This window comes from Ruminiclostridium cellobioparum DSM 1351 = ATCC 15832 (genome assembly GCF_000621505.1).
Lineage (GTDB): Bacteria > Bacillota > Clostridia > Acetivibrionales > DSM-1351 > Ruminiclostridium > Ruminiclostridium cellobioparum.
In genome coordinates, this window is the sequence record NZ_JHYD01000025.1 from 1 (window position 1) to 115,343 (window position 115,343).

Consider the following 115,343-nt stretch of genomic DNA (forward strand, 5'->3'; position numbering starts at 1 on the left):
ACCCAAAGTAAACTTCAGATCATCTCCGCTCGACTTGCATGTGTTAGGCACGCCGCCAGCGTTCGTCCTGAGCCAGGATCAAACTCTCAAATTAAAATTTATATGTTTCGCAGAAAATCTGCTGCACAATTAACTTATTTGACAAGCTTGACTGCTGAATTTTATTCAGCATGCTCATTTAAAATTGCTGACTTTTTTTCTAGTTCTTGTTTCCAAAAACCAGGTTGTAAAGTTCGCAAGTTACTCAATTTTGAAATCGCCATGCGATTTCGGAATTTTTCGAGTTCCTTTACATTACATTTGCATGTATTTGTCACTGTTTACTTTTCAAAGTCCATCTCAAGATGTTGACTGCTTAGTATTCCTCGCATCTATCATCTTGATACCTTTAAAGCGTTCTTACATCTGCTTTTCAAGGATTTCCGCTGCTTGCTTGCCGCAATCAGCTTTATTATAATATCACGCCTTCAAGCCTTTGTCAACACCTGATTTTCAAGTAATTATTTCCACACTTTATTTCTTATGTTGACCCGCTGCGAGGACTTTCCATCGCCTCACCGACGACAGCTCACATAGTATAACACCGCTTTTGGTATTAATTCAACCTTCGTAAGACTCCCGTACCGATGAAAATCTTCAATTAAATCAATTCTAAGCCCTCATTCTCAAAATCAATGCGGTATACTCGAAAAAGGTCTTGTTTTCAACCATTCCATGTACATTTTTATTATCTCAGGTTAAATGAACAGTAAAATCATTATGGAGATACCCCTTTACTATGGACACCTGCCAGATATCACTATACTTTGAACTCAGAATGTCCTGAACCTCTTCGGGTGAAAAATAAAAATACTTCACATCCTTATCCGTGGACTTATCCCATAATAAGTTGAACGATATTGCTTCCCTGGCCAGGCTTTGAAATATATCCACCGCATCCATTAAAAATTCCTGATTGTTTCCTAAATTCAGATTGAAAATACCTGATGAAAATATAACATCAAAGGTTTTATTACCATAAGGGTTGCTCTTAAATAGATCCATACATACGAACCTGCCGTTCAGTTTCTTCTCCCCGGCTCTTTGAATCATGTGGGGGAGGACATCAATGCCGGTATAATTAAAGTCTTTGAACTGCCGGGAGATGTATTCCAGCAAATTACCCGTTCCGCAGCCCACATCCAGAATTGTTTTGCCATTCAGGTCAATATTGCCGACCAGCTGCTTAAAGCGAAGCTCCTGCGCAGCTTCGCTTTCCCACCCCAATATGTAATAATCCGGGTATCCTTCAATATTATTTTCTTCATAATACTTTTTTATCTTCTCCATATGACTCATATATTAACCTCCATGAGCCGCAATAGCGGCCACAAAACTGTAATGAAATCTCTTCACTCCCTCATCCGCTATAAGGCGAATAAAGCATGATTGGACAGATTTATCTTCTATTATACCACCGTTTGTATATTTAAATTTCAGGCAACATTTTATTCAATAATTCAATAGCAATATTAATATTATTCTTATTATTTTTAATATAAGGTCCATATGCCTGCTGTCCTAAATGTTTGTTTTTCTGTTTCTGCGGATTATCTCATTTATAGAACAGAATTTGTCAACCAGACATACCAATATGGATTCCAGATAAACCGGAGGAACAGGCGTCAGCGGAAACATGTGCCTCAATATAATATTTTTCTCAACTTCACTTAGTTCAAATTCGGTCTGGGCATTTTGCAAAGCCAGTTTAGGATGGTAAAACCCGTGTAAGGGCCGCGATGGATCATCCACATGCCAGTCATACAAAAAATAGTCATGCAGCAGCGCTCCCTGTATCAATGCTCTGTGATTTACAGGCAGTTTAAGTTTTAGTGCAAGCTGCAGACTATAATATGCTACTGATATACTATGCTCATAAAGCGATGTCGTCCCGTGCTGGATATATTTTTTTGATTCACGCAGCCTTGATTTTGCACATATTTCATCAACAAATTTATGAAATTCCTTTAATTCATAAAACTCACATATTCTTTTATTTCCAGCCAAGCAATGTTCTCCTCTTGATCCTTTACTGCGGTATCCTTAAATCCTTACCTGTTAACCACATTCACAGGCTTTCCTTCCATATAAGCCCTTATATTGCTGATCAGAACATCCATCAACCTGGTTCTGGCTTCAAAGGGTGCCCATCCAAAGTGGGGTGTTATGATGCAGTTTTTGGCGCCAAGGAGCGGATTATCTGCCAATATTGGTTCGACTGATACCACGTCTACTGCTGCGCCTGCCAGTTTTCCGCTGTTTAAGGCATCGGCAAGGTCCTGCTCCACTATTACAGGACCACGGGAGGTGTTTATCAAATAAGCACCCGGCAGCATTTTAGAAATACTGTCTTTATTTATCAGTCCCTTTGTCTCTTCTGTTAATGGACAGTGAAGGCTGATAAAATCAGACTGTTCAAGCAATTCATCGAAATTTACAAATTTTATTTTATCCGTTTCCAATTCCTTTTTAACAGTTCTGCTGAAGATTTTTACATTCATTCCAAAGGCCACTGCCAGTCTGGCAACCGCCTGCCCGATTACTCCATAGCCTATCAGCCCAAGTGTTTTTCCGGCAAGCTCTATTAACGGATAATTCCAAAAAGTAAAGTCCTTGCTTGAGGTCCATGCACCTTCCTGAACCGCCCTGTTATGTTCCCCTACATGATGACACAGCTCAAGTATGAATGCAAATACCAGCTGTGCTACCGATTCGGTGCTGTATGCAGGAACATTGGTAACAATTATACCGAGTTCACGGGCGGCAGCCGTATCCACAACATTATAACCGGTGGCCATGATTCCTATGTATTTTACAGCCGGGGTTTTTTCAAGTATTTCTCTTGTCAGGATTACCTTATTGGTTAATACAATTTCCGCATCACCTATTCTATCTATGATTGCTTCCTTGGGAGTTCTAGCATAAAGCTTAAGTTCTCCGAGCTGCTCCATTTCAGACCAGGACAAATCTCCCGGATTCATTGCGTGCCCATCAAGAATTACTATTTTCACTGTACCTACCACCTTTTCTTATATGATTTAATTTTGATTTTGATTTTAATTCTTTTCTATTTTGTATTTTATAAAGCCTTAATAGCACTTTTATATTTTATTCTATTAAAAATGGAATCTCCTTATTAATTCACTCTTTATTGATTTATCCCCAAAAATTATTGTTCCCAGCAAAACGGTAAATGAAGTACCGGTAGCTATAATAGTTGGAAGCGGAACTTCTATTAACCCGCAAAGATACAAAATTCCCGGTATCAGACCGAATACTGCTATGATAATCTGGTTTAATATATATGTTTGCCAATACATACGGTTTATTATAACCAAGATCAAAACTGAGATATTTGCCAGTATAATTATTTCTGGAATTACATGATTCACCGACCAGCCTGAATAACCTATGAAATAATCCATTATGACTGTCAGGATAGATGCACATAGCACTTGAACCAATATTTTTGATGCTATGTTTGTATTTCTTTTTATGGAGTAAGTCATTATTATCCAGAAGTATATTATAGCTGCAACGGAAATTGCAGACCACACCACTCCGCTATAGGTTACATAGTTGGTGACGACCGTAGCCAAGCCTGATATTATTGACAGAAATACAAATAAGCGTTTAACTATATTATATTTATGCTGGTTGACTTCGATAGCGGGATATGTCCGGCCCGGAACCTCACCTCCAATATCGGTGAGGACGGTTCTGCACAAGGGACATATCGTTGTATTTTCATATACCTTTACATTACACCGCTTACATTTTTTCATAGCCCACTCCATTGCTCTCAATAATAACTTCTATCCCCTGTTCTGTAAGGTGTCTGAAAAATGCCCTTTGCAGATATGTTTCCTTCAAGATTGAAGCGAAGGAAATTACCAGTTTGTCCCCGTAGGAGCATACCCCACATTTTATAGGTTCAGACTTGGATACGCTGAGCAGTACCTCGAATCTATCTATATACTCTTTAAATTCCTCAAGCACTTCTACCTTTCCTATATTAGATATTACAGAGGAATTATTTTTTTCTGAGCCCATATACGCTATTTTTACCCCCATATTCTTAACAGGTAAAGGTGCTACTCGTATCAGTATATTTCTTTCGGTTGACACATTGTCAGAAATCAAGTGTGATAAATTTTCCTTGGTCAATTGGCTCATAAATTGTCCCCTGGTTATCTCCAGCATTTCTTCAAAAGTATATTCATTTTTTTCTATTGTAATCCCGACATTTATATAGGAAAAGAAATTCATTTCGGTTGTTGAGTTGAAAAAATGTCTCAGATTGACCGGTATATTAACCTTTATAGGTTTTTTATGAGGCTGTTCATTCATATATTCCTTATATATACACCATATAATCAGCGCAGCAATATACTGGGTCAGACTGACCTTATACCGTCTGCAAAAGTCCACCATAACCTTTGCAGATACCAATCCATGGATAACATTCATTGTTAATATGGGAAGCTTTTCCCCTTTTAATTTAAATGCACTCCTGGCCTTTACCTTTTTATAGGATAACTTTCTGTAATTTTTGCGGTAGCTGTCTTCAATATCCGAAACAACGTCAACAACAGGCATTTCCAAAATCTCTTCCGACAGCTGCTCCCTGTATGTCAGTTTTATATAGTTATAAGTCAGGGCTTTAAGAAACTTAAGTGCTCCTGTTCCGTCTGTTATGGCGTGAAACACCTCAAGATTTATTCTTTTGTCAAAATAAGTTACTTTAAAAAGAAACTGATTATTTGTATTTGGATCTATATATGCGCATGGATAAGTCTGTTCCTTTTCCACTACCGGCTGCTTTTTATTACTCTCAAAATAATGCCAGAAGACTCCCCGTTTTAGTTTGACATTGAAGGATGAAAACCAGGGCAAAGTCTCATTCAGAGCTTCCTGAAGTATCTCTTCGGATATTTCCTGCATAAGTCTAACCGATATTCTATAAACGCTGCTGTAAGTTTTACTTGCTATAACAGGAAATACATTGGCGGTATTATCAAGTTTTCTCCAGCCGTTTTCTGTTCCCTGCTTGTTTTTCATAATATTCCTCTTTCTTTTGTAACTGCTTAATTATACTTTTTGAAAGACCTTGTTCTTATGCAATTTTAATTTTACCATAATTATATGTCAAGGTAGAAAATATACAAAGAGATGGCCTATTTTCTATTTATTTGATTGTCAGAATAGTCTTGCTATCATCAATAGGTAAAAGCAGTGTCACTTTTGTACCTTTTGCCGGCTCACTTTTTATGGACATAATGGCCCTGTCCTGATAAAAGGATTCCAGCATGGACCGGACATATCTCAACCCTATACCTTCTGCCTTTCGGTCTCCTTCTATTTTTTTCTGAAAGGGTTCCTGAATTTTTATCAATTCCTCCGGAGTAAGTCCTCTTCCGTTATCCTCTATGGTTATAATTATGGCATTCCGCACGGTTGAATGCAGTATCCGTACTGTAAGCATCCCTGATTGATCAAGTCCATGATGGATTGCATTTTCAGCTATAGGCTGCAGTATCATTCTGGCAGTGGGTGTATCCAGATAGTCTCCCTCTTCGACCTCTACATTATTATTGAAATCATACCTCATATTCTGCAGTTTGAGATAAGCCTGAAGCATTTTGACTTCTGTGCGCACGGTAGCATGTCTGTCTATTTTTCCAAGACTGTATGCTAAAATATAATTCAACTCTGTTGTAAAATTCTCTATATCGGTCTGGTTATGCATTTTCGCAAGCCAGTGTATGGAATGCAGGGAGTTCATCAGAAAGTGCGGATTAATCTGATAATATATTTTCTCTATTTCCAATTGATGCTTCTCGGTCATCACATTTTCAACATCGCTTAAAAGCTTTTGTATTTGCATTTTCATGTTGTTGAACTGGTCGAAAAGGTCATCATACTCGGCGGCTCCCGTGTGAACGTAGATGGTATTAAGATCTCCTTTCCCCATTTTCTTTATTTCCTTTGAAAATATTGATATAGGTTTATAAACCAGCCGGGAAATTACAATAGAAGAAAATATCATCAGAAAAAATACCAGAAAAACAATGGTTACAACATTTCTGATCCATGCATAAAATTCTCTGTTATATTCATTGACCGGCAGTAAAAGTACATTTGTACAGTCGGGCGAAACCTGTCTGACTCCCACATAGCTTCCATGTCTGCCAAAATAGCTGCTTTCAATTTGTTTTTCATTATCCATTTCAAAAAGCCGGCCGCGGAAAAACTCCGTTGAGCTGGAATAAGCTATTTTATTCTCATTATCCAATTGCAGGAGGATATAATTCATATTTTGCGTTTTGGAAATTGTGTTTATGAATTCGTCCGACTCCATGCGGGATTCTATATAAATTACAAGCTCAGTTCCGTTTGCCGAAATAATCTGCCTTGCAATAGAAAGCACCTGCCATGTTCCGGTTGCCATTGATGCCGATTGATGGAGGGAATGATAGTATACGCTGCCGTTCTTTCTTAAATAATCAATCTTTAAAGGTGAAAAGTTATCACGTGTGGCAAAATTGTAAAAGTAATTCTGGTTGTTTACAGGATTGTAATATAACCTGCTGCCAATATTACTGTTGGCAAAAGAAATTTTTATAAGATTTTCGGTAATCTGCTGCTTTATCTGAAATTTATCATAATTGTTTTCAGCTTCAAAGTAGCTGTCCAACTGGTATCCGACTACTCCCTCGGGAGACATCTGCTGTGAGATCTGTATCATGTCGAGATAGTTTTGTTCCATTTTATCAGTTATCTGCTGAAGACTGGATACCATGGAAGTCATAAGCTTGTTTTTCTCAATGGAATATATGGTTTGATAGGAAACCAGGATCAATAGTATCAAACTGACAGATATCTCAACAATTACAATAAAAATCAACCTCTGATGCAGTGTTCTGAACTTAAAAGGTGGCAATTTCATGTAATAACCCTCCCTGTCCATTTGTTTGCACATTCCTGCTTTATTCCATAAATATATCCGGCCTTTTTAACATGACTTTAACTATATTTTATCTTTTATAGGGTTTAAATTAAATATAAGGGAGTGTCAATTTTGACATCCCTTATATTTCAAAAATCATATTTAAGTTCTTTTTAAGTTCTTCTTGAGTTCTTATTCGTTATCTGGCTATTTTTGCTATTTCATCAATTATCTTATCTCCCCCCTGGGCCTTCCAGTTCTTTACAAAATCATCAAAAGTGCTTTCGGGACTATCGCTCATTATTATTTTTGCGAAAGCTTCCTGTTCAAGTTTCTGTAAACTCGCCCATTTGGATGTCATAGTATCTGTCGTTCCGTAATACAGGCTGTATATTTCCTTGATGTTTTTCCCGGTAGAGAGAGGTCTGTCTCCAACCATAATGGATACAAGCCGGGGAAGATTGCCGGATACCAATTCACTGTTGAGATCCCAGTTATTGACCGAATAATTGTCCTTCGGCTCCTTCTTCAGCCTGGTGATAGCCTCCATGTCCCCCTTCAGGAGCTTATGGGTACTGAAATCCACATTATCGATAGTTACTTCGCCTTTCATGAATTTTGTAAGGATATCATAGGAAGCTTCCAGTTCATCAACATTGTCAAATACCGAAAAAAGAGGGTAAGAGCCTCCGGTTCCCGAGCCCTTGCTCAGCCCTGACTCAATCCACCTGGCCTCGTCCCTTAAAAGGAGGTTGATAATTTTAACCGCAGCCTCCGGATGTTTGTAATTTTTGTTTACAACCAGGAAGGATGTTGCAGGAGATGCCATGTGTACGTAATAGTTACCGTCATCGGCCTCAGGATATGCATATGCCTGCCAGTCGGGAGCAGGATTCTTTTTGTATACATCGGTCAGGGTATATCCGGTCCACCACGGGCCGAAAAATATACCTGTCTTGTTATCCAGCACAGGCTGCAGACTGTCGTCCCTTATCAACATTTCCCTATCAAGCAAACCGTCCCTGTACATATCGTGCAATGTCTGCAGCGCCTGTTTTGTCTCAGGCTGTATCGAACCGTATGTTACCCGCCCGTTATTGTCCTTCTGCCAGTATGTAGGAAAGGATTTGTGAGCTCCGAATATGGGGTCCAACCCAAACTGGTTGCCGTCAGGTATTGCAATTTTACCTGACTTGGACGGACCGGCTATACCGATGGTGTCTTTCTTTCCATTACCGTCAGGATCCTGTTCCACAAAAGCCCTGGCAACCTTTTTAAGTTCCTCTAAATTTTTAGGCGCACTCAATCCAAGCTTATCCAGCCAATCCTGACGGATCCACATTTCGTTAAATCCATTGGCTTTAGGAGTGGTTGCAGGAATACCCATGACTTTTCCGTCAATTTCAACAAGCTTTTTCAGGGCATCTCCGCCGCTTGTATAGAAAGCTTTCAACAGATCACTGCCATAATCATTGAATGTGCCTGTCAAATCTGCAAGCTGATTATACTTGACCATTGAACTGAATTGAGTCATATTTACCATTACAGCATCAGGAAGGCTGTCGGATGAAATGGCCAGGCTGAGTTTCTGGTCAAAGTCACTGGGAGATGCAATCCAATCAAACTTAACGTCAATGTTGAACTGCTTCTTTATTTCATCAATATAACCGTTCTTTTCAAGCGACTGACCTTCATCAAATTTCACATTTGGATCCAGGCCTCTGACAACGCGTATTGTAACCGGCGCATCGTACTTTCCGAAAGGATCTGTTTTTTGTGCGGTACTGCTTTGTCCGGCTGCAGTAGAAGTTGCAGCAGCGGCGCTTTGTCTGGCTTCTTTTGTTGATGCATTTGTACCGCAGGCAGCAAAGGACACCGCCAGTGATACTGCGGCCATACCAGCAGTCACTTTTCTAAAGTTTACCGCGTTAATACATTTTTTAAATGCAACATTTTTCATTTTTTCTTCTCCTCCTAACATCTTTTTACTATATTCAACTGCTTAGGGATGATTAAATAATAAAACCCGATTCTTGAGGGCGTAAAATAACCACTCAAGAAATGGGAAGTACTATTTAATCCTTCCTTAGCAAGCAGTTAAAATCATTCCTTAACAGAGCCCAGCGTAATACCTGTTATAAAATACCTTTGCAGAAACGGGTAGATTATCAGAACGGGAATCATTGCAATAAAAACTTTTGCGGCATTTAGGGATTTGTTGTTCAGCTGTGCGGTAAGCTTTATTTCTTCGGAATTCATTCTGGACAGGTCCATACTGACCACCAGCTGTTGAATATATGTCTGCAACGGATAATTTGACTGCTTTGTATTGAGAACCAGGCCTTGAAAAAATTCATTCCAGTGGCCTACTATGGTGAATAATGTAATTGTGGCAATTACAGGGCCGGACAACGGAATATATATCAGCAGGAAAGTACGCCATGGGCCGGCTCCGTCCACATAAGCCGCCTCTTCCATTGCTGAAGGAAGATTTCTGAAAAAGTTAACAATCAGGATTACATTAAAAACAGGAAGACTTCCAGCCAGTACCAGAGCCCAGATCGAATCTATCAGGCCATAGCTGCGTATTGTTATGTACCAGGGAATGGTTCCGCCGTTAAAGAGCATACAGAAGACCAATACCCACATATACGCATTCCTGTGAGGCAGCTGCCTGCTGCTCTTTGACAGGGGGTATGCCGTAAGTAATGTAATTCCCACGCCCACTATCGTTCCAAATACAACTCTTTTTACAGATATCCAGAAGGAGGCAAAAAACGCTGTCTCACCCAGGATTTTCTCATATGAAAGAAAATTAAAGCCTATTGGCCAGAAAGTAACTGCTCCGGCATTGACAGCACTTTTTTCACTAAGGGAAATCATGAGCACATACCACAGAGGCACCAAACACAGGAGTGTAATTAAAATAAGTACGGTTCCGTTAATAATGTTGAATAGCTTTGATCCGATATTTTTCTGTTCAATCAAGATGTCTCACCCCACATATTAATGATTAAAATATTTTGTAGCCTGTAAATCTGTCAGCCATAAAATAACTGACAGTGATAAGGATGAAGCTTACGACGGATTTTAGAAGACCTACAGCCGTTGCAAGACTAAATTGCAGGTCAACGAGTCCGGCACGGTATACCCATGTATCAATGATATCGCCGGTGGAATACACCAATGGATTGTACAGGTTGAATATTTGATCAAACCCTGCGTTGAGAACATTTCCAAGAGAGAGAATTGCCAGAAGTATTATGGTAGAGCTTATACCCGGGAGGGTAATGTGCAGAAGTCTTTTGAAACGCCCCGCACCATCTATGGCGGCAGCTTCATGGAGTGCCGGATCAATTCCTGTAAGTGCCGCAAGATAAATGACTGCGTTGTAGCCAAAGCCTTTCCATATATCGGTACCTATGACAAGAGGCCGGAACATGTCGGCTTTTCCGAAGAATAAAACCGGGTCGATACCGAATATTTGCAGGAGGTTATTAACAGGTCCGTTATATCCGAATATTGTCAATATTATGTTGGCAAGAATAACCCAGGAAAGGAAGTACGGCAGGTAAACCAGCGTCTGGATGGGTCTGATCAGTTTTTTTACGGCCAGCTCATTTAACAGTATTGCAAAAATCAAAGGCACAATAAGATTTCCGGCCATTTTTCCGACAGCGATTATAATGGTATTTAAAAATACCTGCTTTATGTCACCGATACTGAACATGTATTGAAAATTCTCCAGCCCTGCCCAAGGAGACTTTAAAATACCCAACCCCGGATTAAAATCCTGAAATGCCATTATTATTCCAAACATGGGCACTATACTGAATAATATCAGCCATATGTATCCCGGTGCCATCATCAGCCAATAGTGTTTTAAAAACCTTTTATTGTACATGCCTCCAGTATCCTCCCAAATATTTTTACAATAGGAGTTTAGCATATTAAATCCATTAAGGGTTATAGAAGGCTGTTGCTCAAATTGGTCAAATTTATCCTATGGAAACAGGGCGGAATATAGGTTTTGTTTTCTATTTTAAAAACATTTCCCTGGATAAGGTAAAGAACAATGTTTATGCTTTTCCGCTTTTACAATTTAACTTTTTGTATTCACCGGGAGTCATACCTGTCAGTTCAAAAAACACACGTATAAAGTAATTCACGTCTTCATACCCAACCGCCGGTGCAATATCAGCCACCAGGACCTTCTGCCCTGAAAGCAGCTTTTTGGCAGCCTTGACCCTCTCTTGGCGCACGAATTCCTTAAAGGATATCCCCACATACTTTTTAAAGTTAACCGAAAAATAGCTGCGACTGAGATTTATTTGCAGGGCGGTTTCCTCGGCATGCAGCTGCTCTCCCAGGTGTTCCTTCACATACATGACAGACTTCATTATACAAACAGGTATCCTTTCCAGCTTGGTTTCCCGGGCTGCCATCTGATATAACCCCTCACGCAAGCTTTTCAGCCATTGGAGGAAGTCCTGGGGTTTATAATATTCCAGGATATCCTTTTCAGCCATCCCTGCGCTTTCTTCAGCCTGGCGGGCCAATGGCAGCAGTGCATGCTCTATTCTCCTCACCGAAGTCCCGATTTCCATTGTCTTGCGGCACAGCTGTTCAAACACCGTATCATCATATAACCAGTACATTTCCTTCCAGCTTTTAACCAGGAGCTGCCATTCCCTTTCATGATGTACCGGCACCGTCTGTCCCGCCGATTTATTTTGTTCCTCTGCCGCTTGCCCGGCCTCGTGGGTTCCGCTGTGTTTTGCAATGCTGTTTTCAATCTTTTTACTTATCTGCTCCAACAGTTGATCACAATCTACAGCTTCCATCTGTAATTTAGAAATATAGTCAATGGCACCCATTCTCAATGCAGACTGTACATAATGGAAGTCCTCATAAAAGGTCAATACTACAAAAAGCAGCTCAGGGTACAGCTGGCTGCATTTTTTCATTAAGGTTATGCCATCCATTGCAGGCATATCTATATCTGCAAATACTACATCAACAACATTTTCAGTCAGAAACTCCAATGCCTGTTCCCCGTTTTGTGCCTCGCCAACCACTGACATCTGATACTTATCCCAGGGCATCATTGATATAATCCCCCGGCGGGCCAGTTTATCATCATCCACAATCAGTACCCGATACATGCTCTCCTCCCCTTTTAAGAAAATTTCTATAAAAAGTGCACCACAAACATTATTACTATTTTGATATAGTGACAAATATCCGGGTGCACTTATTTGAAAAAAGGGCTAAACTTTTATTATTACTCCTGCTTTTGCCGGGATATGAACCTTGATCCGGCCTCTTACGGGCTTGTATACCTTACCGGTGAGCAAATCGGCAGCACTCTTCGAAACCTCTATCAGTACCCACTGATCTGCGTCCATATTATTTATATATCCTTCCATACACTTCTGTTTGAATGACCGCCTGAAGCCATAAATATTTCTTGCTTCGTCGGCAAGCACCGTTTTAAAATTCCCATGAGTAAGTTCTTTATTATCTTTTCTTATTGATATTAATTTTTTGTAATATTCCTTTAATTCCGTATTTTGTTTACCGGTATCCCAAATCATACCCTTCCGGCACTCAGGATCACTTCCCCCCGTCATGCCTATTTCATCTCCGTAATATATCATAGGTATACCTGTAAAAGTAAACTGGATAAAGGCTGCCAGCCGCAATTTCCTCACATCTCCCTGTGAAAGGGTCAGGAATCTTGCCGTATCATGGCTGCCTATGAGATTCCAAAGCGCATTGTAAGCCGGCAGCTTGTATAAGCCTCTGATACTTTCTATGCGTTCACCGAATTCTTTGGCATTTATTTTCTCAAGTGCTACAAAATTCTTAACCGCATCGGTAAATACATAGTTCATTACAGAGTCAAATTGGTCTCCCTGAAGCCATGCACTTGACTCATACCAGACTTCACCTGCTATTAAAGCATCAGGCTTAACCGCCTTTACAGCTTTCCTGAACTCCCTCCAGAAGTGGTGGCCCGCTTCATCTGCTACATCCAGACGCCAGCCGTCAATATCGGCTTCCTTGATCCAATAGGTTGCCACATCAATGAGATACTTTTTTACAGCTTCATTTCCAGTCATCAGCTTGGGCATATGCCCGCCATATGCAAATGTACCGTAATCAGGCTCCTCCTTTATTTTAACAGGAAATTTTCTGATGTGAAACCAATCCCTGTACTCTGAATTTTCTCCATTATCCACTACATCCCTGAAAGGTGGGAACTCCACACCCGAATGGTTGAATACGGCATCCAGAATGACTCTTATATTTCTTTTATGGGCCTTGTCAACGAGTTCCTTCAGAGTTTCGAGAGAACCGAACTGGGGATCTATCTGAAAATAATCGTAGGTATCATACTTATGGTTGGAACCTGCTTTAAAAACAGGAGTCATGTAGATAGCATTTATCCCCAGATCTTCAATATAGTCCAGCTTGTCAATGATGCCCTGCAGATCTCCCCCCAGCATAATTTGGCGGTCCACTTCAGAGTCCCACGGTTTTACCTCAGCGGGATCATTGGAGGTATCTCCATTGTGAAATCTTTCAGGGAATATCTGATATATAACCGCTTCTCCTGCCCACTCAGGAACAAGGAATATATCCTTCTCGTCCATTACCGGAAAATTGAAGAACTCCTGCCCGTCCTCAGGTTGTTCGGCTGAAAACAGATAATTTGCGTAATATAGGGTCTCCTTTCCATCAATGAACTCAAAGAAATAGTTGACACTTATAAAATTGTGCTTTATGACAGCTTCATAGTAATCAAATAAATTATCTGATGCCATCTTTTTCATTACTATCGTAAAAGTTTCTTTATTTGTGGGGTACTTGTACTTATCCAGGTAAATCAGATTTATCTTTTCCGCATCATTCTTTTTCGTCCTTATTTTGATGAGCAGCTCCTCCCTTGACAGGGCATAGGCATAGTCGGAACATATCTTGTGATAAACCGCCTCTTTTAGCATAAAACTCTCCTTATTATGCATGAAATTTAACCGCCGGCAAGTGTGTGGATTTAGACGTTACATACCTCTGGCGTATCAGGAAAATCCAGCTCACCCAACAGCTGTTCCGGACTAAGTCCTTCAAATCCGGGCTTCATAATGTCGGCACCCCGCAGAGGATTTTCCTGCCGGCCTATTCCCACGGTATACATACGCGCATGTTTGGCAGCATCTATACCGGCCTGGGCATCTTCAAAGACCAGGCACTTTTCCTTTGCAACTCCCAACCGGTCAGCCGCCAGTAAAAACACCTGCGGATCGGGTTTGGATTTATTCACGGCATTGCCGTCAACAACCGCATGAAAATACCGGCCAAGCTCCAGCCTCTCCAGAACCAGTGCCGCGTTTTTGCTGGCAGAAGCCAAAGCCGTTTTTCCGCCGGCTTTGCGGATTTCAGTGATAAATTCAACAAATCCCGGCAGCACTTCATCCTTCCCCATATTTTTAATGTACTCTATATACCAGTCATTTTTCCTGTCGGCCAGTTCAATCTTTTCCCTTTCCTCAAAAGACCTGCCTATCATTTTTGATAGGATATTCAAACAGTCCATACGGCTAACACCCTTGAACTGCTCATTGTCCTCCTGGGTAAAATGGTATTCAAACTCGGCCGCAAGCCGCTTCCAGGCAAGATAATGGTATTTGGCCGTATCCACTACAACACCGTCAAGATCAAAAATATACGCTTCTATATTACACATTTTATCTCCTCCTTCAGCAGGAGTTCCTCACCCTTTAAAGTTATATTGAGAGGTTCACCCTGTTCCAGTGTTATTGCAGTTTTTCCGCTTCCAACGCATATCTTCAGCCTTCTGCCCCTGTAGTTGACCTTGAAGGAATAGCTCTCCCAGCCCTCGGGCAGGAACGGATTAAATTCCAGCTTTCCCCCGGCAGTCCTCATGCCTGCAAAACCCTGTACAATGGCTAGCCAGCTTCCTCCCATGGAAGTTATATGCAGACCGTCCTCAGTGTCGTTATTATAGTTGTCAAGGTCAAGCCTTGCAGTTCTCCTGTACATTTCAACCGCTTTATCCTCAATACCCAGCTCGGCGGCAATTATAGAGTGGACGCAGGGTGAAAGGCTTGACTCGTGAACAGTCATAGGCTCGTAGAACATAAAGTTCTTCTTTTTGGTCTCACGGTCATACAAATGTCCCAGAAAATACAGTCCCTGAAGTACATCCGCCTGCTTGATATAACAGGAGCGCAGAATCCTGTCCCAGGACCAGTGCTGGTTGATAGGTCTTTCTTCGGCAGGTATTTCAACTGCAGGCCTGAGCTCCTTATCCAGGAAGGTATCGTGCTGAACAAAAACCTCCAGCTCATCATCATAGGGAAGATACATATTTCGGGCTATTTCTCTCCAATTTTCCTCTTCAGACAGGGTCAGGGAGTGTTCCTCCAGTTTTTCGGTTTCATTTATTTCTCTGAGATATGCAATGCAATCCAGTGTGTACTCCAGACACCAGGCAGCCATGCGGTTCGTATACCAGTTGTTGCTTACATTGTTCTCATACTCATTGGGCCCTGTAACCCCATGTATCATGTACATTTTCCTTCGTTGGCTGTAATGAACACGGCTGGCCCAGAATCTCGATATTTCCAGTAAAACATCTATGCCATACTGTGCTATATAGCTTTTGTCCCCGGTGTAGCTCACATATTGGAATATGGCAAAAGCTATGGCAGCATTTCTGTGAATTTCCTCGAAGGTGATCTCCCATTCGTTATGGCACTCAACTCCCGTGAAGGTTACCATTGGATAGAGCGCGCCCCTCATACCGATCCTTCTGGCATTTTCAAATGCTCCCTCCAGCTGGCTGTGCCTGTATATCAATAAATTTCTTGTAACCTCTTCTGCTGCTATGGCCAGATACATTGGGAAAACAAAGGCTTCGGTATCCCAGTAAGTGGCTCCTCCGTACTTTTCGCCGGTGAAACCCTTGGGCCCGAAGTTCAAAGTGCAGTCCTCTCCATAGTAGGTTGAAAACAGCTGGAATATATTAAAGCGGATTCCCTGCTGGGCCTCGGTATCCCCTACTATCTCCACATCAGCCTTATCCCACCTGGTGTTCCATGCCTCACAATGCTTCTGTTTCAGCCGGTCATAGCCGGCCAGGGCAGCCCCCGCGGCCAGCTCTGCCGCCCTGTTCTCAAGCTCCGCCTCTTTAAGCCTTCTTGTGGTGGTAAGCGCTACAAACTTATCAATGCCTGCCCATTGTCCTTTTTTAGCTTCAAAAACAATTTTTGAGGCCACAAAATTATTGGACTGCCTGGAATGACATGCCTGCACCGCTCCGTACGGCATTATTCTCATACTGGTGCAGGAGGTGAATCTGGGTGCTCCGAAGGGGTTTTCCTTTGTTCTCATTATCAGACTTGCTTCCAGGGGCTTTGAACTTCTCGATACCTCTTCCCAGAATTTCTCCTGATAGTTGGAATCCTCATTGTGTACATCTCCGTTCATATACGGAGTCAGCGTTACGGCTGCATCGTTGTCCAGACTGCAAACCATGTATTTTATTGCGCATAATTCCGATTGATTTATACTTAAAAATCTTTCGGTCCCCACTTTTACGCGTCCATAGGGAGTATTTACAATAAAACATCTGTACAAAACGGCGCTCTTCATGTCAAGCTCTCTATAAAACTCCAGAACCTCATTTTTTGCCAGATCAATTTCAAAATCATTGATCCGTACATCTATACCGGTGAAATTTGCCGAGTTGATCACTTTTCCGAAATATTCGGGATAACCGTTCTTCCACCAGCCTACACGGGTTTTGTCCGGAAACCACACTCCTCCAATATAAGTCCCTAAGTGCATATCACCCGAATATTTCTCCTCGAAGTTTCCTCTCATCCCCATATATCCGTTTCCAATGGACATAATGCTTTCAGAGAGCCTCATATCCTGTATATGAATATCATCTTCTATAATTTTCCATTCATTAATCCCAAACAGCCTCTTAAACATAATTGTTTCAACTCTCCCGTAATATTTTTCGCGTAAGGTGTTACCCTTTTACCGCTCCGGCCACAACACCTTTTATAATGTGCTTCTGACAGAGCATATAAAAAATGATAATTGGGACTATAGCCAGTATGAGCATGGCCATCAATGCGCCCATATCCCTTGATCCATAACCACCCTGAAGGTACTGCACCGCAATCGGAATGGTTCTGTAGTTATTGCCTATTACCAGGTAAGGCAGCAGGTAATCATTCCATATCCACATGGCATTCAATATGGAAACTGTTATTGAAATGGGCTTTAATACGGGGAAAACTATACTGAAAAAAAGCTGCACAGGGTTGCATCCGTCTATTGTCGCAGATTCCTCGATTTCCAGAGGTATGCTTTTTACAAAGCCTGCAAACATGAATACCGAGAGCCCTGCACCGAAACCCCAGTATATAATGATAATGCCCAGAGGATTATCAAGACTCAGTATATTGGCCATTTTTGACATGGTGAACATAACCATCTGAAAAGGAACTATCATACTGGCCACAATTATATAAAAGATGGCCTGGGAAACCTTTCCCTTGACCCTGGTTATATACCAGGCTGTCATAGACGTGAACAGCACCAGTGTAAGAACTGATGGTACGGTTATGATAAAGGAGTAATAGAAAGCCTTCAGAAATCCTATTTTAACCATACCGTTTATATAATTGTTCAATCCTGCCCAGGTTTCAGAGTTGGGCAGCTGGAAGGGCTGATCCGAAATAAAGAACTGTCCCTTAAAGGAGTTCATCAGAACAATCAATATGGGAGCCAGAAATACTGCTGCAAGGACAGTCAGGAATATAACCTTTACAGTGTCCGATATTCTTTCTCTATTGTTCATTAGTTCTCCACCTCCTTATTCCGGGTAAGATAGAGCTGGATAAATGCCAGTACTGCAATCATTACGAAGAATATAACCGCCTTAGCCTGGCCTACTCCCTCATATCCCACACGTCCATAAAATGTTTTGTATATGTCCAGGGCCAGCATGGTTGTTGAATCTGCGGGAGCGCCGGCAGTCAGCGCAAGGTTCTGATCGAACATTTTAAAGGAATTTGTAAGAGTGAGGAAGGTGCATATTGTTATTGAAGGCATCACCAGGGGTATGGTTATGCGGAATAAAGTCTGGAACCGAGAGGCTCCGTCTATTTTTGCCGCCTCGGTGAGTTCCTCCGGAATGTTTTGTATTCCTGCGATATATATGATCATCATATACCCGATAAGCTGCCAGTTTGTTAATACAATCAATCCCCAGAAGCCGTATTTGGCATCAAAGGTGATATCAACTCCCAGGGTATTGATCAAAATACCGTTAATGATCAGCTGCCATATATACCCCAGAACGATGCCTCCAATGAGATTGGGCATAAAAAATACCGTTCTGAAGAGATTTGTTCCCCTCAGTCTTTTTGTGAGAAGCATGGCAATTGAAAATGCAAATACGTTGATTGTGATAACTGCCACAACTGCAAATTTTGATGTGAAGATCAAGGCTCCCAGAAAATTTGACCCGTCTTCAAATGCCTTTATATAGTTTGAAAATCCCACCCATCTGGCGTTGGAAATGGTAGTAAACTCAGTAAAGGAGAGATATACCCCCATTATGAAGGGAATAAAAAATACTATTGTAAAGGCAGTTAATGTAGGCAATGCAAACAGGGCAAAATATTTTTTTAAGTTTCTTTCCATATAACCCTCCTAAACCGCTGCTGATCCTTTTGAGCAGAAAATTTGCTTCGCACGATAAAAGAATGCTGCCCGCCCATTCGGGGGCAGCATTTTTTACCATAATTACAAATGATTATTTGGAGCTTTCTGTTTTCCAATCGTTTACAACCTGTGTCTTAACATCCTCCCAGTTCTTCTTGCCCTGTGCGTACTGGAGCAGTGCCGCACCAAAGTTATCCTTGAAAGTCTGGTTGGGGAATACCGTAAAGTTCCAGGCTACGTTTGTCGTCCCCTGCTTGCCCATCCAGTTCAGAACTTCCTGTGCTAAGGGATCCTTTGGCTTTTCATTTTCACCGAAGGTATCAAACGGAGCGATAAAGCCCAGTTTGTTGGTTACAAAATCCTTACCCTTATCACTTGAATAGAGCCAGTAAATGAAATCCAAAGCAAGCTTCTGCTTTTCAGGGGCAGCCTTCTGATTGATTGAGAAGAAGTTTTCGGTTCCTGAACAGAGACCCTGGGTTTCTTCACCTGCAGCACCTGTGTATATTGGCATGAACTTGATGTCCTCCGCCTTGACCACATTTCCCTCTACACTGCTGATCTGGCTCCAGGCCCAGTTGCCGTTCTGTACCATTGCAGCCTGGCCGAGAGCAAATTCAGCCATTGAGTCTGCAACCTGTTTGGTTCCAAGGATCTTGGGTTGTACTGTTGAATTGTTCAAATAGAGATCAAAAATATTCTTATAATTGTCAGCATATTGGAAAGTAATGGTTTTTGTCGCATCACCTGTGAGATCCACATTATTGTTCTTGAATTCATAGAATATGGGTACGTTTGCAAGGTGGGTCTGCCAGCGCCAGTCTTCACCCGGCTTCAGGGAAGTACTTGCAAATACTCCCTTGATCCCCAGTGCTTCTCTGTTCTTTGTCATGTCTTCAACAACCGCCTTCAATTTTGCAAAGCTGTTGATTTCATCCATACTTTTCACATCTGTTGCTTTGTTTGCCAAAGCGAAGTACTTGTTCATTATTGCATTGTTATATATTATTCCGTAACCTTCAACAACATATGGAATACCGTAAACTCCGCCGTTTACCGTTACCGCCAGATTTTTGTCGGTCAGGTGCTTATAGAGTTCGGAATCCTTTAAATCCGCACAATAGTCTTTCCAGTTGGCATAACCTCTTGGTCCGTTGATCTGGAAAAGAGTAGGTGCGTCCGATTTTTCCATTTCTGATTTTAAAGTCTGTTCATAGGTACCCGACGCTGCCGTAACAACCTTCAGCTTCACTCCTGTTTCCTGCTCGTAAACCTTTGATATTTCATTGTATACTTCAGCAATTTCAGGTTTAAAGTTCAAATAATATATCTCTCCGCCTTTTGTCTGGCTGCCGCTGCCGGCTGCGGCCCCCGAAGAAACAGCTGCCGTTGTGCTTTCGGCAGCCGTGCCGGAATCTGCCGGAGAAGAGCTTGATCCGCAGCCGGTAAAAGTACCGGCCAGCATTGTAAAAGCTACTGCAAAACCTAAAATCTTTTTAGACTTCATAATATTTATTCCTCCCTAAACTTTTTTGTTTATAATAATGAGCCATCTGCAGTCTAACCCATTAAATACCCGATGTGGATTCTCTTTCAAGAATTTTATAGTCTATATACCTGCATCCCAGGTCAACCCGCTTATTGTTCAGCACATCAATAAGCATTTCAGCCGCCGAAGATCCGAGCTGATAGGAATCCACCGTCACAGTTGTTATTGACGGTCTTGAAAATCTTGTGTAGGCACTGTCATTAAAGCAGGCTACTGCCATATCCCCGGGCACGCAGGCATTGATTTCTTCAAGGTACTTCATCGCTCCCATGCACATGGTATCGTCTACGGTTATGACTCCATCAGGTCTGTCCGGCAGGCTCATAAGTTTCTTCATGGATTCATAGCCATGTTTTTCAGAGAACTCGTGCACATATATATATTCATCTCTTACCGGGAGACCATATTCCGTTAATTTATTTTTATATCCTTCCAGACGGTTCACAGTGACTATTGAACCTTCGACACCCCCGATAAAAGCAATTTTCCTTTTGCCCCTTTGCAGGATATGCTCAGTCAGTGCCGAGGCTGCACTGATATTGTCATTATCGATACTGTAAATATTGCCATACTCCTTACAGCTTCCTATAAGTACAAATGGAAACCCAGTCCTGAGCATCAATTCTATATTTGTATCCCTGAGCTTTGATCTAAGTAAAATTATTCCGTCAACCCGGGAGGTACTGATAAGCCTTTTGATTGCCTCAGGCTCGGTAGGATTTCCTGCTGTTATCAAAACATCATAATTATTGTTTGAAACAGTATTACAGATACCCTTCAACGCCTCCTGAAAAAATGTTGCCGCATAAATTCCCGATTCTCCGTGAGGCATTACAATACCTATGGCGTTTGTCTTGTTTCTTGCCAGATTCCGTGCTGCCGTATTGGGTGTATAACCGTACTTTTGTATAATGTCAAAAATCTTGCTTCTCGTTTCCTCGCTTATCCTGGGATTACCGTCTATAGCTCTGGACACTGTGGATTTTGATACCCCGGCAATCTCTGCAATTTCTTTTATTGTCATTTTCTTAGGTATATTATTCATTTAACCCTCCCTGTATGTAAAGGTCAGCATATTTGACATGGTCAATTTCCTTCTCTCGATAAAATTAATTTGCGCTACCGGTTGCACAACAAGTAAAAAAAATTGGCTGCAAAACATTTTATCCTTTGTGCAACCGGTTACATAAATATAGTAACATGAAGTCTATTTGTATCAAATGTATATATTTCACTAAAAGCATAAATCCATTTTGTGCATATTGTACAAACACTCTTGGCCGGATTTGTGTATTTCAAGCTACAGCTGGGCGGCAGAAGTGTGAGCTATATGTGCCCAGTTCTTATTTTTCCTGGAAAAGTACCCCTGAATCATAATGGGAACCCAGGTGAAATTAAAAATCGGAAGTACCACCAGACCCATTATCAGGTTTTTACTGCCTTTGTTCTCATTCACAAGAACCGTTACTGAAAAAACATTCTGTACCACAAAGGTAATTATGGACATTGCTGCAAAAAGCAATAAAGCTTTCAAATTTGTGTCATCTATCTGTAGTATGATTGTTTTCATTGCCTGAAATGCCATCAAGAAACTGCCCATTACATATAAAAACGGATAGAACAGCATGACCACCGTATCAAAGGACTGCAGGCTCCTGTCTCTGAGCAGCTTGCCAAATACCCGTCTGCCATACAGAAAGACACAGCTGAAATGGCCCTGCATCCACCGGGTGCGCTGTCTCCAGGACTGTGACAGCGTAACGGGCTGTTCGTCAAATATTACCGCATCATGGGCCCAGCCTATTTTAACGTCATTCAGACAGAGCTGAAAATAGAACTCCACATCTTCAGTCAGGGTTTCTATTTCCCACCCGATTTTCCTGAGTGTGTCAACACTCACTGCATATCCGCTGCCCGTCAGTGTACAATTCATTCCAAGGTACTGCCTGGGCAGCTGGCACAGCCTGTTGGCCAGCCAATAGGTTATGGAATAGGAGGAGGTGATCCACGAATCCCATGGGTTTTTCATATCTCTATAGCCCTGGACCACCTGATAACCCTTTTGCATCTTTTTATCGATCTGCAGCAGGAAGTCTTTTGATACCAGATTATCGGCATCGAGTATGCATACGGCATCAAATTCAAAATCAGAACCGAATAATTTATCAAACATCCATTTTAAGGCATGGCCTTTTCCTTTATTGGATGTGTCCTGCCTTTCAAACACCACTGCTCCGCAGGCTCTTGCAATATTGGCCGTATCATCGGTGCAGTTGTCTGCTATTACAAACACCCCGTATTTTTCTGCCGGGTAATCCATGGCTTTTATGCTTCTGATGGTATTGCCAATAACGGACTGTTCATTGTGTGCGGCAACAATAATTGCGTAATTTTTATCCGGGTGGGATACTTCATGCTTCTCCGGCCTCTTTCTCCAGCCGAATACAGATACAATGAAAAAATATGCCAAAACCGTCAGTATAATAGTAATGGCCGCTATAAAAAAAGTGTTTGCGCTGAAGTCAATGTATTTTATAAATTCCATACCGGCTACCCCCTGTGTTAATATATTTTTGTACTTTTAAAGCAGATTTGAGATAAATTGTATTGCTGCTGTGGTAAAGGTTGCCAGAGCCATTCCTGCCAGAACATCCGAGGGATAGTGCACTCCCAGATACAATCTGGTTATCCCGACGATAAATGCCACCGGAAAACCTACAAAAGCAAGAAGTGGTGCGTTAAAAGCCAGTGTAGTCGCAATTGCAAAAACTGCCGTTGTGTGTCCTGACGGAAAGGAGTAATAGTCAATTGCCACATTAAAGGTGTTCAGGTTTGGTAATACATCAATGGGTCTTAATCTGCATATCCTGTTTTTCAGGAGATGCACAATTAAGTGGCTTACAGCCAGGGATACCAGCGCTTTAAAACCTATCCCCCTCGTTTCCCCTTTTCCAATGAAGATAATCAGAAGACAGCTGGAAATTGTAAACAAGGCACTTCCCAATTGTGTAAGCAGAGGCATAAGCCGATCCAGCAACCTGCATTTTATTGATTTGTTAAAAAGCAAAAGCGTATTTAAATCGGTTGTATAAAGAAGTCCTTTAATCTCACTCATGGCAGCCTCCATAACTATCTCTACAAGCATAATAACAGATTAATCTTAAATACAAATTATGAATTCTTTAATTATTTCTTAACAAATTAATTTAAATTTGTAATATACTCGTCCGGAATGTTAATTTTGTTATAATATATTGGAATGTAATAAATATATAACCAGTATATACTCATATACTCATTAAACCAAATAAATCATACAGGAGATCCTTATGGAAAATAATTTTTTAGAATTGGCCCAAAGCAGGAGAAGCATACGAAAGTTTTCAGATAAACCGGTCCCAAGGGAGGCAGTGGAATATTTTATCTCCTGCGCCGCACATGCTCCCAGCGGCTGTGACAGCCAATGCTGGTATTTTGTAGCAGTGGATGACGGGGACTTGATAAATAAATTAGCCGACGGTGCGGCAGAGTCTGCACGGAATTTTTATGGCGAAGGCTATTCCGAAGCAACACCCGAATTTCTCAACTCCAGGGAAAAAGCCGTCAGCTTTTTCAGGAATGCCCCTCTTGTAATTTTTGTTTTCATGGACAAAACAAAATTCTATGATGAAAAAGCTGTCCGGGCTTTTTTTGAAAAGGGTTATGATTACCGCGGGATGATTGATAAACTTGGGTATTATGACGTCCTTTCAATAGGTGCGGCAATCCAGAATCTACTGCTGGCAGTGGCCGAGAAAGGCTATGGTGCCTGCTGGATGAACGACCCCGTCATCGCAGAGGACAAAATAAGGGAAATTCTTGGGGTACGGGAGGATTTAAAACTTTTAAGTGTGATTCCCGTCGGAGAACCCAGCTATTTCCCAAGGCAAAAAAATCTGAAGGATCAGAGCAGTATCCTGGAGTTCAAATAATATAAAACTTTAAACCCCAGTGCGCTCCCTCCAAAGCCCGGAGCTTAACTGTTTATAAGCCAGTTCTCGGCATCTTCGCGAGTGGCAAACACTCTAAAGGCATTTCCCTTATTGGTCTCCAGCACCATCTCCCGGAACCTTCCTGTGTTTGCTACCTTTGCGGGTATTATGGCCGCCACCCTGATACCGTAATTTATAAACTTTTGCAGCATTTTCCCGGCAACACCGGTCTTAAGATTAAAAAACTCCTCCGACAGCACTTCTCCATGAAGCATTTGCTGCCGTATCTCATTTTCCCAGCTCAGGGAAATGAGATCAAGTGCGTCCTGCTCATTATTCAGAGGATTATCGGCCGATATTACCTCAATATATTTTTTTGTTCCTTTTTCTATTATTTTATAATCCATTCAATTCACTCCTCAAATAGTCCTTTTTTATAAAGCTGCTGCCGCAAATTTTCAATCCAATTCAGTTCGTTTTTATATGAGGAAATAATATTCTCCGAAATCATATCCCATAAGAGCACTTCTCTTGAGCTTCGTGAGGGATACTCCCTGCCGCGTCTGTTATTTTCCTCATGAATCAGCAATTGTATTTTTACTTCACTCTCATAATTTGCCAAAACCGCCAACAACTCTTCCTCTGTGAGTAAATCGGCCCAGGAAAGCTGAACTAAAAAGGTTTTTCTGAACTCGGGAGCATCCGATGCCGATAGAACCCATTGCTTCAGTTCATTCAGCCCTTTCCCGGTTATTGAATAAATTTTCTTTGTGGGCGCTTTGTCCTGATGCTGAATTTCATTAGTTACCAGGCCTTCCTCCAGCAGCTGTACCAAAGCCTTATAGATCTGGTTATTATTCCCCGACCAATACATTGCAGCCGAATTCTCAAAAAACTTTTTTAAATCGTACCCTGTTGTCGGCTTCCAGCTTAATACTCCCAAAATTGCATGTTTTATTGACATTTTTGACACTCCCTATCTCATTAACATATGTTAATAGTAACATATGTTATATTATACACGCATATAATAAAAATTCAATACCCCATGCAAATAAAAATAATGGTAACTAAGGATATAAAAAACCCTGCGCTTTGAAAGAGCGCAGGGTTTTTTGTATCAGTAGCAATTATTTTGTTTCACAGATATACTGGTTCAACAAGGATTCCAGCATTTCCTGACGGCCCGACTTGTTTTGGATCTTAACGCCAAGTGCGTGCTTTTCCAATTCTTTGAAGCCTACTTTTCCGTCAACTATATCTTTACCGATTCCGGTTGTGTAGCTTGAATATCTGTCGGCGATAAATGCATCGAACTTGCCGTCAGTCACCATCTTGTCAGCTATGATAAGACCCTTTGCAAAGGTATCCATACCTGCAATATGTCCATAGAACAGGTCAGCCGGTTCAAATGATCCTCTTCTGACTTTTGAGTCGAAGTTCAAACCGCCCTTGCCCAGACCGCCTGCCTTCAATACTTCATACATTGCAAGAGCAGCATCATAAAGGTTGGTCGGGAATTGGTCGGTATCCCAGCCCAGCAATACATCACCCTGGTTAGCATCAATGCTTCCCAGCATATTGTTGATTCTGCAGACTGCCAGCTCGTGCTGGAAGGTATGTCCTGCCAAAGTCGCATGGTTTGCTTCAATGTTGAGCTTGAAGTATGGATCCAAACCGTATGTCTTCAGGAAGCCTATAACTGTACCTGCATCAAAGTCATACTGGTGTTTTGTCGGTTCCTTCGGCTTGGGTTCGATAAGGAACTGTCCGTTGAAGCCTATTTCCCTGGCATAATCAACAGCCATCTTCAGGAATCTTGCCAGGTTATCCAGCTCAAGCTTCATATCTGTATTCAAAAGTGTCTCATAACCTTCTCTGCCACCCCAGAATACATAGTTTTCTCCGCCCAATTCCTTTGTGATTTCCATGGCCTTCTTAACCTGGGCTGCAGCAAATGCAAAGATATCGGCATTTGGTGAAGTTGATGCACCATGCATGAATCTTGGATTTCCAAATGCATTTGTTGTTCCCCAAAGAAGTTTTACATCGCTGGATTTCATTCTGTCCTTTATGGCAGAAACGATCACGTCCAGGTTCTTGTTTGTTTCGGCAAGAGTATCTCCTTCGGGTGCAATATCCCTGTCGTGGAAGCAGAAGAATGGAACTCCTATTTTTTCGGCAAACTCGAAGTTTGCTTCAACCTTGAATTTTGCGCCGTCCATGGCAGACATTGTGTTCCATGGTCTTTCGTAAGAACCTGCACCGAACATATCTGCTCCGGCAGCTGCAAAAGTATGCCAGTAAGCTACTGCAAATCTTAAATGCTCCTTCATTGTCTTTCCGCCTATAACCGCATCGGGATTATAGTACTTGAATGCCAATGGATTATCCGATCCACCGCCTTCATACTTGATTTTTGAAATTCCGCTGAAAATTTCCGACATAATACCCTCCATCTGCGTGCTTTGCACGCTGCTAAATAGTAAATTAATTATGTTTATATTTATGCTCCTACAGCCTGTGGCCAAAGAGCTTTTTCAATGGTACGATTGCAGCTCCAAGTGCCGAGGAATCCTCTCCCAATTCCGACGCGAGTATCTCAACCCTTGATGCCGGATATTTCAGTGCCTTTGCCAGTGCAATGTTTCGCATATGCTCCAAAATATCCTCTGAAAATTTCACCAATTCCTTCCCAAGCACTATCCTGGAAGGGTTGATGGTATTTATTAAATTTGCTACCGCAAGACCCAGGTATCCGGCAGCTTCCACCAGAATGACTCTTGCGGATTCGTTACCTGCCTTTACGGCGTCAATGATAAAATCAATTGAATTTATGGAGTTTATATCCAACTCATCCGAGAAATCGGCTATAAGTCCCTGTCTCACAAGTTTTTGCGCCTTCTCAACCATCGATCTTGAGGAAACCAGGGTTTCCAGGCAGCCATAGTTTCCGCAGGCACATTTGGGTCCGTTGTGATCCACCATTATGTGACCGATTTCTCCGGCACTTCCGCTGCAGCCCCTGTAGAGATTGCCGTCTGCGAATATGCTGGAGCCAATACCGGATTTCATGTTTATACATACAAAATCTCTTTGTTCGGTACAGCAGCCTATCCAATTTTCACTTATGGCCGAACATATGGCCTCATTGTCCACATATATGGGGAAATTGCCCATGCCCGACATCATGCTCTCCAGATCGACTCTCTCCCACCCCAGATTAGGTGCGAAAATTACTTCGTGGGTTACATTGTCAACCATACCCGGCACCGACACGCCAACACCCAGTAATCTGTCTTCCCTGATAGCATTCCGTTCTATAATCTGCCGTACTTTTTTCTCAATAAACGCTATTGACTCCGATACCGACTGGTCGAATCTACTGGAGATCATATCCCTGTACTCAACATTTCCGGTTATATCCATGAGGATAAATCTGATATAGTCAACATCTATATCAACTCCTATGGAATAATAGCTTTTTGGATTGAGTTCATATAAGTTGGGCCTTCTCCCGCCTTTTGATATTCCGATACCGGCTTCACGGATATAGCCTTTTTCCAGCAGGTTTGAAACAATAACTCCGCATGCGGTGGGAGACAGACCTGTAAGTTGAGCCAAATCAGCTTTTGATATCTGTTTGTTGAGCCTTATCAATTCCAGCAGGGAAGTTTCATTAAATTGCTTCAAAAACTTATTGTTGCCTGTTTTACCCAACTTCATATTCCTCCCCCCTCCCACTGTATTAATAAAATTTAAATGATCAACTTATTTTCAGACTTTGTAAACTCAGTTTATAATGTAAAAATCATGCAATTCCTGCAGCTGCTGCTTCAAAGTTTATTTAAGAATGTTATTAAGCTGGGTAAAGTCTTCCTTCATGGATTTGTACAGCTTTGTATATAACTTGTAGAAATCATTGTACCTGTTAATATTTGCCTCGATGGGAGCAAGTGTATCCTTTACCTGGATAATCGCTTCGCATGCCTCGGGCACACTGCTGTACACCCCGGCGCCGACACCGGCAAGTATTGCAACTCCAAGAGCCGGACCTTCGTCTGATTTTATCCTGTTGATGCCTGTACCAAATACATCAGCCTGCATCTGTCTCCAGATGCCGCTCTTTCCGCCGCCGCCCGATGCCCTAACTTCGGATACGCTGACTCCCATGTCTTTGATAATTTCCAGACAGTCCTTCAGGCTGTATGTTACGCCTTCCATAATGGCACGTACAAAATGAGGTTTTGTGTGTTTGGCGGTCAATCCGAAGAAAACTCCTCTTGCATTTGGATCAAGGTGCGGAGTTCTTTCTCCCATCAGGTACGGTAAATATATAAGTCCGTCACTGCATGGCTTGATTGTTTCAGCCTCCGCATCCAGAAGCTTGTAGACATCAATATCGGATAATTCCGCAGTCATGAGCTCCTCCATGCAGAAAGTATCCCTGAACCACTTCAAGGACAAACCGGCTCCCTGCGTAACGCCCATTATATGATATGTGTTGGGAACCGCATGACAGAAAGTATGCACTCTTCCCAGGGGATCAATTGTCAGTTTGTCTGTATATGCAAAAACAACACCCGAGGTTCCTATTGTGGATGATACTACTCCCGGTTTAACTATACCGTTTCCAACCGCACCGGCAGCCTGGTCTCCGGCTCCTCCCACAACTATCGTTCCTTCATTCAGACCTGTTATGGCAGCTGCGGAAGCTGTAACCTTACCCGTAACCTCTTGTGATTCATACATCTTGCCCAGCATGGAAGTGGATATTCCCAGTTTTCCGACTACTTCGTCACTCCATTTTCTTTGGGCTATATTCATCAGCTGCATACCGCTGGCGTCTGAAACCTCTGTTGCATATTCACCGGTAAGCCTCAATCTGATATAGTCCTTTGGCAGTAATATCTTTGCTATCTTTTCAAAAATCTGCGGCTCGTTGTTTTTGACCCACATGATCTTTGAAGCTGTAAACCCTGTAAGTGCCGGATTAGCTGTTATTTCAATCAGTCTTTCCTTGCCGATAAGCTCTGTGATCTGGTCACACTCGGCAGCACTTCTCTGATCGCACCAGATGATTGCTTTTCTGAGAACCTTGTCGTCTTTGTCAAGCAGAACGGCTCCATGCATTTGGCCTGATAAGCCCACACCCTTTACTTCCCGCTTATCAACGCCGCTTTTTAACATAACGTTGTTTATGCTTTCGCATGTACCCCTCCACCATTCCTCAGGATCCTGTTCTGCCCATCCAAGATTGGGCTGATAAAGTGGGTACTCCACGGTGGAACTTGCTACAGGTTTGCCGCTTTCATCAAACAATACAGTCTTAACACCTGAGGTTCCAAGATCGATACCAATTAGAAAAGACAATGTATAGTCCCCCTTTCCAAAGTTTACTTTATAATATTATATTATAAAGTATATCAATTATTTGCTGTTATGTCAAAATGATTTTATGAAAAAGCACAGGTTTTTATTTTAACTTTATCAACAATATCCCACATAACAGCAAAAACACGCATAGGCTTCAAAACCATGCGTGTTTAGAATTTGCATTTTAACTGCTAATAATACATTTTATAGCTTGCATTTGAAAGAATTTTACAGCTTTCATTACCCGGTATCTGAATTTATGGGATAAAAGTTAAAATTTAATACAGCACAATCTCAAGCCTGTCAAAGCCTATTGCTTCACCGAAATGGTCGCTGTTAAAGCTGGTTTTCCTGTAGAGCCCGAATTCCCTGGTATTTTTCTTCAGCCAGATGGGCACCTCCACATCCAGTTCCTTGCAAACCGCTATGAGGCATTCCTCCAGCTGATCATGGAAGTCCCCGTCCCCGTTCTGGGGAACGACCCAGGCTTCCTTCAGTAATTTTCCCCGCTTGACTAATCTGCCGTATAGTTTCAACTCTTTGATCCCCTTAAACTTATTTATTAATACTATTATATAAAGCCACCTTTATTATTACGCATAGGTTCAATAGAAAATTTTTACCTAAACTGCGTTTCAATGAGGCCATATGATGCTCATAGTACTCTTTGGATTACCTTGTTCTTCATAAGCCTCATTATATACCAAAATTAATAATAATAGAAGTCAGGAATCAACCGGCCGCATATGGCTGATTCTAATTTTCCTTCATCAGCTTATGTTCCACCGAATCCACCAGTGCCCGCCAGCTGGCTTCAATTATGTCGGTGGATACTCCGACTGTTGTCCAGGCATCCTGTCCGTCAGTCGTCTCGATCAAAACACGGACCTTGGATGCAGTTGCAAAATTGGAATCCAATACTCTAACCTTATAGTCGGTCAGTTTCATTTCGGCTATCCTGGGATAAAAACGCTCCAAAGCTTTTCTAAGTGCCTTGTCAAGAGCATTTACCGGTCCGTCGCCTTCAGCTGCGGTTATTTCAGTTTGCCCATCCACAAGTATTTTTATCATTGCGGAAGAGTTTACACTGTTCACGGTAGGTTCATTTACAATAACCTTAAACTCCTTCAGCTCAAAGAAAGTCTTGTATTTTCCCAGCATTTTGCGGATCACCAGCTCAAAGGAGCTTTCGGCGCCCTCATACTGATAGCCTTCATACTCAAGCTCTTTAAGCCGTTCAATGATTTTTTTGGTTTCCGGAGAGTCTTTGGTCAGCGTACTGTCCACCATGTTTATAATGCTCATTACAGCACTTCTTCCCGCCACCTCCGACATAAGGATATTGCGCTGGTTTCCAACCACCTCCGGATGGATCATTTCGTACGCCGAGGTGTTTTTGTTGACAGCATCTGCGTGCATGCCGGCTTTATGCGCAAATGCACAGTTTCCAACGAAAGGCGCTCTTTCGTCATGAATTATATTGGCAACCTCACTTACATATCTTGCGGTAGGTGTGAGCTTTTCCATATTTGCTGCAGGGATGCACTCATAATTCATCATCAGCTGGAGGTTTGGAATGATTGTACACAAATTCGCATTTCCGCACCTTTCTCCAAAGCCGTTGATGGTGCCCTGTATCTGTACGGCGCCTGCCTCAACAGCTGCGATCGATCCGGCCACTGCCATCCCGTTGTCATTGTGGCAATGTATCCCTATGGCACAATCCACTTCATCGCGTACCAGACCGGTTATTCTGGCTATATGGGAAGGAAGGCCGGCCCCTTTTGTATCACACAGGCAAATGGTATCTGCTCCTGCTCTGTTGGCAACTTTTAAGGTTTCCATGGCATATTCGGGATTTGCATTATACCCGTCAAAAAAGTGTTCGGCGTCATAAACTACAATCTTTCCGTGATTTTTGAAATATTTGATGGTATCGTATATCATTCTCAAATTTTCTTCCAGCGTGGTTTTAATAATATCAGTGACCTGAAAATCCCATGACTTGCCGAATACAGCTATCGCTTCGGTGCCGGCCTTCAGCAGGGACTGTATGTTTGCATCCTCTTCGACACTGATGTTGGCTCTCCTGGTAGCACCAAAGGCTATAATTTTGGAACTGGCCAATTTAAGCTTCAGCACTTTTTCGAAAAATTCAAGGTCTTTTGGATTTGATCCCGGATTACCGGCCTCAATATAGTGAACTCCCAGGTTATCCAATTTATTTACTATCTTGAGTTTATCCTCCACGGTGAAGGAAATCCCCAGGGCCTGAGCTCCGTCCCTCAGGGTTGAATCATATATTATCAGTTTGTTAGTCATACTTTTCTCCTTTCTTTATAGTCCCGTAAAGACCAATATATATGCTGCTACTGAAAACACAACGCTTACAAGGGTTCCAATCAAATAATATTCCGCAAACGCCCTGTCCTTTGCTATGGCATCATATCTGGCAATGGATTTTGCCGTTAATATGAAACCAAGTGCAGAAAATTGATTTATACTGATGAAAAATACAATAAGTATACGTTCAAGAGTACCTATTATTGCCCCGGTACGCTGCTGTTTTACGTCCCTTGCCGCCTCCTCCTCCGGCTTAAAGGCCGAAAAGAACAGATTGAAGGTTATATTTGCGGGCTTTATTATCAGCAGGCCCACCAGCAGCCACTTAATTGCATTAACCGGATTAATGTTAACCATTCCCAGCAAGTCCGACCAAATTTTATTCAGGTGCAGCAAAGGACTCTGCCAGCTCACTTTTACATACAGTAATGCTATTAACAACAATAAAAATATATGTAACAGCTGGTCTGCCATAAATACAACTGCCGGCCTCTTATGGTATCCTTTAAAAAAATTGTTTTCGGTGGTCCAATACTTCAGAGAGTCAACCATAAAGTGGGCCAGCACCGAAAGCAGCAAACACAACAGCAGCAAAGCACCAAACCTGATAAATACCAGGGCAAGTATAAACGGTATGCCATATTGTACGGAATGTACAACAACCCCCCGGTAACTTGTTTTCTTATTTCGTGCTATTTTCTCTGTTTGCAGATAAAAGTCACCTAAAACATGCAGGGTTACCAACACCCATATCAGTAAAAAGCCCTTACCTGTATCCATACTCAACCCTCCCAAAAAATTTATCCGGTGCCCCTTTGCAGGTCTATCCCCATTCTCTTAAAAGCACCTCTTCCAAAACTCTTTTGGTATGCAGATAGCTGTAATACCCCGAACTCTTCAAGCCCCTCTGAACAGTGGACTGAACTATTCCAAGCCTGCGGGCAACCTCTCTCTGGTTGTCTTCGCAAATGACAGATTCGAGAATAAGTCTTACCTGCTTCTGAGTCCACTTTCCCTGAATAAGGGACCAGAGGCTGAAAGTGCTGTTTGCCAGCGCAACTATACTTATATTGTCATCGGCGGCGATTTTAACCGAAGTCTGGTCGCTCCTCCTGCTTTTATGGCTTTTTTTGATCTCATTTATCATGCGCCTTGCATGGTGATAAGCGGTCCCGTCGGCTCCTATTGCCATTTCCCGGTTTATTTTAGTCGATATATCACCAAATCCGATCCCGAATCGGATTTTTACAGGATACATTTTAAGCATTATTCTTTCAATTATCCTGATTATGGGCTGTGTTGAATTCAAGAGTCCCTGAAACTCATCCCCCAGAGTCACGATGAATTTAGCAGCTATATAATTGTCAAATTCCGAATTTATTTCTTCCAATACCTGTTCAAGCTGTTCCTGCACCTGAAAGCGATCCTTTATTTTACGGGAATTTTTTATATCCCCGATAACAGCAAAATACATATTCTACCTCCCGGACTTACTTCGAGTATATATTCAGCTATAACAGTATCACATTCAAACAGTAAATTCAACAAATTTGATGCATTATCAGGTGCATCAAATTTGTTATTGCATATGTGGATGCATCATTTCACATTTTGCATTAATTCATGCATCATAATTCAAAGCTGCAGCAGATCAATTTTCCGGTGTACACATTCAAACTCAGTATTATAAGTGCCTCGTCACTGCTCCAAAAGTTATAAATTCCCATATACTAAAAAAAGCAGCCCTTTTAGGGGCTGCTTCAGCTTCAAGCGCCCCTACCGGCTAATTATTGCCTCTTCACTTATCTTACCGATCTCGCTTATAGATCTGTTTATTGCACTGAGATAGGCTTTAACACTTGCTTCAATTATATCCGTGCTGACACCTTTACCCATGTATACCGAGTTGTTAGAGGATATTTTGACAGTCACCTCTCCCAGGGCATCCTTACCTTCGGTTACAGCTTTGATGCTGTAATGCACCAGTTCGGCCTTAACATCCGTCGCACGTTCTATGGCATTGAAGGCAGCATCCACAGGACCATCCCCGGTGGCGGCCTCGGTTATTACTTCATTCTCTCTCCTTATGCTGACAGTTGAGGTGGATATCATCTTATTCCCGCTGTTTATCTGGAAGCTGTCGATTACAAATATTTCGGGCACAGCAATATTTTCATCCACCAGTGCTTCAATATCCTTGTCGGTGACTATTTTCTTTCTGTCGGCAAGATCCTTGAATTTCTCAAAGGCAGCCTTGACTTCCTCGGCAGACAATACATAGCCCATTTCCTTCAATCTGTCTTCAAAGGCATGATGACCTGAAAGCTTTCCCAGAACCATCCTGTTTTTACCCACACCCACCGACTCGGGAGTCATTATCTCATAAGTGGATTTTTCTGAAAGAACTCCATGCTGGTGTATTCCTGATTCATGGGCAAAAGCATTTGCCCCCACTATGGCTTTGTTTGGCTGTACACCCACACCTGTAAGGCTTGAAACAAGCCTGCTGGTTCTGTAAATTTGTGTAGTATCTATTTTATGAGTTATGTCATAGTAATCTTTTCTTGTGTCAATGCCCATTATTATTTCTTCAACAGCGGCATTGCCGGCTCTTTCACCAAGACCGTTAACAGTACATTCTACCTGTACGGCGCCATTTTCCACAGCAGCCAGTGAATTGGCCACAGCCAGGCCAAGGTCGTTATGGCAGTGAACACTGATATCGGCCTTATCTATGTTTGGTACATTGTTTCTCAGGTTTCTGATCAATCTGCCGAACTCCACAGGTGTGGTATACCCCACAGTATCGGGAATATTTACTACAGTTGCACCGGCGGCAATAACAGCCTCAACTATCCTTATGAGAAAATCCTCACGGGTTCTGCTGGCATCTTCAGCTGAAAACTCCACATCGGAGCAATAGCTTTTTGCACGCCTCACCATGGCTACGGCACGTTCAAAAACCTCTTCCTCCGTCATCTTCAGCTTGTATTTCATGTGTATGTCCGAAGTTGCTATGAAAGTGTGGATTCTTGGACTTTCTGCGTACTGTACGGCTTCCCATGCCCTGTCTATATCTTTTTCCGTTGCACGGCACAGGCTGGCTATCGAAACTCCCTTTATATTTTTTGAGAGCATCATAATGGATTCAAAATCTCCCGGTGAAGCTATGGCAAAGCCTCCCTCGATAACATCCACGCCCAGTCTGGCCAATTGCTTGGCAATTTCCATTTTCTCCTGGAGATTCAGATTAACACCCGGAGTCTGCTCTCCGTCTCTCAGTGTGGTATCAAATATTCTGATCCTTCTTGCCATAGAAATACCCTCCTTCCAGGGAACACTCAGTTCCCTTCATTCTAACATTCATAAACGTCTAAAATCAGTAAATTTTTATCAGCTTGTTGTTGGCACTATTAAAACCCTTTATACAACAAGTACTTCCGTACAGACATATATAAATGGATTGCTTACAAAATAGATGCTCGTATTAGTAAAGGCTTATAACAGGCCAAATTAGCCGTCGCTTACATTCGCCATCCTGGCTCATAGTAAAGCTAAAACCAGCGTCGTGCAGGTTTTCCGGCTACTTTGCTGTTCTCGCCTACTAATCCATGCACCTATTTTAATTAAGCTTCCCATTTATATATGCTACACTCGCGTACTTGCTGTATTATTAGATTTTTTCAACAACAAAAATTAATAAAATTTTAATGGAATTTTTCCATCTCTATATGTTTATTTCTTCAGCCAGCTCATCATCTTTCTGAGTTCTGCGCCTACTTTTTCCACCTGATGTTCTGCTTCATTCCTTCTCATGGCAAGGAAATTCGCCCTTCCGCCTGCATTGTTTTCAGTGACCCAGTTTGTAGCGAACTTTCCGTCCTGGATTTCCTTAAGTACTTTCTTCATTTCTTTTCTGGTTTCCTCAGTGATTATTCTCTTACCTGTGACATAATCGCCATACTCGGCTGTGTCACTGATTGAGTATCTCATTTCAGCAAAACCGCCCTGATTTATGAGATCTACTATAAGCTTCATTTCATGCACACATTCGAAGTAGGCAATTTCAGGCTGATAGCCGGCATTTACAAGTGTTTCGAAGCCCGCTTTCATCAACTCGGTAACTCCTCCGCAAAGCACAGCCTGTTCACCGAACAAATCTGTTTCTGTCTCTTCCCTGAAGGTAGTTTCAAGTATTCCTGCCCTTCCTGCTCCTATACCTGCCGCATAAGCGAGCGCGTAATCCCTTGCCTTGCCTGATGCATCCTGAGCTATTGCTATCAATGCAGGAACGCCTTTTCCTTCCCTGTACTGGCTCCTTACCGTATGTCCCGGGCCCTTTGGAGCGGCCATTATAACATCGACATCAGCCGGCGGTATGATCTGGTTGAAATTGATGTTGAAGCCATGGGCAAACATAAGTATATTGCCTTCTTCCAGGTTTGGAGCAATGCTTTCATAGTACATTGCCTTCTGCTTTTCATCAGGTATTAATATCATTATGACATCGGCCATTTTAGCGGCGGCAGCAGTATCATAAACCTTTAAGCCGTCGGACTCTACCTGCTTTCTTCTCGCCGAATCCGGAGTCAGACCCACTATAACATTAACTCCGCTATCCTTAAGGTTCTGCGCATGTGCGTGTCCCTGACTTCCATATCCTATTACCGCCACGGTTTTACCTTCCAGTAACTTCAAATTACAGTCGCTATCGTAGTACATTCTTGCCATTTTAACTTACCTCCTAGTTTTTATATTACAATTTAAACACTGCAAGTATTTATATTTTTAAACCCATTATACCGGCGAAGTATTCAGGCACTTAAAGCATTCCGTCCGGTATGTGAGGATTTTGGCTATTCTTCGGTGTTTCCGGCTTTTATATATTTGTTACCTCTTTCTATGGCAATTGTCCCCGTACGGACTATTTCCTTTACTCCGAACTGCTTGAGCATATCCTCCAGAGCTTCCACCTTGTCGGTAGAGCCCGAAATCTCCACTGTTAACGTATTTTTTGATACATCAACGATCTTTGCACGGAATATCTCGACTATCTGTATAATTTCCGATCTTGTCGCCGCTGTGGCATTAACTTTTATCAGGGCAAGTTCACGGCTGACCGAATCAGAGTTTTCCAGCTCTCTGATTTTTATGACATCAATCAGTTTGTTCAATTGCTTGCTTACCTGTTCAACAGTGTATTCATCACCGTTTACAACTATTGTCATTCTTGAAACCTCCGGGTTTTCGGTCACTCCAACCGCAAGGCTGTCAATATTGAAGCCCCTCCTGCTGAACAGGCCGGCTACTCTGGACAAAACTCCCGAACGGTTTTCAACCAGTACCGATAGTGTGTGCTTTGCCATCTTCATTCCTCCTCATCAAGAAAATTCTATACGCTTATATACGCTAAATAGTCGGCTCATCCGGATCAACAATACACTCCAGCAAATAAGTACTGTCATCTGCCAGAAATCTGTCCAATGCCGCGTTTATCTGGGAATCAGCCGTGATCTTTTCAGCCTGGAAGCCATAGGCTTCGGCCAGTTTTACAAAATCAGGATTGTCATTCATGAACACCTGGGAATATCTCCTGTTATATTTGTTTTTCTGTATCTCGCGTACCATCCCAAGCCTCGAATTATTCAAAATCAGTATTTTGATACCTATTTTACTTTGCTTTATGGTCCCCATTTCAGGCATTGACATCTGGAAACTGCCGTCACCGCCGACGATAACCACTGTACTGTCCGGGCTGCCCAGCTTTGCACCTATTGCAGCCGGCAAACCGTACCCCATTGTTCCCAGACCGCCGGAGGTTATAAATGCTCCGGGCCTTTTAGCGGTGAAATTATTTGCAGCCCATATCTGGTTCTGTCCCACCTCTGTCGCAAGGATGGCCGAAGTATCGAGCCTTTCTGAGAGCAGGCTTATTACCAGCCTCGGATTGACAGTATCCTTGTCACCGGCTTTGGGCTTCTCAAGCTTTTCCGCCTTGACTCTCTTCACTTCCTTCACCCAATCGGAGGTATCTCCGGGTTGTATCACACTGCTGAGAGCTTCCAGGATGAGTTTTGCATCTCCTACCACCGGAATGGCAGTACTTACATTTTTTCCAATCTCGGCAGGATCAATATCTATATGAATTATTTTAGCCTTCTCGGCAATTTTTTCAGCTGTACCCAAAGCGCGGTCCCCCACTCTGGCACCTATCAATATAAGCAGATCGGTTCTGTTTACTGCGTAATTTGCGGCAAACACCCCATGGGACCCCAGCATTCCCAGGTTCAGCGGATGATCTCCCTCTATGGCCCCTATCCCCATAAGTGTTGTTACCACCGGTATACCGCACTTTTCAGCAAAAGAGGTCATTATATCTGTGGCTTCTGCAGTCACAACACCGCCGCCGGCACAAATAACCGGTGTTTTGGATTTTGAGATTGCTTCGGCAATTCTTTTTATCTGCTGGGGATGTCCCTTGTAATTTGGTTTATAGCCTTTTATTTCCACTATTTCCGGATAGTTAAAATCCAGCTTTTGTGTCTGTATATCCACCGGAACATCGATTACCACCGGTCCGGGCCTTCCTGTTGAAGCTATGTGAAAGGCTTCTTTAATAATCCTCGGCAGCTCCCGTACATCCTTTACGAGATAGTTGTGCTTGCAGAAGGGTGCTGTTGCTCCCGTTGTATCAACCTCCTGAAAAACATCCCTTCCGATCAGTTCCAGGGATACCTGCCCTGTGATAGCAACCATGGGTATGGAGTCGGAATATGCGGTGGCTATTCCCGTTATCAGATTCGTGGCCCCGGGCCCTGAGGTTGCCACACAGACACCGGGCTTGCCTGTAACCCTTGCAAACCCGCTGGCAGAATGAGCAGCACCCTGTTCATTTCTGGTCAGCACATGTGTTATTTCCGAATCCAGCAGAGCATCATAAAATGGACAGATTGCTGCTCCCGGATAACCAAATATTATATTTATTCCTTCAAGTTCCAATGCTTTTACCATAGCCTGTGCACCTGTCAGCTTCATTCCCGGTCCTCCTTCTATTAATACTTCTTTCATTATTACCCAAAGTTACCCAAAGTTACTCCCAACACACCACCCGGTATCAATATTTGATCCCGGCCAACCCCCGGAATGATGTTATGGCGATTTTAAAATGAGATTTAGATATAAAAATACCCTCGGCTCTGCAATATGCAGGGACGAGGGATAATTCCTCCGTGGTACCACCCTGATTTAATGCAATCTATAAAAAGACTGCACTCTCAGTGGACATCTCCGGCGCGCGCCTGTGTCCGGGCTATATCGTAGCCGCCGCTGCCGCCTACCGTGATAAAATATCATTTTGGCAGCAGTCCTCCGGAACGAGTTATACATGTACCTGTCGTATCAGCTCGCACCATCCGCTGACTCTCTGACCCGAATTCAATACATCTTACTTCCTTCATCGATCAATTAATTTAATTGTCTCTTTTCAGTCCATAAAAAACTTGAAAAAGCTGTAAATCCTATATTTGAAATAATTATAGCATCTATTTTTTTTACCGTCAACAACACACCCTTAATGTTTTCTGACCAGTTTCAAGTACCTTTTTCATGTTTTATATCATATTGCTATAAATTATTTTGAAGTTTTTCTTTTCTTACACTCTCTTACATTATAATATATATTTCATTTGCAATTTTCACTAATATATCAGCCCTGTTTTGCCGATATAACTAAGGAAAATGTCAGTAACCATGACTTTTTTATCTACAAAAGCGTAATTTCTGAAAAGGAGACCAATATCTAATGAAACGAATTCTATCAATCATTATGGTTATAGCATTGGTGCTTGCAAACCTATCTCTGAACGTTCAGAAGGTATTTGCTGCGTCCCCCGCTCCTGCGGCAGGCAATATAATCATAACCAACAATCTCACAGGAAAATCGGATACTATTTACATATTCGGACTTGATCCCGGTACTTTGGTCAAAGTATATACGGCCTCAACCGGAAATAAGATCCTGACCTATGGAACGGTCTCTAAGAGCAAGTCCGAGATTACCTTATCAGTTCCTCAAATCGGTACTGACGAGGGAAGTCTTTATATATCGGTAATTGAAAAGGGAAATACCGAAAGCGGCAGGACAAAAGCCGACTACCCTGCCGAGCCAAGGTCCGGTGCTATCGATCCTAAAGCCGTGACAATAACAAATAACGCTCAAAAATCAGACGTTATTTATGTCTCAGGGCTTACCCCAAGAGATGTAATTAAAGTCTACAGTGCAGAGACCGGAGGAAAACTGCTGGGCAGTAAAACTGTTTCCACATCAGGTTCCGATGTCACAATAACAGTACCTCAGGTTGGCAGTGCAGAAGGCTCTGTATATGTAACAGTAACAAGCAAAGGCTATCTGGAAAGTAAAAGAACAGAAGTCCCTTTTAAAGCCGAGCCGGCCTCAGCACCTCTTGATCCTGACAACATAGTAATAAACAATAACGCTAAAAGTGCCGACACCGTTTATATCCCCGGCCTCAGCGCCGGCGATGTCGTAAAAATATATAACGACAGCGGCAAGGTTCTGGCAACTAAAACTGTGGGTTCCTCAGCCTACGATGCAACAATATCCGTGCCTCAGCTTGGTGTTGACGCAGGAATTGTATACATTACCGTCACAAGCAAGGAGCTTGCTGAAAGTTCGTCGGTACCAGTAGAATTTGAAGGTGAGCTGGCTTCCGAAAAACCGAATTCAGGATTTATCACCGTTACCAACAACTCGGGAAAAGCTGACACGGTATACGTTACCGGACTGTCCCCAAGCGATGTTGTAAAGGTATACAATAAAGAAACCAAAGGTAGTTTGCTTGGCCAGGCAACAGTAACTTCCTCAGGAAATGAAGCCACAGTATCAATACCTCAGTTGGGTTCTTCCTCAGGTGTAGTTTATGTAACTGTTACCAATGCCGGAAGGAATGAGAGCCAAAGAGTCAAAATCAGCTACTCGCAGGAAGGCTCTTCTACAGATATAGCTCCGTCCAATATAACTGTCACCAACAATGTGGGCAAAGCCGATACCGTATATGTTTCCGGCCTTGTAAGCGGCGATGTGGTCAAGGTGTATGATGCAGAATACACAGGAAATCTGCTGGGAAGTGCAACGGTTGCCAAATCAGCTACCGATGTCACCATATCAATTTCACAGCTTGGAACTGATAGTGGTTCGGTTTACGTATCCATTACAACCTCGGGGAAACTGGAAAGCTCCAGAGTCCCGGCAGAGTACCTTGCAGAGTCAAAATCCAATTCGCTGGATTCAAACTCGGTAACTGTAACCAATAATTCCGGAGCGGCTGACACAATATATGTCACCGGTTTAACAGAGGGTACCTTGATCAAGGTTTACAATGCGCCAGCCTCAGGATCTCTGTTGGGTTCTGCGACGGTTGCAACCTCAAAGACCGATGCGACAGTGACTATTTCACAGCTTGGTATTGCCGGAGGCTCGGTTTATTTAACGATCACCCAGCCCGGTGCCCAGGAAAGCGGCAGGACGAAAATCGATTACAGTGCCGAAGGAACTTCGACAGAGCCAAATATTAACAATATTTCAATATCAAACAATGTTGGAAAAGCAGATACTATATATGTAAGCAACCTTACTCCGGGAGATATTGTAAGAATCTATAACGCACCTTCGCAGGGCAACATCATCGGAACTGCCACTGTAGCAAGCTCAGCGGCAGATGTTACGGTAAGCATAGCACAGCTTGGCACAGCAGCAGGCAGTGTATATGTAACCGTAACCAGCACCGGAAAAGCTGAAAGCAAAAGAACCAAAGCAGACTACAAGGCAGAGAGTGTCTATGTCGATGTGGATTCCTCCAACATCACTGTGACAAACAATGCAGGCAAAGCCGACACTGTTTACTTTACAAGATTATCCGCAGGAGATGTGGTAAAAGTATATGATTCCCTGCAGGGAGGTACACTTCTGGGATCAGCAACGGTAGCAGCCGGATCAACCGATACTACTGTCAGCATTCCGCAGTTGGGCAAGGGTGCCGGAAGCGTATTTGTAACCGTATCCAGCACCGATAAATCGGAAAGTGCCAGAAAAGAAGTGACTTACACCGGAGAAGCTTCATCTGTTGATTTGAGTGAATCTCAAATAGTTGTTACAAATAATATATCGGGTACACCTGATACCATCTATGTCTCAGGCTTGAGTCCCGAAGATGTTGTCAAGGCCTACAGTGCCCAGAATCAGGGAATCCTCCTGGGAAGTGCAACAGTTCCTGCAGCAGGTACAGATGCTACTATAACCGTAACACAGCTTGGATCTGCCAAGGGCTCTGTTTATATAACTGTAACAAGCTCAGGCAAGCTGGAAAGCAACAGGACCAAAGCGGATTATTCCGACGAGGGTAAATCTACTGAGCCTGATAGTAATAACATTACTATAAATAATAATTCGGGTGCTGCCGATACTGTCAGAGTCACCGGCCTGACAGCAGGAGATGTGGTCAGGGTTTATTCCGCCGAAACAGGAGGAAACCTGCTCGGTTCGGCAACCGTGACAACCTATAGCTCTGAAGCCACAGTAACAATAACACAGCTGGGTACCGCAGCCGGTAAAGTATATGTCACGGTTGCAGGCACAAACAAGGCTGAGAGTAAGAGAATTACCGCCGACTACGATGCCGAGCCTGTTTCAGGCAAACTGGACAGTTCCCGCATCACAGTTACTAATAATGCCGGTTCTGCCGATACCGTAAGGGTTACAGGTCTGACACCGGGCGACGTGGTTAAAGTGTACTCCCTGTCTTCAGGCGGCAACCTGTTGGGTTCAGCCACAGTAGCGGCTTCAAGTACTGAAGCAACTGTGGAGATAGCACAGCTGGGCACTGCCGAAGGTAAAGTATATGTGACTGTAACAAGTGTGAATAAAGCTGAAGGAGAGAGAACAGACGCGGCATACAAGGCCGAGGAAGCCTCCACTTCTCCCGATCCTGCAAAAGTGTCGGTTGCCAACAATTACGGTATAGCCAGTACAATAACAGTAGGCGGATTAAAGGATAATGATGTTGTAAGCATATACAGCGCTGAATCAGGCGGAACCCTGCTGGGTAAAGGGACTGTAGCCACCTACAATTCAGAGGTCACCATATCGGTTTCACAATTGAGCGATACCGGAGGAGATGTTTATATCACGGTAACCACTCCCGGAAAGCTGGAAAGTAATAGAGCCAAGGTCACCTATGAGGCGAAGGCGGCATCAACTCCTCCTGATGCATCCAATGTAGAAATATACAATAATGTTGGCTTTGCCGATACCATAACCGTATTCGGAATGGAACCCAATGCAGTAATCAAAGTATACACCCAGGCTACCGGCGGTAATCCTATCGGCACTGCTACAGTTCCGGCCGACAGTACCGAGGCTACTATTTCAATAACTCAGCTGGGCGTAAACGACGGAGTTGTTTATATTTCGGTAACGACCAAAGGAAAAACCGAGAGCGGCAGAGCCGCCATCTCCTACACAAAGGAGAGCGCTTCGGAGCCCCTTGCTGCCGGCAATGTCAAAATAACAAATAATTCCGGCATGTCGGACACAATAGTCGTTACCGGGCTTCTGGCATATGATACCATTAAGATTTACAATTCCGAAACCGACGGTACGAGACTTGCAACGGCAGTTGCAGATGAGAATACTCTGGCGGCTGCGGCCAATATATCACAGCTGGGTACCGGTGCAGGTAAGATTTATATTACCGTTACCAACTACGGCAGGAGTGAAAGTGCCAGAACCGCAGTGGAATACGAGGCCGAATCGACGGCACCTCTGGCATCCAACATATTCATTGTGAATAATGCTGGTATAGCCGATACAATAACTGTGAAGGGATTAAATGATACCGATGTTGTCAAGGTATATGATGCCGCTTCCAACGGAAACCTCATAGGCGCCGCCACGGTTCCTCCCGGAAGCAGTATGGCAACCATGTCGGTGACACAGCTTACCTCAGCAGCAGGAAAAGTTTATGTATCAGTGACAAATTACGGCAGGGCAGAAAGCAGTCTGACAAAAGCCGAATATATATCCGAAACAAGCACTATGGCACCATATATCGGAGATATTTACATAGTTAATAATGTAGACATTAATGATACTATTACCGTATATAATCTGTTATCCGGTGACGTTGTAAAGGTTTATGACAGTGCTGTCGGCGGAAACCTGCTGGGTAATGCGTCGGTTGCCAATAATAAGACCGAAGCAACGGTATCTGTTGAGGACCTCGGCTCGGCTGCCGGGACTGTATATGTCTCAGTTATTACAAAGGGTAAGACTGAAAGCGTCAGAACAGAGGCGGGTTATGTTGCTGAGAGCAGGTCAACCGCACCGTATGCAGGCAATATTTACATAACAAATAATGTGACTTTGTCGGATATAATCCAGGTATCGGGTCTGACAGCCGGTGACAAGGTCAAGGTTTATGATTCGGAATCCGGCGGAGAGCTTCTGGGATCGGCAACAGCCTCTTCCGGAAGTGATCAGGTAAAAATCACAGTTAAGCAGTTGGGTGAGTCGGCAGGCAGTGTATATGTTTCAGTAACTTCAAAGGGTAAGACAGAGAGTAAGAGAACCGAAGCCGAATACGTTTCGGAGCAGACAACCAATGAACCCTACGCAGGTTACATAAGCGTAAGCAATAATCCAACCGGTACTTCGGATACGGTAACCGTAACAAACCTTAACGGCGGAGATATTATCAATGTTTACTCTGCTGCTGCAGGCGGAAGCCTTCTCGGTTCAGCCACCGTAGCCTCGGGCAGCACAACGGGAACCGTTGTAATCTCCCAGCTGGGAACAGCCTCAGGCAGTGTGTATATCAGTATTACCAGCGCAGGAAAGGCTGAAAGCAACAGAACCAAAGCTGATTATCCGGCTGAGTAAGACCGGAGTTTGTTTTAATTAATATGCATAAAGACACAAAAAGCGTTTCAAACCCTTTGTCGGTTTGAAACGCTTTTGTTTTATTATCTGTCTACATACTCAGTATTTCAAAAAACTGTCCTTCACTGATATAGTTTGATTCCCTGTAAAGAACTCCCTCTTTGTAGAATCTCACGTACGGGATGGTATCATTCCCCAGCCGGTTTTCCTTGAAATTTCTGAACTCATCAAAGAAGTCCGTTTTATTGTATTCCAGTTCATATATATCAATGTCTTCCCTGGTGTCATGCCCATAAAGCCAGCCTCTCATATCATGCCATTGGGGGCACCAGTCCTGGGTAAGAATAATAACAACCCTGGGCTTTGAAGTAAGTATATCATTTCCGAATTCTCCGGTTTCAATTGCCCTCACGGCCTGTTCCCTTGTAATAAGCTTCCTGTTTATCATAAGTATACCATCCTGTCCATGCGGTTTTTATTTTATATTTCTTTATAGGTAATGTATTTATACCCTCTTTATTCATGCAATATACTTTATCTTTACTTTTGTCTCAATTCCACAAAAAACTTTTTGAGTAATTCTGTACACTGTTCGTGAAGCAGTCCTATAACCACATCGACTCTGTGATTGAACCGGGGAATTCTGAAAAGGTCCACCACAGAACCTGCCGCCCCTGCCCTGTTGTCCATGGCACCTATATAGAGAGTTCTGATTCTGGACTGAATGACAGCTCCTGCACACATTGGGCAGGGCTCCAGTGTTACATACATATCACAGCCATCCAGCCTCCATGTGCCAAGTTTTTTTGCCGCTTTTTTTATGGCTTCTATTTCGGCATGTGAAGTTACATCAAGCCGGGCTTCCTTTTTATTATGCCCTCTTGATATTATCACTCCGTCCTTGACGATGACCGCTCCAACGGCAGCCTCACCTTTTGAAAAAGCCAATTCGGCCTGTCTTAATGCCTTAAGCATGAATTGTTCGTTTCTGGTATACATAGTGGAACCTTTCTATGTTGTTTATTGATATATTACCCTCTGTTGACAATTTACAACACGCCTCACGTGGGCTATTTTGCCGCTTTTCTACGAAGTTTTTTTCTATACCACTTTTTCCAAAAAGCTCTCCAGCTCCTCCAGCCGGACCTTTTCCCTGAGTGTTTTATCTCTTGATACAACTTCTACCTCTCCCTGCTCCAGATTTCTGCTGCTGACTATCAATCTCAGCGGTATTCCAAGAAGATCTGCATCTGCAAATTGAATGCCCGCCTGCACGTCCCTGTCATCCATGATAACTTCATACCTGCGGGAAAGTTTGTCATACATTTCAAAACCAGTTTTCCTGACATCATCATTTTTCTTATTTATCATGCATATGTGTATCTGCCAGGGAGCTATACTCTTCGGCCAGATAGGGCCGCAGTCGTCATGGTGTGCCTCAATTATACAGGCCAAAAGTCTTCCTATTCCAATGCCATAGCAGCCCATGACCGGGTGTCTCTGTCTGCCGTCATTGTCGGTATAGGCCATGTTCATGCTTTCTGTGTATTTGGTACCCAGCTGGAATATGTTGCCCACCTCGATGCCGCGCTTCACCGAGAGCCTGCCTCCGCACTTAATACAGGTATCCCCTTCATTGACCTTTGCAACTTCCACATAACTCTCAGGTCTGATATCCCTTTCTACATTAATGCCTATTAAATGATAATCAGCTTTGTTTGCACCTGTTACCATATTGAATTGGCCCTTAAGGGATTCATCGAAGAGAATTGTATTGTTCTTTGTGTCAATTCCCCGGGTTCCTATAAAACCAAAGCAGATTCCGCAATTGCCGTCCACACGTTCATCATATGGAAATACATTTGCCTTTACCACCCTTTTAAGCTTTGCCTCATTCACCTGCAAATCTCCTCGTATGAACACAATCAGAGGCTTTTTACTGTTTTCAACTGAAAATACCGTGGCTTTTATAAGCTTTGCAGCTTCTACTTTCAGAAACCGGCATATATCATCTATACTTTTCATGTCAGGAGTATAAACCTCTTCTATTTGCTGATCCATTCCGGCATCCCCGGCTGTTTGGCTGTCTTCACCGCTCCTGCAAACTGTTTTTGAAGCTGCCACCTCCATATTTGCTCTATAGTCACAGCTGTCACAGACTATGATGGAGTCTTCTCCCGACTCAGCCAGCAGCATGTATTCATGTGCCACATTTCCTCCCATCATTCCCGTGTCGGATGCAACGGAAACCACCTGCGGAAGGCCGGCTCTCTCAAATATTTTATGATAGGAGTCGAATACCTTGTTATAGTAAAGCTCCAGATCTTCCTGGGAAGTGTGAAAGGAATAGGCATCCTTCATGGTAAATTCCCTGACGCGTATAAGTCCGCCTCTGGATCTGGGTTCATCACGGAACTTGGTCTGAATCTGATATATCATAAACGGGTATTTTGCATAGGTCATTGCCTCACTTCTTGCCAGATGAACCGCCGCTTCCTCATGGGTCATCCCCAGCAGCATATCCCGGCCCGATCTGTCCTTCATACGCATCAGCTCACTGCCGATGCTTTCAAACCTTCCGGACTCCTGCCATAGTTCAGCCGGCAATACAACCGGAAAGAGCACCTCCTGACCATCGATTCTATCCATCTCTTCCCTGATTATATTCTCAATTTTCCTTGAAATTCTTCTGGCAGGCATAAGCATCGAATATATCCCGTTTGCAACCTGGCGCACATACCCGCCCCTCAGCAGGAATACATGACTTATAATACTTGCCTCTCCCGGTTTTTCCTTCAGCCTTTCTCCTAAAAGTCTGCTTAATAACATAGAAACAATCCTTTCCTAAAAGTAATTTAAAAGACAAAAATCGCTGTACATAAGCTGTACAGCGATGGTTATTTTACTGATCAAGCACCCCGCACTGCCCGGTTTCAAATTCTCTTGTGACTTAAGAAATTGATATCGCAGATAAAGCACTTGCACCTTATGAAATTCAAGATGCAAATGCTAACCTGGGCACGGGCAGCTATTTATTTTTAAAAAATCAATCAATATCATAAAATCCTCATTAAAAACATATCATCGTATAATTTTATACCAGTTTATCACCGGTGCAAAATTATAGCAAGCCCTAAAAGCTTTTTAAACTCCCTTCAGCTGTTTCCTTTTGCTCATCACAAGCGCCACCGATGTTATGGCTACCGCAAAGCCAAGCTCTATCAACATGTATGAGATTATAGGGCCCATATTGTCAAAATTGAAGTTGGTCAAATTGCTTGCTGCCTTATTAGCCTTGATATACCAATACGTAGGTATAAATTTTGCTATAGAAAGTACATTTTCCCCCAGAAACTCCTGCGGCACAAACACTCCGGTCAAAAAGCACATTCCAAGGGATAAAATGTTGGAAACACCTGATTGGGCATTTCTGCTCCTAATCAGGATACCTACAAGAAAACTCATACTTAGTATCGTAAATGTCAGCACCAGAGAGTTTATACAAAAAAATAACGCATTCATTTTAAACATATCCTGTCTGTATAATATAACGCTTATTATAACCAGTAATGCCCAGAGCGAAACTGAGAAAACAATGTTGCCCAGAAGAATTTGCATATTCACCGAAGTATTGCTTAAAGGTGAACACAGGTTTCTCCTCTTGAGCTTTACATCATTAAATACCATCATTATAGAGCTTACACCCAGTACAATAATATTGATCAAAACATAGGGCATAAAGTTGTAAAAGGATCTGGCAGCGCTGGCATCTTCTGCCTTGCCCTCAAACACCTTCATCTCCACATCTGTCTCAACAGCCAGATCCTTGCCGACCTGTTTAACCAGTTCCTCCTGTGTAATGCCCTTATAATTATTAATATATAGTCTGGCCGTATTCAGGTATTTATTCACCAATATGTCGGTATAAATACCGCTTATGGAGCCTGAAACAGTTGTTTTATCAATTCCCACAGCCTTCCCCGACATGAAATCCTTTGTGAAATCAGCAGGTATTCCGGCTATATACTCAACTTCCCTAAAGAACAAAGCATCCTGTAATTCAACTGTATTGTTACCAAGTTCTACGAAGATGGAATGCTCCCCCAAATAATCCTTTAAGCCTTGCAGCAGAACCGTATCCTGGCCCTGGTTAATAAATGCCACCTTGGCTTTGGACTGTGTGAAGGTTTCAGCGCTTGTGTCATTGCCGATAAATGAGAACAATATTGCCAGAGCTAAAAATATTACAATATATATCGATAATTGAGTACTCTGCTTTTTTATGATTCTAAAATAGGTTTTAAATACTGTCATACTTCTGCCTCCTTATTCTCAAATAGGTCGCCAGGCAGAACAGTACGGTAAAGCCGCTCAGCAAACCTATATTAACGAAAAATCTTGTATGGGTATCATAATAATACAAAGAATAGAAAGCGTCTGTTATAAGTGCTATAGGGTTAATATATGACAGTACCGGCACATTCTGCTGGACAATGTATTTCATTTTATCAAACATCATACCTGCCAGAAATGAAGCTGACATGGTGGAGACAATGAGAATTGCAACTTTAACGCCTTCCCCTTTTTTGTTGGCCGAACCTATTAAAGCTCCAAAGCTTATACCGGCTGCGCAGCCTGCAAAACTTGTCAAAATAATAAACCCGGTCTGATTTCCAAAGTCTATTTTCAAACCGAATATCAGATAACACAACAGAAGCAGGATTTCAGCAAATGAGACCATTATACCGGCAAGCAGCCCGGCTGACAGAGCCTTTAATTTATGAACCGGAGCAACGTTTAATCTTGCAGCCCTTTTTGTCAGATTAGCCTGTATGTCGGTTACTTCCTTCAATCCAAAGAAGGCACCGTAGAAGCAGGACATTGCTATCAATGTATAAAAGTAGTTTACGGTGGTATCAGGCTTGCCTTTTGTACCGATCCGGACTTCTCTTGTAAACTCCCGGCTTTTGCCGATATCCTCTGCCAAACCGTTCTGAAGGGCGGAAGGATTCTGTTTGACAATGCTTACTACCGAGCTTACAGTTTGACTGTATTGATCAAAAATCTCCTTGACTATGGTTTGATCAAAGCCTGAGTCCTTTACAGTCAGCCTGAGCGGCTCCCCGTAGGTCACATATCCCACGATTTCATTGTTATCCAGCATTTTGTCGGCTTCCTTCTGAGATACCACCTTTACATTGAAAAGCTTTACGTCATTCTCACCAGCCGGGTCGTCCTTGGAATGCTGCTCTATAAAATTCTTAAAATCATTATCCCTTTGATACTGTTCGTTATCAATTACAGCTATATCCACCGCATTGAAAACTTCTGCTTTTGAAATGCCTGAGAAGGCAAGGTTGAAAAAGGTTGCCAGTACCAGCGGAAATATCAGTGTCCAGAATACCAGCTCTTTATCTCTGACAGTGCATTTCAATCTATTAATAAATATATTCAAAAACATATTCCTGCCCCTTTCCTCAGTCTCTGAGTTCCTTTCCCGTAATTTCCAGGAAAACATCATTCAATGTGGGCAGTTCTGAATATACCCGCCCAAAGGAGATATCATTTTCTCTGAAAAAGTCCAGCAGGGTGGTCAGATTGTGCTTTCCCCTGTTGTATTTCAAGGAAAGGGTTTTGTCCTTGTATTCAACAATGCTTATATTCGGCAGCTTTTTTAATTCGCTGAGACTGCTGCTGCCAAGCCCGAATACCTCAACTGTGATTTTTTCCCCCAGCTTGATCATCCCTTTGAGTTCTTCCTTGCTTCCCTTTGCAATAACCCTGCCCTTATCCATTATCATGATCCGGCTGCAAAGCTGTTCAACCTCTTCCATATAGTGTGAGGTATATATAACTGTTGCACCGTCTTCATTAAGCTTTTTTATTCCGTCCAGAATGTTGTTTCTGCTTTGAGGGTCAACTGCAACCGTAGGTTCATCCAATATTATCAGTCTGGGCTTATGTGCTATGCCACAGGCAATATTCAGGCGGCGCAGCAGGCCTCCGCTCAGTTTCTTCGGGTGAAACTTCCTATAGTCATTCAATCCTACAAAATCTATGGCCTCTTCAACAAGTTTCCTGCGCTTTTCCCTGTCCCTTACATACAGGCTGCAAAAATAATCAATATTTTCATAGACCGTAAGTTCTTCGAAAACGGCAACATCCTGCATTATAATCCCTATATCACGTTTTATATCATATGCGTCGGGGGCCATGGGCCTGTCAAACAGATTTATCTCTCCCTTGTCATAATACAGCAGAGAAAGGATGCAGTTTATAGCCGTTGTCTTGCCTGAGCCGTTAGGTCCCAAAAGTCCGAATATCTCACCTTCTTTTACATCAAAGGATAAATGATCCAGCGCCACAAGCTCCCCGTATCTTTTTACCAGATTCTTCACACTCACTATCATAGTTAAACCTCCATATTTTTTGACAGCCATCTCTTTATTAATATTGTACTTAATTCTGATGTCATACTTAAGTGCCTGAAATCAGAAGTTAATATGACAAATGTCATTTGATTCAATGTTACTCATAAATGATACCGATATTTTCACCTGCTGCGCAGTTCCATAATCATTGGGGGTCACATATTATGTTACTAGCCGGGAATGTCATAATTAACAATAACTTTTTTTAGCAGTTCGGCTGTCATTATTAAATCGACAAGGAGTTGTATGCATGAAGAAAGCTTTAATAACGGGTATAACCGGACAGGATGGTTCATATCTATCTGAGTTTTTGTTAGATAAAAGCTATGAAGTACATGGTATTGTACGCCGAAGCAGTTCCTTGAATACCGGGCGGATAGATCATTTGCTCCAGGATTCCGGTGCAAATCCCAACCTGTTTATACACTACGGTGATTTGACCGATTCAGGAAACCTGAGCAAATTGATATACCAGATTCAACCTGATGAGATTTATAATCTTGGTGCCCAAAGTCACGTTAAAGTTTCATTCGATGTACCCGAATATACTTCCGACGCCAATGGACTTGGAGCTTTAAGGCTGTTGGAATGCATAAAGGAAATAAAGCCTGATATCAAGTTTTACCAGGCCTCTTCCAGTGAATTGTTCGGAAAGGTAATGGAAATTCCCCAGAATGAGAATACGCCATTTTGTCCCAGAAGTCCATACGCGGCTGCAAAGCTTTATGCTTACTGGGTAACGGTCAATTACCGCGAAGCTTATGATCTTTTTGCCTGCAACGGGATACTTTTTAACCATGAATCCCCCAGAAGAGGTGAAACCTTTGTAACAAGAAAAATTACTCTTGGCATTGCAGACATTTTGAAGGGTAAACTTGACAGGCTGGTGCTGGGCAATCTTGATGCCAAAAGGGATTGGGGCTTTGCCGGGGATTATGTGGAAGCAATGTGGCTGATAATGCAGCAGCCCATTCCCGAGGATTTTGTCATTGCAACAGGTGAAACTCACACTGTAAGGGAATTCTGCGAACTGGCCTTTAAACATGTGGGAATAAATCTGAGATGGGAGGGACATGGCATTATGGAAAAAGGTATGGACGGCGATACAGGCAGGGAGCTGATCAATGTCAGCAGCAAGCTTTTCAGGCCTACCGAAGTGGACCTGCTGCTGGGAGATCCTTCAAAAGCAAACAGCAAGTTAAACTGGGCTCAGAAGGTGTCGTTTGAAGAACTGGTCAAATTGATGGTTGAAAGTGATCTTAAAGGTTGACAATACTTTTTATGGGGATGGAGATCGATATGAATAGTGAAAGTAGGATTTATGTTGCGGGGCATACCGGTATGGTGGGATCCGCTATTGTAAGATGCCTTGAGCACAACGGATATAAAAATATCATTTACAGATCGCACAGTGAGCTGGATCTGACCGATCAGGCAGCCACAGATGATTTTTTCAGGACAGAAAAACCGGAATATGTATTTACAGCTGCTGCCAAAGTAGGCGGAATACATGCCAACAATACATATCCGGCAGATTTTATTATGGAAAATATGCTTATAGAATGCAACGTTATAAAAAGCTCTTTCAAGTATAACGTTGAAAAACTGATGTTTCTGGGGAGTTCCTGCATTTACCCCAAAACCTGCCCCCAGCCTATAAAGGAGGAATATCTTCTCACCGGTCCGCTGGAGCCCACGAATGAAGCCTATGCACTGGCTAAAATTTCAGGAATAAAAATGTGTCAGTCCTATAACAGGCAATATGGTACAAAATATATCTGTGCTATGCCTGCAAGTCTATATGGGGTAAACGACAGGTTTGATATTTATAATGCCCATGTAATTCCCTCCATGATTATCAAACTGCACGGGGCAATGCTTGAAGAAAGGCCCTCGGTCGTCCTTTGGGGCACCGGTACTCCCTTGAGGGAATTCCTGTATGTGGATGATATGGCCCGGGCCTGCCTGAAGTTAATGCTGACCTATGCCGGAAATGAGTTCATAAATATAGGCTCGGGAGAAGAGATAAGCATAAGGGACCTGGCCGAAACCATAAAAAAAGTTATCGGCTACAAGGGCGATATTATTTTTGACGCTGCAAAACCGGACGGTACCCCGAGGCGGGTTATTGATAATTCCAGGATACAACAGACAGGCTGGAGACCTCAAATTGATATGGAAGAAGGCTTGCGACTGGAATATGAATATTATTTGAAGCATGTGCTTTCAAAAGAAGAAAATTAAATGCCGTATTGAATTAATGCCCGGCAAATAAAAAACAGAGGCAATGGCGACACTGCCTCAAAACCGTTTCAATCTGTAAGATTGACCTTTATGTTGTTTGTTTTTCGGCAAATACCTTGAATAAGCTGCTCTCTATTCGATGGATATTTGCTTCAGAATTTCCATCTGTGCCTGGAGCAGTGCCTCAGTCTTGGATTTAAAAGAAAATATTTCAGACTTTATCTCCTCCAGCTTTCCTTTTGACTTTACTATTTCCAGGTTTGCGGCTTCCAGCAGTTTAGTTGCATTTATTTCAGCTTCGCTGGTAATAAGCCTTGCCTTTTCACATGCGTTTACCTTAATTTGTTCACTTGTATGCTGCGCCACCAGAATTGAATGCTGGAGTGATTCTTCAAGCATTTTGTAATGCTGTATTGCTTCATTTAGACTGTTTATTTTGCTTTTCATTTCTTCATTTTCTTTTATTACTCTGGAGTAATCTTCATCAATCAAGGAAAGTAAATTATTAACCTGTTTTTTGTTATAACCATCGAAAATCGATCTTTTGAGACAAATACTTCTTAATTCCTCAGGGGTATAGTTCATACGTCCCACTCCTAATCTTCTTTCATACTAAATATATATTCCCAATTGTAAAATAATATGATTTTATTACCCCTTTATATCAAACCATCTGGTACCGATGGGCATGATATCCCTGTCCTTTGCAGGAATTCTGAAGTTGGTGAAATCCCTTGTGACAAGCATATCGGAGACTGACTCCGCCCATAACAGGTTATTTACAAAGGCATAAAACCTTGCCCTGTCAAGGTAGGAAATAATGCTTTTATAATACCTGCTCATCCTTTTTACAAAGGTCTCTCCGTAATTGTCCAGGAGAATTCCCACATCGTAGGCCGGGTCCCCCAGCCCCGACAAACCAAAATCTATGATCCCGCTTATCCGGTTTGTATTTTTATTGAATATAATGTGATATGGCATCAGGTCTCCATGAATAAGTACCGGCTGATAATCCATGAATCTCTCATCCTGCAGAAGGGGCCTGAAAATTTGCCTGTAATATTCTTTTGAATAGCTGTCGCAGTATGGGAAAACCTTCCTCTCTATCTCTTCAAATTTTGTAAGCCACTCCTCCTGTGACATGGTGGCCTGACATTCGGACAGGTTTTTAATTCTTTCGGCCTTGAGCGGAATGGAATGCAGCTGCTTCAGGAACATTGCAAGCTGCTCGGCAACCATTTCCTGCATCCTGTTTCCCAATTGAAATAAAGTGTTTCTATACAGAGGTTCACCTTTTATGTAATTGAATCTGGCAATCCCTTTCTCTACAGGTTCGGCTTTTGGCACATATATGCTGAAATCCCTGCCTATTAATTTAATGATATTGACCTCATTTTCTATGTACCCGGCACTCCAATCATACCTGGCGAATTTAAAGACATCTTTTTCATTGACTATAACAATATCTCCATGCATCCCATCGGTAAAATTGCATTCAACCTTTGAAATATCAAGCTGGGGATATCGGTCCTTTATATAACTGACATATTTGCTCTCCTTTGTATCCATTTCATACTCCTCCAAAATAATGTTTTAGCCGGATAATATATAATACGAAGGAGCCGTATAAAGTGGAACCATGCCGCATATTTATCTTTGATGCGAATTCTAAAGAACCACCCCCGTTTTTTGGCCCTTCCCGCCGAAATATATATTAACACTAAACTCAGGGAGGTAATTCATGAAACAAAAATTGTGCAAATTCCTGGCAGTATTCACTGCCGTAACTGTCCTATGGTCGGTAACCTTTACAGTGTCCGCAAAACCTCAGAGCACAGGCAACGGCAATTGTAAAAAGGTGGAGATGCTCTCCGAAAAAAAGCCAGTAAATAAGGATTCGACAAAAGGTAATGGAAAAAGTAATGAAAAAGACAGTAAAAAAGGCAGTGAAAAAGAGTCGGCAAAAATTGCAAAGAAAAACGGAAAGCTGGACTCTGTAGATAAAAGAGTTATAAAAGTTGAAACAAAGGTTGATAAACTTTCCAAACAAATTAATGCATACATAAATGCCAATACCGAGGGAAGCACTGCTGCCGTAACCGGAACAACAACAGGAACTGCTGTTAAAACCTGTAAAGGAGTGAACCTTACCGGTTTTGTAAATGGTACCAAAGGTAAATTGAATGCGTTATCAAAAAAAGTCAATGCAGTTGAAAAGAGCTTAAAAGATATTAAAACAGACAGCACCAATATTGCCAAATATAATGAACTTACCAGCAGACTTAATAATGTAAAGTCCAAAATCAATGCAGACATAAAACTATTAGACAGTTTGACCGTAAAAAAGTAATATTTCCATTTATATTTGCTTTACCTGTGTAACTTCTTTATCAACTGGTAACTTCCGTACTTACTTCATGAAATAGGACGCACCCAAAACAATTGCGATAAATTGTTTTTAACCGTGCATCCTATTTCATGAAGTTGTCCTCGCGTTACCAGTTGATTCTAATTGAATTTATCCTCGCGCCTCGCGGCCTGCAGCAATACATCCGTTAATACAACAGCTTGATGTTTGTATCGGGCCAGTCCCTGAGTCTCATCACAGTGTTTGACAGGTTGGAATAACCGTTTCCAATGAAGAAATCACACTGTGCGGCCAGATAGGTGTCCTTGATTATTTCTATGGTGTCCTTCACCAGCTCAACTCCCTTATGCCTTTTGTTGGGATAGTCCAGCAGACAGGTTGCAATTCTTTCCTTGAGGGGAACCTTCTTGCTGTCGGTGTATATGAGCATATCATTTTTCCCGTACAATTTTTTATATTGATTGAATATTTTGTTCGAATCGGTTATTACGAATAAATGTCTCGCATTATACCTGACGATAAACTGCCATATGTTTGGCTTGTAAAATTCATTCAGGTCATACAGCTGGGCCACTTCATTTACTATGGCACTTCCCTTGACATGTACGCCGATGATGGGCTTTTCATCCCTGAAATTGGGATTGGTATTTGTAAATTTCTTAATTTCCTTTGTTATTTCGGGCTTGAGTTTCAAATAGGTATCGAAAAGCCTGCGGTATATCTGATGGGGAGTTTTCCCATATGCCCAATGGTCACTTTTTATCCATGGCAGCAAAGCCCTGACGGGATAATATATATCGCTTACAACTACATTTGCATCACTTTTCATGATACTTTTCAGATCGCGGTTTTCCATCCTCAGCCGGTCGGTATCCTCCGCCAGTACATTTTCAACCTTCCACACAGGAGGATAATAGGTATATTCTCTGCGTGCCATATCGTGGAAGGTATATTCCGAAACAGGTTCGAAGAATAATTCATATCCATTTGTAGTCAGGGACCCGCTGTAGAGACTCTCCATGCCCCAATAAACCACAGGTATCCTGTTTGTCAATTCTGCCGCCAGGATCTGGCACATGACATGGTCAACCTCACCCCACAGGCTGTTACCCAAAGCTTTTATAAGAAGAAATCTATTAGTCGACATAAGTATTAACACCCCCGTAAAATTCCGGATACCCCAATCTATGGCCCGCTGCTTCCCTGGCTCTCCTGTTCCCTTCGGCCTTCACACGCTTTTTAGCCAATTTCATTTCCCCTTTCAGATCTCTGTAAAAGAGGACTATGTTTTCCTCGGGCCAGTCTTTCAAGCGTTTTATGGTATATGATACATTTGAATAACCGTTTCCGATAAAGAAATCACACTTGGCCGCAAGATAAGTATCCTTTATTATTTCTATGCCCTTACGCCGCTTAACACTGTAATCCTGCAAATGGGGTGCGTCTCCCGTAGCATTGATAAGTCCCCTTCTGCAGTCGGTATATACTACCATTGAACCATAGCGGTCCTCGAAATTGTCGACGATCTCCTTACAATCGGTAAGCAGGAGCAGCTTTTCAATATTGTACCTGTTTATATATTCCTGTATTTTTTTGTGATATTGTTTATTAAGATGTGAGAGGTTCTCCACCTCGCGAACCTTGTCGCCGCCTCTTATATGAATGGCCAGCAGAGGACTGCTGTCCTTCATTTTGTTATTGTAAAACTCCTCTATTTCATCCTCTATATCAGGTTTCAGCCTGAAATATTTATCAAAGAGGTATCTGTATATTTCATGTGCCGTCATACCATATGCCCAGTGATCCTTTGGAATAAAATTAATTATGGGACGCACAAAATAATGGATATCGCTCACAACAACATCTGCATCGCTATTGATCATTTCTCCCAGATTTCTGTAAGTCCAGGCCACCTTATCCAGGTCCTCGACAATAATATTGTCAAAGCTCCATACCGGTGGATAATAGGAGTATTCCGGTTTTACAACATCATTCAGGGTATAGTCCGATAAAGGTTCGAAGTATAGCTCAAAGGCATTGGTTTTGAAGGATTCCCCATATAGACTGTTTGTACCCCAATACACTACCGGAATGCGATTGGTAATTTCCGCAACCAGAAGCTGCCCCGCTACGTGGTCCACATCGGACCAAAAACCGCAGCCCCAGGATTTTATAAGTAAAAATTTTTCACCTGGCATTGAAGTAACCTCCTTCTTGAGAAACCCTTTTGCCGAAAAGTCTCTTGAGAAAGCTCAGAAATACATTTTCCTTCCTCACAACAAGCCTTGCATTAATGGGATATTTTCTCTTCCTGTACACCCAGTAAAGCAGCTTCATATTTCTTGAAGGCCAATCCTTCATACGGGTAACAGCATGTGAAAGGTGCGAAAAATCATTGCCGATAAAAAAATCGCATTTTGCCGCAATATATGCATCCTTTACCACCTCTATACCCCGTCTTCTCTTAACCATGGGGTTTTCCATGTAGGTGAGCTCCTGATCGGCGGATAAACGTTTGCAATCGGTATAAACTATTCTGGAACCATACATTCTTATATATTCCTTCAAGGTCTCCTGGCAGTCGGTAAGAAGAAATATCCTTTTTATATTGTACTTTTCGATCAGCTTTTGGATATCCCTGTGATAAGCTTTGTTAGGCTCCTTGTGTTTACCTTTTTTCAAATACTTAACCACTTTTTCGTCAATTCTGTCCGATTCTTTTTTTTCCTTTGTGTATACTTTATTCCAGTACTGGTTGTCAAATTTGTCGGCATCTCTTGTATCAAAAACCAGCTCTTCATTGACTCTTCTGACATGCACGGCAAGGGCGGGATGGCCGTCCTTCAGCCAGGAATTGTAAAAGCCCTGTATCTCCATATTAATATCGGGCTTTATTCTTATATATTTATTGAAAAGATAATGATATACCTGTTCAACAGACATTCCATAAGCAGCGTGATTTTTCTTTATAAAGGGAATAAGTTCGTAGACATTGTAATAAACATCTCCCACCACCACATTGGCCTTGCTCCCCAATATATCCCCTACATTGCGGAAGGTCCAGGTATCCTTTGTATTATCGTCGACCAAAAGATTGTCGGAATCCCATATGGGGGGATAATAGGTATATTGGGGATGGGCCAGATCAAATATGGAATAGCTGTTTATTGGCTCGAAATACAGCTCAAAGCCGTTTGTCTGTACAAAGCCGTTGTTAAGACAGTGGGTAGGCCAATATACCACAGGGATCCTGTCTGTAATTTCAGCTATGAGAAGATGACCCAATACATGGTCTATATCACCCCACAGTACATAACTCCAAGCCTTTATAAGCAGGAATCTATCTTTTGCCATGTTTCTTTTCACCTCAATTTATGGTATTCATGATATTTTATGTAATCCATAAATGATTTGTGAAACATTTTTCTATTTTTGTAAACCAAAGTTTGCATGACTGATACCTTCAGGTATTCTGATCAGCCTGGCACAGAAATAAATGCTTAAAGCAGTGAAAGACCTGACCGGAGAAGCGGATTGAATGCCAAATATCAGACAGATGATAAAGCCTGATACCGTGCCCAGCACTATTGCACCGCCCAGCACGGTTAAGCTGTTTAAGGATGAATACATTAAAAACCGGTTTAATTTGATGGCAGATCCCACTGCAATAAAACTGATGACAAGCAGGACTGTCAGGCAGTAAACGGCAACCAGTCCATAGTGAACCTGCAATTCATATTGTGTAGGTCTGTACCCATTAAACTCATTGGCGTTGTAAAGAGCTTCCCTTATCAAACCGCCATAAAACTGAAAATCAAAAATATTATCCGGAGGTATGTACTGATAGGGTATGCTCCCCTTAAATCTGACCATGAAAAATACGGCAGCAATACCGCAAAGCAGAAATGCCGCTCCCGCTAAAAAGATCAATATTCCCAGTTTTGAACTTTTAATAACCTCAAATAAATACCCTGCTTTCATGCGCTGCTCAAAATTTGAAATACCGCCTTTAATATACCTGACAGTGCCCTTTGCCAATATGATCATTATTAGAATCCCTACAAAGAATATGAAAGCTGAAAGAGGCTGTGAAATAAAAACAGAACTATCGTAAAAATCTTTCAGTCTATAATAATCAGTATTTACACCTGCTTGTTTAAGCAGGCTGTTAACCTTGTCAGTCCTGAAGATTTCCTCCTGAAGGCTTTGACCTTTCAAAAATACTGTTTCTATGGTCAGGTCCTTATATCCTGTGAGGCTCTCAAACGGAACATAGATTCTTTCAACTCCGTCCGAAGATAATATTGAAAAGGGTCTATTTTTATTCTGGTAAACACCGGTCACCTTATATTTAATCCCTGAAATTTCAACTTCATTTCCCAGAACATTATTTGTCATATACAATTTCTCAGCCAAAGTTTCACTTATGACTGCAACTTTTTTTCCATACTCATGCTGACTGCCGTTAAAGAATGAGCCCTTCAGCATGCGAAGTCCTAAAAAGCCGGACAGGTTTCGGCCGGATAGCACCCTCTTAACGGGATACCCCTTACTTCCGGCTTTTATATAGGCCTCTGCTTCACATTGATAGGAATAATTCAAGCCGGAACGATTTATTAAGGACTCAAGATTCTGCAGTTTTAATGTTCTGCCTTCAGGAATCAGGTTATTTTTTATATTGACTTCAATCCTTTTCCCATAATCCCCGTCAAATTTATATTCATACCCCAAAGCCATACTGTTTATGACAAATACCAGGCAGTACAGGGCTGATAAAAGGACTAATAATTTTTTTACCGAATATCTTCGTAATTTAATCTCATCCAATCCATTCACCTCAACTTAACCTGGAGTCCGTCAGAAAGTGCTTTGGAGCTAAACACAACTATCTTTTCATCACCTGCAAAACCATTCAGTGATACGGCACTGTATAAGTCGGCCTCCTCCTGCACTGTGATTTCCACTTTTTGAACATTAGTTTCGGTCCCCAATACGCCTTTTCTTTCCTTTAAAAGGAATACGTATTTTCTTCCGCCTTCGTCCACTATACTGCTGTTTGGAACAAGGGTTTTGTACTGCCGGCTTTCCCTTCTGACTTTGACATCAACCTTCTGGCCTATTTTAAGGTTTTCCTTGGAATTCTCAAGGTAAGAGGTAAATTGATACTTGCCTTGTTCGGTCAGATATTTTTTGTCCTTTACTTTTCCGTTGAAATTAAAATTTTCATCAGCTTCTCCCGAAATCTCAACAGTATCGTTTATCTCAACCTCACCGGCAGGTTTGGTCTCCAGCGTCCACCTCACAGCCAGGCCCGATTCTTTTTTTACTATCTCGAACAATACCTGCCCGCTGCCTGTAACAGAGCCTTTTTCGATGGATATGCTTTTTATGGTGCCTCCGACAGGCGCCTTTATAATTCCATCCATGGGAATGTTATTTTTCATCTTCTGAAGCTCAAGCTTTCCAACCTCGAGTTCGGATTCTTTTTCCGCTATATTGATGCCATAGCTTTCTCCTGCTTTTTTGATCTCGGTTTCTTTCTGGGATAAAGTCCTTTGCTTTTCATTATATTCGCGGTTTGCCGCATCCAGCTTATCCTGGGCATCATTTACCTCCTGCAGCGAAACGGCATCAACAGCATAGAGCTCCTTTTGGTCATCCAGGTTTTTCTGGGCCTTTTGCACAGCCTTCAGTGCGGCCTCGCAGTCATTCCTGTACTGCTCCATATCCGCTTCCTGAAAGCCGTTTTTATATCTCTTGAGTTCATTTTCCAGCTTCTGCACATTCAGCTCGGCCTTCTTTATGTCAAGCTGAAGGTCCCTGCTGTCAATTACGGCAAGCTCTTCCCCCGGCGCTACCTCCTGTTCTTCCTCCACCTTTATATCCCTGACCTTCCATGTTCCATAAGCATAAACGGCTTCGGTGCCCACAGGGAAAATCTCTCCTTCGGCGGTTATTTCATTGGTGAGGGTCCCCGAGGAAGCAGTATCACATTCTACGGTTGGCAGCAGAAAATTATTTATCGTGCTTGAAAAAAAGGTTAGCAGGATTATGACACATATGAAGGCAACCGCAGTCCTTCTGATTATTTTTTTTCTTTTTAATAATTGACTCTCTGTCTGAATATTATCCATTATATCCTCCAAAAAAGTTGTCATTTGATACCGGACAGTTCGATCCCCTCAATAAAATAATTCTCCCCATATAAAAAGATCAGCAGGGTGGGGAACATATACAATATTCCGCAGGCAAAGGCAATACCGATATCTTCGCTGTTTATTCTGGACAGGAATATTGACAGCGGATGCATGGTTTCATCCTTTAGAAATACCAGCGGCTGCTCAACCATATTCCAGTTGTCAATGAAGACAAGTATGGCCAGTGAGGCTATTGCGCCCTTGCATTGCGGCAGCAGAATTGAGGTAAGGGATTTCCAGTAGCCTGCTCCGTCAATTTTGGCAGCCTCGCAATAATCGTCGGGTATATTTATCATAAACTGTCTTAATAGGAATACCCCAAAGGTGGAAAAGACCCCCGGCAGGATAATGGACCAATAGGAACCTATCAGGTTGGTCCTGTCCAGGATGATATAGTTGGGTACAAGGGTTACCTGATACGGCATCATCATTACAATAATATATATGTAGAAAATCTTGTCACTGAACGGGAATTTCAGCTTGGCAAAGGCGTATGCCGCCATTGTTGCTACCACAATCTGTCCCAGCATTATGGGCACAGTGACCATAACTGAATTCCAGAACATAAAGAGGAACCTGGGTTTCCGCAGCAGCACGTTGTAATATTGCATGAAGCTTACTTTTTCAGGTATCAGGCTGAAGGTTATCCCGGGAGTCCTCCCTTCCTCCACGGCCGCCCCGCTGACCGCGCTGTAGTTCTCCATTACCTCGCTGCTTGACATGAAGGAATTTGCAAGCATATACACTACCGGAAACAGCAGTGCTGCAGAAATACAAAGCATTATTATGTACTTTACCAGACTCTTCAGTTTAATTCCCGATCCGGCTAAAAAATTCTCCATAGTTTTCATGTTAAATGCTCCTTCCAAATCTGGCTTCAATTTTGAAAACAATAAATACCAGTAATGCTATTACGACTGCCATAATGAGGGCCGCTGTTGTAAGCCTTTGATAGGAAAGGTTCATAAAGTTGTTATTCATAAAATGCTGGAGCATGTAAATTTTAAGACTTGGATAGCTCCCTGCGAGCAGATAGGCCTCTCTGAACACCTTGAAGGAGTTTACGATTGACATCATTAATACGAAAAAACCCGTTGGTATGAGAAAAGGTATGGTAATGTTTTTTATGCAGGCCAAGGGGCCGGCCCCGTCCATACGTGCCGATTCATAATATTCCTTTGGTATATTGCTGAGACCCGCCAGAAATAATATTACGTTGTAGCCGCAATTTTTCCACAGGTACAGAAGCACCAGCACCCACATGGACTGATCACTTTTTATCCAGTCTATATTCCCGGCAAACCCGAATTTTATAAGGATACTGTTTATTACCCCATATTCATTGAAAAGAATATTCCAAACAAGAATTACAGATGCCACAGGTATTACCAGCGGCAGTATAAAAAAGCTTCTAAATACCGGAAGTCCCTTGATACGACTGTTTAAAAGCAAGGACAGCAGAAATGAAAGGATAATTATAGCCGGAACGCTTATGGCATTAAATATGATTGTGTTTTTGGATGCCAGTAAAAAAGAATTGCTGTGAAACAGATCTATAAAATTCTGAAATCCTACAAATTCAATCCCGCCTATTCCCTGTGTAAAACAGTAGTATATGCTGATTGCAAAGGGTATTGCAAAGAACAGGGCAAAACCCGCCAGGCTGGGAAGTGCAAAAATAAAGCCTGCTATGGATTGTCTTGTTTTAAGTTTTGTTTGTAACACTGTCATTTCCTACCTCATCTTTGGTAAACAAGCTTTTTATCCAAACAAATATTTTTACCATAATAATTATATAATACTACAACAGGGATATCTACGCTTTTATTCAAGTATTTGTAAACTTTTGATGAATAGCGGTTATTAATCGAACGTTTTGTTCAGGAAGGCCGCAAGTAGTAATTATATTAAAAGCAAAACATAATCACTCATTCAGATAAATGGTTATTCTATCGTCAATAGTTTTTGCTGTACCGCCGGCTGATTTATTTCCATTAAGAAATTCAGGCAACTCTTCTTCAATAATTTTATATACTTCGTTTTCATATAACTTACCGCTGCCGACATTTGCCCTTATTTTATCCATACGGTGTGCCAACTGCTCAGTCAAGGGAATATTCCCTAAAACAGTATTACTATTTACTTAAGCAAAATTTTTTATCTAGATTATAGGCACTTTCACTTACCGGAGTATACCAATTTGGGTCATCCTTTCCGGCCTGCTGTTGGTATTCATCTGAAAGCAGCAGCTTTATAAATGCAAAAGCATCCGGTTTGCTTTTACATTTTGCATTTATACTTAACAAATAATAGGGCCACACGGTGTTGACATCTCCTTTGTTCCATGTTGGAAATGCAAATATTCTCACCTCCTGCTTATTAAAAAGTCTGGTGATTTGATTATATGCTTCATAAAGGGAATACGGACTATATATCCCTGCAGTATTCACCATCACAACGGTACCATTTTTTAATAATTCGGTATAAGAATATTTGCTTGAAATCCTGCCTGGACAAATTGCCGGATAAATATCCTTATAAAAATTTAGTACTTCAATAAACTCCTTTGAAGCATATGACGTTTTTTTCTTGTCATAGTCTATAAACGGATTTCCCAAAGAACAAAGGAATTGCGTAAAACTAAGGCTGTTAATAAAATACTTACCTTTGGATTTGTTGTCAGCAATGAATTTTTTCACTATCTCGGCAACATTATTCCACATCAAATTGTTTTCATCAAGTTTAATATTATTTTTATTTAATATCTCTTGGGTAGTAAGAAAGCCTGAATTAACGTAATTAATTGGAATAAGATATCTTTTCCCCGCATAGACACCGTAATCCAGAATTTTTTCGTTGTAATCCGACAGTTTGAAATCCCTATCTTCTGTAATAAGTTTGTTTATGTCATAAAATACTCCGTTTGAAACAACTTTGTTTGTATTGCTTAACATATCAAGTCTGTTTACAATAATATCCGGCCCATTCCCTGATAAAAGACCGGTAGTATTTTTGTTCTTAAACTCCTGAATGTCGGAAAATACTTTAGCTTCAATTTTTGCATTTGAGTTTACTTTATTATACTTATCCACCGCATTTAATAGGGTTTTGTCAGAATCCATCAAGTAAATAGTCAACTGAGACTTTGAAGAGTTTGTACTATTATTCTGCTCTGAACAGGAGATAAGGTTTATCGAAAATACCATTATTAATAAAATAATGTTTATTTTCTTTACCCGGACATTCATATTATGTTGAAAATGCAAAATATTCCAACCTCCTCCGCCTTGGCCCAAAAATTTACCTTGCCTGACAATGTACTTTTTTATATGTTACAAACTACTAAGTCGATTCTTACCGGAGCTTTTTGTTAAGCCTTATTCATTCAAAAATAATAACACTTTTTCATTTATTGCTTTTGCAGTCTGCTCGGCACTTTTACTTCCGTTTAAGAAATTTATCATTTCATCATTAATAATTGTTAAAACACTTTGGTCTATAAAATTGCAAGTATTAACCTTTTCAGGTATATCTTCTAAAATTCTTGCCAAATCTTCCGGTATCGCTTTACTTTTATAGGTTTTATCATCTGCAGGATTTTTTATATCTTTGCCCCGTTTTTCCTCACTTGAATAGTAAGCTATAATTTCCCTATATGCTTCTTTATTTACAGGAGCACTTGAAATTACAGTATCTTTTTGAATTTCTTTTGACAAAACATATTTTATAAATTCAAATGCTTCTTCTGGATGCTTACATTTATTACTTATTGCAGTGAATTTTTTAACATATGCGGAATAATTACCATTATGTTGGGATGATGGATAAGGGTATATTTTTATATCTGAATTAAGAACATTTTTCCCAAAATTATACTCCGTCCAAAAAAATTCAGGATTGGTAGAATATGTTTGTAGTAAAATGAGTGCATTATCCTTTACCATTCCCCAGTATAACCCCCTGTATTTCATAGCATATTCTGGAGGACAAATTGTAGGAATTATATCTCTATAATTTTTTAGTAAGTTAATAAATTCATCCGAATTAAAATTTGCCTTTTTAGATTTGTAGTCCACAAAGCTTTTGCCGTAGCTTTCGAAAATAGTTTGAAAATCCATTGGAACAAAAAAATACTTTCCTTTATTATTATTTATAAACTGTAATGAAATTTTTGAAAGCATTTCCCAAGAAAAATTTTTATTATCTATGTTGATATTATTGCTCTTTAAGATATTATCAAATCCGTAAAAAATATGTACATCAAAATTTGTCGGCAAAATATATCTTTTACCATCTATTACACCACAATTTAGTACTTCTTCGTAATAATCATCCAACCTAAATTCTTTATCTTTTTTAATCAGTTTATTTAAGTCATAGAATGTCTTATTTTGGATCGTTTTGTAAATGGAAGGGAATATGTCTGTATTATCGCAGAATAAATCAGGACCACCACCCGCCATTAAATCAGCAGTTAATTTCTCTGAGTATTCCTTGTTTATATATAAAGGAATATCATCTATCATAAGTTTTATATTTTTATTTTTAGCATTAAATTTATCAATTGCATTATGTGTAGTTTGATCGTTTACACGAACACTTACTTCGAGCTCGATTTTTTCATTTTGCCTCTTATTATCGATCACTTCATTAGTTTCACAACTACTAAACGTAATCATAGGGATAATTAAAAGAAGTAGATAATGTTTTCTCATAATTGTACTTATATACCTGCATTAAAACGCATTAGTATAATCCTCCACTCTATCAATTTAATAGTACCTTTTTTATAATCCATTCTTTGTTTTAAACTTGGACTGTTATAGCTAAATTGTTTAATATTTATGACATTTAAACATTTTGAATTGTTTCTTCTCTATTTTTTTTCAATTGTCTATCAATCAGATTAATCATCCTATTTAATGTTTTAAACTCTCCACTAACTATATCCTTCTCAGGTATTGTAATATTAAATTCGCGTTCAATATCAAAAAACAGGTAAACGAGATCCCTTGGCTCAATGCCAAATTGTCCACTAAGCATATCAGTATTAAAATCTACTAGAGATATATCAAGTCCTAACCTTTCTTCAAAAATACGGTTTAAAATTAAGTAATCTACAGATTTCATATTCTAACTCCTTTAAATAACTAATTTGTAAACAAAGAATACTCTCCATAATAACTAAGTTTATCTATTATGGAAGTAGCAATTTCCTTAGAATCATTGCTATTGAATATATTAAATAGCGGGATTTTTAAGTCTTTATAATTTTTTAGCTTCTTATCGATAAAACTTGGATCTATGGTCAAGTATTCCAGTTCAGTGAACTCACCCGCATTTGGCCAATGGCACTGCACATTTGACAAATTAAAGCAGTCGATTTCATATCCAAATTTATACTTTAATGCAGTCGAAATTTTTTTAAAATATTCTGGTTTGTAGTTTTCATAAAAAGAGCTTACCAATACAAAATCCGGTGTTAATGCTTGAGAAACTTCGTAGGCAATAATACCAAAATTGTGAGTATATTCATTATTTAATTTCATTGTACCTCCAGGAATGCCAATAATAATTAAATCTGGTGACTCTTCTATTTCTATTTCTTTTATAAATCTGTTAAAGCTAATAATCTTTTCTGCTTCACTAATCGATTTATCAAACATAAAGTTAGGGAATGAATGGAATCCCATTAGTTCACAATATTTTCGTGATCCGACCTGAGCAACTTTATATCCTAAACGTTTGATTTCTTCTCTAATACTTAACTGTATTTCGAACTTACATGTTCTTTCACCCATTCCCATTACAAATACTACAGGAGTACCTATTCTATATAGATTCTCTTTGAAAATTAAATAACTTTTTTGTTCACGATTTATACAACTTTGATAATGAACACCGTATTCTTTACATAATTCAGAAATAATATCATTTCTTTTATCATCTATATCCATTACAGATATAATGTTTTTCTTATGTTTTATTGCTTCTAAAATTTTCGAAAATATAAATTCATTGTAGTCAATACTTAGCAAATTATCACAAATTAATACCGTGTCACAACATTCTAATAATAATTTAAATTTATCCATTTTTTGAATATCTATTTTCCCTTTATTGAAACTACAATAATTGTCCTTATGCCCAAATGTAATTCCACCTATAATCTCAAACTTGTCCAATAATGAATAGTGATTTAAAAGCGGAATAATTTCAAAACTATAAGGAAATATCAACAGTTTTTCTCTCATTTTGTCCTCCTATAAATCTATTAAACTCATATTTCATTTGCTTTAGCATACATATATCTTTCAGTCTATCTTCAGCAAATTTCATAGTGCCATTGCACTTACTTATTTTTTCATATTTTGACAATCCATTTACTGAATCAGCCATCGCAGCACATGATCCACAGAACCTAAATGCCCAGCAGTTTTTACACTTATCTTCGCTTAATTTGCCGATGTTTAATATTTCACGAATATTATCATAATTAAAACCATCAAAGACATTACCAATTTTCATTATTTCCGATGTCTCACTCACTCTTTCACAAGGAAAAAGGGTTCCCTGCGTATCAACAAATAACCTTTGTGATCCAGGAATACAAGGTCCTCCATGATGAGCTTTTTCAGGTAATTTTTCAGTTACTTTAAGTTGTGCATAGGTTTTCTCTAATGAAATAAAATATGTCCTTACAAGTTTTGAAACATAACTTTGATCCAATCTTCCAAGTTTAGATAAAAACAGTTTAAATATTTCATATCTGTAATTATTTATAAACGTCTGGTCATTTTTCACCAGATCTTTCTTTAAATTAGGATTTATTTCTGATGCTAAAACCACTGCTTCTTTAACTAAATCAAAATCTTTAAAAAAATTGTCAACACAACAAAATTCATTTTCCTGATCAAGTACTGCATTAAAGCATATATTTTTATAATAATCAGGATATTTTTGTTTGATTAAATTTACATTACTCATTACAATTTCGAATGTGCTATCACTTGTACAAGCAAATTTTCTATTTCTATCTTGTACCTCTTTTGGCCCATCTAAACTTATCACCAAATATACATCGTTTTCTTCAAACAACTGTATAATACTTTCATTAAGTAGTGTACCGTTTGTAGTTATTGTAAAAGATAACTTCTTGCCATAGGAATTTTGTTTAGCATATTTGATACATTTTCTCATTAATTCTTTTTCTAACAATGGCTCTCCACCATAAAACCCGATATTTATTTCTTTATTATCTCCAGAATGTTCGAGTAAAAAATCTATACTTCGCTTGGCAATTTCAAAATCCATTCTACTTTTTGTATGTGTTCTATTATAGTAGCCTCCTGAATATGCACAATAGCTACAATTTAGATTACAGTTTTGTGTAAGCTGCAATGTTATCTTCTGAATTTTACTATTTAAATAATATTCTATAAGTTCATCTGCAGGATGTAAAATTTCTTTTATTTTATTTGAGGAAAAAAATCCATCATTTTTCATTTTTGCTAAAAGATCAACTATATAATTGTTTTCTACATTATCTAATGATGTTTGATCTCCTACCAACAGCTTTATAAGTTCATTCTGCCCTTTTAAAATAACATTCCTATTTACATCATATATATAATCTTTGCCACCAACTCTAAATGTATGAATAAATGGTTTATGGCTATACATGCCTATTTCCACCTTCCACAATGTTAATAAAAGGAAAAATTGAATCAACCTAGCTTTTTAGTTGATTCAATTTTTTCCTAACTACATATGTAATATTATTTGTTACATCTAACCGACAGAGGCAACACTTCCACTATACGATGATGAATCTGAGTGATTATCAGTTCTAGAAATTGATAAGCTGCCATAAAACCAACTTTGAACAGATCCATAAGCATCACATGAACCAGAACAATCACAAGAACATCCACAATAGGAACATGAAGTACAATAAGCTTCTACTGTCTCCATCTGGAATTCTAGCTTTTTACCTAGACTTTTCATTTTTTTCACCACACCTTCGTATTTTTTATGGTTCAAAAGCTCGCGAATTTCTTTTGAACATTATTTATTTGAATTTCCATCAGGCTTTCCGCGGTTACCTATCAAGAAATCAAATACTCCCCCTCGTTTAGCAAAAGAATCTTATTTGTTCTCTTAAAGATATCTGGTCTATGACTTACTAAAATTGCTTAGCTGATTAAAACTAAAGTAAACATAATAAGTGATAATCTTAATACAATATCAAAATCTGCTATAAGCAATCTTTTATCCATAATCCCCCCTACTGAGACAGTTTAAATAATCTTGTAAAAATTGTTTTAGCTTCAGTATTAAGTAACATTTTACCCTCATGTTAAAAATATTGTAAAACTTTTCGTAATACCGAAAATACTTTATTTAGTAGTTAATGAATTATGCTCTTTTTTATATAAAACCGTTTATATTGGATAGTGTTTCGCCAAAAAGATAAATATTTCGTGAAAGTTTCAGTTAAAATATTTTTATTTCAATCATATTTTTGCTTTCTTTGAATTATTCTACACCAATATATCCCAGATATCAACCATTTTTGGTATTTTTTATCAATTTGCTTTTGCATTAAAAATTCTTCTTAAAGTTATAAACAGTTTTTAACTTATTGTAACCCAAATGAAATTCAACCTAGTACTATAATTCATTGATTAGGCTTTCGCAAGGACGAACGAACTGGGCCTTTTAAATTACTACTTGCTTAAGATTTATAAAAATGGTGTGAATTTTATAAATGGATTGTTGTTATTCAATCCAAAAATAATATTTGCCTGACTCCAAGTAAGCATCTCAGCTATCAGGGCCTTTTACAAAGTTATGAATTATGGAGTATGCCTAGATCTTCCGCTTCAACCTATATAAATTACATATGGATGGCTGTAACATTTTTACCTTATTTATGAATTTTATTTAATAATTTTAAATATTCTCTTTTTCTTTATAATTTTTATTTGTCAAGGTTTAATTCTATACTTTACAAATATAATTAACTTTAAATTGTGTATATTTTCAGCATTAGCTGGTATATTTCATAAGCCGCTATTCCCAGGATGGCCAGCAGTGCGGCAAAAGCATAAATTCCCCATGCGGTATGGGTATTCAGGGGATTTATTTTCTTCTTTTCTTCCTCAAACAGCCTTTTGCTCTTCTCCCTGCGTTCCCACCAATTATAGATGCAGAAACACATCAGCAGGAGCAGCACAAACAATATTAAAATCAGCTTTCCCATATGTCCCTCACAGATAAATATTCTTTTCCCGCCGTAAATAACAGCCGGGTTACATCACCGATGCCATATCCTGATATTCTGCCGCGGTTTGGCAACCCGGCAGGATATCAGGCCTTACTAACATTTTACAATACTCTTTTGAATTAGTATACACTATAAATAATTCGCTGTGCCGGATAATCACTCCTCAACTTTGCAGCTATAAAACTTCCTTCAAAAATCTGCCTGTATGTGAGGTTTTCACGTTAGCCACCTGTTCAGGAGTTCCTTCGGCCACGACCATACCTCCGCCGCTGCCGCCCTCAGGGCCCATATCGATAATGTAGTCGGCAGATTTTATAACATCCAGATGGTGTTCGATGACCAATACGGTATGGCCGTTATCAACAAGTTTAATAAGGCAGTCTATAAGTTTCCGGATATCTGACAGATGCAGCCCCGTCGTGGGCTCGTCCAGAATATACAGATTATGCGCACCCCTCTTTATCTTTGACAGCTCGTATGCCAGCTTTACTCTCTGAGCCTCCCCGCCCGACAGAGTTGTGGAGCTCTGCCCAAGCGTCATATACCCCAGGCCGAGTTCGTTTATGATATTCAATTTATGCCTCAGGTATTTTTCGTCCTTGAAGAATTCCAATGCCTCTTCGGCTGTCATATCCAGTACATCCGCAATACTCTTCTGTTTGTATTTTATCTCCAGTCCTTCATCGGAAAAACGTCTTCCTTTACAAACAGGGCATATGGTTTCAATATCGGCCATAAACTGAAGGTTTGTCACAATGATCCCGTCCCCGGCACAGTGTTCGCACCTGGTGCCGTTGGCATGGGTCAGACTGAAGTCAATTTCGCTGTAGCCCCTGTGTATTGCCTCAGGCTGGTTTGCAAAGATCTCACGTATCTTGTCATAAATGCCTATATAAGTTGCAGGATTTGATTTGCTGTTCTTGCCTATGGGAGACTGGTCAATATTGATGACATTGTTTAACAGTTCGGTTCCAAACAAGAAGTCATGCTCTCCGGCAACTATCCTGGCACCAGTTTTGTTGATTTTCAGCTGCTTATACAATATTTCGTTTATAAGCGAACTTTTCCCCGAACCCGAAACTCCCGTAATACAAATAAAAACCCCCAGCGGTATGTCAATATCCACATCTTTAAGATTATTTTCACGGGCTCCCTGTATGGACAGGAAATTATCACCCAGGTTTCTCCGATGAGCTGGTACAGGTATGGATGTCGACCCCGACAAATACTTTCCTGTTACCGAAGCCTGCTCTCTCATAATATCTTCAACCGTACCTGAAGCTACGATATTGCCTCCATGAACACCCGGGCCGGGTCCGATTTCAATTATATGGTCAGCACTCTTTATGGTGTCCATATCATGCTCGACCACAATTACGGTGTTTCCGATATCCCTCAGCTTTTTCATGGTGTCGATTACTCTCTGGGAATCCCTGGGGTGAAGCCCTATGCTGGGTTCATCCATTACATACAGCATGCCCATCAGTTCACTGCTGATCTGTGTGGACATTTTGATTCTCTGCATTTCTCCGCCCGAAACACTGTCACTTCTCCTGGCAAGACTTATATAGTGCAGGCCGATATCTATCAGCAGTTCAAGTCTGGAGCTGATCTCCCTGATAACGGATTCCGCAATTTCCCGTATATCCTCTTCAAAGGTCAGTGACTTGAGAAAATCCAGCAGTTCCGGCAGCTGCATCCTGCTCAGCTGGTCAATATTCCTACCCCCTACGGTTATGTGGAGTCTTTGCCTTTTGAGTCTGGCTCCGTTGCATTCCGGACAGATTTTTTCTATCATGCATTCCTTTATAAAGGTGGGTTCAAAGGCTTCACTTGTTGAGGTTTTCCTTATATAGTGCCTGTACCAGCTCTCCAATTCATGGACGAAACCTGCAAAAGGCCTGGCTCTTCCGGTTATCCAGTTTCTCTTCTGGGAGTACGGAGGCTGCAGCATTTCAACAGGCTCTCCCTTTGAACCGTAGAAAAGAAGTTCATGAATTTCCTTGGGAAGATCCCTGAAGGGAATATCCAGACTGAAATTATATTTTTGGGACAGGCTGTACATTACTACCGAGCGATAACTGTCCTTGTTGCCGGGACTGTACACCGTATTTCTGAGAGCCCCCCTGTTCAAGCTTTTTTCAGGAGAAACAATCAAAAACCTCGGTTCAACCACATAGGACATTCCCACCCCAAGACAGGTGTGGCATGCACTTGCAGGCGTATTGAAGGAAAAATGGAAGGGCTGCATTTCACACAGTATGTGGTGGTGCTCGGGGCAGCCGAAACCGGTATAGAATTCCCTGCCGGCATTTCCCTCCACCTCCACTTTCAGCATAATGTCCTCATCAAGGGCAAGCATGGCCGCCTCAATGGATTTTGTCAATTGAATATATGTATCGTTTTTCAAAGTGAACCTGTCTATTACCAGTTCAATCTTATACTCCACATTTTCATCAAGTTCTCTTTTATCGGCCAATGAAAAAGGCTCTCCGTCGACCAGCAAATTCTTAAAGCCTTTCTCTCTGAGCTGGTGGAAAGTATAATCATAGTCCTCTCCATAAATCTTATATACCGGTGCTCTCAGTTCAACAACCGTACCCGCAGGCAAAGTTGAAATATGTTCCGCTATCTGGGCGGCAGACAATTGTTTGAGCTGATGCCCGCATTCAGGACACTTCCCCACCCCGGCAGCCGAAAACAGAAGCCTCATATAGTCATTGATGTCTGTAACAGTACCCACTGTCGACCGTGGATTGTTATTGCTCTTTTTTTGTTCAATGGCAATAACCGGAGACAATCCCCTCACATAATCCACCTTTGCCTTTTTTAATTGGCTTATACGGCTCTTTGCGAAATTGGATATGGAATCCAGAAACCTTCTCTGACCTTCACCGTATATAACATCAAAAGCCAGAGAGGACTTACCCGATCCGGATACTCCTGTTATGACGGTCAGCTTGTCCCTGGGGATATCAACAGATATATTTTTCAGGTTATTCTGTTTTGCCCCCGATATTTCAATATGTGTTCTGATAGGCATTCTTTATCTCCTTTCATCTTCCAAAAAATAGTTATCAACCCATGACAGCCGCGTTACGGCACCAGCAAAAATCCCTGTTCCTCCACTGCCAGCTTGCTTTTAGGAGTTATCCGTATAGTCTGGGACACCCTTTCAATTACGCCCTTATCGGCAAGATAGTCAAATACATCAATTATATAATGACTATCTACATGAAAATGCTTTGCAATGAGAGTGCTGGTTTTTATTTCATTATCACCCATAAATTCAATAACGGGTTTTTGTATGATGTCCAGCTTGCTCATAAGATATCCGTCAATTTTATCGATGGCCGCTTTTAGTTCTTCAATGCTGTAGCAGCGGGACATGGCCTCCTGATAAAATGTCTTAAGCAGGTCTGGATTAAGTGCCGCCGCTTTCTGTATGGATTCGCGGGAAGCCGGAATACCGGCCAGGCACAGCTCCATGTTTGCAATAACTTCTGCCGCCTTCAGGATATAATACTGGGTATAAAGAGGATCTTCCCTGGCCGTAAGCCACTTTTGACACTTGTCATAGATGCCTATGAGTTCACCTGCCATATAAAATACCGACAGCGCAATATCGTCACTTCCCATAACCTTGATATCCTCAAAAAAGTCATATAAACTTTCATCTGTGGTGTAGACAATTTTCCCCTTCGAAAAATATGCCTGCATGAAAGACCCTCCGATATTTCGTTCCATGTATCTTCTAAAGGAGCTTCTGACAGTAATGTAAACATTAATTGTAATGCCGTCCTCAATGATGGAATAGCTGTCGTTTTTCAGATTTTGGTCACGTACTACCAGAGTCATGTCGATATCACTTTTTTCCCATATCATATCGTAAGCCAGACTTCCGCTGACAATCACCGCGATGACATTGGGATCACCCTTGATTTTTTCAACAAAGCTGTCCACAGCTCCGTTATATCTTTCCTTTAGTTCGGCCTGACGTTTCTCATCCATGTTCGGACTCCCTTCACTAGTAGCCTGTAACATCTAAATTCATATTTAGATGTTACAGGCTACCAGGCTTTTATAAATAAATGGTTGTTGTTAAAAAAAGGTTATTGTATGATTATACTTAATCCCATTTGCAAAAACAGGACAAAAATTGCGGAGGTTAATGGGACGATTCCTTTGTCTCATTGGGGAAATGGAGGCTGATTTGGACAATCACTTGCTGGAGTTAATAAAAGAAACCACCGGATTCATAGAAAATAATCTTCTGGAACCGTTAAACCTAGATAATATATCAGAAAACGTCAATGTCTCCAAGTTCCATCTTCTAAGAATATGGAAGGGTGCCACTTTCACAGGTTTAATGGAATATGTCCGCAGGAGAAGGATCGCCCAGTCCCTGAGTGACTTGATCCATGAAAGAAACAGCATAGAATTCATTTCATCAAAATACTCCTTCGGCAGCGAACGTACCTACAACAGGGTGTTTAAGGAAGAGTTCGGCATAACTCCGGCAAAATGGCGCAAAAATCCCTGTCCCCTGGAAATTCTGGACAGGTTTAATGCGGATTTTATGAATTGTGCCGGAGAAGGGCTTGTCTTTCTCCGTTCAATAACCGTGCTGCCCGCCTTTTCAATTGCAGGTCTGGAATACAGGGTTGAAGTGGAGGATAATGCGGTCAATCAGACAGCAAACAAGCTGGGTGTGGATTTCTTTTACAATCACAGGCTCAGAGTCTTTAATCCGGTGGAAAAAGATGTATATATCGGCCTTACAACTGTTCCGCCCCATGCGGAAGGGTATACCTTTTATCAGCCCTCGGTAGGGATTGATCAGAGCAGCATTGTTCCTCCCGATATGAAAATAAGGAATATCCAACCGCACAAATACGGAGTTTTCACATACATGGGCCCCCACAGGCCGGAAGACATCTCTTCAAAGACTTTATCAGGAATATGGGAATATATTTTTACCACATGGATGCCCAATGTGGATTTTAATCTTAAACAGAAGTTCCGTTTTGAACGGATAAATTACGCAAAATGCAGCAAGCAGTATAGTGAATGTGATTTATATTATCCCATTTCCTACATATAGCCTGTATTCAATCTTTAATTCTGATTAATCTTTGTTTGCGTCAGTTTCATAATCGTACTCGTGTTTGGCAAATAAACCTGTAATGTAAGAATACAATCCGTCTATTTCCAAATCACCTTGCAGAGCAAATGTCCTGGTCTCATTAGAGCTTTTAATTTCAATTTTTAAGTTTTCATAAACATTTATATTAATATCAGTTTCAAAATTGCCTTCCATATCATTTATGCAATTCTGTTTATGCTGATTTGCCATATCAACCGATACAAGCATAATATCCGGATCAAAAACATTAAATATCCTCTGTAGTGCCCCGGTTATAAAATCACCTTTATTTTCAATAAAACTGCTGATGTTTATGTACCCGGCGCAATAATCCTGCGCTGTCTTTCCTTCAAAAATACTTATTGCATTGTACCCGTCCTTCCTGAATGCATCGGTAAGCTTTCTGCCCAAATACTCGGATTCCTTTCCGCAATAATTATACAGTGCAATAACCGGAGCATCCATATTTCTGTCCACCATGCTGTAAGAGGTATGATTGCAGGGCAGGGATTCCTCCCTCTCAATCCTGTCAGTAAGTATTGATGCTTTCCTTAATTTTTCTCTAATATCAGGCAATAAAATATCGGGATTATTTCTAATAATTTCGTACACCAAAGCAGTAATGAGAGGTGCGGCATAGCTGTTACACATGGAAGTGGTTTTGCTTTCACCGTTAAATTTCTTCAGTTTGTGACATCCATTAGCAGTTATCTCTATTCCGTCAGGTGCCTTCTGATTGTAAATATATTCTTTTTCCCCAAGCTTATCCTGACAGTCGCACCTGACTCCTATAACATCTCCCAGTGAAGCCGGACAGGTAAAAATATTTCTGTTATTACAGGCGGCAACTATTACAACACCTTTTTCACGAGCATAGCTCACAGACTCTCTTATTTCATTAAAATCCCTGTAATCTATAGTTCCAAGGCTGAGATTTACCAGCCTTATACCATTGTCTGCGCACCATTTCAAAGCTTTGATCAATTGAGCCTTCATTCCCGTATGTGATTCACCATCTAAAATCTTTATACTGGACAGAACCGTCTCAGGAGCATATTTATTAATTATAGCGGCACAGGTGGTCCCGTGTGACGTCATAAAGGGGTCATAATCAACCCTTTCACATATTTTCAATTCAGGTGTCACCTGTATGTTATGTTTAAGCTTGCCTATTTTATACAGCTTTTCATTTACACCGTCGTCAATAATTGCTATATGTGTTTTATACATATCCAAACGTATCCTTTTCCTTATTTACATTTAGTAGTTATTCAAATATTACTGATTCAATTAAAAATCTTATGTAAAGCAATGTGGTTTTCGTTGAGCTTTATTCAATAATATATTATATTAATTATACAATTTCTATTAAATTTGTAAACCGATACCATGAAATTAATAAAAGCCCGAAACCTGTTCTTCCAGCGGTTAAGGGCTCCTTTTATCAAAAATTGTAGTTTCTGCGGTTCCATTCGATTGTCCTCATTAGCCCTTCACTCATCGGCTTGAAGTTATCCAATCCGAACTCCGAACATATCCTCTCTATACACAGCTCCACATGCTGAGGAGAAACCTTTACCTTTTCGGCAAAGTTGTATTCGGAGTTCTCCACAGAAAGCTTGCTCCCGGTGATGGCGCATATCTCTTCCGCAAGCTTTCGAATGGTGATGCTTTCCTTTCCGCCTACGTTGTAAACCAGCTGAGTGCCGTACAGCATAACATTGAGCAGCATTAGTACGCAATCGGCAATATAGCAGAATGTTCTGACCTTGCTGCCGCTGTCCATCATAATGATTTCCTTTTTGTTGAGAGCCTGCCTTATAAACTGGGTTAAAACACGTTCATCATTGGCACTGACCCCGGGGCCATAGGTCATTGATATCCTGGCTATCTTCGCATTGACATTTTCATAGTTCTTATATGCAAAGCAAAGAGTTTCCCCGATCCGCTTGGCCTCCGAGTATATGGATCTGATGTTCACGGGTGAGCACAGTCCTGGGAACTCCTCACGGGTGGGTATGTTATCCGCATCAGGCTCCCCGTACACTTCCGATGAACTCATATACAGAAAATCCGCATTGTTTACCCTGGCCTTCTGAAGCAGCTTTTCTGCAACCACCGTATTCAAATGTATTGTATCCAGATAATTTCTTAGAAATTTGCCAGGCTGTGCATATGTGGCCCCATGAATGATATAGTCGGCTTTCTGCAGCATATCCAGCGAGTCGGGCAAATTCAGATCCAGCGGATGAAATCTGTAATTACTGTCAAACACTTCGCTTAAGGCCTTATTGGGAGTGCTTCTGCTGACGGCCTCAATATTTATGCCTGTGCCGTTTACCACATTGGAGATATGAAGCATATATATGAGATAGGTGCCTATGAGGCCGTTAGCCCCTGTTATGAGCACTGTTTTTCCCTTGAGAGGTGTTAAATCAATTCGTGTAATATATTCCCTGCAGTCCTGTTCCATATATTTATCCAAAGCGTGTTCCCCCTTTATTTCAGAATCCCCCTGACTGCGTCGCATATGGTCTCGGAATCCGGATAATATGCCTTTTCCAGTACATCACTGGTGGGCGTCGGACAATCCGGACAGCAAACTCTGACAATAGGCTCCTTCAAATAGTTCAATGCCTTTTCAGAAACGATTGCAGCTATCTCTGAGGCTGCCCCTCCGGTTCTTGGGCCGGTGTCGGTTATTATTAGCCTGCCGGTCTTTGCCAGGGATTCAAAAATGACTTCCTCATCAATAGGCTTGATGGTTCTAAGGTCAATGACCTCGGCCGATATATTTTCCGCCTCAAGCTTCCTGGCAGCCTTCAGTGCTTCGATAACCATATAGGATATGGCCACTATGGTTACGCTGCTGCCCTTTTTTCTTACCGCACCCTTTCCGAAAGGTATGGAATAAAGAGTATCGGGGACCTTACCCATGGTTTTATACAACCACCTGTGTTCTACAAAAAGGACCGGGTTGTCATCAATTATGCTTGAGATCATTAGTCCCTTGGCATCATATGGCGTTGCGGGCACAGCTATTTTTAGTCCGGGCACATTCATAAGCATACCCTGGATACACTGGGAATGCTGTGCACCCGATCCCCAGCCTCTGGCGCTGATAGTGCGGACCACCAGCGGCACGCTGACCGCTCCTCCCGTCATATAACTCCACTTTGCCGCATGATTTACCAGCTGATCAAAGGACAGCAGCAGGAAATCCATGCGGGCATGCACCAGGACAGGCCTCAGCCCGGCCATGGCAGCACCGGCGGCAATGCCTGTCAGAGAGTTCTCGGCAATGGGTGTATCAAATACCCGGTGTCTTCCGTACTTTTCATGCAAGCCCTTTGTTGTACCAAAGACCCCTGAGACATCATCAATGCCTTCTCCCATGATGAAAACCCGGGAATCCCTGTCCATGGATTGATCCAGAGCCTCGTAAAGCGCATCCTTATATGATATGATCCTTCCGGACTGTGATTCATCGTCTATAATAAATTTATCCTGCTTTTCAACCTCAATTGTCGTCCAGGGCATTATAAGACCTCCTAACTATGATATCTAACCGGCTGCCTGTGTCACATCAGCCTGCATAAACAAAATCCAGAAGCTCTTTGGGCTCAGGTTTGGGTGAATTGACTGCAAACTCAAAGGCTTCATTTACCAGCCTTTCAATCTCGCTGTTAATATTATCTTCAAATGCTTTATTAAGGAGACCCGTATTGTAGAGATAGTTTGTATACCACCTTATGGGGCATTTTGACAGCCAGTAGTCATACTCACTTTGCGATCTTTGACCCTCTCCCACATCATTGACCGTCCCGATATGCCCTTTCCATCTATAGGTCACACATTCCAGCAGTGTGGGCCCCTCCCCTTTTCTGCACCTTTCAATGGCATCGGCGGCATATTCGGACACTTTTACAACATCATTCCCGTCTATCCGGTAGCCGGGAATATCATAGCTTTCGGCCCACCTGTATATATTGTCCCCGGGATGTCTGGCAGACTGGTGGGAATTTATTGCATACGAATTATTCTCACATATATAAACAGCAGGCAGTTTCTTTAAAGAAGCAAAATTCAGGCTTTCATGAAAAGTACCTTCATCTACGGCACCGTCCCCGAAAAAAACCGCACTTACCTTTCCATCCCCTGAAATTTTGGAAGCAAGGGCAGTTCCTGTTCCCAGCGGGATACTTCCGCCAACAATGGCTGTTGACCCCAGTATTCCCACCTCGGGAGCCATCAGATGCATCGATCCCCCTCTTCCGGAGGAGCACCCGGTCTTTCTCAGGTATAATTCAGCAAACATTTTATTTATATCACCGCCCTTGGCTATATATTGAGCGTGACTTCTGTGTGTTCCGAAAACATAATCCTCCCTGCGGAGGTTTGCACACACTCCTGCCGATATGGCCTCCTGACCGATTGACAAGTGAATAGGCGTTTTCATTTCATCATTTTTATACTCGCTGTCAATCTTGAATTCCACTTTTCTGATTGTCAGCATAATTCTATATAATTCAAGAAGTTTTTCTTTTTCCAGCATCAAAATACTCCTTTCACATTTGCCAAATAAACCTTATGTCTATAGTTTCCAGCCTAATATAACAGCTTTACGGCATTCTTATCCCAATCCTTGAGTTCACTTATAGCCAGTGAAACGTTTGAATAGCCGTTGCCTATAAAGCAATCGCATCTGGCCGCCAGCCATGTATCCTTAATGATTTCCAGTCCTTTCCTCGCCCTGTCCTCATATTCCTGAAAGTGGGAACCCGGCCCCTGCTGCAGAACCCTTCTGCAATCTGTGTTAATAATACTTCCCGGATACATCTCCGAGTAGTGTTCCAGAATGTCACTGCAATCTGTCAAAAGAAACAGTTTGGCATCCGGATTGCTTCTCAATTGTTTGTTAATCTCATAGGGGTACTGTTTATTGAGTTCAAACAGATATTCAACCTCCACAACCTTGTCACTTCCGCGGATATGGACTGCTATAAGCGTGTTCCCTCTCATATGGGACTCGTAGAACTCATCTATTTCATCAGAAACCGGCTGCTGAAGCCTGATATATTTTTTCAGCATGGCACCGTATAAATATCTGGAAATGAATCCGTACATAGGGTGCTTCTCAATCCAGTACATCATATTTTCAGGTTCAATGAAGCAGTTTTGAACAACCACATCCGCATTACAATCCATAATATCCTCAAGAGTAATTTCCGTATTATAAAATAAGCCCTCTTCCCGGAGGTTGTCACTCCTCCACACCTTTGGGAAGTAGGTAAACTTCTGGTTTTCAAGATCATTTATACTATAGGGCGACACCGGCCGGAAAAACTGCCCGAAGGCATCCGCGCTGTCATCAAGGCTGTACATACAGTTTTTTCCCCAGTAGACAACCGGTATCCTTCCCGATATTTCAGCAAAATACAATTGAGTCAGCACATGGTGCATATCAAACCAGAACCCGTTACCCGTGGACTTAATTAACATAAATTTACGCGACTGCATACCATCCTCCACTACGATGTAATTTCAAGCCAGACTGTTATTTGCTATAAAAGGTACTCATATCCATTCTGCTTTAATAATTCCACAAGGCCCTTCACATCCTGGGCCCTTTCACGGGGACAAACAATAACAGCATCCCTTGTATTCGCCACAATAAGATTGTCAACTCCTACAGTTGTTACAAGTGCACCGTCACTGAATATTATCGAATTGCCGGTATCCACTCCCAGATGCTTTCCCTTTGTTTTATTTCCGTTCCCATCTGTATTAAAGGTTTTGGATAATGAATCAAGACTACCGATATCATCCCAGTCAAATAGTCCTTTTATTACATAAATACAGTCGATTTTTTCAAGGACGCCATTATCAAAAGATATATTTGGTATTTTATTATATGCTTCATCAAGATATCTGTTACCGTTAGAGCGGCTTGAATTATCCACCGCCCAGCCGATATTCCTGTCATGCTCGGGTAAAAACCGCCTTATACTGCCAATAATCGCATCCAGACTGCCTACCAATATGCCCCCGTTCCAAAGGAATTCTCCCGATTCAAAAAACTTTTTTGCAGTTTCAATATCCGGCTTTTCAATAAACCTTTGAACTGTCATAACCCTTTCGTCGTCACCTCTTTCGGTGTCTATCTGAATATACCCGTAGCCGGTTGCAGGATAGGTAGGAGTTATACCCACAACCACAAGGGATTTTGTTTTATCTGCCGTATCATATGCCAGTTCTATTGCCTCCCTGTATCCTTTCCGGTCAGTAACATAGCCATCGGCAGGAACAAAACAGACCAGGCCCTCTCCAAATCTCTTTTTTAAGGTGACGGCGGCATACTCGATACATGCTGCGGTATTTTTCTTTTGAGGCTCAAGTATAATATTTTTACGGGGTATTAATTTTTTTACGGTACTGAGGGTTATATTTTTTAGGCGTTTGTCTGTTACTATAAAGCAATGGTCGGCAGGAACAGTCTCACATAAGCGCTCAATAGTTTGTACCAGCATACAGCTGCCGTCATCGACGCTTATAAACTGTTTTGGCCTCACCTCTCTTGAAATGGGCCATAATCTGGTGCCTGAACCTCCCGACATTATAACAACGAATCTTTCCATTTAAATCATTCTCCAAAATAATATCGTTTTAGTCTATCTTATGTAGAGTCCTATATTGAGGTTCTTATTATTTTAATTTTTATGTAAACCAGCATGGCCCCTAACACTTGAAATCGCTTTGGAATGGCCCTTTTTAACATATAATAAGGCTGCATTTTACCTTGTTGTGAAAAATACAGATGCTTGGTAAAATATTTGTATGATATCCAGTCGACGTTACCTGGAGATATGGCGGTTCATATGATTGAATTAGTTGATAAGGCAGTTATTTTTATAGCTTGTGCGGTATTGTATATAATTGATGCGGGCGATGCCGCAAGCGTCATTCCCGTGATTGTAAGCCTGACCCTTTCAGCCCTGAACAGTTACTTTGATAAAAAGCAGTTCAGGATTATAGCTTTTTCAGGCTATATATTGCTATGTCAGTTTGCACCGGAGTTTCTGGTATTTGTTCCGGTACTCTTTTATGATATTTTTGCTGCAAGGGAGCAATTGCTTGCCCTGGCAGCATTCATCCCCTTCATCACACATAATTATATACACTCGCATACCTTGTTTCCGGCAGTGGTAGTCCTTTCTGCTTTTTCATACCTGCTGAAATTCCGCACTTTTAACTTTAAAAATATCAGAAAGCAGTATATGATCCTGAGGGACACTTCAAAGGAACGCTCGATTCTTCTGGAAAAGAAAAATAATGAATTGATGGAAAAACAGGATTATGAAATCAACATGGCCACTCTTAATGAAAGAAACAGAATCGCTATGGAGATCCACGATAATGTGGGACACCTGCTTTCAAGATGTCTTCTTCAGCTGGGAGCTCTAATGGCCGTAAATAAAGAGGATAGTCTGAAGGAAAACCTCTCTTCAATCAAAAATACACTTTCCCAGGCGATGGACAGCATCAGGAGCAGTGTACACAATCTCCATGATGAGTCCATAGATCTCCGCACACAGATCACCGGACTGGTAGATAATTTTAAATTTTGCCCCATATCCCTGGATTATGATATTACCGGAACTGTTGATAAAAGGCTGAAGTATTGCCTGATAGCCATTGTCAAGGAAGCCCTGTCAAATATTATCAAGCATTCAAATGCCACAGAGGCAACAGTGACCTTGAGGGAACACCCTGCCCTTTACCAGCTTATTATCCAGGATAATGGAAGCGTAACCGGCTATAACCTTGAGAACGGTATAGGCTTAAGTAATATTTCCGAGAGGGTTAAAGCCTTTAACGCCAACATTGACATAAATACGGACAACGGCTTTAAAATATTTATATCAATACCCAAATGGAACTGATCCTCGCATCTTACCCGGCTCACGGTAAGAACGTGTAATAATTTCTTTATGTTGTGAGCCGGAAAGGCCAACGGTATTTTAATGAAAGTTTTGGTAGTTGATGATGATAAACTTGTTTGCGTTTCTTTAAAGACCATATTGGAGGCAGACCCCGGAATCAGTGTTATAGGCACCGGAAACAACGGGAAACAGGCAATCGAGCTGTACCGCCGTCTGGAACCGGATATTTTGCTGATAGACATCAGAATGGACACAATGACAGGGCTTGAAGCCGGAGAGATACTTTTAAAACAGTATCCAAATGCCCGCATACTCTATCTTACAACTTTTTTGGATGACGCCTATATAATCAAGGCTCTTAAAATCGGTGCCAAGGGGTACCTCCTGAAACAGAATTTTGAAAGTATTGTACCGGCTCTCAAGGCAGTATATATGGGACAAAGCGTTTTTGGAGACGAAATCAGCACAAAGCTGCCCGAGCTGTTACATGGCACTGCTTCGGCCGCTTTCTCGAATTATGATCTCACCGACAGGGAAATCGAACTTCTCGTTCAGATATCAGAGGGCCTTAACAACAGGGAAATCTCTGAAAGCATGCATTTGAGTGAAGGAACGGTACGGAATTATATCAGTGTTCTGTTGGAAAAACTCCATCTGAGGGACAGGACCCAGCTGGCGGTTTTTTATTATAAGAACCGTTAATCCAACAGCAGCCCAACCGGTCAAAAAAAGGCCTGTTGAGCTGCTTCTGCCAAGGCGGCCGCCCTGTATAGTCTAAATTATCATGGTCATGGTATTGGTATTATTTTATCTCACCATAGTTGTTGGAATTTTTGACATAGTAATCAAAGTTTTCTTTGGCCCATTCCTGATTATACACATGATTTTTAACGGATTCCGGATCATGTATGGAGGCGCAATAGGCCGTTCTCTTTCCTTCCTCCATCTCCTTGAATGTCTCAGTATACTTCCATCCATTTCTTTTTACAAAGGATTCATTCATATTTGCCCTTTTACTCAGCAGAAAACAGGTATTTACGCTCCTGCTAAGTTTGCAGTATTCCCTGGCCTGACATTCATCACACCCGATAAACTGTTTCATATCAATTTCGACGGTAGTCAGGTACCCAACCTTAAAGGAAGTGTAATGGTGCACTCTGGGAGATAGTTCAGCATCGCCGTAGCCATTTTCCTCCGACCAGTATCCAATCTCATTAATGAGTTCAGGTCTCAAGCACTGGAGCTGTCCAGGTACGAAATCCAGATCAACACCTACTGCCGCATTTTTCAGTTCAAGGTAGTTTATATCTCCCTTGACCCGGGGTATGACAGGGGGCATATATCTGGGATAGGGATCGTCCCTCATTACTCCCAGCACACCAACTTTGGGAAATGCCTTAAATACCTCCATAAATCTGGATATCCAGTTGTCGGTCTTAATATAAACATCACTGTCAATAGTCATAAAATACTGATTGGGCTTTCTTTTGGTAAGACTGAGATTTAAAGGATAAATGGGGCCCTGGTTGAACTCGAACCTGGTTTTGGATTTTATACGCTTGTCATTGAGACTCTGGATATAATCCCAGGTATTATCTTTGGAATTGCTGTCAATAATATGCAGCTCAAAGTCGTCGTCACATTCAAGAATCCTTGATAGATTCCTTTTTGTAAGTCCCAAACGGTTCATGGTGACATAGTTTATAAATAAGGGTGGATTATTCTCTGCTTTTCTGTGGATTTCACTTCCTTCATTACTTTTGTTGAGCAGGTTTCGTGTAAACTCCTTTACTGTGTCGGTAAAGCTAGTGACATTTTCGTTTACTATTGATTGTTTCATATTTTCAATTCCCTTCTACATATTTTGCGTTAATCTAATCCAGTGGTCTGTGACTTTTAGGTGTTACAGACTACTGTTACAGGTTGATGAAATTTTACGGGTTTTGCAGGTACTCCAACAGCAGTACAATTATCAGGAATATCTTTGGTTACTACCGCCCCCGCCCCTATGACGCTCCAGCTTCCGACGCTCCTTTGAGGAATAATGTCGGCTTTTGAGCCTATTTCACAACCATCACCTATACTTACATTTCCTGATAGAGTAACATTCCAGTACAACGAAGAGAAATCACCTATAACCACATCATGCCCAATCCCGCAGCCGGGATTGATAGATACATGATTTCCGATTTTTATATTTACAGATATAAAAGAATTACAGCAAATAACATTTCCATACCCCATCTCAACAAATTTGCCAATTTTAGCATCCGGGTGTATTAAATTAACATAATTCAAGCCATATCCGGATATTTTTCCAACAACTGAATATTTTACCCTGGGATTTCCTATGGCACATATTGCAGCAACTTTGTTTGACCCGTTTTTCTCAAGCCACTCAAAGCCTCCCAATACCTGGTTTGAATTTATTATCGTCCCATGTTTCTCGACTGTCTCATCCACATAACCCAGAAGGTTCCAGGTTTTTTTGTCCGTATTAATGTCATCTATGAGCTGTGCCACTTCTCTTCCAAAGTTGCCTGCTCCTATAATAACTATATCTCTCATGGCCTTATACCTTTGATAATATCGCAGATTTTTTCCACATGATCAGCAGGCAATCTTCCGTGCAGAGGAAGGGAAAGTACCGAATCAGCAACCTTGTTGGCTATGGGAAGCCTTGAGGCTGCCGCAGAGGGGATATCCCTGTAGCATTGGAAATTGCTGCAAAGCGGATAGAAATATCTGCGTGAAATAACATTATACTCTTTCAATTTCGAAAAAACTTCATCACAGGATAAACCATATTCATCCCTGTCAATTTTGATAACGAAATAAGGGTAATTGTGTGTTACACCTTCTACGTCGCTGCTCACAGTGATGCCGGGGATATTATCAAGATATTTCCGGTATAACTCGGTGGCCTTTTTTCTACCCTCTATTTCGGCCTCAACTTTTTTGAGCAATAGAATTCCGACAGCAGCCTGAACCTCATTTAACTTGCCATTGGTCCCAGGTTCCATAACCGTGCCGGTATCCAGTATTCCGAAGTTTCTCAGCAAATCGGCACGTTCTTTTAAATATGGGGTATTAAAGGTTAAGGCGCCGCCCTCAATGGTATGATATACCTTGGTGGCATGAAAGCTGAACATGGACACATCTCCAAAAGCTGAAACGGGCTTTCCGTCAATTTTTACTCCAAAAGTATGGGCTGCATCATACAGCACCTTCAGGCCGTATTTATCGGCAATTTTTTGAATTTTTTCAACATTGCAGGGTCTCCCGAAAACATGCACCGGCAAAATGGCTGTCGTATCCTGTGTAATCAAGGCTTCAATGCAGTCAGGATTTATATTGAACGTATCTTCTTCAATGTCGCAAAAAACAGGTTTTATATTGCTCCACATCAGTGAATGGACTGTGGCTGCAAACGTAAAGGGAGTGGTTATTACTTCTCCCGACAATCTTAATGCTCTGCAGGCTATTTGCAGCGCAACGGTTCCGTTTGAAAAAACAGAAAGCTGCTCCGAACCAAGATAACCGGCAAGCTCCCTTTCAAGCTGCTTTACCATAGTGCCGTTGTTGCTCAGCTGGTTACTGGCCCATATGGCTTCCAGCATTGCCGAAAGCTCTTCAATTTCCGGAAGTAGAGGCTTCGTAATAAAAACAGGCTCTTTAAATGGCTCTAACATAGTTATTTCTGCACCACCTTGAGTTCTCAGTAATTTTTGCATATATCCATTATTTTGTATTGTCGATATAAAATTTGAAGTTATCCAGAGCCCACTCCAATATAAATGCATGCTCTTCAACTGAAGCGGCATCAAGGGAGGATGCGCAATAGACCGGCCGTTTGCCGCTCCTCATGTCATTTATTGTCTCTTCGAATTTCCACTTGAATTTATTTTTAAATACATCATTTAAATATCTCTTCTTGTAAATCGAAAAGCATGTCTCACTGGGCTTATTCAAAGTGCAGCGGCTATTATTCTGACATTGGCTGCAATCCAGCGACTGGGGCATTTTTATGCTTATTTCGGGAACAAAGCCAGCCTGATAGGATGAATAGTTGTTTACTCTCAGGGAAATTTCCGCTTCGCCGGCATAATTTTCCTCGCTCCAATAGCCCAATTGCTCAATGAGATCCGGTCTCAGGCATTGACAACATCCGGGGACAAAATCACCTTCCAGTTCCGGAACAGAATGCATCAGTTCAAGGTATGATACTCCATTCCTTAACTTCAGTATAACCGGAGGATAAAATACCGGGTACGGCTCCCCTTTGGCAACGCCCAGAAGTCCCACTTCCGGAAACTCGTTAAATACTCTCATAAATTTTGAAATCCAGTCTTTTGTTTCAATATATACATCGTTGTCTATTGTAATGAAATATTGCTCAGGTTTTCTTCTCATGAGATTTAGATTTATTCCGTAAACCTGACCTGCATTTACCCCGACATTTGTTTTCGATTTTATTCTTTTATCCTTCAGACTCTGGATGTATTCCCATGTTCCGTCAATTGAACCGTTATCTACTATGTGCATTTCAAAATCATCCGTTGATTCAAATATTGCGGCCAGATTCCTTACCGTTAAGCCTAATCGGTTAAAGGTAACATAACTTATAGCAGGAGGTATCATAATAATTATCCCTTTCTCTTTTAGTTAATAAACTTATTTACATAATATGATACCGGTTAAAATATGTTACCTATGGATGTTCTTAGCACATATTAATTACCGTTTAAATATTATGTAAATATAAAAACCAAGGAGTGATACTGTGAAAGCATTAATATTAAGCGGCGGTACCGGGACCCGTTTAAGGCCAGTGACCTTTACGAATGCCAAGCAACTGCTGCCTCTGGCCAATAAACCCATACTTTTTCATATAATTGAAAAGGTAGCCAAAACAGGTATAAATAAAATTGGTATTATCGTTGGAGACACAAGTGAAGAAGTTATGAGGACAGTTGGCAATGGTGACAGATGGAACGTCGATATCAGCTATATTCATCAGCCTTTGCCCTTGGGCCTTGCCCATGCAGTTAAAACTGCCCGGGATTTCATTGAGGATGAAGACTTTATAATGCTTTTGGGAGACAATGCATTTAATGTCTCTCTGGACTCTTTAATTGAGAACTTTCGTACCAATAATGCCGATTCTACCATTATGCTGTACCAGGTGGAAGATCCGTCACATTATGGAGTTGCTGTAGTAGAGAAAAATCATATCACTAAACTGGTTGAAAAACCTAAAAACTATATCAGCGACTTAATAATAACCGGAGTATATATTTTTAATAAAAATATTTTTAAAGCAATTGACAATACCTCTCCCTCGTCAAGGGGTGAGCTGGAAATTACCGATGCCATCCAGGAACTGCTGTCTACTGGAGGAAATGTTACTTTTGAGATCCTGCAGGGTTGGTGGAAGGATACGGGAAAATTGCAGGATATTCTGGATGCCAACCGGATGATTCTCGATGAAATTGACACGTATAACCAGGTTATATCGAAAGATAATGCAGTTTATATGGGAAAACTATTGATCAGTAAAAGTGCCTGTATTAAGAACAGCATCATTGCAGGTCCTGCTGCAATCGATGAGGACGCAGTTATTCTCGACAGTTATGTAGGCCCTTATTCTTCAATAGGAAAAGGAGTTGTAATCAACAACTGCGAGGTGGACAACTGCATAATACTGGAAAATGCCCGGCTGGAGGGTATAGATAAAAGAATCAGCGGCAGCCTGATCGGAAAAAATGTATCCATCAGGTCGGCCGGCAAAAGACCCTATTCCAATTCATTTCTTTTAGGTGACTGCAGTGAACTGTATCTATAGAATCAATATACAATAATCAAGGAGGTGGTTTTATTATGAAAGTTTTACTGGTTACAGGCGGAGCAGGTTTTATCGGTAGTAACTTCATAAAGTATTTTATGAACTCGTACAGAGATTTCGTTGTTGTAAATTACGACAAACTGACTTATGCAGGAAATTTGGAAAATTTAAAGGACGTGGCTGAACTGCCGAACTATCACTTCGTTAAAGGTGATATATGTGATAGTATACAATTTAATAAAGCATTGCGCGAATATGATCCGGACTATATCGTGAATTTTGCGGCCGAATCCCATGTTGACAGAAGTATAAGTGATCCGTTGATTTTTGGCCAGACAAACTTAATTGGAACATTGAATATACTGGAATGTGCCCATAATTTCTGGAGCAGAGACAAGTATGCACAAAAGCGGCTTCTTCAGATTTCCACCGATGAAGTTTATGGCAGCCTTGAAAATACCGACGGATTTTTCACAGAGGCTTCGGATTTACTGCCCAACAGCCCATATTCAGCATCAAAAGCTGGTGCCGATTTGCTGGTGCGGTCTTTTTATAAAACTTACGGATTGCCGGTAATCATAACACGCTGCTGCAATAACTACGGTCCCAACCAGTACAGGGAAAAGTTCATCCCCACATGTATTTCAAAGGCCCTTAAAAGTGAGCCCATACCCATATACGGAAATGGCTCAAATATAAGGGAGTGGATACACGTAACCGACCATTCCGAAGCAATTATCAAAACTTTGTTTTCCGGCAAACCCGGAGAAATTTATAATATCGGCAGCGGTGAAGAAGTTAACAATATCGAAATGGCACGGATGATTCTTACTATTCTTGGTAAACCACAGGACTCCTTTATATATGTCAGTGACAGATTGGGACATGATAACCGCTATGCGTTGGACAGCACCAGGGCAAAAAATGAACTTGGCTTCTCCTGCAGTTATAAATTGAAGGAAGGCCTCCTTGAAACAGTTTTATGGTATAAGAAAAACCAGTTCTGGCTGGAAACCTAGGTATTTTTAGCCTTCACGGGGAGTATTGCAAACATGGATTCATATCTCATCTTTGTATTGCTCCCGTACATAATTCATTAAGCTGCGGATGGATTATGATTTTTTTATTTTTGGGCATATTAGTAGTCTGTAACATCTAAATCCCTACATTCAGGCGGTTATAGCCGACCGATTTGCGTATACCGTCACAATAAATTATTTGAGGTAGCAAATATGCCTATTAAATATATAGTGCTGACAATTTTGAACTCTGGCTTTATATATTGTCAAAAATACCACTTTCAACAGCATACGCTTTTACAAGTACAGCTTATGCCTTCAGCCTCTTCGCCGGATACTATATTTTTCATGAAACAATCACACCCTATAAAATAATAGGTACTGTTTTCATTCTGACAGGGGTTATTTTCTTTGCAAAAGTGTGAGGAAACAGCATCAATGAAGTGAAGAAACAACATGAATAAAGGCAGTTGAAAAAATTCCTCATATATGATACGCTAATAAAGATTTTACAAGTTATAAATAACAGGTTATGAAGCGGAATAGTAAAAGATAATGAACCTACAGAGAGCCGTACAGCGCATATGCGATGGTGGAAGTGCGGCAGGCTGCATACTTTGAACTCGCCGTGGAGCTGCTGCTAATAACAGCCGTTTATCTACGTTACAAGATATCAAGTGAGCTTTTGAGTACGGACACCATCCCGGTTTGGTACAAATACCGGCTGATATACCATAACCCAAAACTAACAAGAGTGGTACCGCGGATTAACCCGTCTCTTTTTCAGAGACGGGTTTTATAAATTTTATTACTTTTTAAATTTAATATTTAAGGCTACAATTATTTTAAAGGAGATGATTAAATGCCATACTCAGCAGATATAGATAGAAAGTGGCAGAAGAAGTGGGCAGATACCGATATTTACAGGTTCAATCCCGAAAACATAGACAAAAAGCTCTACTGTCTCGAAATGTTTTCATATCCGTCAGGTTCCAATTTGCATGTCGGACATTGGTATAACTACGGCCTGACCGATTCCTGGGCCAGAATGAAGAGAATGCAGGGCTATGAAGTATTTCATCCGATGGGCTTTGACGCTTTCGGTCTGCCTGCAGAAAACTATGCTATCAAAACAGGTATACACCCGCAGGATTCCACACTCAAAAACATAGAAACCATGGAAGGCCAGCTCAAGGAAATGGGAGCCACCTTTGACTGGAATTATGAGGTCAAGACCTGTATGCCTGACTACTATAAATGGACACAGTGGCTGTTCCTGCAGCTTTACAAGTCGGGTCTGGCCTACAGAAAAAATGCTCCTGTAAACTGGTGCCCGAAATGTAACACAGTTCTTGCCAACGAGCAGGTTATCGACGGCGCCTGTGAAAGATGCGACACCGAAGTAACGAAGCGCGACCTGACGCAGTGGTTTTTCAAGATAACCGCCTACGCCCAGGAACTGCTGGACAAACTGGATACCATAGACTGGCCCGAGAAGACAAAGAAAATACAGACCAACTGGATCGGACGTTCCGAGGGAGCCGAGATATGCTTCAAGGTGGCCGGCCAGGATATAGATTTCAAGGTGTTCACAACAAGGGCGGATACACTTTACGGTGTGACTTATGTCGTGCTGGCGCCGGAAAATCCCATAGTGGACAAAATCACTACTGCCGATAACAGGGAAGCAGTGGAAAATTATATCAGAGAAACAAAGAAGCAGACTGAAATCGAAAGACTTTCAACCGTTAAGGAAAAAACAGGTGTCTTCACCGGCGCCTATGCCGTTCATCCCATAACAGGTGAACAGGTACCCGTGTGGATTGCGGATTATGTACTTGCAAGCTATGGTACAGGCTGTGTTATGGCGGTTCCTTCACATGATGAACGTGATTATGACTTTGCAAAAAAATACAATCTTCCTATAAGGAGGGTTATTAAGAGCGCAGACGGTTCAAACGACGAACTGCCCTACTGTGAATACGGCGTTCTGGTAAACAGCGCTGAATTTGACGAAATGCCTTCCGGAGAAGGAAAGCTTGCAATTGTTAAAAAGCTGGAGGCAGATAACAAAGGCAGTCTGAAAATAAACTACAGACTCAGAGACTGGCTGGTTTCCAGACAGAGGTACTGGGGTTCCCCCATACCAGTGGTTTATTGCGAACATTGCGGTGAGGTGGCGGTCCCTGAGGAAAATCTCCCTGTATTGCTGCCTTACGACGTTGAGTTTGCTCCCGATGGAGAATCGCCGCTCAAAAAGAGTGAAGAGTTTATGAACACCACCTGTCCAAAGTGCGGAGGCCTTGCCAAAAGAGACCCTGACACCCTGGATACCTTTGTCTGCTCCTCCTTCTATTACTTGAGATATGCCGACAATAAAAACAGTGAAAAGGCTTTTGACACCGAATGGATAAACAAACTCCTGCCGGTTGACAAATATGTGGGCGGAGCCGAGCATGCGGCAATGCATCTGCTCTACGCAAGATTTATAACCAAAGCCCTGAGAGATCTCGGTCACCTGAACTTCGACGAACCCTTCCTCTCACTGGTGCACCAGGGTACCATCCTTGGGCCTGACGGGAACAGAATGAGCAAATCAAAGGGAAACACCATTTCCCCTGATGATTACGTAAGGAAATATGGTTCGGATATTTTCAGAATGTATCTTGGCTTCGGCTTCAACTATGTTGACGGCGGCCCGTGGAGTGATGACGGTATAAAGGCCATATCGCGTTTTACCTCAAGAATTGAACGTCTTGTGGAGAGTCTTGCCGAACAGAAGTCCAACCAGGCCAGAACAGATATTGACAAGGATGATAAGGAATTGAATTTCGTCCGCCACAATGCCATAAAGGGTGCGACACAGGATACCGACAGGTTCCAGTTCAATACCGCAATCTCCCGCTGCATGGAGCTGGTAAACGCATTGTACAAGTATGATGCAGAAGTAAAGACTAAAAATATCAGGCTGTTTGAAGAGACTATAGCCGACCTGATAAAACTGGTGGCACCATTTGCACCTCACTTTGCGGAAGAAATGTGGGAACAGTTAGGATATGAGTACTCCATTTTCAATCAGAAATGGCCTGTATTCGATGAAAAAGCTCTCGTTAAAGATACCATAGAAGTAGCTGTGCAAATCAACGGCACGGTCAGAGGTAAAATAGAGATACCTGCCAATGCTGACAGCAGCGAAGCCGAAGCGGCCGCACTGGCAGACGAAAAAATCAAACAGTTCCTCGAAGGCAGGGAAGTCAAAAAGGTTATTGTTGTTAAAGGCAGACTGGTGAATATTGTAGCAAAGTAAAACTTAACTTAAAGTTTAAAAAAGAGCCCGCATGTATCCCCTGAAAGGATATGAGCGGGCTTTGTAATGGAAGCAAAAAAATTAGCATCCGAATGCCGGCTAGGATATTCAATTAACTCGTTGTGCTAATTGAAGTTTTATTTTACTTTACAGATGGATTTAATTAAGATCAATTGGTACGCGAGGACAACTTCATAAAATAAGATGCACGGTTAAAAACAATTGCGATAAATTGTCGCCGAAGGTAAAGAGGTTTTGCCGACAAAGCAGCAGGACGCTGCTTTGAGCTTCAAATCGAGACAGGATGAGTACGGAAGTTACCAATTGATATAAAAAATTACCCAGGTAAAGTGAAATTTAAATTAATTAGCACAACTTGTTAAAGTAATTCCGGCATTCAAATCTATCTTCCCTTATGTTTTATGATATGGTAGCATTTTATTATAATATATGTTGCCGGAGGTCCTATGGAAATTACCTTCTACAGAAAACTTGCAAACAAGGTTGCTGATGCAGTCATAGCCAATGCCGAATACTCGGAGGCCGAAGCCAGGAGAATACGGTATGGTCTTGTTTGTATTTTTTCCGATCTGTATAAATTTATCCTGCTGCTGATAGTTTTCACTCTGTTCTCGGCCACACTGGAATATTTGCTGGCTTTTGCGGTTATACTTTTGCTCCGTCCCATTTTGGGAGGCTATCATGCAAAAAACGAACTTGTCTGCCTTGCCGTATCCTTCATTACAATGGCAATAAGTGTCTTTGCCGGTAGGCAGGATATAATCCCCGGTTTTGTTCAAATCCTTCTTGCAATCGTTCTGACAATAACCGGTGCAGTTATTGCTCCCGTGAGGACAAGGAAGGTGGAGGAGAGAACAGGAATATACAAAATTCTGGCAGCTATTTTAACACCTGCAATATTACTGCTTGATTATTTCTACATACCTGCACAAATATTACAGGTTTCTGTTGTTACAACCTATTTATTATCAGTATACCAACTGCTGAAAAATAAACTTTTTAATAATATTTAGTATATTTTTTAAAAAACCATTGACTTTTATGTAGATTAGAGGGATTATTTATATATAAAATGTCGAAAATGGAGTGATTCTATTGAAAAAACATTTATTAAAATCAATCGGTTTACTTTCTTCGTTTGTAGCAGGTTTAGGCGTTGGTGTACTTAAGTTGATATATTTCTACGAGCCTAAGGAATAGTCTCACTAATTAATTTGAAATCAAGTACCGGGAAAAGCCATAAACATATGTACGCCGTGTATATATTTATGGCTTTTTTCGTATCTATATCTGTTTAAGGAGGATAATCCGAATTGTTTACTGTCAGTGAAGTGTTATTTACTATTTTAGAGGGTTTTATCATAATATACACATTTGCCCTGTTATCCGGTTTTAGGGAAAATGTAATCAAAGAGAAGTTTAAATACATATGTTTTGTTACCATCTATACAATATATACTTATTGGATATCACTATTTGTTCCGGCAGGTTTTCATACCTTAATCATATTAATTCTTACCGTCGCCGTGTTAAACTATATATTTAATGGAAAAATATATAAAAGCTTGATTAAAGTTTTTTTAATTACATCCTATGTAACTATCATTGAGACAGTTGTAGCAATGTTTGCCCTGTTGGCCACCAATATTCCCATGAGCGAACTGCTTAAAAACAGCCTTTATGTATTAATATGCAGTATTATCAGCAAGACAGTTGAATTTCTTGGATTATTCGTCTTTTATAAAAAACCTGTCAATCTGGCATGGTTGAATGACAGCAACCCTTATCAGTCAAAATATAAACAAATACTGATCATAATATCAACAGTATTAATATTCTTCGTATACGTTAATATTTTTCTATCAGGCCAGCCTCAGAAAGCATACCTTTTTAACCTGTTTTCTTTTGTTATCTACTTAGTTCTGATGGTTGCAATGTTTTCAGCCTTTCAGGAAGGCTCAAAGCTGGAGCTGCTCCAATATGCAAACGAAATGCAAAAGGATAGTGTCCGGCAGCTGATTGATTTTAATGAAATGGTGGCGAAGGAACGCCACGAATACAAGAATCATCTGAATACCATCTTTGGTCTCTGCACACTTAACAAGCCCGATTCCACCGAAAGGATCAAGCACTATATAAATAATTTTGCAAACAACAGCTCTACAAAGAATATATCCACAGACTCCGGCAATGATTTTGTGGATGCAATCATCAACGTAAAGTATAACAGTGCATTCAGAAGAGGTATCGAATTAAGGGCCGACTTTGAGGAGCCCTTGTCTTCAGCCGGCATTGCGGAGGATATGGCTGTTACCGTCATTTCAAACATAATAGACAACGCCTTTGATGCTATGAATAATGTTGACAGTGAAAACAAGTTTGTTCATCTTCAGACCTATATAAAGAAAGACCGGTATTTTATCTCCATTTCAAATAATGGACCCATGATCCCGGAAGCCGATAGAAATAAAATATTCAATGCAGGATATTCTACAAAGGATAACCCCTCCAAAACCAGAGGCTTTGGACTCAGCATAGTGCAAAATGAACTTACCCGCTGTAACGGTGATATAAAAATAAATAGTACTGAGGAATTAACAGAATTTCTTATCTCTTGTACGGCAAAAGGCCAACAGCCCGCTGTCTGACAATTCGGGGTCGGTTTATTCCATAGTCAACGGCAAGCTTTCCAGTTTCTGCACTTAGTATGATTTTCAAACCAATGCTTATTCAAATAATGGTAATTGGCATGAAATTTGGTTATAATAAAATGATAAGCTATAAAAAATGACCATGGAGTAAATGAATGTTTCAAATTTCAAAAGACAGTATATACTATCTTTCTACCCCTATGAAATTTAAAAAGGGTATGGAATATTATAGTTCAAACAGAGTAAAATCCGTCTCCTTTAATGAAGAGCTTATGCTTTTTGATGCAACTGTTATAGGCACCCGTCCATATAATGTACAGATTCAATTTGGGAAAGGGGGCCGGATAAAGGATTATTCCTGTACCTGTAATGATAACCTTCGGACTGAAAGCTGCTGTAAGCACATCACTGCGGTTTTGCTTCTTATTAAGTCAAAGGATGAGCAAGGCTTCTTTAATTCTGCCTCACAAAAAAAGGCTGCCAAAGAAATCTTCGAATACTTCAGCAACAAATCAGGAAATATGAAAACGTCCATAAAGGTTGAATATAGCCTGGAGCTGCTTAAAACAAGAGTCTCAAATATAAGAAGGGGGCCTGCAGCGGCACTTACCCTTCGGATAGGCACCGATAGATTGTATATTGTCAGAAATGTCGGCGAGCTGTTGGAATGCCTCAGAAATGATAAAGAGCTGGTCTATGGAAAAGGTTTTTCATTTGACCCCGCTATTCATAATTTTGCCGAGAAAGACGAAGCCATTATTTCTTATCTGTCGGAAATGTGGCAGAATGAAAATCTCATAGATTATCTGACCGGTGATATAAAAAAACAAAGTATTTTTAAAGACAAAGAAATCTTTTTATCCGAAGGAGCGCTTAAACGCCTATTGGAACTGCTGTCTCCTCTTTCCTTCAACGTCATTGCAGACGGTCAAACCCTGGAAAATGTTATGATCAAGGTCGATGACATACCCGTTGATTTTACATTAACTAGAAATGCCAGTACGGTGGATCTGGGTATTGATACAAAGCTCCCTCTTCACATGGTCACCGCAGATTGTGAATATTTTTTATACAAGAACAGTATCTACAAGGTTTCGCAGCATCAGAAGGAATATTTGAAGCCGTTTATTCAATATGTGCAAAAAGAAAATAGTAATAAAATCAGCTTTCTGGACAATGATAAAGAGCGTTTGTTTACAGAGATTCTGCCTTTTATCGGCAAAGCCGGAAAGGTATTTATTGACGAAGACCTCCAGGCCCTTGTCGAAAGGCCGGAATTTGAGCCAGAGATTTATCTTGACAGGTTTGAATATATTATCACGGCCGACGTGAAATTTAAATACGGAGACCGGATAATAAACCCTTTTTCGGCCGACAGAGCCAAGCCGTCTTTTGATAAGATACTTATAAGAAATCTTGAAGACGAGGGCAAGATACTGGATATTCTTGCCGAAACCGATTGTAAAGTCAGCAGCAACAAAATATACCTTGATGAAGAGGAAAAAATATTTGACTTCGTAAATTATGTCATACCCAAGCTTCAGGAGCACGCCCAGGTGTATTATTCCGAAAGCTTTAAAGCTATGAGCTTTAAGAAGCAGCTTTCCTTCTCGGGCTTTCTGAGATTAAACAATCTGAACGGCTTTCTGGAATTCAATTTCAATATTGAGGGCGTTGAACGCGAGGAACTGGCAAGTATTTTTGACAGTATCAGGCAGAAGAAAAAATATTTCAGGCTGAGGGATGGCGCTTTTCTTCCCCTTGAAGCCGAAAACCTGCTAAATATGGCTGAGATTTTGGAACAGCTGGATCTGAGTTCCTCCGACATTGAGGGGGAATTTATAAAGCTGCCCAAATACAGGGCACTATACATAGATAATATGCTTAAAGAGAGCGGGATGAAGTTCTTTGAGCGCAATACGGCCTTGAAGGACCTGATTCATGATATTCAGGATCCGGCTGAAACAGAATATAAAATACCTAAAAGCATAAAAGGTACACTAAGGGATTACCAGAAACTCGGCTTCAAGTGGATGAAAACCCTCTCCCATTACGGTCTGGGCGGTATTCTTGCCGATGATATGGGACTTGGCAAAACACTTCAGGTTATTACTCTCCTGGAATTTGACAAGCAGTCGTCAGACAGCCGTCCATCCCTTGTTGTGGTTCCCACCTCGTTAATATACAACTGGTGTGCCGAAGTTCACAAGTTTGCTCCTGATATGTCGGTAACCGCCGTTGTCGGCAATAAAACCGAACGTCAGGAGCTGATCCGGAAAGGGATGGGAACAGATCTCATAGTAACCTCCTATGCTCTGATAAGGAGAGACATTGAAGATTATACGGCCTGTAATTTCCGGTATTGTATACTGGATGAGGCCCAGCACATAAAGAATCCCCTTTCACAGGCCTCAAAAGCTGTCAGGCAGATAGTATCGGAACACAGACTTGCCCTGACAGGAACCCCAATGGAGAATAATCTCACCGAACTGTGGTCGGTTTTTGATTTTATACTTCCCGGCTATCTGGGCTCACACTCAAAGTTTTCAGAAAAATACGAGACACCCATATCAAAAGGGGACACCTCTTCACTCTCCAGCCTTGGAAGACAGATCCGGCCTTTTATACTGAGAAGGCTGAAGCAGGATGTTTTAAAGGAACTGCCTGAGAAGATAGAGCATGTCATAGAAGCAGAGCTTACCCAGGAGCAGAAAAAACTTTATGTCGCATACCTGGAACAGGCAAGGGGTGAATTGTTCAGTGAGATCAAAGAAAAAGGCTTTGAAAAAAGCCAGATCAAAATTCTTTCGGTCCTCACAAGATTGCGTCAGCTGTGCTGTCACCCGTCTTTGTTCGTAGAAGACTATGAGGGTGACAGCGGGAAGCTTCAGCTGCTTATGGAGGTAGTTGAGGATTCCCTTACTGCCGGTCACAGAATACTGCTTTTCTCCCAGTTTACATCAATGCTGGCTATAATCAGACGCTGGCTTGAAGAAACAGGGATCAACTACCTTTACCTTGACGGAGCAACTCCTGCTGATGAAAGAATGCAGCTTGTGCGCAGCTTCAACAGCGGAGAAGGCAATATATTCCTGCTTTCACTCAAGTCCGGCGGAACAGGGCTGAACCTCACCGGCGCCGATACAGTTATTCATTACGATCCCTGGTGGAATCCCGCAGTGGAGGACCAGGCAACCGACCGCGCCTACAGGATAGGCCAGACCAAGACGGTCCATGTCATGAAGCTGGTGACCCACGGCACCATTGAGGAAAAGATCCTGAATCTCAAGGAAAGGAAGAAACAGCTGGTGGACGCTGTTATCCAATCCGGTGAAACCCTTCTTACCAAAATGACACAGCAGGAACTGACAGAGCTGTTCGAATTGTATTGATATGAATACTTACACGAATTTACGGATATATACAAGAGTAATTCTTGTATATGCAAAAGTAATTCTTGATGGTTTGAAATGATGATAAAGCATCCTTGATGAGGTTTAAAAACCCTATCTATTCGCAACTCACATTCTCAAGGCCTGAGGCCGCATCTCTATCCAAAACCACAATGCCATTATCTAAAAGCTGCATGACGGTGCCTGGTATTTCATAGGATGGTTTGCTTTCATAAACTTTTTTTACTATATCAGCTTTTGCCATCCCTCCCACCTGCAGAATTACCTTCTTTGAGTCAAATATATGACGTACTCCCAGGGTTATCCCTCTTGTCAAATTTGTCGATTTAGAAAAGTATTTTTGCCCAACCTGCTGCGTAACAGTGTCCAGCGTGACTACTTTTGCATAACTGTCAAAAGATTCACCCGGTTCATTTAATCCAAGATGTCCGTTCATACCCAAGCCTAAAAGCATCAAGTCGATTCCGCCGCGGTCAAAAATGTATTTGTCAACGCTGTTACATTCCTCTTCCAGATTTTCGGCATGAATATCAAATAAACGTATTTTGTTTTTGTCAATATTAAGCGGATTGTAAAAATTTTGCAACATGAATGCAGTACAATTTTCAGATTCATCTTTCAGGTCCAGCCACTCGTCCAAGGCCACAAAGTGTGCCTGGCTGAAATCAACTTCACCTGAATCTGCCCGTTCTTTTAATATCTGAAAGGTTCTGGTCGCGCTGCTTCCGGCAGGCAAACACAGAAGTGAATCCGGTTTAGCCTTTAATGACTCACATATGAGATCTGCCGAACATTGAGACATTGCCTCAAAGTCATCGCAGATTATTGTTTTTATTGGTTTTCCCTCAATTTTTGCTCCCAGCTTTATAGAAATGTCTTCCATACAATTGCACAAAGTCCCTTCATCTATACTTTTTACCACACATGCTTCGCAATTTCCACGCACCTTACATGGGATATATGGGCACTTACAGAATTTTAAACTCATAATTTGTTCCTCCATATCACTTTTGATACTTGTACGACCTGATGTCGTACTTAACCTTTTACTGCACCGGCAGCAAGACTTTTCTGCACATTGTCACTTAATAAAATATACATAATAATTGTAGGAATTGTAGCAACTACAAGGCCGGCTCCTATCAACCCCCATTTGGTGGAATATTTACCCACCATATCTAAAACACCCGTAGTAATCGTTTTAAAACTTTCATTGCTTATGAATGTTACAGCCAGCATCATTTCATTCCAGGAAGAAAGAAATGTAAGTATGGCAACCGTGGCCATTGTGGGTGAAAGCAGCGGCATAATTATATTAAAGAATATTTTATAGATATTGGCCCCGTCAATAAATGCCGCTTCTTCCAGTTCCCTTGGAATTCCTTCCAGAGAGCCGACCATAATCAGAATAGACAGTGGCATGGCAAATGCAACATATGGCAAAATCAGCGCAGCATAGGTATTCATAACCGGCTTCAAATTTACAAACAGCGGCAGTAACACCGCATGGATGGGCAGCATCATTCCTACCAGGAACAGTATATATACGGTTTTACTTAAGAACCACTTCAATCGGACAATTGCATAGGTAACCATTGCAGAAAGCAATAATGTAAAAACAATTGTAATGGCTGTTACAATTATACTGTTCATCAGATACTTTGGTATATTGGTTTGATTAAATACATTGGCATAATTGTCCCATCGCCAATCTTTAGGAAGGCCTAGGATATTACCACCGAAAATTTCACTATTTCCCTTCAGAGAAAAAGTCAGCATCCAATAAAGAGGGAACAGCTGTATGACAGCTACTATAATTAATATTACAGTTCTCACTATTCGTGGTTTCTTTTTGTGTGTTTTTAGCTTCATAATTCCCTCCTATACTTCTTGTCTCTTTTTGAATATTTGTTGTATAATCAGCGTCAGAACCAGACATTCAATAATAATGAAAATAGCAATACCGCTTGCATATCCATATTGATTTTTTGAGAAAATTTCAGTATACATGAGCATAGTTGGAACTTCTGTAGAATGAAGCGGTCCGCCTCTTGTCAGTACATAAATTAGATCAAAAGATTTTAATGAACCAATTACAGCAAATATCACACAGGCTTTAATCATTGGTACAATTTGCGGAATAATTATTTTCAGTGCAATCTGCCTGTCATTTGCACCGTCAACCCTTGCCGCTTCAAATATTTCCGGTACAATTGATTTTGCAGCAGAATAAAATAATAGCATATGATAACCGACATACTGCCAAATCATCGGTATAAATACCGCAGCAAGTGCAGTTGATGAATTGGCGAGCCATGCACTCTTAAACTGATCCAATCCAAACATACCTAGAACACTATTCAGCAAACCATAAGTCGGGTGATATACTTTCATCCAGAGTTGAGCAATAATTGTGGACGAAATTATTACCGGTATAAAATAAATTGTTCTGTATGCATTCTCACCTTTGATGCCGGATGCAAGCACCAATGCAAGAACCATAGAAACCGGCAGCTGAATAAACACCGAACTTGCAGCAAGTATAAGTGAATTTACAATTGACTTCAGAAATAACTGATCCTGAAACAAATTTATATAATTTTCCAAGCCGATAAACTTTGATGCTGTAATACCATCCCATTTTAGGAAGCTATAGTACGTTGATTGAAAAATTGGAACTAATGCAATAGCGGCAAACCAAAGTAAGGCGGGAATAACAAAAAAGCAGATCGCCTTCTTGTCCCTTAATGATCTTTCCATTATCATACCTTCTTTCTTAATCTAAATACTGCGCCGATGTCTTTGTAAGGAGGATTGCCGGACCGCGTTTAACGGTCCAGGCTCCTTTTTCCATATATATTTTTTATTTATTGGCTTCCTGCATTTTTTTTGCAAACTCTTCAGGTGTAGCCTTTCCACCAATCAGCGCCTGTAATAAATTATAATGGTTATCTATTGCAGCCCCTGTGAGAAAAGTATCCCATGCCAAAACATATCCTGTAGCATTTTGTGTCAGTTTGTTGATTTGTATTAAAACCGGATTAATTTGGGATTCATCCACATCTCCCTTCCAGGTAGGAATGCTGTCGCCTATTTTATAGCTTTCTTTACACTGATATTCGGTTAAAGCAATAGCAAATTTTACAGCTTCCTCGGGATGCTTTGTATTATTATTTACCATGTAACCATCTATTGCACCGCCCAAATAAGTGTCAGCATCACCCTTGCCGCCATCAACAGTGGGCATAGGCATTACTTTTATTTTTCCTTTTATAGCATTTTCATCCGACTCACAATCAGCTGCCGTCCAACTTCCGCTAAAATACATCGGAACTTCTCCTGCAAAGAATTCCATCTGTGCCTCATCAGCACTGACACCCAGTGTACCCTCCACAAAAGCGCCAGCCTTATTTAAATCTACCAATAACTGTGCTGATTTTATGATTTCAGGTGTATCAAAAGAACCCTCACCGCTTAATGCCATATTACTTGCCTCCACACCTGCTGTTCTCACAGCGAGTGCATTTTGAATCATGCCAATATGCCAGGCATCTTTAGCGCCCAATACCATTGGTGTTATATTTTGGGAACGGAAGGTGTTTACAGCGGTCATCATTTGATCCCAGGTTTCAGGATAAGCAACATTGTTTTTCTCAAATAATTCTGTATTACAGAATAAAATACCTGCCCATTTTTTCAATGGCAATCCGTATACTTTACCATCATATGTGAAATAATCCAATACACCATTCATCAATCTGTCTTTTGTCTTATCGGCTTCTAAATAAGAATCCAGTGGTAAAACGGCTCCCGCAGCAATAAAAGGTTTAGAATATCCTGCACCATATGTCATAAATACATCACCCTGAGAACCATTAGCAGCGGCAACTTTTAATTTTCTCTGTTGATATTCATCCTGTTGGGTTGCATCCACCTGAATTTTGACATTGTTTTCTTTTTCATACTGCTTAACAAACGTATCAATAATAGTAGTTATACTTCCGGTAGGCCAAGTATGCCAAAGAGTTAGTTCTACCGGATCACCTTTTCCCGCAGTGCTATCCGCACTTACACCGGAGTTGGAGTTGGAACTTCCCGTACAGGCTGCCAGAGAAACTGTTGTTATACCTGCCATCAGCAAGCATAAAATTTTTCTACCTAACTTTTTCATAAGATTCAATCCCCTTTGTTTAAATTTATAATCATTCGCTGCTCGAATGTTCAAATATTATTTCGGTCTTGGCCCATAAATCAAAAGCATGTTATCCCTCTTCTTCATCAATCATTCGTTTAATCTTGAATTTATCAGCCGATTTCCCCAAATTATCATAGACCTCTTCCGGAATCACCTTATTCAAACTATCCAGTCCCAATAAAGCTGCCCCCACAATGGGCTCATAAACAGCATCAACAATTTTTGCATTTATAGCATATTTGTGAACTTCAAGGGAAACCGCTTCTCTTAGGATAGGCAGCTTGCACTTAAAAATACTGCCTGACAATATGATATCCACACCCATATTTAACATTGAAAGCTTCTCCATTCCACGAACGGCATACATAGCTATATTTTTTCCGTAGTCGGCAAGCACCTTCAACGCCACAGTATCGTTCTGTGCAGCCGCTTCTTCCAAAATAATCGGAAGGTGCAGATAATCTTTTGAAGTGACTGCGTTAGTCATTTTCCTGTACAACAATTCATCTACGGTATCAACATTAAAATAATCCAGAATCATCCGGGTAAGTTTTGTTTCACCTTTCAGTCCGATATGTGAATCAATGACCGCCCTTATTGTTTTCTTCCCCAGCGAATATCCTCCCTGAAATTCATCATCTATGTAAAACCCATATATGATTTGGTCTCCATTCTCATTCCTGACTGCACAGTTTAACCCTGAACCGGCACATAAGACACATCCGTAGCTTCTTCTTGTGCCTGCACGCATTGCAATAATGCAGTCATTCACAACTATAACCTTTTCGGTAGGAAAAGCCTCCCTGAGTGCTTTTGTCAGCAAAGCCCCTTCAAAATCCCAGTCAACTCCAGTCATACCCGCCGCTATTAGCTCTATCTCCTGAATGGAAATTCCGCTTTGCTCGAGAGCCTGATCAACTGCTTCTTTTACAGCTGTAATTGCATGCGTCATGCCATCTGAAGAGTGGCAGGCTCCATAACTTTTACCCATGCCTAAAACAATCCCGTATTCGTCACTTACAATAGCGTGCGTTTTGCTCGCACCCTGATCTATTCCAATTACATATTTCACGCTATCCTCCATTTCGCCACGACCGCCGGCGACATTAAACAGTAATAAAAGACGCTTGCTGCGTTTACTGCTTGAATCATACAATGTATGCCGTAAATGTATCTTTCTGGCTGCCCCTAAAACTTAAATTGCGGCAGATACATTTTATTTGCTTCCAATAGCTCCGGAATCAGCTTTTCCACCAAGTCATATTCTCTGACAAGAGGATGAGCCAATAGAGCCAGCTTTGCTTTCCTTACATTACCTTCAACTGCTGACTCCACTGCAAGCTGCTCGTAATTTTTTACTGCTGAAATTAGTCCCCAGCACATTTCGGGTATATTAGCTACATTTAAAGGTGAGATGCCCCTTTTATTGACGAGACAGCCTATTTCCACAACTGCAGTATCAGGCAAGAATTTTATTGCACCGTTATTAGGGACATTAACCACCATAGCTGTATCAATATTGTTGTAAATTGCATTTACAAATCCGATGGCAACCTCTGAATATCCGCCGCCGCCTCTTTTTGAAAGTGCTGCCGGTTTTAAGAAGTTATTCTGGTCAGCGTAGGCATCATAGACCTCCTTTTCAAGCAACATTACTTCTTCACCACGGGTACGAGGACGACTCAGTATCTTGTTTACCTTTTCGGAAGTATGATAATAATATTGAAGATAAGGACTTGGAATTACGCCCAGTAATTTTACCAGTTCCAAATCTACGTCAGTATTTTCACCTGCTATTTTGAGAAATTCATCTTCTGTAACCGGACGTCCATCAATTGTAATATTGCTTATAAAATTCATGTGATTGAGTCCGGCATAATCATACTGAACTCTGTCATAAGAAATACCAAGAGATCTTTTCGCCCACATTTTAGGGAAAATGCCTCCCGAACAGAAACCGGCAATATTAGCTTTTGTGCAGCGGGTAACCGCCTCTGTAACCAGTCCTGTCGGATTAGTATAATTGATCAGCCAGCCGGTCGGAGACAATTCTTCCATTTTCCTTGCCACATCCAGCATGACGGGTATTGTTCGCATTGCCTTCATCATTCCGCCTGCACCGGTAGTCTCCTGTCCCACAAGATGGTATTTCAACGGTATCTTTTCATCAAGAACCCTTTGCCGGTTACCCCCAACCCTAATTTGCGTATCTACAAAGTCTGCGCCATACAACGCTTTGTCTAAATCCAATGTTGATTTAATATCAACCTCCATTCCTAAATGCTTTGCAAATCTTTTGCAGAATCCGGTCATTATATCTAGGCGTTCCTCATTGATGTCATAAAGCATAATCTCTCTAACCGGCAATTCCTCTCTCCTTTGGGACAGTTCTTCCAATAGTTCCGGTGTGTAGGAACTTCCAGCTCCTACAATTGTAAATTTAATGTCACTCATAGTCTTGCTTTGCCTCCAATATGAAATAATTTTTGTGTAACGATACACATTTTCTTTTAAGTTAATTCCTATCAGTTAAAACCAATAGGAATCTCATTATGAAAAAGATTAAATGCTGATTTGACCCTTTAATATATCTCTCTTTATTCTTTTGTAGTCTCTCGGATAATCAGTTCTGGGTAATACAACAGTTTTTGTTTTTCCGGTGTTATATGATTAATATCTGAAATCAGCATGGTTACCGCTGATTCGCCCATTTTATACAGCGGCTGGCTTAGAGTAGTTAATTTCTTTAATTTTCTATCAATATCATGAGGCTTATCATTGTCAAAGCCAACAATTTTAATGTCTTCAGGAATTCTGATTGAGTAATCCTCAAGGGCCATCATACCACCAAAAGCAGTGGTATCAGCACCAAAATAAAATGCATCCGGCAGCTGGCCTCTTCCGTTTTTTTCTATAAACGCTTTTACAGCCTCATATCCTGATTCTACAGAAAAATCTGCCATCAATATCATATTACTATTTACAGTAAACCCCTTGTTCTGCATGGCTTTTATGTAACCATCCCGCCTGTCTACAGAAGCTTTTATGGTCATATCTCCTGTAACATGGTATATATTTCGGCAACCAATTTCAACCAAATGCTCAATAGCCAGCTTGGAACCAAAAGCATTGTCTACTACAACGTTGTTTATATTAACACCTTCCACTTCATTTTCCACCACTATAAATGGAAAATTAGATACAGAAAGCTCTTTAATCAATTTTTCATCACTCAGACTGCTGCCGTAAATTATGACTCCATCCGCCCGTCCTTGAGATAAGAATTTTATGTACTTACTTTTCAGTTCCATACTATTCCTGCCGCTGCAGAATATAACATCATAATCTGATTTTGTAATCGAATGCTCTATTCCCTTAATTAAATCAAAGAAATAAGGCTCGCACAAATTATCAAGAACAACTCCAATGATATGCGTTTTCTGTAACACCAGAGAACGCGCAATTGCATTAGGTGTGTAGTTTAATTCTTTCATTGCAGACAGTATTTTTTCTTTGGATTTGTCACTGACACCTTTTTGACCATTAATCACACGTGATACTAATGTCTTGGAAACACCGGCCAATTCTGCAACATCATATAAGCTAGACATAGTGACCTCCAGTCCAATGTTTATCGATACACATATCATATTAGAATATTTTTGCTTTGTCAATAGAATTTAATGTATTTATAAAATCTATCATTGATCAACTGTTTATGAGAGTTCAAAATTAGATAAAAACAGCAAAACGGCATAGCCAAAACTGACTATGCTGTGTGCTGTACACATATTTCCTTATTGTGTCGTGCCTTTGAGACAAACTATTGCTATTTCCATTTGATCAAAACCTTTCAGCTCAGCGATTGTTTACTTCAAATTCTCCGGGTTCAGTCCCTGCAATTCCCCGGGTACAAAGAGTCCGTCCTTTCTGATGAGCTTGTCGTCAAACCAGATCTCTCCTCCGCCGTATTCCGGTCTCTGAATAAATACCAGATCCCAATGGATAGAGGATTTGTTTCCGTTTGGAGCATCTTCATAGCAGCTCCCGGGGGTAAAGTGGATACTGCCCCTTATCTTTTCATCAAAGAGAGTGTCCTTCATTGGCGTTTCAATGAACGGATTCACCCCTATTGCAAACTCTCCGATATATCTGGCCGATTCGTCGGTATCAAGTATCTCATTTACACGTTCGGTATTATTGGCTGTTGCTTTGATTATTTTGCCGTTCTTAAACTCAAAGCATATATTCTCAAAGGTTACTCCCTGGTAAACGGCTGGGCAGTTGTAGGTTATAACTCCATTGACCGAATCCCTCACCGGCGCCGTGTAAACCTCCCCGTCAGGAATATTCAGCTTTCCGTCGCATTTGATTGCGGGGATACCTTTGATTGAGAAGGTCAAATCGCTACCCTTGCCTGTGATTCTCACCCGGTCTGTGGCTTCCATCATTTTTACCAATGGGTCCATTGCGGCAGACATCTTCCTGTAGTCCAGGTTGCAGACATCGAAATAGAAATCCTCGAAGTATTCCGTGGGCATATTGGCCAGCTGTGCCATTGAATGGCTGGGATATCTCATAACAACCCATCTGGTGTGGTTTACCCTCTGTTCCGAATGGACCGGCTTATTAAAGAGTGACATGTAAATCTTCATCTTCTCAGATGGAACAGTCCCCTTCTCACTGACGTTATCACCCGATCTGATTCCGATATATGCATCCATGTCCTTCATGCGTGCCAGCTCGTATCGGGCCATATCCTCCATCTGTTCCTCGGTGCACTGTTCCAAAAGCACTCTCTCCAGCTCCGGGTTTTTGACCGTGAGGTATGGTATCCCTCCAACCTTGTAAGCCTCACGAATCAGAGCTCTTGACAGAGGTACCTCATTACCTATATTTTCAATGAGAATCTTTTCTCCGGGTTTTAATCCGCAGGAGTAATTTATAAGATTCTCTGCAAGTTTTTCTATACGCGGATCCTTCATGTTATTTCCTCCAAATTAATAATAAATTTGTTCACTAAATACACTGAATATAAATTTAATAAATCTATAAATATCAATTATTTTAAGAGCTCTTCCAGCTCATCCAGTGTCTTTTCAAACACATTCAGGGCATCCTGGATAGGCTGTGGAGTTGAAAGATCCACACCGGCAATTTTTAACAGCTCCAGAGGATAATTTGATCCGCCGCTCTTCAGGAATTCCAGGTATTTATCAACTGCCGGCTTTCCTTCGGTAAGGATCTTTTCTGCTATGGCTGTTGCCGAGGAGAAACCCGTAGCATATTTATATACATAGAAGCTGCTGTAGAAATGAGGTATCCTGGACCATTCCATTGCTATGTCCTCGTCAACGGTTACAGCTTCACCGAAGTATTTTTTGTTGAGGCCGTAATAAATGTCGCTGAGCTCCTGGGCATTCAGAGCCTCTCCCTGTTCAACCTTTTCATGTATGATTTTCTCAAACTCGGCAAACATCACCTGTCTGAATACAGTTCCTCTGAATTCCTCCAGGTAGTGGTTCAATAAATACGCCTTCTCCTGTTTGCTTGAAGCTCTGGGCAGCAGGTATCTCATAAGAAGTGATTCATTTACCGTTGAAGCCACTTCAGCAACAAATATTTTGTACTCCGAATACACATAGGGCTGGGTCATATTGGTATAGTAGGAGTGAAGCGCATGGCCCATCTCATGTGCCAGCGTGAATACATCGTTTATTTTATTCTGGTAGTTGAGCAGAACATAGGGATGTGTCTTGTAAGCACCCCACGCATATGCACCGCTGGTCTTGCCTTCATTTTCATACACATCTATCCATGCCGAGTTCATTCCCTTTTGCAGATATCCTATATATTCCTCACCCAAGGGCTTCAATGCCTCGGCTACTATTGTCCTGGCCTCTTCATAGGGTATCTTCTTGTCAAATTCCTCAACCATGGGAACATATAGATCATACATGTGAAGCTCTTCCAGCTTCAGGACTTTTTTACGCAGCTTCAGGTATCTGTCCAGCAAGGGCAGGTTTTTATTGACTGTATCTATGAGCGTTGTATAAACATCCACCGGAATATTGTCATTGTCCAGCGAGGCCTCCAACGCAGAGGGATATTTGCGTACAAGCGAATAGAACCTGTTTTTCTTGACATTGCCTGTAAGAGAGGCCGCCAATGTGTTTTTCATCTTTTTATATGAACTGTAAACAGCTTCAAAGGCATCTTTTCTCACCCTTCTGTCCTTGCTCTCCAGAAATGCGTTGTATCTTCCCTTGGTTACCTCGATCTCTTCCCCCTCTTCATCCTTTATGTAGGGGAATTTGATGTCGGCGTTATTGAACATTGTAAACACATCTCCGCCAATATCAGATATTTCAGCCGACATGGCCAGTATCTGTTCTTCCTTTTCGGATAAGATGTGCTCCTTCTGCCTTAAATTCTCTTTAATCGAAAACATATAGACAGACAGTTCCTTATCAGAGTTTACATATGAAAGCAGTGTCTCCTCGGGAATACTGAGCATTTCGGGCACTATATAGGAAATAGCCGCAAAAACTTCCGTTGCAAGGGAGGATGCTCTGTCGGTCAGAGCCTGATAGGTGGCATCCCCGTTATTTTCATCCCTCTTCATTCTGGCATAGACAAAAACCTTATCATTCAAAGATAACAGTTCATCACTTTTTTTGAAGCATTCCAGCAGTCTTTGTGCACTCTCTGCCAGCTTGCCCTGCAGGCCCTTTATCTGCTCCGCCAGTTCCTTTACCTTTTTGAAGTCCTGCTCCCATAAGGAGTTATCGCTATAAATATCCTCCAGCTTCCATTTGAATTTGGAGTCGATATCCTGCCTCTTTGGTAATGCTTTGTTTGAAGCCATATTTACTACCTCCGTCTTATTAATTTACTGTGTTTTACACACGCAAAAATTTAAATCCCTTTCAAATAAACTCAAATACTAGTTTCTCATTTTTTCTAAAAAAACTTGCATATACGTGTTTGAGAAATCATTTATATTTAATTATTATAGAACAACGGTGGATTATTTTCCACGGATTTCCTTAAAAATAACTCGTTATACCGGCTAATTCTGCTTTCAACACCCTATAACTTTCAAATAAGTCTTTCCAATCAGGTTCCCTTTATTACAATTGCCATTTATTATCGGAACAGCCATAAATTAAAATGCGACAAAAGCGTTAATTTATCTGTTAAATATCACAAATTAAAGAATTTATGTTAAAGTATAAGAGTAAATGTTCTTTTAACTTTGGACACCAACAACAATTTGAATTAATTAAATATCCGGAGGTTACTATGGGTTTATTTGATTTCATCAAGTCTCAATTTATAGAAGTAATAGAATGGACCGATAACAGCTCAAATGTTATGGTATATCGGTTCCCTGTTGAAAATAAGGAAATTAAAATGGGGGCTCAGCTCACCGTCAGAGAGTCGCAAATGGCAGTTTTTGTTGACGAAGGCCAGCTTACAGATGTTTTTACTCCTGGAAGCTATACTCTTGATACCCGGAATCTGCCCCTGCTTACCAAGCTTAAGTCCTGGAAGTACGGTTTCAATTCTCCTTTTAAATCAGAGGTATATTTTGTTAATACCAGGCAGTTTACAAATTGCAAATGGGGAACTACAAACCCTGTAATGATGAGAGATGCTGAATTCGGAATGCTGCGTATGAGAATGTTCGGCACTTATTCCTTCAAGGTGGTTGACCCATCGGTCTTCCTCAGAGAAGTTTTTGGAACTGCAAGTTTATTTACCGTCGAAGGGATCACCGGACAGCTTAAAAGCAAGATTGTTTCAGGTATCTCCGATCTGCTGGCCGAGGCGGCTGTTCCGGCCCTGGATCTGGCTTCAAAATATGATGAAATAGCTGCAATGTCCAGGAATAAGCTGGATAGTGGCTTTACAGAACTGGGCCTGACTCTGTCGTCACTTGTTATTGAAAACATTTCACTTCCCGAAGAAGTGGAAAAAGTGCTTGATAAGCGTACTTCAATGGGGATCATAGGCGACAGCCTGAATCAATATACTAAATATCAGGCAGCTGAATCCATAAGGGATGCCGCCCAAAATTCCGGCGGAGCTGCCGGTGCAGGTGTGGGGCTTGGAGCAGGAATGGGTCTGGGCAATATGTTTGCAGAAGCCTTTTCGGCAGGACAGCAAAAGCCTGCTGAACCAAAAGCTGCCGCACACACCCAGGAGCCCGGCACCGTAAAATGCTCTGCCTGCGGTGCTCAGCTTACGGCACAGGCAAAATTCTGCCTGGAGTGCGGAACCAAGGTACCACCCGCTTTTATTAAATGCGCAGGCTGCGGAAATGAGCTGCCGGGCGGCAGCAAGTTCTGTCCTGAATGCGGTCAGAAACAGCAATAGATATACAGATACTCCGGATCCATGATATCCGTTACCAAAGTCAATTATGTTTGAAAGCCGAAAGCTTCCAAACATAATTGACTTCAGGAATAACTGAATCCAGGCCCTTACAAATACGAGGTCACATATATGAGCGAACTAAATACCGGCAAGTCCGGCTCACGAATAAATGAGGAGGGTGTGCCCCAAACATCGGCCACCTCTTTTAAATGCCCCTCCTGCGGAGGGGTAATGGTTTTTGACCCAGAGTCCCAGAACCTGAAATGTGAATACTGCAAACATGTAATCAGCATGGAGGATACCCGTCAGCACCCCACTGCTTACGGGTTTGACAATGACCTTGAACTGGAGCCGCAGGTGTGGGGTGAAAAAAGCCATGCCGTGAAGTGCAGAAACTGTGGTGCCGAAACGGTGTTTGATGCCTTCATCGTGGCTGACAGGTGCCCTTTCTGCGGCAACAGCAACATCCAGGAAGAGGTGATTACCACAGGCATAATGCCCGAAGGTATCATTCCCTTTAAAATTAAATATGAAGCTGCCGTCGGTCTATACAGAAAGTGGCTGAAGGGAAAATGGCTGGCGCCGTCAAAACTCAGGAAGGGTGTCAACAGCCAGAATGTCCAGCTTACCGGCATGTATGTTCCCTGCTGGTCCTTTGATGCCGATACAAGCTCCTTTTATACGGCTATGGCCGGAGAACATTACTGGGTCACCGTGTACAGGACAGAGGTCCGGGACGGCAAGACAGAGCAGGTGGCACACCAGGAAATGCGTACCCGTTGGTATCCCGTATCGGGCCAGTATGTGGAGGACTTCAGAAATTATGTAGTGGACTCCTCAGTCCATATTGATGATGCCATGTACGCCCGAATCCTGCCCTATAATATGGAGGAACTGACCCCGTACAAGCCCGAATACCTTTCCGGGTTTAAAGCTGAGCGTTATTCCGTAGATCTTAAAACCGGTTGGGAAACGGCGAAGGAACGGCTCTCCGGCTTTATTGCGCGAGGTATAGAGGCGCAGATCAATGCTGATGAAGTAAGAGATATACGGTTTAAAACAGCCTATGACAATAAGAAATACAAACATATCCTGCTGCCGCTGTGGTTCTCCTCCTTTAAATACAAAGATAAGAACTATGGCTATATGATCAATGGCCAAACCGGCAGGGTTGACGGAAAGTCTCCGTTGTCCCCGTGGAAAGTAGCCTTTCTGACTGCAGGTATTGTTGCTTTAACGGTTTTAGGCTATTATCTGATAAGTATGTACACCGGCAGATAGGTATAAATTAAAGTATTGTACCGGTTAATTTTGCTCTTATCTTGCAGATAAACTTGCAGGTAAATAGGAATTATCCCTTAACCCGTTGACTTTTTCACCATTCGTGATATAATGTTAAAACGTCGGAAAGTTTATTATACGCGCCCGTAGCTCAGTAGGATAGAGCGTCGGTTTCCTAAACCGCAGGTCGCACGTTCGAATCGTGTCGGGCGTACCAGACAAAGCCGCTTGGCTGTAGAAATACAGTAAGCGGTATTTTTATTTTAAAAATCTTTGGATACCACTTTTTTGGGTTACATAATTTTTGCAATGATTATAAAATAAACTCCCCTGGTTTTCAATCCCAGAGGAGCACTGTTACTATGTTCATATTATTTATTTTCTTAAGATTTAAAAATTTTTATTAAAGTATACGTATAATAGATATTACTGTCATGGCTATAGCAATGCCCAGCATTATTTTTCCCTGCTTCCTTGACGATTCATCATACTTGTATTGCGATTTATCTTGTTTATTTTTGCTGAAAGTAATAATGCATGCAATGACTATACCTAACCATCCCCCCAGGATAGAACATATCCAGCCTATTACCAGTAATGGCGTTGAAGGTTTTTCGGCTGTCACTGCAGAATAAGAATCCACTACTGTTGATGTTC

At 41.2% G+C, this 115,343-nt stretch carries 94 protein-coding genes, 1 tRNA gene and 1 rRNA gene (1 of these 96 running past the window's edge); 18 read left to right on the plus strand and 78 right to left on the minus strand.

Features of this window, described 5'->3' with window-relative positions; all coding sequences use genetic code 11:
- From T344_RS0110030 to T344_RS0110125, 20 genes are all read right to left on the minus strand, one after another.
- Positions 1–94, minus strand: a 16S ribosomal RNA gene (locus T344_RS0110030); the annotation flags it as partial.
- A gap of 638 nt (positions 95–732) precedes the next feature.
- A complete protein-coding gene (locus T344_RS0110035; RefSeq protein WP_027628585.1) occupies positions 733–1,338 on the minus strand; it encodes a class I SAM-dependent methyltransferase in 606 nt (201 codons plus the stop codon).
- A 222-nt stretch (positions 1,339–1,560) separates the two neighbouring features.
- The gene (locus T344_RS0110040) at positions 1,561–2,046 is read right to left on the minus strand and encodes an HD domain-containing protein (protein WP_004629547.1); all 486 of its coding nucleotides are present in this window, start codon (positions 2,044–2,046) and stop codon (positions 1,561–1,563) included.
- 44 nt (positions 2,047–2,090) lie between these two features.
- Positions 2,091–3,050: a D-2-hydroxyacid dehydrogenase gene (locus T344_RS0110045; RefSeq protein WP_027628586.1), complete on the minus strand. Its 960-nt coding sequence runs from the start codon at positions 3,048–3,050 to the stop codon at positions 2,091–2,093.
- Between the two features lie 105 nt (positions 3,051–3,155).
- Positions 3,156–3,824, minus strand: coding sequence for a DUF6320 domain-containing protein (locus T344_RS0110050; protein ID WP_027628587.1), 669 nt, complete (start codon positions 3,822–3,824; stop codon positions 3,156–3,158).
- Positions 3,811–5,100 carry a transferase family protein gene (locus T344_RS0110055; RefSeq protein WP_027628588.1) on the minus strand — a complete coding sequence of 430 codons (1,290 nt, stop codon included), beginning with the start codon at positions 5,098–5,100 and terminating at the stop codon, positions 3,811–3,813. The genes T344_RS0110050 and T344_RS0110055 overlap by 14 nt, the downstream gene beginning before the upstream one ends.
- A 127-nt stretch (positions 5,101–5,227) precedes the next feature.
- The gene (locus T344_RS0110060; protein ID WP_027628589.1) at positions 5,228–6,988 is read right to left on the minus strand and encodes a sensor histidine kinase; all 1,761 of its coding nucleotides are present in this window, start codon (positions 6,986–6,988) and stop codon (positions 5,228–5,230) included.
- A 199-nt stretch (positions 6,989–7,187) separates the two neighbouring features.
- A complete protein-coding gene (locus T344_RS0110065; protein WP_051571744.1) occupies positions 7,188–8,948 on the minus strand; it encodes an extracellular solute-binding protein in 1,761 nt (586 codons plus the stop codon).
- A gap of 143 nt (positions 8,949–9,091) precedes the next feature.
- Positions 9,092–9,976 (minus strand): carbohydrate ABC transporter permease, encoded by an 885-nt coding sequence (locus T344_RS0110070; protein ID WP_027628591.1) that lies wholly within the window; start codon positions 9,974–9,976, stop codon positions 9,092–9,094.
- 25 nt (positions 9,977–10,001) lie between these two features.
- On the minus strand, positions 10,002–10,892 hold the full coding sequence (locus tag T344_RS0110075) for an ABC transporter permease (RefSeq protein WP_027628592.1): 891 nt from the start codon (positions 10,890–10,892) through the stop codon (positions 10,002–10,004).
- 175 nt (positions 10,893–11,067) lie between these two features.
- Positions 11,068–12,153, minus strand: a complete 1,086-nt coding sequence (locus tag T344_RS0110080) for a response regulator transcription factor (RefSeq protein ID WP_027628593.1) — start codon at positions 12,151–12,153, stop codon at positions 11,068–11,070.
- 105 nt (positions 12,154–12,258) lie between these two features.
- The gene (locus tag T344_RS0110085; RefSeq protein WP_027628594.1) at positions 12,259–13,998 is read right to left on the minus strand and encodes a glycoside hydrolase family 13 protein; all 1,740 of its coding nucleotides are present in this window, start codon (positions 13,996–13,998) and stop codon (positions 12,259–12,261) included.
- A 50-nt stretch (positions 13,999–14,048) separates the two neighbouring features.
- The gene (gene pgmB / locus T344_RS0110090; RefSeq protein WP_027628595.1) at positions 14,049–14,738 is read right to left on the minus strand and encodes a beta-phosphoglucomutase; all 690 of its coding nucleotides are present in this window, start codon (positions 14,736–14,738) and stop codon (positions 14,049–14,051) included.
- Entirely contained in the window at positions 14,726–17,014 is a 2,289-nt protein-coding gene (locus T344_RS27980; protein ID WP_278246149.1) for a glycoside hydrolase family 65 protein, read from the minus strand. Before T344_RS27980 ends, pgmB begins: the two co-directional genes overlap by 13 nt.
- A gap of 40 nt (positions 17,015–17,054) precedes the next feature.
- Complete coding sequence (locus T344_RS0110100; protein ID WP_027628596.1) at positions 17,055–17,891, minus strand: carbohydrate ABC transporter permease; 837 nt, start codon at positions 17,889–17,891, stop codon at positions 17,055–17,057.
- Positions 17,891–18,739 (minus strand): carbohydrate ABC transporter permease, encoded by an 849-nt coding sequence (locus T344_RS0110105; RefSeq protein ID WP_027628597.1) that lies wholly within the window; start codon positions 18,737–18,739, stop codon positions 17,891–17,893. Before T344_RS0110105 ends, T344_RS0110100 begins: the two co-directional genes overlap by 1 nt.
- Before the next feature lie 112 nt (positions 18,740–18,851).
- Positions 18,852–20,267: an ABC transporter substrate-binding protein gene (locus tag T344_RS0110110; RefSeq protein WP_027628598.1), complete on the minus strand. Its 1,416-nt coding sequence runs from the start codon at positions 20,265–20,267 to the stop codon at positions 18,852–18,854.
- 61 nt (positions 20,268–20,328) lie between these two features.
- A complete protein-coding gene (locus T344_RS27985) occupies positions 20,329–21,354 on the minus strand; it encodes a LacI family DNA-binding transcriptional regulator (protein WP_051571748.1) in 1,026 nt (341 codons plus the stop codon).
- Positions 21,355–21,609: 255 nt separating this feature from the next.
- Complete coding sequence (locus T344_RS0110120) at positions 21,610–22,854, minus strand: glycosyltransferase family 2 protein (protein WP_034861061.1); 1,245 nt, start codon at positions 22,852–22,854, stop codon at positions 21,610–21,612.
- A gap of 36 nt (positions 22,855–22,890) precedes the next feature.
- On the minus strand, positions 22,891–23,424 hold the full coding sequence (locus tag T344_RS0110125; protein WP_027628600.1) for a phosphatase PAP2 family protein: 534 nt from the start codon (positions 23,422–23,424) through the stop codon (positions 22,891–22,893).
- A gap of 214 nt (positions 23,425–23,638) precedes the next feature.
- Between T344_RS0110125 and T344_RS0110130 the strand changes: the two genes are divergently transcribed.
- Positions 23,639–24,280, plus strand: a complete 642-nt coding sequence (locus T344_RS0110130; protein WP_027628601.1) for a nitroreductase family protein — start codon at positions 23,639–23,641, stop codon at positions 24,278–24,280.
- Positions 24,281–24,324: 44 nt separating this feature from the next.
- On the opposite strand, the gene T344_RS0110135 is transcribed toward T344_RS0110130, so the two are convergent.
- The 13 genes from T344_RS0110135 to ilvB all read right to left on the minus strand — a co-directional run bounded on the left by T344_RS0110135 (position 24,325) and on the right by ilvB (position 39,034).
- Positions 24,325–24,687: a DUF4180 domain-containing protein gene (locus T344_RS0110135; protein WP_027628602.1), complete on the minus strand. Its 363-nt coding sequence runs from the start codon at positions 24,685–24,687 to the stop codon at positions 24,325–24,327.
- A gap of 5 nt (positions 24,688–24,692) precedes the next feature.
- The gene (locus T344_RS0110140) at positions 24,693–25,244 is read right to left on the minus strand and encodes a PadR family transcriptional regulator (RefSeq protein ID WP_027628603.1); all 552 of its coding nucleotides are present in this window, start codon (positions 25,242–25,244) and stop codon (positions 24,693–24,695) included.
- Between the two features lie 166 nt (positions 25,245–25,410).
- A complete protein-coding gene (gene xylA, locus T344_RS0110145; RefSeq protein ID WP_027628604.1) occupies positions 25,411–26,727 on the minus strand; it encodes a xylose isomerase in 1,317 nt (438 codons plus the stop codon).
- 67 nt (positions 26,728–26,794) lie between these two features.
- Complete coding sequence (locus T344_RS0110150) at positions 26,795–28,006, minus strand: ROK family transcriptional regulator (RefSeq protein ID WP_004629325.1); 1,212 nt, start codon at positions 28,004–28,006, stop codon at positions 26,795–26,797.
- Positions 28,007–28,123: 117 nt separating this feature from the next.
- Positions 28,124–29,653 (minus strand): xylulokinase, encoded by a 1,530-nt coding sequence (gene xylB, locus T344_RS0110155; RefSeq protein WP_027628605.1) that lies wholly within the window; start codon positions 29,651–29,653, stop codon positions 28,124–28,126.
- Positions 29,654–29,934: 281 nt separating this feature from the next.
- Positions 29,935–30,192 (minus strand): hypothetical protein, encoded by a 258-nt coding sequence (locus T344_RS0110160; protein ID WP_027628606.1) that lies wholly within the window; start codon positions 30,190–30,192, stop codon positions 29,935–29,937.
- Between the two features lie 220 nt (positions 30,193–30,412).
- Positions 30,413–31,978, minus strand: a complete 1,566-nt coding sequence (gene cimA / locus T344_RS0110165) for a citramalate synthase (RefSeq protein WP_027628607.1) — start codon at positions 31,976–31,978, stop codon at positions 30,413–30,415.
- 15 nt (positions 31,979–31,993) lie between these two features.
- Positions 31,994–32,779, minus strand: a complete 786-nt coding sequence (locus tag T344_RS0110170) for a DUF3307 domain-containing protein (protein ID WP_027628608.1) — start codon at positions 32,777–32,779, stop codon at positions 31,994–31,996.
- A gap of 43 nt (positions 32,780–32,822) precedes the next feature.
- Positions 32,823–33,473: a SatD family protein gene (locus T344_RS0110175; RefSeq protein WP_027628609.1), complete on the minus strand. Its 651-nt coding sequence runs from the start codon at positions 33,471–33,473 to the stop codon at positions 32,823–32,825.
- Between the two features lie 302 nt (positions 33,474–33,775).
- Complete coding sequence (locus T344_RS0110180) at positions 33,776–35,314, minus strand: 2-isopropylmalate synthase (RefSeq protein ID WP_027628610.1); 1,539 nt, start codon at positions 35,312–35,314, stop codon at positions 33,776–33,778.
- A gap of 420 nt (positions 35,315–35,734) precedes the next feature.
- A complete protein-coding gene (gene ilvC, locus T344_RS0110185) occupies positions 35,735–36,730 on the minus strand; it encodes a ketol-acid reductoisomerase (RefSeq protein ID WP_027628611.1) in 996 nt (331 codons plus the stop codon).
- Positions 36,731–36,855: 125 nt separating this feature from the next.
- A complete protein-coding gene (ilvN, locus tag T344_RS0110190; protein WP_004629443.1) occupies positions 36,856–37,365 on the minus strand; it encodes an acetolactate synthase small subunit in 510 nt (169 codons plus the stop codon).
- A gap of 43 nt (positions 37,366–37,408) precedes the next feature.
- Positions 37,409–39,034, minus strand: coding sequence for a biosynthetic-type acetolactate synthase large subunit (gene ilvB, locus T344_RS0110195; RefSeq protein ID WP_027628612.1), 1,626 nt, complete (start codon positions 39,032–39,034; stop codon positions 37,409–37,411).
- Positions 39,035–39,800: 766 nt separating this feature from the next.
- Here ilvB and T344_RS27990 point away from each other — a divergent pair.
- Positions 39,801–44,954 carry a beta strand repeat-containing protein gene (locus tag T344_RS27990; RefSeq protein ID WP_154669437.1) on the plus strand — a complete coding sequence of 1,718 codons (5,154 nt, stop codon included), beginning with the start codon at positions 39,801–39,803 and terminating at the stop codon, positions 44,952–44,954.
- A 91-nt stretch (positions 44,955–45,045) separates the two neighbouring features.
- Here the strand turns inward: T344_RS27990 and T344_RS0110205 are convergent, their stop codons facing one another.
- The 6 genes from T344_RS0110205 to T344_RS0110230 form a co-directional block, all read right to left on the minus strand.
- A complete protein-coding gene (locus T344_RS0110205; RefSeq protein WP_027628613.1) occupies positions 45,046–45,402 on the minus strand; it encodes a hypothetical protein in 357 nt (118 codons plus the stop codon).
- 92 nt (positions 45,403–45,494) lie between these two features.
- On the minus strand, positions 45,495–45,953 hold the full coding sequence (gene tadA, locus T344_RS0110210) for a tRNA adenosine(34) deaminase TadA (protein WP_027628614.1): 459 nt from the start codon (positions 45,951–45,953) through the stop codon (positions 45,495–45,497).
- Positions 45,954–46,055: 102 nt separating this feature from the next.
- A complete protein-coding gene (locus tag T344_RS0110215; RefSeq protein WP_027628615.1) occupies positions 46,056–47,783 on the minus strand; it encodes a proline--tRNA ligase in 1,728 nt (575 codons plus the stop codon).
- A 315-nt stretch (positions 47,784–48,098) separates the two neighbouring features.
- Positions 48,099–49,268 carry an ABC transporter permease gene (locus T344_RS0110220; RefSeq protein WP_027628616.1) on the minus strand — a complete coding sequence of 390 codons (1,170 nt, stop codon included), beginning with the start codon at positions 49,266–49,268 and terminating at the stop codon, positions 48,099–48,101.
- Positions 49,255–50,415: an ABC transporter permease gene (locus T344_RS0110225; protein ID WP_027628617.1), complete on the minus strand. Its 1,161-nt coding sequence runs from the start codon at positions 50,413–50,415 to the stop codon at positions 49,255–49,257. The genes T344_RS0110220 and T344_RS0110225 overlap by 14 nt, the downstream gene beginning before the upstream one ends.
- 16 nt (positions 50,416–50,431) lie before the next feature.
- The gene (locus tag T344_RS0110230; protein WP_027628618.1) at positions 50,432–51,364 is read right to left on the minus strand and encodes an ABC transporter ATP-binding protein; all 933 of its coding nucleotides are present in this window, start codon (positions 51,362–51,364) and stop codon (positions 50,432–50,434) included.
- Between the two features lie 271 nt (positions 51,365–51,635).
- On the opposite strand from T344_RS0110230, the gene gmd reads away from it, so the two are divergent.
- Positions 51,636–52,655, plus strand: coding sequence for a GDP-mannose 4,6-dehydratase (gene gmd / locus T344_RS0110235; RefSeq protein ID WP_027628619.1), 1,020 nt, complete (start codon positions 51,636–51,638; stop codon positions 52,653–52,655).
- A 29-nt stretch (positions 52,656–52,684) separates the two neighbouring features.
- Positions 52,685–53,629, plus strand: a complete 945-nt coding sequence (locus tag T344_RS0110240) for a GDP-L-fucose synthase family protein (protein WP_027628620.1) — start codon at positions 52,685–52,687, stop codon at positions 53,627–53,629.
- Positions 53,630–53,761: 132 nt separating this feature from the next.
- On the opposite strand, the gene T344_RS0110245 is transcribed toward T344_RS0110240, so the two are convergent.
- Positions 53,762–54,214, minus strand: coding sequence for a DivIVA domain-containing protein (locus T344_RS0110245; protein ID WP_027628621.1), 453 nt, complete (start codon positions 54,212–54,214; stop codon positions 53,762–53,764).
- A gap of 66 nt (positions 54,215–54,280) precedes the next feature.
- Entirely contained in the window at positions 54,281–55,198 is a 918-nt protein-coding gene (locus T344_RS0110250) for an aminoglycoside phosphotransferase family protein (protein WP_027628622.1), read from the minus strand.
- Between the two features lie 172 nt (positions 55,199–55,370).
- On the opposite strand from T344_RS0110250, the gene T344_RS0110255 reads away from it, so the two are divergent.
- On the plus strand, positions 55,371–55,979 hold the full coding sequence (locus T344_RS0110255) for a hypothetical protein (RefSeq protein ID WP_027628623.1): 609 nt from the start codon (positions 55,371–55,373) through the stop codon (positions 55,977–55,979).
- Between the two features lie 205 nt (positions 55,980–56,184).
- On the opposite strand, the gene T344_RS0110260 is transcribed toward T344_RS0110255, so the two are convergent.
- The 17 genes from T344_RS0110260 to T344_RS0110340 all read right to left on the minus strand — a co-directional run bounded on the left by T344_RS0110260 (position 56,185) and on the right by T344_RS0110340 (position 75,494).
- A complete protein-coding gene (locus T344_RS0110260) occupies positions 56,185–57,144 on the minus strand; it encodes an O-fucosyltransferase family protein (RefSeq protein ID WP_027628624.1) in 960 nt (319 codons plus the stop codon).
- On the minus strand, positions 57,134–58,195 hold the full coding sequence (locus tag T344_RS0110265; RefSeq protein WP_027628625.1) for an O-fucosyltransferase family protein: 1,062 nt from the start codon (positions 58,193–58,195) through the stop codon (positions 57,134–57,136). The genes T344_RS0110260 and T344_RS0110265 overlap by 11 nt, the downstream gene beginning before the upstream one ends.
- Complete coding sequence (locus tag T344_RS0110270; RefSeq protein ID WP_027628626.1) at positions 58,185–59,351, minus strand: O-fucosyltransferase family protein; 1,167 nt, start codon at positions 59,349–59,351, stop codon at positions 58,185–58,187. The genes T344_RS0110265 and T344_RS0110270 overlap by 11 nt, the downstream gene beginning before the upstream one ends.
- Before the next feature lie 72 nt (positions 59,352–59,423).
- A complete protein-coding gene (locus T344_RS0110275; protein ID WP_027628627.1) occupies positions 59,424–60,824 on the minus strand; it encodes an ABC transporter permease in 1,401 nt (466 codons plus the stop codon).
- Between the two features lie 5 nt (positions 60,825–60,829).
- Complete coding sequence (locus T344_RS0110280; RefSeq protein ID WP_027628628.1) at positions 60,830–62,131, minus strand: efflux RND transporter periplasmic adaptor subunit; 1,302 nt, start codon at positions 62,129–62,131, stop codon at positions 60,830–60,832.
- 20 nt (positions 62,132–62,151) lie between these two features.
- Complete coding sequence (locus T344_RS0110285) at positions 62,152–63,045, minus strand: carbohydrate ABC transporter permease (RefSeq protein ID WP_084331185.1); 894 nt, start codon at positions 63,043–63,045, stop codon at positions 62,152–62,154.
- Between the two features lies 1 nt (position 63,046).
- Positions 63,047–63,925: a carbohydrate ABC transporter permease gene (locus T344_RS0110290; RefSeq protein ID WP_027628630.1), complete on the minus strand. Its 879-nt coding sequence runs from the start codon at positions 63,923–63,925 to the stop codon at positions 63,047–63,049.
- Between the two features lie 193 nt (positions 63,926–64,118).
- Positions 64,119–64,280, minus strand: coding sequence for a hypothetical protein (locus T344_RS30990; protein WP_154669438.1), 162 nt, complete (start codon positions 64,278–64,280; stop codon positions 64,119–64,121).
- Positions 64,281–64,329: 49 nt separating this feature from the next.
- Positions 64,330–65,460 (minus strand): ABC transporter substrate-binding protein, encoded by a 1,131-nt coding sequence (locus T344_RS0110300; RefSeq protein WP_154669439.1) that lies wholly within the window; start codon positions 65,458–65,460, stop codon positions 64,330–64,332.
- Positions 65,461–65,571: 111 nt separating this feature from the next.
- On the minus strand, positions 65,572–66,840 hold the full coding sequence (locus T344_RS0110305) for an ABC transporter substrate-binding protein (protein ID WP_027628632.1): 1,269 nt from the start codon (positions 66,838–66,840) through the stop codon (positions 65,572–65,574).
- A 205-nt stretch (positions 66,841–67,045) separates the two neighbouring features.
- Positions 67,046–67,324, minus strand: a complete 279-nt coding sequence (locus T344_RS27995; protein ID WP_034861073.1) for a phosphopantetheine-binding protein — start codon at positions 67,322–67,324, stop codon at positions 67,046–67,048.
- 20 nt (positions 67,325–67,344) lie between these two features.
- Positions 67,345–68,448: a TIGR04066 family peptide maturation system protein gene (locus T344_RS0110315; RefSeq protein WP_027628633.1), complete on the minus strand. Its 1,104-nt coding sequence runs from the start codon at positions 68,446–68,448 to the stop codon at positions 67,345–67,347.
- On the minus strand, positions 68,417–69,877 hold the full coding sequence (gene ccpM / locus T344_RS0110320; protein ID WP_027628634.1) for a Cys-rich peptide radical SAM maturase CcpM: 1,461 nt from the start codon (positions 69,875–69,877) through the stop codon (positions 68,417–68,419). Before ccpM ends, T344_RS0110315 begins: the two co-directional genes overlap by 32 nt.
- A 108-nt stretch (positions 69,878–69,985) precedes the next feature.
- Entirely contained in the window at positions 69,986–70,201 is a 216-nt protein-coding gene (locus T344_RS31920; protein WP_084331187.1) for a CLI_3235 family bacteriocin precursor, read from the minus strand.
- Positions 70,202–71,222: 1,021 nt separating this feature from the next.
- A complete protein-coding gene (locus tag T344_RS0110330; RefSeq protein WP_027628635.1) occupies positions 71,223–71,459 on the minus strand; it encodes a hypothetical protein in 237 nt (78 codons plus the stop codon).
- Between the two features lie 199 nt (positions 71,460–71,658).
- On the minus strand, positions 71,659–74,526 hold the full coding sequence (gene uvrA / locus T344_RS0110335) for an excinuclease ABC subunit UvrA (RefSeq protein WP_027628636.1): 2,868 nt from the start codon (positions 74,524–74,526) through the stop codon (positions 71,659–71,661).
- 53 nt (positions 74,527–74,579) lie between these two features.
- Complete coding sequence (locus T344_RS0110340; RefSeq protein ID WP_027628637.1) at positions 74,580–75,494, minus strand: nucleotidyltransferase; 915 nt, start codon at positions 75,492–75,494, stop codon at positions 74,580–74,582.
- Between the two features lie 202 nt (positions 75,495–75,696).
- Between T344_RS0110340 and T344_RS0110345 the strand changes: the two genes are divergently transcribed.
- Positions 75,697–76,587 carry an AraC family transcriptional regulator gene (locus T344_RS0110345; RefSeq protein ID WP_027628638.1) on the plus strand — a complete coding sequence of 297 codons (891 nt, stop codon included), beginning with the start codon at positions 75,697–75,699 and terminating at the stop codon, positions 76,585–76,587.
- A gap of 24 nt (positions 76,588–76,611) precedes the next feature.
- Here the strand turns inward: T344_RS0110345 and T344_RS0110350 are convergent, their stop codons facing one another.
- The 6 genes from T344_RS0110350 to T344_RS0110375 all read right to left on the minus strand — a co-directional run bounded on the left by T344_RS0110350 (position 76,612) and on the right by T344_RS0110375 (position 83,267).
- Positions 76,612–77,859: a S8 family peptidase gene (locus T344_RS0110350; protein ID WP_034861077.1), complete on the minus strand. Its 1,248-nt coding sequence runs from the start codon at positions 77,857–77,859 to the stop codon at positions 76,612–76,614.
- Positions 77,860–78,073: 214 nt separating this feature from the next.
- A complete protein-coding gene (locus T344_RS0110355) occupies positions 78,074–79,114 on the minus strand; it encodes an NAD-dependent epimerase/dehydratase family protein (RefSeq protein WP_027628640.1) in 1,041 nt (346 codons plus the stop codon).
- A 14-nt stretch (positions 79,115–79,128) separates the two neighbouring features.
- A complete protein-coding gene (locus tag T344_RS0110360) occupies positions 79,129–80,169 on the minus strand; it encodes an alpha-ketoacid dehydrogenase subunit beta (protein ID WP_027628641.1) in 1,041 nt (346 codons plus the stop codon).
- A gap of 46 nt (positions 80,170–80,215) precedes the next feature.
- Positions 80,216–81,184, minus strand: a complete 969-nt coding sequence (locus tag T344_RS0110365; protein WP_242842053.1) for a thiamine pyrophosphate-dependent dehydrogenase E1 component subunit alpha — start codon at positions 81,182–81,184, stop codon at positions 80,216–80,218.
- Between the two features lie 53 nt (positions 81,185–81,237).
- The gene (locus T344_RS0110370) at positions 81,238–82,149 is read right to left on the minus strand and encodes an O-fucosyltransferase family protein (protein WP_027628643.1); all 912 of its coding nucleotides are present in this window, start codon (positions 82,147–82,149) and stop codon (positions 81,238–81,240) included.
- 44 nt (positions 82,150–82,193) lie between these two features.
- Positions 82,194–83,267 carry a mannose-1-phosphate guanylyltransferase gene (locus T344_RS0110375; RefSeq protein ID WP_027628644.1) on the minus strand — a complete coding sequence of 358 codons (1,074 nt, stop codon included), beginning with the start codon at positions 83,265–83,267 and terminating at the stop codon, positions 82,194–82,196.
- A 240-nt stretch (positions 83,268–83,507) separates the two neighbouring features.
- Between T344_RS0110375 and T344_RS0110380 the strand changes: the two genes are divergently transcribed.
- Together T344_RS0110380 and T344_RS0110385 are read left to right on the plus strand one after the other, a co-directional pair.
- Positions 83,508–84,572 carry a sensor histidine kinase gene (locus T344_RS0110380; protein ID WP_027628645.1) on the plus strand — a complete coding sequence of 355 codons (1,065 nt, stop codon included), beginning with the start codon at positions 83,508–83,510 and terminating at the stop codon, positions 84,570–84,572.
- Between the two features lie 81 nt (positions 84,573–84,653).
- Entirely contained in the window at positions 84,654–85,274 is a 621-nt protein-coding gene (locus tag T344_RS0110385; protein WP_027628646.1) for a response regulator transcription factor, read from the plus strand.
- A gap of 100 nt (positions 85,275–85,374) precedes the next feature.
- Here the strand turns inward: T344_RS0110385 and T344_RS0110390 are convergent, their stop codons facing one another.
- The 4 genes from T344_RS0110390 to T344_RS0110405 all read right to left on the minus strand — a co-directional run bounded on the left by T344_RS0110390 (position 85,375) and on the right by T344_RS0110405 (position 89,213).
- The gene (locus T344_RS0110390; protein ID WP_422784862.1) at positions 85,375–86,262 is read right to left on the minus strand and encodes a glycosyltransferase; all 888 of its coding nucleotides are present in this window, start codon (positions 86,260–86,262) and stop codon (positions 85,375–85,377) included.
- A gap of 206 nt (positions 86,263–86,468) precedes the next feature.
- The gene (locus tag T344_RS0110395) at positions 86,469–87,140 is read right to left on the minus strand and encodes an acetyltransferase (protein ID WP_027628648.1); all 672 of its coding nucleotides are present in this window, start codon (positions 87,138–87,140) and stop codon (positions 86,469–86,471) included.
- Positions 87,137–88,264, minus strand: a complete 1,128-nt coding sequence (locus T344_RS0110400; protein WP_027628649.1) for a DegT/DnrJ/EryC1/StrS family aminotransferase — start codon at positions 88,262–88,264, stop codon at positions 87,137–87,139. The genes T344_RS0110395 and T344_RS0110400 overlap by 4 nt, the downstream gene beginning before the upstream one ends.
- Before the next feature lie 49 nt (positions 88,265–88,313).
- Positions 88,314–89,213: a glycosyltransferase family 2 protein gene (locus T344_RS0110405; RefSeq protein WP_027628650.1), complete on the minus strand. Its 900-nt coding sequence runs from the start codon at positions 89,211–89,213 to the stop codon at positions 88,314–88,316.
- A 142-nt stretch (positions 89,214–89,355) separates the two neighbouring features.
- On the opposite strand from T344_RS0110405, the gene T344_RS0110410 reads away from it, so the two are divergent.
- The 7 genes from T344_RS0110410 to T344_RS0110435 all read left to right on the plus strand — a co-directional run bounded on the left by T344_RS0110410 (position 89,356) and on the right by T344_RS0110435 (position 100,807).
- A complete protein-coding gene (locus tag T344_RS0110410) occupies positions 89,356–90,417 on the plus strand; it encodes a glucose-1-phosphate thymidylyltransferase (protein WP_027628651.1) in 1,062 nt (353 codons plus the stop codon).
- A 35-nt stretch (positions 90,418–90,452) separates the two neighbouring features.
- On the plus strand, positions 90,453–91,436 hold the full coding sequence (rfbB, locus tag T344_RS0110415) for a dTDP-glucose 4,6-dehydratase (RefSeq protein ID WP_027628652.1): 984 nt from the start codon (positions 90,453–90,455) through the stop codon (positions 91,434–91,436).
- Between the two features lie 224 nt (positions 91,437–91,660).
- On the plus strand, positions 91,661–91,861 hold the full coding sequence (locus T344_RS31925; protein ID WP_084331189.1) for an EamA family transporter: 201 nt from the start codon (positions 91,661–91,663) through the stop codon (positions 91,859–91,861).
- A gap of 437 nt (positions 91,862–92,298) precedes the next feature.
- Positions 92,299–94,743 carry a leucine--tRNA ligase gene (gene leuS, locus T344_RS0110420; protein WP_027628653.1) on the plus strand — a complete coding sequence of 815 codons (2,445 nt, stop codon included), beginning with the start codon at positions 92,299–92,301 and terminating at the stop codon, positions 94,741–94,743.
- 467 nt (positions 94,744–95,210) lie between these two features.
- The gene (locus T344_RS0110425) at positions 95,211–95,777 is read left to right on the plus strand and encodes an accessory gene regulator B family protein (protein ID WP_027628654.1); all 567 of its coding nucleotides are present in this window, start codon (positions 95,211–95,213) and stop codon (positions 95,775–95,777) included.
- 552 nt (positions 95,778–96,329) lie between these two features.
- Entirely contained in the window at positions 96,330–97,412 is a 1,083-nt protein-coding gene (locus T344_RS0110430) for a sensor histidine kinase (RefSeq protein WP_242842054.1), read from the plus strand.
- A 158-nt stretch (positions 97,413–97,570) separates the two neighbouring features.
- On the plus strand, positions 97,571–100,807 hold the full coding sequence (locus tag T344_RS0110435; protein WP_027628656.1) for a DEAD/DEAH box helicase: 3,237 nt from the start codon (positions 97,571–97,573) through the stop codon (positions 100,805–100,807).
- 118 nt (positions 100,808–100,925) lie between these two features.
- Here T344_RS0110435 and T344_RS0110440 read toward each other — a convergent pair whose 3' ends face one another.
- The 9 genes from T344_RS0110440 to pepF all read right to left on the minus strand — a co-directional run bounded on the left by T344_RS0110440 (position 100,926) and on the right by pepF (position 111,891).
- A complete protein-coding gene (locus tag T344_RS0110440) occupies positions 100,926–101,816 on the minus strand; it encodes a glucosamine-6-phosphate deaminase (RefSeq protein WP_051571750.1) in 891 nt (296 codons plus the stop codon).
- Positions 101,817–101,866: 50 nt separating this feature from the next.
- Positions 101,867–102,700 carry a carbohydrate ABC transporter permease gene (locus T344_RS0110445; RefSeq protein WP_027628658.1) on the minus strand — a complete coding sequence of 278 codons (834 nt, stop codon included), beginning with the start codon at positions 102,698–102,700 and terminating at the stop codon, positions 101,867–101,869.
- Between the two features lie 9 nt (positions 102,701–102,709).
- Positions 102,710–103,588: a carbohydrate ABC transporter permease gene (locus T344_RS0110450; protein ID WP_027628659.1), complete on the minus strand. Its 879-nt coding sequence runs from the start codon at positions 103,586–103,588 to the stop codon at positions 102,710–102,712.
- 103 nt (positions 103,589–103,691) lie between these two features.
- A complete protein-coding gene (locus T344_RS0110455; RefSeq protein WP_027628660.1) occupies positions 103,692–104,999 on the minus strand; it encodes an extracellular solute-binding protein in 1,308 nt (435 codons plus the stop codon).
- A gap of 91 nt (positions 105,000–105,090) precedes the next feature.
- Entirely contained in the window at positions 105,091–106,095 is a 1,005-nt protein-coding gene (locus T344_RS0110460) for an N-acetylglucosamine kinase (protein WP_027628661.1), read from the minus strand.
- A gap of 116 nt (positions 106,096–106,211) precedes the next feature.
- A complete protein-coding gene (locus tag T344_RS0110465) occupies positions 106,212–107,477 on the minus strand; it encodes a 6-phospho-beta-glucosidase (RefSeq protein ID WP_027628662.1) in 1,266 nt (421 codons plus the stop codon).
- Between the two features lie 143 nt (positions 107,478–107,620).
- Positions 107,621–108,634, minus strand: a complete 1,014-nt coding sequence (locus tag T344_RS0110470; RefSeq protein ID WP_027628663.1) for a LacI family DNA-binding transcriptional regulator — start codon at positions 108,632–108,634, stop codon at positions 107,621–107,623.
- Positions 108,635–108,892: 258 nt separating this feature from the next.
- Complete coding sequence (locus T344_RS0110475; RefSeq protein WP_027628664.1) at positions 108,893–110,008, minus strand: aminopeptidase; 1,116 nt, start codon at positions 110,006–110,008, stop codon at positions 108,893–108,895.
- Between the two features lie 77 nt (positions 110,009–110,085).
- The gene (pepF, locus tag T344_RS0110480; protein ID WP_027628665.1) at positions 110,086–111,891 is read right to left on the minus strand and encodes an oligoendopeptidase F; all 1,806 of its coding nucleotides are present in this window, start codon (positions 111,889–111,891) and stop codon (positions 110,086–110,088) included.
- A 437-nt stretch (positions 111,892–112,328) separates the two neighbouring features.
- Between pepF and T344_RS28000 the strand changes: the two genes are divergently transcribed.
- The 3 genes from T344_RS28000 (at position 112,329) to T344_RS0110495 (ending at position 114,903) form a co-directional block, all read left to right on the plus strand.
- Positions 112,329–113,405 (plus strand): SPFH domain-containing protein, encoded by a 1,077-nt coding sequence (locus T344_RS28000; RefSeq protein ID WP_034861084.1) that lies wholly within the window; start codon positions 112,329–112,331, stop codon positions 113,403–113,405.
- 129 nt (positions 113,406–113,534) lie between these two features.
- A complete protein-coding gene (locus tag T344_RS0110490; protein ID WP_051571752.1) occupies positions 113,535–114,686 on the plus strand; it encodes a TFIIB-type zinc ribbon-containing protein in 1,152 nt (383 codons plus the stop codon).
- Positions 114,687–114,826: 140 nt separating this feature from the next.
- Positions 114,827–114,903: transfer RNA gene (locus T344_RS0110495), tRNA-Arg, on the plus strand.
- A 186-nt stretch (positions 114,904–115,089) separates the two neighbouring features.
- Here the strand turns inward: T344_RS0110495 and T344_RS0110500 are convergent.
- Positions 115,090–115,343, minus strand: partial view of a hypothetical protein gene (locus T344_RS0110500; RefSeq protein ID WP_027628667.1) — the 3' portion only. It continues 70 nt past the right edge of the window; 254 of the gene's 324 nt are visible here — the last part of the coding sequence; its start codon lies beyond the right edge, outside the window — the gene reads right to left on this strand; the stop codon is at positions 115,090–115,092.

Coding starts and splice junctions, on each gene's coding strand:
- T344_RS0110220 (WP_027628616.1), bottom strand. CDS start 49,268: ATGACAGTATTTAAAACCTATTTTAGAATCATAAAAAAGCAGAGTACT.
- T344_RS0110365 (WP_242842053.1), bottom strand. CDS start 81,184: ATGCTGGAAAAAGAAAAACTTCTTGAATTATATAGAATTATGCTGACA.
- T344_RS0110140 (WP_027628603.1), bottom strand. CDS start 25,244: ATGTCAATAAAACATGCAATTTTGGGAGTATTAAGCTGGAAGCCGACA.
- T344_RS0110050 (WP_027628587.1), bottom strand. CDS start 3,824: ATGAAAAAATGTAAGCGGTGTAATGTAAAGGTATATGAAAATACAACG.
- T344_RS0110150 (WP_004629325.1), bottom strand. CDS start 28,006: ATGAAGTTGGGTAAAACAGGCAACAATAAGTTTTTGAAGCAATTTAAT.
- T344_RS0110255 (WP_027628623.1), top strand. CDS start 55,371: ATGAAACAAAAATTGTGCAAATTCCTGGCAGTATTCACTGCCGTAACT.
- T344_RS0110080 (WP_027628593.1), bottom strand. CDS start 12,153: ATGTATCGGGTACTGATTGTGGATGATGATAAACTGGCCCGCCGGGGG.
- T344_RS0110065 (WP_051571744.1), bottom strand. CDS start 8,948: ATGAAAAATGTTGCATTTAAAAAATGTATTAACGCGGTAAACTTTAGA.
- T344_RS0110180 (WP_027628610.1), bottom strand. CDS start 35,314: ATGGCAAGAAGGATCAGAATATTTGATACCACACTGAGAGACGGAGAG.
- T344_RS0110260 (WP_027628624.1), bottom strand. CDS start 57,144: ATGTCGACTAATAGATTTCTTCTTATAAAAGCTTTGGGTAACAGCCTG.
- T344_RS0110285 (WP_084331185.1), bottom strand. CDS start 63,045: ATGAAAACTATGGAGAATTTTTTAGCCGGATCGGGAATTAAACTGAAG.
- ccpM (WP_027628634.1), bottom strand. CDS start 69,877: ATGTATAGCCATAAACCATTTATTCATACATTTAGAGTTGGTGGCAAA.
- T344_RS0110395 (WP_027628648.1), bottom strand. CDS start 87,140: ATGAGAGATATAGTTATTATAGGAGCAGGCAACTTTGGAAGAGAAGTG.
- T344_RS0110245 (WP_027628621.1), bottom strand. CDS start 54,214: ATGAACTATACCCCTGAGGAATTAAGAAGTATTTGTCTCAAAAGATCG.
- T344_RS0110125 (WP_027628600.1), bottom strand. CDS start 23,424: ATGAGTGAGATTAAAGGACTTCTTTATACAACCGATTTAAATACGCTT.
- T344_RS0110170 (WP_027628608.1), bottom strand. CDS start 32,779: ATGGATACAGGTAAGGGCTTTTTACTGATATGGGTGTTGGTAACCCTG.
- T344_RS0110425 (WP_027628654.1), top strand. CDS start 95,211: ATGGAAATTACCTTCTACAGAAAACTTGCAAACAAGGTTGCTGATGCA.
- xylA (WP_027628604.1), bottom strand. CDS start 26,727: ATGTCGGAAATTTTCAGCGGAATTTCAAAAATCAAGTATGAAGGCGGT.
- T344_RS0110120 (WP_034861061.1), bottom strand. CDS start 22,854: ATGGAATTTATAAAATACATTGACTTCAGCGCAAACACTTTTTTTATA.
- T344_RS30990 (WP_154669438.1), bottom strand. CDS start 64,280: ATGGATAAAATAAGGGCAAATGTCGGCAGCGGTAAGTTATATGAAAAC.
- T344_RS0110265 (WP_027628625.1), bottom strand. CDS start 58,195: ATGCCAGGTGAAAAATTTTTACTTATAAAATCCTGGGGCTGCGGTTTT.
- T344_RS0110075 (WP_027628592.1), bottom strand. CDS start 10,892: ATGTACAATAAAAGGTTTTTAAAACACTATTGGCTGATGATGGCACCG.
- gmd (WP_027628619.1), top strand. CDS start 51,636: ATGAAGAAAGCTTTAATAACGGGTATAACCGGACAGGATGGTTCATAT.
- rfbB (WP_027628652.1), top strand. CDS start 90,453: ATGAAAGTTTTACTGGTTACAGGCGGAGCAGGTTTTATCGGTAGTAAC.
- T344_RS0110400 (WP_027628649.1), bottom strand. CDS start 88,264: ATGTTAGAGCCATTTAAAGAGCCTGTTTTTATTACGAAGCCTCTACTT.
- T344_RS31920 (WP_084331187.1), bottom strand. CDS start 70,201: ATGAAAAGTCTAGGTAAAAAGCTAGAATTCCAGATGGAGACAGTAGAA.
- T344_RS0110405 (WP_027628650.1), bottom strand. CDS start 89,213: ATGATACCTCCTGCTATAAGTTATGTTACCTTTAACCGATTAGGCTTA.
- T344_RS0110135 (WP_027628602.1), bottom strand. CDS start 24,687: ATGGATTATAAAATAATAGAAAAAGGAACAAAAAAATATATTGAGGTA.
- ilvB (WP_027628612.1), bottom strand. CDS start 39,034: ATGAAGCTGACAGGTGCACAGGCTATGGTAAAAGCATTGGAACTTGAA.
- T344_RS0110385 (WP_027628646.1), top strand. CDS start 84,654: ATGAAAGTTTTGGTAGTTGATGATGATAAACTTGTTTGCGTTTCTTTA.
- T344_RS0110370 (WP_027628643.1), bottom strand. CDS start 82,149: ATGCAGTCGCGTAAATTTATGTTAATTAAGTCCACGGGTAACGGGTTC.
- T344_RS0110105 (WP_027628597.1), bottom strand. CDS start 18,739: ATGGAAAGAAACTTAAAAAAATATTTTGCCCTGTTTGCATTGCCTACA.
- T344_RS0110435 (WP_027628656.1), top strand. CDS start 97,571: ATGTTTCAAATTTCAAAAGACAGTATATACTATCTTTCTACCCCTATG.
- T344_RS0110130 (WP_027628601.1), top strand. CDS start 23,639: ATGGAAAATAATTTTTTAGAATTGGCCCAAAGCAGGAGAAGCATACGA.
- T344_RS0110390 (WP_422784862.1), bottom strand. CDS start 86,262: ATGAACCGTTTGGGACTTACAAAAAGGAATCTATCAAGGATTCTTGAA.
- T344_RS0110290 (WP_027628630.1), bottom strand. CDS start 63,925: ATGACAGTGTTACAAACAAAACTTAAAACAAGACAATCCATAGCAGGC.
- T344_RS0110465 (WP_027628662.1), bottom strand. CDS start 107,477: ATGAGTGACATTAAATTTACAATTGTAGGAGCTGGAAGTTCCTACACA.
- T344_RS0110110 (WP_027628598.1), bottom strand. CDS start 20,267: ATGAAGTCTAAAAAGATTTTAGGTTTTGCAGTAGCTTTTACAATGCTG.
- T344_RS0110440 (WP_051571750.1), bottom strand. CDS start 101,816: ATGAGTTTAAAATTCTGTAAGTGCCCATATATCCCATGTAAGGTGCGT.
- T344_RS0110360 (WP_027628641.1), bottom strand. CDS start 80,169: ATGCCCTGGACGACAATTGAGGTTGAAAAGCAGGATAAATTTATTATA.
- T344_RS0110470 (WP_027628663.1), bottom strand. CDS start 108,634: ATGTCTAGCTTATATGATGTTGCAGAATTGGCCGGTGTTTCCAAGACA.
- T344_RS0110225 (WP_027628617.1), bottom strand. CDS start 50,415: ATGTTTTTGAATATATTTATTAATAGATTGAAATGCACTGTCAGAGAT.
- T344_RS27985 (WP_051571748.1), bottom strand. CDS start 21,354: ATGAATAATATACCTAAGAAAATGACAATAAAAGAAATTGCAGAGATT.
- T344_RS0110455 (WP_027628660.1), bottom strand. CDS start 104,999: ATGAAAAAGTTAGGTAGAAAAATTTTATGCTTGCTGATGGCAGGTATA.
- pgmB (WP_027628595.1), bottom strand. CDS start 14,738: ATGTGTAATATAGAAGCGTATATTTTTGATCTTGACGGTGTTGTAGTG.
- T344_RS27980 (WP_278246149.1), bottom strand. CDS start 17,014: ATGTTTAAGAGGCTGTTTGGGATTAATGAATGGAAAATTATAGAAGAT.
- tadA (WP_027628614.1), bottom strand. CDS start 45,953: ATGTATACCAGAAACGAACAATTCATGCTTAAGGCATTAAGACAGGCC.
- T344_RS0110060 (WP_027628589.1), bottom strand. CDS start 6,988: ATGAAATTGCCACCTTTTAAGTTCAGAACACTGCATCAGAGGTTGATT.
- T344_RS0110100 (WP_027628596.1), bottom strand. CDS start 17,891: ATGAACAATAGAGAAAGAATATCGGACACTGTAAAGGTTATATTCCTG.
- T344_RS0110490 (WP_051571752.1), top strand. CDS start 113,535: ATGAGCGAACTAAATACCGGCAAGTCCGGCTCACGAATAAATGAGGAG.
- ilvN (WP_004629443.1), bottom strand. CDS start 37,365: ATGGCAAAGCACACACTATCGGTACTGGTTGAAAACCGTTCGGGAGTT.
- pepF (WP_027628665.1), bottom strand. CDS start 111,891: ATGGCTTCAAACAAAGCATTACCAAAGAGGCAGGATATCGACTCCAAA.
- T344_RS27990 (WP_154669437.1), top strand. CDS start 39,801: ATGAAACGAATTCTATCAATCATTATGGTTATAGCATTGGTGCTTGCA.
- T344_RS0110250 (WP_027628622.1), bottom strand. CDS start 55,198: ATGGATACAAAGGAGAGCAAATATGTCAGTTATATAAAGGACCGATAT.
- ilvC (WP_027628611.1), bottom strand. CDS start 36,730: ATGGCAAGAATGTACTACGATAGCGACTGTAATTTGAAGTTACTGGAA.
- T344_RS0110450 (WP_027628659.1), bottom strand. CDS start 103,588: ATGGAAAGATCATTAAGGGACAAGAAGGCGATCTGCTTTTTTGTTATT.
- T344_RS0110380 (WP_027628645.1), top strand. CDS start 83,508: ATGATTGAATTAGTTGATAAGGCAGTTATTTTTATAGCTTGTGCGGTA.
- T344_RS0110315 (WP_027628633.1), bottom strand. CDS start 68,448: ATGAGAGAAAAACTGTTGATATTTCCTTATAGTTTTGAAATTATTCCG.
- cimA (WP_027628607.1), bottom strand. CDS start 31,978: ATGACTAACAAACTGATAATATATGATTCAACCCTGAGGGACGGAGCT.
- leuS (WP_027628653.1), top strand. CDS start 92,299: ATGCCATACTCAGCAGATATAGATAGAAAGTGGCAGAAGAAGTGGGCA.
- T344_RS0110055 (WP_027628588.1), bottom strand. CDS start 5,100: ATGAAAAACAAGCAGGGAACAGAAAACGGCTGGAGAAAACTTGATAAT.
- T344_RS0110270 (WP_027628626.1), bottom strand. CDS start 59,351: ATGGCAAAAGATAGATTCCTGCTTATAAAGGCTTGGAGTTATGTACTG.
- T344_RS0110445 (WP_027628658.1), bottom strand. CDS start 102,700: ATGAAGCTAAAAACACACAAAAAGAAACCACGAATAGTGAGAACTGTA.
- T344_RS0110215 (WP_027628615.1), bottom strand. CDS start 47,783: ATGTTATTAAGCAGACTTTTAGGAGAAAGGCTGAAGGAAAAACCGGGA.
- T344_RS0110035 (WP_027628585.1), bottom strand. CDS start 1,338: ATGAGTCATATGGAGAAGATAAAAAAGTATTATGAAGAAAATAATATT.
- T344_RS27995 (WP_034861073.1), bottom strand. CDS start 67,324: ATGAAATCTGTAGATTACTTAATTTTAAACCGTATTTTTGAAGAAAGG.
- T344_RS0110340 (WP_027628637.1), bottom strand. CDS start 75,494: ATGGATGAGAAACGTCAGGCCGAACTAAAGGAAAGATATAACGGAGCT.
- T344_RS0110230 (WP_027628618.1), bottom strand. CDS start 51,364: ATGATAGTGAGTGTGAAGAATCTGGTAAAAAGATACGGGGAGCTTGTG.
- uvrA (WP_027628636.1), bottom strand. CDS start 74,526: ATGCCTATCAGAACACATATTGAAATATCGGGGGCAAAACAGAATAAC.
- T344_RS0110375 (WP_027628644.1), bottom strand. CDS start 83,267: ATGGAAAGATTCGTTGTTATAATGTCGGGAGGTTCAGGCACCAGATTA.
- T344_RS0110085 (WP_027628594.1), bottom strand. CDS start 13,998: ATGCTAAAAGAGGCGGTTTATCACAAGATATGTTCCGACTATGCCTAT.
- T344_RS28000 (WP_034861084.1), top strand. CDS start 112,329: ATGGGTTTATTTGATTTCATCAAGTCTCAATTTATAGAAGTAATAGAA.
- T344_RS0110330 (WP_027628635.1), bottom strand. CDS start 71,459: ATGGGAAAGCTGATTTTAATATTGTTTGTGCTGCTCCTGCTGATGTGT.
- T344_RS0110240 (WP_027628620.1), top strand. CDS start 52,685: ATGAATAGTGAAAGTAGGATTTATGTTGCGGGGCATACCGGTATGGTG.
- T344_RS0110175 (WP_027628609.1), bottom strand. CDS start 33,473: ATGTATTTTGCTGTTATCGGGGATATAAAAAATTCCCGTAAAATAAAG.
- T344_RS0110205 (WP_027628613.1), bottom strand. CDS start 45,402: ATGATAAACAGGAAGCTTATTACAAGGGAACAGGCCGTGAGGGCAATT.
- T344_RS0110475 (WP_027628664.1), bottom strand. CDS start 110,008: ATGAAGGATCCGCGTATAGAAAAACTTGCAGAGAATCTTATAAATTAC.
- T344_RS0110350 (WP_034861077.1), bottom strand. CDS start 77,859: ATGTATAAAACACATATAGCAATTATTGACGACGGTGTAAATGAAAAG.
- T344_RS0110280 (WP_027628628.1), bottom strand. CDS start 62,131: ATGGATAATATTCAGACAGAGAGTCAATTATTAAAAAGAAAAAAAATA.